We start from the raw sequence: 84,541 nt of genomic DNA on the forward strand, positions 1-84,541 counted from the left end.
CCACTACCATCCCAAACAATTGTCCAACTGATTGTAATACATTACTTAAAAGCAAAGGAACTAAGAACATGGACATCGATTTCCATATCGGTTTCCCTTCCTTCTCCTGACTCTGTGATTCTGCATCTTCTTGAATGCTATCTGTCGGTGATTTCAAATTTCATTTCCCCTTTTTATTAAGAGCTTGCTCGGTTGTACCCGCGCTCTCCATATGGCTGCAATTCCTGTAGCCACTTCTCTTCTAATTTTTTCAATTCTTCCTTAGCATTAAAATAACCAGTCTCTTTCTTTTTCAAGACTTCTAGCACTTCAAATTCAAAGGCATCTGCACCGTATTGCTTCCAGTCCTCTTGCAATGCTCTATTTGTATGAGAACCTACATTGAGTTCAAATCGCCTCCCACTTATCGTCTTTAAATTCATCGTACTCTCAACGTACATTTTCTGGTTTTTTGTATTTATAATACGATAAATACCCGCTTCAATCTCTATCTCTTTGTATTGCTGTTTTAATTCTGCTCTTCTATTCATTTTCCTTTCCCCTTTCTTATAACTTCACCCAATATTGACTTCCATCAGGCGTTCGATCTAGAAAACCATATTCAATTAAATACCTTCTTAAAGTTACAAAGTCTGGATATACACTTTCCAAAACTTCATTCACTTCTTTTTCGGTGTACTTTTCGTTACTATTAAATTTTTTTATTAAATGACGTAATATAATTAATTTACGTTTTTGTTTTTTCGGAAATTTCACCAGTGGACCGTCTAATCCTTCTGTAAAATGCAACTTTAAGACTTCATCATTTTCTTCTTCCGTAATATTGTACCGATCGTCCACCATCGTAGCTGTTCTATGAATGGGTACAAATTTAGATTGCACTTTTGATTTTTCTTCGGACAGTTGCATCAATGCTAAAAATACTTTCGCTTGCTTCATCCTCTCACGCAATGTGAATCGATGATTACGTATTGTCGACGTGCTTCCCCCATCCAGCTCTTTCACAATTTCTTTATCATTAAATCCCATGTAAAAAAATTGAACCATCTTCTTTTGCAAATCCGTTAAACCTGTATATTTTTTATCCAGATTCAATAAATAGTCAAACATAGATGTATGCTCATTTTGAATGTGTAATTGTACAAACTTCTCGGCTTCATATAAAACCTGATTATCTTGATAAATTACACCTTTTATAAAACTTTCTCCGCATGCTAAACAAGTATATTCTTCTGTGTCCTCTTCAAATATATATCCTTTTTTTAGTTCTTTAATGGAAGCATCCCAAAACTTCTCAGAAATATCATTCATACCAAACAATCCTCCAAACGGTTTATTAAAAACGCAAACAAATCACAATATCGTTTACCCTTACTGAATCATCTTATCACAAACAAAATAAACTTTTCAACAAAGGAATGAACTTGTCAAAAGATAAATGCCCAAACCTGAAAATAATAAATAAATTTATAGTGAAAACCATTTTTGATCACAATAGAAATATAGAATCGTATTTCTATTATGATGCCACTCTCCATCTTCAGAATTGCATATACTATTAATAATTAAGAGAATAGAAATTCTATTCGAGAAAAAAGCCAAGATTCAAATAGAATCTTGGCTTTTTATTGTCCACTCTAATTATTCCTTCGGTGCAATCATTTTCTTTGGATCTACAATCTCATCAAATTGTTTTTCCGTTAATAACCCCGATTGTAATGCTGCTTCTTTTAATGTTAATCCCTCTTTATGAGCATGCTTCGCAATTTTCGCCGCATTTTCATAACCGATATGTGGATTTAATGCTGTAACAAGCATTAAAGAACGATTTACGTTTTGGTTAATCACTTCTTCATTTGCTTCGATACCAACCGCACATTTGTCGTTAAATGAAACTGTCGCATCGGCTAATAAACGAGCAGATTGTAAGAAGTTATATGCGATTACTGGTTTAAATACATTTAGTTCAAAGTTACCTTGGCTCGCTGCAAATCCGATGGTTGTGTCATTTCCCATAACTTGTGCCACTACCATTGTTAATGCTTCACTTTGTGTTGGATTTACTTTCCCTGGCATAATAGAGCTTCCTGGCTCATTCGCAGGAATAATAATTTCACCGAGACCACTACGTGGGCCGCTTGCAAGCCAACGTACATCATTTGCAATCTTCATTAAATCCGCTGCCAATGCTTTTAACGCACCATGTGCAAACACAACCTCATCATGACTTGTTAATGCATGAAACTTATTTGGTGCTGATACAAATTGCTTTCCTGTAAACTGACTAATTTCCTCTGCAACCATCTCACCAAATTTAGGATGTGCATTAATGCCTGTTCCAACTGCAGTACCCCCAATTGCAAGTTCTTTCATATATGTATTGCTATCCGCAATCATACGCTCCGTTTTTTCAAGCATACGGTGCCACCCACTAATTTCTTGTCCTAACGTTAAAGGTGTTGCATCTTGCAAATGCGTACGTCCGATTTTAATAATATTTTGAAACTCATTTACTTTTTTCTCTAATGTTGCTTTTAACTTTGTAATTGCCGGTAGCACTTGGTCTTCCACTGCAATCAAACAAGCAACATGAAGCGCTGTTGGGAATGTATCATTTGAACTTTGGGACATGTTCACATCATCATTTGGATGAATATGTACAGCAAGTCCTTTCTCTTCTAAAATTTGATTCCCACGGTTGGCGATTACTTCATTCACGTTCATATTCGATTGTGTTCCGCTACCTGTTTGCCATACAACAAGCGGGAAATGTTCATTCCATTTTCCTGCTAGAATTTCATCAGCTGCTTCTACAATCGCCTGAGCTTTTTCTTCCGATAACTTTCCTAATTTGTAATTACTAATGGCTGCACTTTTCTTTAAAATTGCAAATGCTTGTACAATCTCAATCGGCATATGCTCCGTTCCAATTGGAAAGTTTTCTTTACTACGCTGTGTTTGTGCGGCCCATAATTTATCAGTTGGAACTTTCATTTCTCCTAATGTATCTCTTTCAATTCTGTATTCCATGTTTTCATCCCCTTGATAATAAAATAGATACATTTTTATTGTAACAGACTTCCCTTTAAACGATAAGGATTCTCACCTGTATTTATTGATAATTCTATATTTACTAAATTATATTTCAGATGAATCAGAAGATAAGAACCAACCACAAACGCCAATCGTAATTAATACGATATAAAAAATAGCTTTCCACGTAGCGGATTGAGGGAAATCCTTATCGATTATTCCAACCATAGGGTGCGCCAGTGTTGAAACAATAAGTTTTACGCCGACCCATCCAACAATCATAAAAGCTGCCGTTTCAAGGCCAGGTCTTTCACGCAATAACTTCACAAAGTAAGTAGCCGCGAATCTCATAATAATTAAACCAATCATTCCACCAGTTAAAATAACAAAAAATCTTCCTGCATCAAGACCACCTATCATCCCTTTATTTAGTGGTGTAATGGTTAATGTAAGAGCTACTGCAGCTAAGATTGAATCGATCGCAAATGCAATATCTGTAACCTCGACTTTCAGAACTGTTAACCAAAAACTACTTTTCTTTTTCGGAGTATTTTCTTCCATCCCTTTTTCTTGCTCTCCGTGCATTTCTCTTTGCCACTTCTTTTGCCGATATATTTTAACTAAACTTCTAGCAGAAAGAAACAATAAATAAATCGCTCCTACCGCTTGCATCTGCCATACATTCACAAGAAATGAAATTAAAAATAATGAGACGAATCGAAATATAAACGCACCGAATAATCCATAAAACAAAGCTTTTTTTCTATCATCTTCAGATAAATGTCTAACCATAATAGCAAGTACAAGAGCATTATCTGCAGATAAAACTCCTTCTAATGCAATAAGAATTAATATAACTCCTCCATACTCCAGCAGTAGCGATTCAGTCATCTCTCTCCTCCTGTTTTTGATACTATATATTTTGCTTTTTGATAGGGGAAATATACGAATATCACCAGAAACTAAACACCCCATAAGTTCGCATTGAACTTATGGGGTGACTTAGTACTATAGGATAAAAATTTCTAACAAATCAACGAAAGAGATAGTTTTATACTTTGCTGAAGTGTTCAGTCTTCACACTCTTCTTACATAATACATATCCTAATTCCTTTATTTGCACTCTATTTTTCACCTGATGTAGTTTCTAGTGATCTAAACGTTAAACATCCAGAAACAATATATATAACTCCTGGAAACAACAATGCATCATATGAAAAGAGTATGGAGATGATACCAATAGTAAGCATTACACTTCCATATAACCTATTGTTCATTTTATTGACACAACAAGAAATTACAATAGCTAAAATCTGTATAAGAAAAACCACGAGCGCCCCATAGGCTTGAGCTTTCCAAGAATCATCAATAACTGACCTAAAACTATACATAATAAAAAGAAAAAATGATATACAAGCTCCTACTATAGAAGCAACTAGTCCTGTTACCAATTCAACAGTACGTTTTTTCAATCTATACGCCCTCCAATATGGAAAAATTGCAAAATTCCCCAATAAACATAACAAACTAAATTACAATAATTTGTTATGTTTTGTCGAATAGAAAATAAAAAACACTAATTCCCCCGCAAAATCCTTATAACTTACCAATAATCACACCTATAAAAACTAAAAATTCAGCCGTTCAAATTACAACCATATATCATATGAAAGTTTGCTGAAAAAACATATCTTATTTGGCTCTCATTTTACTTTACAAATTATAGAGATTTTATTTTTAGTAGTTTATCTATCATATAGTTTATAAAAAAAATCATCCTCTGCTATACGCAAAGGATGATTTTTTCTTATCTTATGATGCTTGTTTTCCTTTTTCAGCATCATCAACATACCAAATGAATTTTCCTGTATATCCATATATAACTGCTAATGCTAAGGATACAAAGCTCATCCACATAAATGGAACATATGATAATGTGGAAACACCTAGTATACCAGCCATAAAGATACCATTATCAGACCATGGAACCATACCCGAAGTTAATGTCCCACCTACTTCTGAGTTACGCGCTAATATACGGCGATCTAGTTTTAATTTATCATAGCTGTCTTGCATAATTTTTGGCGTTAAAATAAGTGATACGTACATTGCACAACCGAATACGTTTGCCAAGAAAGCAACGATTAATGTGGACAACGTTACATTTCCTGCAGAGTTTAGTTTCTTCTCAAATTTTGATACGATTACTTTTAAAACGCCGAGTTTTTCAAGTAATCCTCCGAAACCTAATCCGAAAATAATAACAGCTACTGAACTTAGCATACCATTGATTCCACCGCGATTTAGCAACTTATCAATGAAGTCCACACCTGATTCAATAGAGAAACCGTTATATGCTGTTCCAATTGCATCTCCAAAATTCATACCTTGGAAAAGCGTTGCCCAAATTGCACCGAGAAGCGCTCCCATTGCAATTGTTGGCATTGATGGTTTTTTCATTGCTAATAGTACAATAACAATAACCGCTGGAACAAGCATCCATATTTTAATATCAAAGTGCTTTAATAAAGCTTCTTTTAAAAACTCCACTTTATTTAAATCAACATTATCTCCACCATACATCCATCCGGCAACTGTAAACATAATACCAGTAATAATATATGCCGGTATATCTAATACAAACATCGCGCGAACGTGTGCAATAACATCTACTTTTGCCATTGAGGCAGCAAGTACTGTACTATCAGAAAGTGGGGATAACTTATCTCCAAAGTATGCCCCTGAAAGTACCGCTCCAGCAACTAGTGGAAGCGGTAAGCCAAGACCTTCACCGATTGCCATCATGGCAATACCAGCTGTACCAACTGTTCCCCACGATGTACCTGTTGCAATAGAAGTAATTGAACAAATAATTAAGGTTGCTAATAAGAAGATACTCGGATGAATAAATTCTAATCCGTAGTAAATCAATGTCGGTACAACACCGCCAGCAATCCATGTTCCAATTAGTGCTCCTACAGCAACTAAAATAAGAACAGCTTCTAATCCATTGGAAATTCCTTTCGTAATTGCATCTTGCAATTCTTGATAACGAAACCCTAACCTTAGTCCAAGCGCAATTACTAAAAACCATGAAATAAATAGCGCTAATTGAATCGGCAAATTAAAGATCGTTTGAAAGGAAAAGACAACTGCAAGAAACAGTAATAAAAGAATAATGATTTCTGGAATCGATGGTAATCTTACACTTTTCATTTGCTTCTCTCCTTACAAGTCGATAATATGATATATGTCGCCTAATATGTACTTTTACATACAATGCATAACGACAAACTATAATTTTCACATTATTCCGATTTGTTTTTTTAGTATAATAAATATACACCTTTTCTATTGTAAAAGTAGAGCTGATATTTCGCAATGAAAATTATAAAAAATATTGTATTTTTATTTACAATTAACAAAAACAAGTAAAAAATCCCTAAAAAAAGAAACAGTTGAGCAAAATTGTTCAACTGTTTCTCTTTTTATCACTTCACGACCTACTTATTGATTATGCACTTCTTTTTCTTCTTCAATTAAAACATTTAATATATACGTATATTGTTTTACAAATTCAATATATGTAACACGCGCTCGATTGATGAGAGTTCGTAATTATTGGGGGTCACGAATCAAAATTTCACTTTATAGAACAAGCACTTTTTGTAACACATCATCTAATACATATTGTTTGTGTACAAGTGAAGAAACCATACCGCTTTGCATCCCTCTATATGCTGGAAGAAACGTAATTATATCGCCTACTCGATATGTCTCACTATCTGTTATATCAATGATTAAATGATCACTACTTCCGCCAAGAATCTCGATATGCCCATCAAGTGGATATAGCCCACTAATATCAAGATCTTGTCGACCAATCGCAACAATGGCTCGCAATCGTTCTCCTTTTTCTTCAAAACATGGAACTTGACCGAAAGCGTTTTTTCCAATCACACCTCTAGGCATCGAAGGCTTTCTTTTAACCTCAATAATCTCAGCTTCTACTGAAAATATATCTTGGTACATAAAAGGAATGTTCTTCCCATATGCTGTTTCTTTCCCAAGAAAAATAGCCTCACCAATACGAAGAGAATTGACCCGCCCTATTTCTTTCCTTTGTAAGATAAGCGGTAAGGAACTGGAGTTTCCACCCGAAATAATGGAAAGTGGCTGCGCGATTGTTTCTTCCACTAGCTCAGTCAATTGTGTTAGCTCTAGCAAAGAAGATTCAGTTGGAATCACACCGCTAAAACAAGTAAAATTGGCTCCAATACCAACAAGCTCTATCCCCTGTATCCCCACTACTCTTTGGGCAATCTCCACCATTTGCACAGGCAACATACCTTCGCGAAGGTCTCCTAAATCTACCATTAAAATGATCTGATGTATTTTCCCATATTTCGTCGCAGCCCTTCCCAATGCCTCAATCACGCAGAGTTCAGAATTCAAACTTATATCTGCAGTTAGAACTGTCTCCTCTACTTCTGATAAAGCTGGTGTTCTAATTAAAAGAAGTTCCGCACTGTTTCCCATCATTTTACGGATTTTATGAAGATGCTGTAATCTTGAATCTGCAAATTTTGTAAATCCAGCTTCTTTCAAAATTCCGATTACTTGTGTTGCAGCACTTACTCCTTTTGTAACTGGAAAACATGAAACATTTGCATGCTCACATAATCGTTTTATCATAATGGCATTATGCTTTAGTTTTGAAAGGTTTATTTTCATGATGGGCCGCATTTTTATTCCTCCTACATACAAAGTGGATTGGGGAAATTTGTATATAAATACGATTTCGCTTGATCATGTATTCTCATCGAAAATAATGCCTTAGTCTCAATACAAGGTGCAAATATTGCTGCTCGTTGCTCTTCTGTTACCCCTACCATAAAATCTTCCACCACAGCTGCAACAATTCTCCACAACTCTTTTTCCTGTATATCATCAACTGCTCGAGCCAATGTAAATAGCAAATCCCCAAAATGATTTTGCAATACAGAATGAATAAACTTGTTATATACTTCAGTCATATTCTCTGTAAATAATGCTGCTTCTTTCATAATCGAGAGGTCTATCAATTCCGCCAATTTCTCTTTATAAATTCTTACTCCACCAAGATCACGAATGAGAATACGTTGTACTTCACCATTTTTTGTCACAATAATAGAATTTTGCATATGTCCTTCTAGGGCAATCCCATATCGTACAACAAGTTCTAACAATGGCAACATCACTTTCTCAGTATAATGAGCAATATAATAGAATATCTCTTTTTTACCGATTTCCTCTTTGTCAAAATATGTACGCATTATATCTAAAATGACAGATTCGTTTTCTTTTAATGGATTATCGGCTGTTAAACTTGCACCAACCCATAATAATTCTCCTTCTCTTCTATACTGATTGGGATCATCCCGTAAAATAAATGCTAAATTACGTCCTAAATCCCTAGTATTCGGTTTAGAAAAATAGGCTCCTACTCGTTCCCTTACAACAACAATAGACTGCTCTAAATTTTGTTCCTTTGTATAGATGCCATCTAATACTTTTGATAATAGTGGGCCATTTACTGTTATTTCTGGTGACACGGTACGAACTGCACTCGTTGCTTGCGCTCGCACTGGAAGTTTCACGTGATATGGTAATTTTAATACATTCATTGTTCGAAATGATAATGTTGCACGTGAAGATAGTTGATATGGCACTGGAATAATCCACCCCTCTTCTAACTCTGAACCATATTCTTCTTGTAATACATGTTCATACTGCCATGGGTGAATGAGAAATGGATAATAATCTTCCATTCTTTTTTCTTTATTTACAAGTAATGTGTGCACTGCTTCATATAACTCTGGTGAATTTTCATATATAAGTGGTTTCTGCATGTGATCTCCGGTTACTTCAGCTACTTCTTTATGAACGAGAAGAACATGTAACGGAACAACATGTTCAAATTCTGGTGCATACAATTTCACTTCTTCTCTTGATAAACCAAGTTTCGTTTTCGTAGATGGATGAAGCGGATGTCCCTCAATAACAAGTGATTCCGTATAAGTAAGCTCATCAAATGGTATACATGCTTGTAAAGCTTTTAAAAATTGATATAAATTGTTAGGCTTTGTTTTTGTTGCAAACAAAACGTTTGTCTCTAATTGTTGTTTCACCCATTCTTGTTTCCGATTCCATGCTTCGTATGCTAGTGCTAAATTGGTTACACTGTTTTCCAATTCTTCTTGTAAAGACTGTGAAATATGAATACGAAAGAACGGGGCAACTTCTTCCCAAAACATTGACAATGAATCAATCCACCGTATATGTCCACGAACTTTAAAACGAATTGGGAATATAAACTCGTATCGTTCAAACGCTCCCTCTTGTTTTACTTCTAACAATAATTCCGCATCGTTCATACTATCTACAATCTCTATGCCATGCTCATGTTTCAATATTGCACAGTTCTCTTGTAGCACTTTCTCTCGAATCAATGCATTGCAAAAACGATTTAAAATACTACGTTCTGCTTTTACTCTATTAACTTGTTTTCTTTGCATGGACAAATTCCTTCACCTTTCCTTTTTGCTGTTTCAGTTTTATAAATTGAAATAAAGACGGGATCATACATATAACTCCCATTAAAATAAATGTTTGAGCAATACCAACATATTCAATGGAATAACTAACTAAAATAGAACCAAGTGGTATCATCCCTCGATCCATCAGTACTACACTAAGCATAAGTCCCCTCTCTTCTTCACGGACATGATGCTGAAAATAGACACGGTTACTTGATCGTAATAACTGACCAAATAGACCAATAGAAAATAAAAGAATAAAAAATACATATATATTACTAACAATCAGTAGTGCTAAAGAAATTGAAAATGCAATTAAGCTAACATTATACAGGCGTACTTCTGAAATATATGTCAATGCTTTTGGAAGAATCACAGTAGCTATGATTGCACCAATTGCAGCTGATGACATAGCGATTCCAAACACTTCTGCTTTTCCCGTAAATTGCTTTGAAACAAGCGCTGGTAAAACCGATGTATAGGAAAAACCAAAAGCCATTGTAATAAGTGATGTCACAAAGATATTTCTTCCCATTTTGTCATAAGAAAAATATGCAGCAATTTGTTCCCAACTCGCTTTTTTCTTTTCTTTTCGCTTTTTCATTTGGTGATCTTTCATTGGTATCACAAGAATCCAAGCAATAAGTGCACAAACAGCCTGCATCATAAATGTTAATTCGATATGCCCTGCTGCAATAAGAAATCCTGCTAATGCCGGCCCAGTTGATCGACAAACATTCATGACAAATGAATGCATGGAAATCAGTTTGCTAATTTGATTATTTGTATCAATATCTGAAAGAAGTGTATTCCGGTTTGGTGTTTCTAATGCACTAATGACCCCACGAATAAATGAAAAAAGTAAAAAGATAAAATATGAAGGAGTAACTAAAGCAACATAAACCGCAAGTAAAGTTGTCAATACAAATCCCCATAAGGAATATGATTTCATTAATTTGACACGTGGATACAAATCACAAAGCTTTCCTGCATAAACACTAAATAATACGATTGGAATGAGTCGTACAAAGTTTAACCATCCTAAATATGTCGCGCTATGGTACAAATCATAGACATACCAATTAATAGCAGTCATTCCGAGCCAATTCCCCATAAACAAAAAAAATGAACTACCAAAAAACAGTTTTCGAATAAGAATCACCTCAAATTTTTTGTTGCATTTTTTAATCCACTCTTTATAATTGAAATTGATTATCGTTATCACTTTAAAGACAATATAAAATATTCTCTCTTTTTTGTAAAGAGCTAAAATTGAGGAAGGTGGTTTCTATGCACTTACACAGCATTCATTCATTTGAGGTAGAAGAACAAACATTATTTTCTTTTTTACAGCAAAACCATCCACCGCTACATGAAATATATAAGCAAAATTTATATAAAGGTCGGAACGGTATATTAGAACGACTACTATCTTCTGTCATCCGAGAAAATATAAGCAATCTAATGGATACTGTGGTGACATTTCAAAAGTCAGCGAAGACGTTTGTTTCTATTTCAGCGTACCGTTGTCCAGATTATTTACTAGATTATATACATACACACCAGAAGAGTTTTGAAAAATATTCCATAATACAAGCTTTATATTTTAAGAAACAAGACTGCTACTTACTCGTACCAGTTCAACAAATGTATGCTTTCGAACGTCCAATTGTAAACGGGCCATACATGCTCATATCACTATCTGAGCAAAAAGAAATTACACATCCAAATGAAGTGTTAGCTTTAATTTTTCAAGAAGGTTGGAAAGGACAGTCTTCTTATTTTCATATGTTCGAAGAGGATTTAGCTAATAGTGCTGCTAATTTATCGCTTGCCTATACATTTCATGAACAGTCTACTGAGGTATCAACATTAGAAGCAGCTGCACAAACAGATAATCATTATGCTTTTTTTGAACAGCTTGTTATTGAAGGACACCCTTGTCATCCTGGAGCAAAAATGCGAAAAGGCTTAAACCCTGAAGAAACAATTGCGTATTCAGCAGAGTTTAAAAATACGATTCCACTTCGATTTGTAGCCGTTCATAACAAAGAAGTAAGTACTGCGTTTATGAAATCACAAGATTGGAATCCTATCATCTTTTCTTTAGAACCTGTACTGAAAGCCGAGGCAGAGATTAGGCTAGATGATAGAATAGATGATTATCTTCTATTACCTATCCATCCTTGGCAAACGATGCATACATTGCAAGAATTATACAAAACAGAAATTGAACAGAAAAAAATTATTATTTTTGATTATGAGGCGCCTTATGTAGCTGGTATGTCATTTCGTACCATCTTCCCAGCACAGTATGATACAAGAAAACCTCATTATAAGTTAACAACGAATGTTCATTTAACAGGAGAAGTGCGAACCTTATCAGAACAAACGATTCATAACGGTCCACTGATGAGTAATATATTACAAAAAATTATAAAAGAAGATACAAGTATCGATGAAAGAAGATTTATTCCGATTATGGAATGGGCTGGCGCACATTTTCTCAGTGCAAATGACTCTAATATAGATTTGCAAACTTTGAGAAGTGAAAATCTTGCATGTGTCATTCGTGATAATGTATACTCCTATATAAATAAAGATGAATGGGCTATTGTCGGTTCTGCTCTTGTTGCATCTGCACACGGAGCGAATCAACCACTTATTGTTGAACTTATCGAACTATATAAAGTAAAGAATTGTCTACCATTACATGATGCAATCGTTTCATTTATTGAAAAATATGTAGCTAACGCTTTAACTGGATTTATTCCACTTATGGTGAAGTACGGAATCGGCTTAGAAGGCCACTTGCAAAATACAGTACCTGTCTTTAAAAAAGATGGCACACCAGACCGACTTCTTGTTCGTGATTGGGAAGGCATTCGTGTTCACCGTGGTCGTTTACAACAGGAAGGGCTTGACAGTACAAACTTCCATCACAAATCACGCATTTTAGTTGATGATGAAAAGAGCGTACGAAACAAGGTATTTTACTCCGTTATGCAAAATCACTTTGGAGAGTTATTTATTCATGTAAGCCGTTTCTATAACATAGACGAACAATTGCTTTGGAATATTGTAAAACGAGTCACAAAAAATATCTTTTTAGATTTACAACAAGACTCACGCTATACAAAAAACGCAACAACTGATTATGATATCTTCTTTGCAGAAAAGGTAGACTATAAAGCCCTGACGCTAATGCGAATGATGGGGGAAGCTCACTCCTATTTTTATGTAAAAGTCGATAATCCATTGTATAAATAACAAAAAATCCTTCTTTTCTCATTAGAGTGAAGAAGGATTTTCTTTGCTTCATGTACAAGATCTTTATTTTTAAGATTATACAGGCTTAATATGAGAAAAGGTATAAAGTATATCAATAATATACCAACTCCTAAAAGGACAATGTCATGATTTAATATATTTCTCCTATTTCAAATTCAACTTATAACTTTCAAAAGTATCTTCTAAAAGCATCGTCTCCAAATAATATGATTAGCTGCTTCACTTCATCATTGCGGCAAAGCATCATACACATATGGATCTTTTGGCTTTTCCATTTTTTCTACTTTACTAACTTTTACAAGTGGAAACAGTACCCCTTTATACGTCGTTTCATCTAATATCCCTGTAACTTTCACCCACGTTTCTTCTGGAAGAGTGTTTATTTCATTTCCAGAAACAATCATTCCCCACACAGCGGCATCTGCAACACAACATGTAATTCCATAGCGAGCGACTACTACTTTATCTTCCTTTACTTCTTTATCATGATAAACAAAACCCGTAAAAGTTATCTTTTTCCCTTTAAATCCAAGCACATCTTGACCGATTACATTCATCGTTTGAATATAATTTTGATTGTCTACTTGAATTGTATTTTGCTTCAGTATGTTTTTTTCTAATTCTTTTTGTGACTGCTTTTGCGTAGGAAGGTTTTGAATAGGTTCTTCTTCTTGATCCACTAATAGTTCCCTCCAATCGGAACTTTTGGATTGTTGCTTCGCTCCTGCACTTTGATTCATGCCACGTTTTGCTGCTACGCTACCATCAAGTGTCACATTAGAAAATAAAAATGCACTCACAATCGGAATTAAAAAAATTGCGTATAGCATACAAATTCCAATTTTTGATTTTGGAACTGTATGATTTTTACAGCAGTTACATCCTCTTTTTTTCTCCTCATTCCCATTCCATACTTGTAAGCAGCCTAAAATTAGCGAAAGAAAAAACGCAAAATAGATAAACTTTATCATTTTTGGTGCAACAAAATAATCAATATTCCCTGTTACCAATAGTTTAAATAGAAGCATTGCAAATCCAAGTAAAATAATCCCCCGAATATATGTATGAAATTCTTGTTTACTTTGCTTTTTCATTATCGTCATCTCCTAACTCATTGCAAACTGAACAACGATATATACACTAATCGTGACAATTCCAATAAAGAAGAAAACAAATCTTTTTTGAAAGTAAGCAAATAACATCAATGTATTTTTCAAATCTAACATCGGCCCAAATACTAGGAAAGCAACGAGTGCTTTTACTGAAAATATATGACCAAATGAAGCTGCGATAAATGCATCTGCTTCTGAACAAAGCGATAGTACATAGCCAAAAGCCATCGTGACAAAAGGTGAAATTACCTCGCTATTTGCAATTTCTACAAGCAAGTTACGATCTAAAAATGTTTGAAATAAACTTGCTAAGAACGCACCAATTAATAAGTACCTGCCTGTATCAAAAAATTCATCCACTCCATGACTTATTACATCTCGCCAACTTTTTTTCTTCTCATCATGAGTAATCACTTTTTGTTCTTTTAAAATACTTTTATTACGGTATACATAATACACAACTAAGCCTATCAATAATGCAACAAATAACGCTAACCCAAAACGAGCATATACAACATTTGGATTCGTTCGAAATGCATAATACGTTGATAAAAACACAATTGGATTTAAAATTGGGGTACTTACTAAAATCACCATTCCTACATGGGAGGGTAACCCTTTCTGAATTAGCCTTCTTACTACAGGAATGATGACGCACTCACACATTGGAAAAATGACACCAACAAAAGCTGCTGGAATCATTGCAACAATTGTTGACCTTGGCAATATTTTTTGAATCATCTCCTCTGTTACGAATACTTGAATAACCGATGAAACAATAACACCTAATAAAATAAATGGTACTGCTTCAAAGAAAATACTTAAAAAAATTGCATTCACATTTAGCCATTCTTTTGGAATACTTTTGTGCAAGTTTGCTAGATTTGTAAAATCTACAAAAAATAATAAAAAAAGAAAGATTGCAATGAGAAGCGTACCAATTAACTCTTTTGATATTCTATTAAAAACCAACTTCCTCGCCTCCGTTTTATTCATATTTAATCGTATGCTTGTCCTCTTTTTCTATGACAATCCCAAACATTTTTCATACTTCATTCCTATTCGTAAATCGTAATCATTATGATTTATTGTTGCATTTCTTTCTAAAGTCATTTATCATAAAGCGTAATGATTACGATTTAACAGGAGGTATATACAATGAAAAAAGTGCCCATTACCGTTTTAAGTGGTTTTTTAGGCTCTGGAAAAACAACATTATTGAATCATATTTTGACAAATAGAGAGGGCTTAAAAGTAGCTGTCATTGTAAATGATATGAGCGAAGTAAATATTGATGCCGCACTTGTGAAACAAGGAGGCTTTTCTCGTACAGAAGAAAAATTAGTAGAAATTCAAAACGGCTGCATCTGTTGTACCCTACGAGAAGATTTAATCATTGAGGTAAACCGTCTTGTAGAGGCAGGAGATATTGACTACATTGTGATTGAATCTTCCGGCATTAGTGAACCTATTCCTGTTGCACAAACATTTACGTATATAGATGAAGCACTAGGAATTGATTTAACGAGCAAGTGTCGTCTCGATACGATGGTTACTGTAGTCGACTCAAATCGATTTTGGGATGACTTTGCCGCTGGGGAAAGTTTACTAGATCGAAAACAAGCAATTGATGAAACAGATACACGAGAAGTTATCGATCTACTAATTGATCAGATTGAATTTGCAAATGTAATTCTTTTGAACAAAGTGGATTTACTAGAAAAGGAAGATGTTATCGAACTCCATCTTCTATTACAAAAGTTAAATCCTAGTGCAAAAATCATTGAATCTTCATTTAGCGCAGTACCACTAAATGAAATTTTAAATACAAATTTATTTAACTATGATGAAGCTAGCCAAGCAGCTGGTTGGATTCAAGAGTTAAATAATGATCACCATACGCCAGAAACAGAAGAATACGGCATTAGTTCCTTTGTTTATCGCCGCAAACGTCCATTTCATCCTGTTCGACTTATGAATTGGTTAAAAAACTGGCCATTAGATGTCGTAAGGGCAAAAGGTTTTTTCTGGCTCGCATCTCGTAACCATATGATGGGAATTTTGTCTCAAGCTGGCTCTTCGATTACAATCCAAGGGGCTGGTGAATGGGTTGCAGCATTACCTGCAGCTGAGCAGCAGCAAATAATTGCAGAAGAACCAGAAGTCTTAAAAAATTGGGATAAACAGTACGGAGATCGAATAACAGAATTAGTCTTTATTGGAGTTGAAATGAATCAATATCATATTGAGCGCTCTTTGGATACATGCTTATTAACTGATGAAGAAATGAGACAGGATTGGGATGATTTTGTTGACCCGATCCCACCTTTTACCGTGGTATCATAATAAAAAGTGAAAAAACAAGATGGTTTCCCTAAAAGGTTACCATCTTGTTTTCGTTTATTCTTTAGAGTTACTAGACCTATTTATTACATTACTCCATATAACAAGTACAATTGTACTTATAACAACAAAAAGTCCATAACCAATCCCCACAGCGTCACCAATTGCTTCTAATCCAAATGGTAATAGAGCGGTAGTAATTCCTATTACATAAGAAAAAAAACCAGCTATTTTTGCAAGTTTTTCTTTATCCCCTACAAAGGTCTCTTCTTGATATCCTGCTAAGAGAAATAATCTCTTTTTTATGTGAATTTGGTATCCCAAAATGATAATGAACATGGCTAAAAGGAAACAAATTATAAACCCACCAATCATCAAATCACTCCTTTACAATATTTTACCACAATTATATCCATTACTCATCTGATTCATTTTAAAAATTCTGTTTATTTTTAATATTACTCATGATATATTACATATTGTATTCGATATTTCAATTAAATTTCTTTCTGAAAGGAGAACCTAGCTATGGATTCAGGAAGATTGAAAGGCATTATTATGGTTATTACAGGTGCTAGTTTATGGGGTTTATCTGGTACTGCTGCACAACAACTTTTTCAACAAGACAATGTCTCTACAGAATGGTTAGTTACAATCCGCTTACTTATATCCGGAAGTATTTTGCTCTTATTCTCCTCATTTGGCAATAAAAAATCAGAAGTGCTTGGCATTTGGAAACAAAGGGCCGATGTAAACAGAATGATTCTGTTTGGATTGTTAGGTATGCTCGCAGTGCAATATACATATTTTGCATCTATTAAGGAAGGCAATGCTGCAGTTGCAACATTATTACAATATTTAGCGCCAATATTTATCACCGTTTACCTTATCTTCAAATGGAATATTCGTCCTACTAAAATCGATTTTATTTCGATCATACTCTCTTTAATCGGAACCTTTTTCTTACTAACGAATGGATCTATTGATAATTTAGCTGTTTCAACTCCAGCTATCATTTGGGGCATTTTATCTGGTCTGTCACTAGCATTCTATAGCCTTTATTCAAAGGAATTATTAGAGAAATGGTCTTCATCTGTCATTGTTGGGTGGGGAATGATTATTGGAGGCATTGGTGTAACCGTCGTACACTTTCTCTCCACAAATGAATTTATCTTATTATCAGGCATGAAATATTTACAGCCTAATAATCTTTTCCTCATTACATTTGTGGTTATTTTCGGTACACTTATCGCATTCTATTTATACTTAGATAGCATCCGCTACCTTACACCGAAAGAGACTACACTATTTGGTTGTACGGAACCACTTGCAGCTATTATTTCTTCTGTTCTCATTTTGCATGTTCCGTTTCAATCATTTCAATTATTAGGCGCTCTCTGTGTTATTGCAATGGTACTTGTACTAAGCAAGAAGCCAGATGAAAGGAAACCGAAACTACAATTTGTTGATACGAGAAAGCAAAATATAAAGTGAAAGGAAATGTTTTATCTTGCCTATTCCTCAAAATTATCGAAAGCAAGAAAGGGTATCTGCTAAATCACTCGTTTTACATCAATTACAAGATTGGATTATCGAAGGTGTTTTACAACCTAATGAGAAAATTAATGATGGAGAGCTGGCCGAAGCTTTAGGTGTGAGTAGAACACCAGTTAGAGAGGCACTGCAAGTATTAGAGCTTTCAGGACTTGTGGAGATGGTCCCTGGACAAAAAACGAAAATTGCTCCTATAAAACTAGAAGATATATCTGTTATTTATGAAACAATTGCTGGCCTTCATACGATTATCGGAAAACAGGCAATTCATCAAATAAATGAAAATGATTTGATAAGACTTTCTGAAATAAACTCAGCATTTATAAATGCCATAGATGAAAAAAATTCGAAACAAGCATTACACTTAGATATCCAATTTCATAATACAATCGTATCAATCGCTAAAAATACATACATCGAACCGTTCTTAGCAAGCATCCAACTTCATGTATTACGTCTTGAATACCTATTTTTCCAAAATTTCATTCCTGCGCGTCAATCGATTGAAGAACACAATTTAATCATCGAAGCATTAAAAAACCAAGATGCAGCACAAATCGAAAAAATCATGTCCAAAAACTGGTTGCGGCCAATGAAAGAAATACAAAAAATAATCTCTGCTAAATAAATAAAGACCCCTCCTTGTTTTTTTCCAACTTAGGGGGGTCTTCATTTACTATTCTATATGACTATGCGCGAACTTCGGCATATTTTTTAATGTCCCTATACTCTTTTTCTAGTTCCTCTAAAGAAAGCTCGTATAATTGTCGATCAAGAATTTTAAACACACCAGCTCCAATTAACTGGTCAATTAACTGCCTCCTGCGAATTTCAATAGCAAAACGGAGTTGACTACTCATCTTTTTAAAAACCCCTTTCTACAATAACTGAAAATGATAATCCTTATCAATTACCACTTTGATTATAAAGATGATATTTTAGAAGTAAAGTAATATGATGAGATATTTACCTTACAACTGTTTGTGGCCACATTATATATATGTATGTTGCAAGAATGAGTTTATGACACTTTTTATCATCTTTTTTCTTTCATACTTTGCAAAGTGGTTCTTTACGTATATATCCTCTATTTCTATTTGTCTCGTAATATGTCCTACATAAAACCTATCCTTCAATAAACGTGTCGCTTCTGCTAGTACGCCTTGTGTCTTCTTATCATTTCCTTTTTCTCAACCTAAAAATATGACTATTTCTTTTTCTTTCTCATATTGTTTAATACTGTAAGAAATGTAAAGGAGGATATAAAATTGAAGCGATTATTTCTTTGTATGGAACGTGAACTTCTTGTTGTAGAAAAAAGAAATGAAGAGTTTCAAGTTCAATATCACTTACAAAATATACAACCTACTTGTATTGCGGTTGATCCATTTCAACCAAATCGTATCTATTGCGGCACCTTTGGCCGAGGATTATGGGTAAGCGATGACCGAGGTGATTCTTGGAGACCAATTGGAGATTCTTACCGCTATTTTGACTTTCCTAAAGAAGATGGTATTTTACATTCTGCTATTACTTCGATTGCTATTAGTCCTATTAAACAAGTTAATGGCTACGGCATTGTTTATGTAGGAACGGAACCTAGCGCGTTGTTTTATTCAGAAAATGGTGGTGCAACATGGAGTGAGTGTAAGAACATGAAATCATTACTTTCTTCATACACATGGGCATTTCCACCTCGTCCTTTTACACATCATGTTCGCTGGATTACAGTCGATCCAAATAAACAAGATACAATACATGTATCAATTGAAGCAGGCGCTATCATTCGAAGTAAGGATAATGGCCAAACTTGGGAGGATAAAAAATTCGGCGCTCCTATTGATGCTCATCAACTACTTATGCACCCACAGGCCCCGAATCGTCTGTATGCATCATGTGGCGATGGGTTTATGGGCGGACCTGACCGTGCATATCTTGAAAGTTATAATAGCGGAAGCAATTGGACTTCTTGTAGCGAGGGCTTAGAACACCACTATTTATATAGTATGGCTATCGATCCTGGTGATTGTGATACGATACTGGTCTCTGCTGCACCAAGTGCTGACCTAGCTCACCATCGTATACCTTATGAATCTTATATTTATCGAAAAACAAAAAACACTCCTTTCCAAAAAGTGCAGCACGGGCTACCTTCAGCAATCGGAACTGTCATCTCTATGCTTGCAACAAATCCTGCCGAACCCCATACATTTTATACTTTAAATAATAATGGTGTATTTCAGTCTTTAGATAGCGGGCAAACTTGGGAGCAATTAAACATTCCTTGGAAAGAAGAATACAAAACGCAACATCCACATGCTTTATTGATTACTTCCTAACAGAAATAAAAGGGCTGTCTTATTTTCATAAGACGCCCTTTTATTTCTGTTATTTCTTTAAATCAATCACAATATCATCTAAAACGATTTTTTTATTTTTTGCTTCTTTTTTAGGTACTTCAATCTTCTTCTCTTTTCCGTCTCTCATTTCTACCCCGCCATGATTTTCGGGGGTATGAATTCGTAAGTTAACACGAGGAGTGATAATAAGTTTCGTTGCATTTTCATTGAGCTTTTGAAATGTGTCACTCCAATGAATATTATAGGAATCCTTACCTGATCCACCATTTCCTTCTCCAGAATAATGATTACCTAAATCATCTTTAACTTCCAACTCAACATCTACAGCATCCCATTCCTTCCTTGTATTTTTAGAAACTTCTTGATTGTAATAAAGAATAAACGATATCGGTGACACTGCCACCTTTTCCATATTTACTTTTACGCCTTCTTTTTCGGAACTTCCACTAATTGTTTTTTCTTTACTATCCATTGCCTTTACAGTAAGAGCAAAATTCCAATTCCCTTTTATTTCTTTCTTTTTATCCGGTATTTCTATTTTGTCTATATTCCATCTAAGGTTTATTTTGTCTTTCTTATTACTGCTATGATGTGTCGTTGTCGCCATACCTACATACTTTTTATCTGCAACTTTAGAAATTTGAGAACTTCCTGTTCCTCCACCAGCCTCCATTATCTCTAACCCACCTAATATAATTGGGTCATCCCCTAAATCTTGCTCACTTTCCATTGAATACGTTATTGATACACTTCGTCCATCAGAAATCACATCATTAATCGTAACTTTAATCCCATTATTTTCTCTCGTCATATTTAACTCAGTAGAAAACTCTTTATAATTTTCATAAAGTCCCGTTCTACCATTATCTAAAAACCGAAAAATATCCCCTACAATTGGAAGCCCCCCAGCGTAAGTAGGAAATCCAATTCCAAGCGTTGCAACTGATAACCCTACTAAAACAGATGCAGCAGCGACACTCTTTTTCCAGTTTCTCGTTTTTTTCTTTTTATGTATAACCTGTTTTAAATTTCGTTTCACTTTTTCTTTTTCAAATTCATAGACCTTCATTTCCTCTAAGTCTTTTTCATCTATATCAACATCATTTAATAATTCATAAATATCTTTCATATCACACTACCCCCCAGACTAATATTCATAGCATTTTGTTGTAGTTTCTTTTTCCCACGATAAATTCGATTATCTATCGCAGCCCTCGTTAAACCTAATTTCTCTCCTATCTCCTCCGTTTTTAAACCGAGAAGATATTTCATCATGAACACCTTTTGGTCTACGGGATCTAATTGATTAATAAGCTTTATCAATTCTTCTCTATCTTCCATAATAATTAATTCATCTTCTACCGATTTTTCCATGATTAAATTGAATTCATCTGAAATAATTTCTATTTTCTTATTTGCTTTTCTGTAATAATCAATCGCTTTAAACTTAGCAATCGCTGCAATCCACTTCTTAAAATCGTCTGAATCTCCATGAAACTTTTCAGCATTATTCCAAATCGAAAGAAAAATATCATTGATACATTCATCTATCAATCCATCATTTTGAAGCGGAACAAGAACTTTATGCGTTATGCCCTTTATTAATGGTAAATATATATCGACAATAAACTCTAATGCATCTTCTTTTTGCCGCTGCAACCTTTTTATAAAATTTTTCTCATTTGATTTCATCTCACAATTCCCCTTATTTTGTTGTAAAAGCTTTTACACCCTATATAACGTACAGGAAAATTTTTTCTCTCACATTTATCATCATTTTCTTAATTTCAAAGGGTAATTATATTTTTTCATATACAGCAAACCTTCAATATATGAGAAATCCACCGAAGGCTCGTTCGAATTAAATTATATAAATTCCACGCTGATTCTCATCTATGTAAGAAAAATAAAATAAGCTTAGAATGTATCTATCCTAAGCTCACTTTTTCAAAAATATTATTTTGTACATTCTCTATTTTCCGTATCAATAGACCACCCAATTATGGTCGCACAATCTCTTCCCTTCCATTCAAGCACGCTTGCTAATGCAGGCTCAATCTGAAGACAATCCCCCCTATGCAGCACTTCAAGTAAGGACTGATCATCATGAAACGTTTGCTGATCACACTCTAACATACCGTCTGTTGCCAAAACAATATGATTCATTCCTTTCTCTAATCCACGAACTCCTGAAGTGAAACACGGCGTATTAGCAGCAAACACATTTTTTCTTCCAATATACTCGTAGAATTTACGTTTATTTAATCTTCCTTTTCCATTCTGTAACTGTTCTGAATGAAATAAATATGCAAAGCACTCTCCTACTGATAACCAATATAGGAACTCACCTTTTCGCAAACAAATTAAACACGCAAGTTCTTCATTTTCTTGTTCACTTTTCTCAATAAACGATTCATCTGTAAATAACGCTAATAAATACATATGTGTATGATGAAACGCGAGGTGAACTGGATATGAGAACAATTCCTGTAACTTCTCTTTTCTTTCCGAAATTGCTTCTATTATATAATGTATCTTTTTCGTTTTATGATGAGCATCAAAGATCATAACAAATTCAAATTCTAATTGCGGGTCCCACCAAGCTAGTACTGCATCTCCTCTTTCATACGCATCACTCTCTTGATTCCCACCATATATACCAACTGAAAGAGGACCACATTTTTCAACATGTATCTGATCTAAATACATCTTTTCATGACTAATCCATTTAAATGTATACACTTCAATCATCCTCTCTCTTGCTATTTGTATGCCTTTACACTAAGAGTACCGTAAATTTCAAGAAAAATAAACTTTTTCAATTTTTTTATGTGAAATAGAAGGAATTTACTTCTCACAAAAAGAATATATCTTATTATACGATATAAATAACAAACGGAGGATTTTATCATGAAGAACATCAATCAAAATTGGGAAACCATTTATTATCACTTACGGTATGAATATACAGACAATCTTTCTCACCAAGCCATTCGGATTCTTCAAATCATTTCTCGAGAAACGGAGACTACAATTGGGAAAGTTGCATCTGAATTAGGCTTATCTCATAATACAGCATCAGAGCATGTGAAACGCCTTATCCAAAAAGGATTCGTTATAAAGGAGCGAAATAAACGAGATGAACGAGTCGTTAATCTCGCATTGACCACAGAAGGTAAAGAAGCTTTAGCAAAACATACATTATTAGATGAAGAAAAATTAAAAATATTAGAAGCTCAATTTTCAGAAGAAGAACAACAATTACTTGAAAAGGCTTTTTCATTACTAGCAAAGGAGTCAAAATATGCATTTCCTCGTTAAGGTAATCGTCTCTGCTTTAATTATTGGCGGTGTAACTGAATTCGCTAAACATTATAGTACGCTTGGCGGTTTCATAGCTGCCCTTCCACTTATTAGTTTACTTAGCTTGTTTTGGATTTCTGTTGAAGGCGGGAGTAAACAAGATTTAAGTCAATTTGCTTTAGGGGTATTATATGGATTCCCCGCATCAGCACTACTATTATTTATTGTTTATATTGGATTAAAGAATTCTTTTTCACTCAGTACCTCTGTACTATTCGGTGTAGGCATTTGGTGTATCGTATTTGCTTGTCAAAAAACATTTCAATCTTAGTGGAGGATATTACCATGAATCGTTTTGTAGAAGTACGCGGAAAGAAAATGGAAGTTTGTATAATGGGAAATGGCTCTCAGACTGTTGTGATTCAAACAGGGATAGGATGTTCCTTTTATGATTGGTTCCAAATTGCAGAAAAACTTTCTTCAAATTATACCGTAGTTCTATTTCATCGCCCTGGTTATGGGAAAAGTGAACTTGGTAACGAACCACGTACGACACTACAAGCAACAAAAGAATTGCACGAATTATTACATATATTAGCTATTAGGCAACCCATTATTTTAGTTGGTCATTCTTATGGAGGATTATGTGCACAGCAGTTTGCAATGTTACATTCTAATCAATTAAAAGCTGTAATTCTTGTTGATTCAACGTCTATGAACTTACATCGATTAGACGATCTTGATTTACCTGTCTCAGATAAAACAGATTCAGATGATATGTGGCTACAAAAATATAGAAGTTATTCTAATATGGATTCAGACTCACTTTATGCAGAACTACAATCTATATTAGCAAATCAACATAGTCACTTGTCATCACGTAAACAAAAACAATATGTGGATTTTTCTACCTCACCATTATTATACAAAGCAACTACTTCTGAACTTTCAGAATGGAAAAATTGCGCAAAAAGAATGAAACAACTTGAAGTAACATTAAAAACTCCACTTGTTATCATCGGGAGGGACCCGAATTACTCCATCGGGGAGATGATTCAAGGTGGAATGCCTAATGAAGAAGCTACAAAGCTTGAAGAAGTTTGGCAGGAGCTTATTCAAGAGCAACTTATGCTCTCTCAAAATAGCCGATACATCCTCGCCCAAAATGCTAGCCACGGAATCGAAAGTGACCGCCCTGATATCATAATTCATGCAATTCATTCTCTACAAGAAGATGATATACATAACGTAAAAAACAGTGAAAATCCCAGAGCTAAATAAACATACAAAAAAGGAAAGCAGCCTTCGCTGCTTTCCTCTTTTATCTATGCATAATCTTCCTCGTCTTCATCACCATCATAATACGAGTTCCCATTATTCACATATATAGGACCATTTGCAACATCAACACGAAGTACCCATGCCCATGGTACATCTAAACGTTTATGTAATGCGCGCCAGAATCTCATTGACTTTCTTTCATACTCCTGGAGCTCCTGAAGTATATCTTTATAGGAGGAACCGTCTAACTGAACATTTGCTTCTAATAAACGAGAATAGGCATAGTGCTGTAATTCTAGTTCAGCAGCAACTTCCATTTCTTCTGGTGTTGCCATACCAATAATTGTTCCATCTGATGGAGCAATTTCGTATACATTATGAACTTCCATAAGCCCTTCCTTCTCTTTCTCAAACATGTAAACAGCCTCCTTTATCATACTTTTTTTATGGTACAAGAGCATACTTCTCTAACCGCTCTGTTCTTTCCTGCTTTCTCGATAAAATTTTACAAATTATTCACCAGATGACTGGTTTCTATCCTTACAGCAGAAATTAATTTTTCTTCATTAAAAGTTAATTTATATATATCTGGCATTTCAAGTGCTTTCCAAAAATTAAAATCATATTTAGAATCAAAATAATTCATAATGAGTACCATAATATTTCCATGCGTTCCAACGACAATGTTTTTCCCTCTGTAGTCTTTTAAAATTTTCTTGATACATGCACTACCACGCTGTTGTGCACTATTATTTGATTCTCCACCATCGAAAGAAAATGTTGGATTTTCCCATACTTTTGTAATTGTTTCCTCAAAATCTACTACCGGTTCTTTACTTAGTAGTCTCTCACGCAAATCTTCTTCCATATGTATCGGTAATTCAAATTGAACCGCAACTCCTTGAACAGTTTGAATTGCTCTTTTATATGGACTAGAAATGACAACATCAATTTTCTCTTCTTTTAATAAATCGGCTACACTTTGCGCATCATTCCGTCCTTTTTCAGATAATGGCCGTTCCCTTTCTTCCGGTGTATATATAGAATGAGCATGGCGAACGAAATATATTGTAGTCATCAATTACTCTCCTTTTTTGTTAAGGTATTTGAACATTAACAATTTCATTTTTTCTTTAGTTGTAAAAATTTATATTCAATAAAATATAAACGAAATCCTGTTCCTTCATAACAAACAAAAAGATGACTTATATAAGTCATCTTTTTGTTTACATAATAAAATTATATCATTATAACTTCCCTCTAAATTCTTCGCTCGTTACAACATCTCGGATAAAGTGATTTACATTATTTTCAAGTTTTTTATACGTTATCTTATCTAAATCGTTGGACATAAAGACTATTTCAACCCTGTTTCCTTCTTTATCAGTACCGTAAAAGCTATTTGTTAATACAAATGCTGTTGAACCTCCTTTTTTACCAGCATGTTCATATATCCTGTCTTTAACAGTTCCCTTAAAAATCCGCTCGATTTCATCCTGCATTGCCTTTGGAAACTCATTTCTATTATTGATTTTCCTTATTAAATTCATATAATCTTTAGCAGTTGCGCTTACTAATCTATCAGACCAAATACGTTGAAATTCTATATCCGCTTTTAATGGTATATTACGCTTTTTCCATTCTTCTTCGTCTTTCATCCATTCATGTATTTGTAAAGCGTGCTTTCTATATTCATCCATGGACATTTTACGTAATACTTCTAATGATTGATCTTCAGAAATATGAAGTTCTTTTTCTGCATATCCCCTCATATACAATGCCGATGTATATGGATAGAATGCATCATGACTATTTAATTCTAGTTCCTTTAAACTTTCATTTACTCTTTCCAGTCCCAATCTCTCTAATAAGTAAGTTGTATTTGCATTGGAACTAAAGTGAATCATCCCTATAGCTACTTCTTCTAATGAAAGCTTTTCATTTTTTATTGCATTTCTTATTTTTGCATCCTCTAACCATGCAGGATGTGCTCCAGCATCTGTGTCTGGTACGTAATATTTTTCTAAATCTTGTAATGGAACTTGTTCCTGTGAATTTATCTTTCCTTCTGAAACTTGTTTTGCAAATTCCACTGCTACTACTATTTTTGCCATACTTGCTAACGGTAATTTTTTATTCTCATTTACAGAGACTAGTACCTCACCGTTTCTTCTAATAACTAGTGAACAAGTTTGATCATCTTTATGTTCTTTTATGTAATTTAGTACATAATTGGGATCTTCTTTTGAATAGTAATATTCCATAATTACAAAAAAAGCTATAATGATTGCTAAGATGATACAAAGTATTATCCCTATAATCTTTAATATTTTAACTATATTTATCCCTCCAACAACATATTATTTATTATACTAAACAAATTAACAAATATATCAAGTGCCATTTTAAATTCCATACAAAATAGAGCAACTCTTATCCAAAACAAATAAGAGCTACTCTATCTCACAAGAAGTCAGCTCTCCATTTAATACAACTACTATACCAGGCCGCTGTTCATCCGTAGAACGCTTTAAATGAGGCGGCCCAATCACAACAGATTCCTTAATTGGAGCAAGATCCTTAGCTAAATGTTCAGCATTCACACCGTAAGCGGCTTGGAATACTTCTGGAGGGGTCATTCTAAGTACGTCTGATCCTTCAGCTGTTTCAAATTGATCATTATTGAAAAAGAGATGTAAATGTACTTCTTCTGATACAGCTGTAATCCAGTGCCACCATCCCATTGGAATAAATACTGTTTGCCCAGCTTTTGCCCGATAATTTTGCAGTTGATTCGTTTCTGGATTTAAAATAGAAGTAATTGCTTCTCCAGAAACGACGACATCTAACTCCCAAGCATTTGGATGCCAATGTGGTTCCCTCATATGACCTTTCGTCATAAAAAGATCGACAAACGCTCCTCCAATCATTGCTGGTAATTGTGTTGAAGTCACTTCATAAGCAATATTTTTATCATTCCGTTTAAAAAATACATTTTTCCGTGAGTCAAAGAAAAGATTTGGTGTACCAGAACTTTTCTTTAAGTTTTTATTATCTGGAACATATCCAGAATTAGCCATTCGATCCCTCTTTTCTATTCCCAACATTTCATACTTAACGTTGTATCATATGGAAGAAATGAGACTGATGTGCCTATCTAATATCTTTTTGACATAACAAAAAAACATGCCCAAAATGCCAGCATGTTTTGTGATACACTTCACATTGTTTAATTAAAAAATAAACTTCTTTACTTACCGTGATGTAACATTAAATCACCAAATTCTTCTTCGATATGATTTAACTTTGCAATCCCTTCTTTCCATTTATGGATATAACGTGATACTCCAACAACAAATAAAGTAATAATAGTAGAAAGAATAATACCATAGACAACAGTTACAGTATTCATAAGTTACACTTCCTTGTAATAGGTTATAGAATCATTATATGCCTTTTTTTGATGAAATGGTGGAAATTCAAGTTATTGTAACAAAATTGATTTTTCTAATTATACAAATAGTATTCACCTTAATAGGAGAAACCCTAAAAAAAATTAAGATCCCTCCTAAAAAAGCCGTCGTAACAAACGACAGCCTCATGCATAACTATTACATTATTACTCTATTGATTTTTCTTCGCTTCTATTTTTTCTTTTGCATTTTCAGCCTTATCCAATGCTTCTCCGATTTTTTTCTGTTTTTCCCTTGCTTCATCAATGCTATCTACAGCCTTTATTACTTTATCAATGCCTTCTTCATCCACTTTTCTTTGCTTCTGAACTCTTTCTTTTTCTTTTTCTTCAATGTCTTTTGCTTTCTGAAGCATATTTTCTGCATTTGACTTTACAGATTTTTCAAGAGTAGCGTCCTTTTTCTTTTGCAATACTTGATTGGCATCATCTCTCGCCTCTAAATATTTTCCATCTTTTAACGCTGTTGCCCCGTGATTCATTAGTTTGGCAACTTCTGTATATGATTTCGTCTCATCCGTAGATTTTTCTTTTCCTGCTTTTTCGAACCACATGATTGCGTCACTATATTTCTCATCTTTTAATGCCTGCATACCTGTTTCAACTTGGATATCATAAGTATTGCCGCATCCAGTCATCAGGAAAGACAAAAAAAGCATAACAAAACTTATTTTTCTCATGATGTTTTTCTCCTCTTTCTTTGTTACACACCTTATATCATTGAACTTGATTCTATGCACACTTTATTAAATGTATCACACATAAAAAATACTTTCAAAATAAAAAAAGCCAACTTATCCACATTTTTAAACATGTATAAGTTGGAGCTTTTTTACAAAAGCTTCCTTTTATTTACGCTGACACATCCACTTGTTTTTTCATACCCCACTGCTTCATCCCTAATAGTACTACTAAAAGCAACCCAACTCCCAATGTTAACATTACGATACTAGTAGGAAGCATATCTAATAAAAATCCAAACAAAATCATTCCGAGCGGAGCAATTGCTGTAGCAATTGTTTCGAGAAGTCCAAAAACGCGTCCTAAATATCCTGGATCTGTTGTTTTTTGAATATGTACTTGCATTGGTATATTCACTGCTATCATTGAAACACCACTCAGAAGCATAAAAACAATATAATAAAGAAAACTTGCTGCCTTTGGAATCGTAACGATTAACGGAAAGACAGTACATAAACTTAAGCTTGCAAATAACAATAAGCTAATATAAATAGATCGAAACGGGTTATTCATTTCCTTGCGAACAGATAAAACAAATGCCCCAATTAGCATTCCAACCGCTAACATACCTTCTACAGTACCCAGTTGCTTAGAAGTTAAATGTAAGTTTTGTACAATAATATACGGAAGTGCAACAAAAAGTGCACTAGAAAAAAAGTTTACCCAAAGAGCAATTTTCATGAGTCCATATATTTCTTGTTGCTGTTTCACATATAAAAACCCATCCTTTATACTTGTTAAGAAATGTGCCTTATCTTGCTCTACTTCTTTTTTATACAAATCAAATTTGATAAATAATTGTACAATAACAGCCAAGAAAAATGTAATACCATTTAAGAGAAAAAAGGATGTAATGGAAAACAACCCAAATATTATCCCGCCAATTATCGGCGCTAAAATTCTTGATAATGAATCCGCTGTTTGATTTAAAGCACTCGCTTTTTGAATACGCTCCACATCCACTAAATTTGGAATTGAAGAAGTGAATGAAACAGAATAGAAACTTGCACATATTGATAATAATGCGGCCGAAATATAAATAAATAGAAGTGATGGCCCAAATATAGTAGAAAGAATAAACATTGTAATCATTGTTAAACTACTTAATAAGTCCATTCCAATAATAAGCCACCGTCGATTTACACGATCTGCTACTGCCCCAGCAATTGGTCCACATACCACCCTTGGTATAGATCCGCAAATAAGTGTCATTGCAAATCCTACTCCTGACCCTGTTGTTTTTAAAACATATAAACCCATTGCAAACGTATAAATTCCTGCACCTAATAAAGAAGTAATTTTTCCAATCATCATCAAAATGATATTTCTTGTTGCAATTTTGAGTCTTGGATCATTTCCCCTTATACTTACGTCTTCCATCATGTCACTCTCCCTTAAAAAGTTAAATTGTGTTAAACTTATTATATAACCACTTTTCAAATTTTGACAACAAAAAGTTTAATTGTATTTAACTTTTTTTATAATAAAGGAGCAACTATATGGCTACTCTTGGTGAAAAAATTAAAGCATTGCGAAAAGAAAAGCGTTTTACGCAAACACAATTGGCTGGCTCAGAGCTAACAAAAAGTATGCTGAGTCAAATTGAGAATGGGAAAGCGACACCTTCCATGAAGACATTACAATATCTTGCTAGTAAGCTTGAATGTGAAGCAAGCTTTTTACTAGAAGACGACAACGAAGAAGTGAAAAAACTGATTCCAAAGATGGAACAGGCAATAAAAAATAATCAATTTGAGGAAGTGTATCGTACACTGCTACCTATTGTTCAAAAGGAACTACCGCCCACTTTAAGTACAGCTCGTTTATATAAACAATATATAGGCGCTGCATTTAATATGAAAGATTACGACATACATTCGTATATCGAAAAAGCCGTAGCAATTTTTCAAAAATATGCTTTATACCGTGAAAGTACACAAACCAGTTTAAAGCTTTGTTATGTATTATTTGTCCATAAAAAATATGAAGAATGCCTAGAACTTCTTACTTCTATTCGAAAAGAATATGAAGCAAGACAATTAGAGATGGACCTTATTATACAAATAGAACTATTCTTATGTGAAGCAGTTGTTTTACTTGCATATGGTGATTATGACGGGTGCGAAATAATTATCTTACAGGCCCTTGACTTCTCAAAAGAAAATCAAGTGTATTATAAAACAGACGAATTTTATCGAATCCTCTCTTATCAAAAGGTAATAGTAGCTGATGAAAATAAATATTTACACTATATAAAGAAATCCGAGCAATTTGCTATTTTTACAGAAAACACTTTATCCCTTGCTGTTGTAGACATATTAAAAGCTTATTACTATAACACAATCACAACTGAATACACGTTAGCTCTACAGCATCTAGAACTGTTTAGAGAAAAACTCCAAGGTGAACAACTCTTTCAAGAAGACGGGGCGTATTACGTAGAAAAGGGAAAATCTTTATACGGTCTCAAACGATACGAAGAGGCCTTAGAAGCATTAGAACGAGCAACAATTCCGGATTATATGTTCCATCCACTAGACCAAGCATGGATTATAACCGGAGGAGCTTATCGTGCTCTTTGTTATATGAAACTCCAAAACAAAGAGAAGGCGCTTCAAGAGGCAACCGAAGCCTTTCATGCTATACAAGAATTTCCTGATTCGATATTTACTGTGTTTATTAAAGAAACGTTACAAATAATACAAAAGTCTTAAATCAACTCTGAAATGGTATATTCCTCCTCTCTTCAAGCAACAATAGTAAAGATGGGAGGAATGTAAGAATGAATGTACAACGTGCAAAAGAGCTATCCGAGTCATCAGAACAAGCGCATGTTAGTTTTCAAGGCCTGCCTGTTATGATCCAACACGTTGATGAAAGCAATGAAACCGCCCGAATATATGATGCAACAAATCCAGAACGTGAATTAACTGTTCCGATTAATAGTCTGGAGGAACTATAAGAAATCCCACTTCAGTTTTATTTGAAGTGGGATTTTTCTTATTTTTGTGTTTGCGTATATGCGATGAATGGCCATCAATTTTCTTTTCCCAATATTTTGACCATCACTGGTACAAATAATGCTAATGTTACAAATGCAAACAACAAACCCACTAAAGTGAGATTCATTACTTTTTCGATAATTCATCCAATACAGTACGTGATATTTCAAACCCGAACATTATATGCTTTTTAAAAATCTTATTACAAATAAATCCCATTGTATAATATGAATTTATTTTCAATTCATAACTTTATGATAAAATATATTTTATTATATTTGGAGGTGTAAAATGGACAATTTATTTTCTGAAAAGCCCTTTTATTACGCAGTTATATTCACTTCCCAGCTTTCGCAAGACACTACTGATTATGACGATGTTGCAGAAGAAATAGAGAAACGTGCTAAAGAACAACCTGGATTTATAAACGTTGAAAGCGTACGGGATACATCCGGTTTTGGAATTACAATTTCATATTGGGAATCGCTTGAAGCAATTAAACAATGGAAAGATAATGCAGCACATACTATAGCAAGACAAAGAGGTCGTGAACAATGGTATGAACAGTTCCATGTGCGGATTTGTCTTGTTGAAAAAGAATATGTTTTTCATAGGAAGGAGTTTTAATTGATGAATCAGAAAGTAGCTCTTATTGCTATACACGAAATATACGGAGTAAATGAACATATGCAGGATATCGTTACAAAATTCTCTTCTCAACATGTAGATGTCTTCTGCCCAAACCTTTTACAATTAAACTCTCATTTTCATTATAATGACGAACAAAAAGCTTACTCTCATTTTATAAAAAACGTTGGGTTCCAACATGGAAAAGAACAAGTTGAGGAAATAATTACGACACTTTCAAAAAAATATTCATGCATAGGACTTATAGGCTTTAGCGTTGGCGCAACCATCTCTTGGCTATGTAGTAAAAATCCAAAAGTTAATTTCGTTATTAGCTGCTATGGCTCTCGCATACGAGACTATTCTTATATGATTCCTACATGTCCTACTCTTTTAATTTTTCCAGAAACAGAATTAAACTGTTCAGTTTCCTCTCTTATTGCAACATTGCAAGAACAAAACAACCCATTTCTACATATACACCAGTTTCCAGGATATCATGGATTTTTGGATCCTTATACTGCAAAATATAACGGAGAATCTACAAAACAAGCATACGAAATGATAGATTCATTTCTTCAAAAAAATGTAACACAACAAGTATATTGAAGGAGTTTTGATATGCCATTTACATTACTTTTACTCGCTTTCGTTTTTCTAATCATTACCATAACATTAACTTTCATTTTTATAACTCTTAAAAATCAAAAATATTTAAACCGTCCTTATCGCCATTCCTTTATCGTTATGACTTTATTTCTTGGACATTGGATTTTAGTTTTGACTAGTTTCTATACATTACTCCCCAACTATATTAGCGATTTTATTTTTCTACCAATCTGGTATTTTCTTTGTATTTTAGGATTTATGGTTTTCATAAAAGAATGGAAAAATAACCGAGTTATTTCTGTATCCGTCGGTGCTTTCTCTTTTATTAGTCTACTCTTTGGCATACTATTACAAGGAATTTCTAAAATGTAGGTTTGGTTTACAGGAGCTGAATTTTTGGAATTAGCTCCTTTTTTACAGAACGCTCCTCAAAACAGAAATGAATAAATGAAAGGGAAGAAAAGTCTACTATTAACTTTTCTTCCCTCTATTTTTATCTTCACTTTTACGGGACTGTACTGTGGTGGATTCACACGGTGTGTAATAAATTTGCGGGGTTACTTTTTGAACAAGCATTGTATAAGTCGCAAGGCCAATGATAAAACAAATAAACAATGTAAACAAGATGACACCTATTGTTACAATAATCATAATACCACCCCTTTGTTAATCATGCTATTACACTTTTCGATACAATATGAGCGAAATCCTTGTTATAGGAACAATCGTAACAAAATAATCACAATCACACCTGTCAATACCGTTCCTAATAAACTTCGCGTATAGATAGCAACAAAGAATGTCGGGATTGCTGCAATTAAATAATCCCATTGCATTGTTTTATTCATAAAGAGTACTTCGGCAAGGAGCGCTGCCAATATAGCAATAGGTATATAACTTAACCATTTTAAGCCCCAATCTGGAATTTGTATTTTACTAAATACTATAAGCGGCAATAGGCGTGGGATTAAAGTAACTACACCTGCTCCCATTAAAAGTAATAACACATCGAGTCTTACTTCCATTTTTCAATCACCACCCCTATCGTTGCTGCTGTAAGTGTTGCAATGATAACAGCTACGCTTGCTGGAACAAAAAAATGTAGGCTATATGCGATTACAATTGCCGCAATCGCAACGCTAAGATGAATTGCCACTTTTGGGTGACTGCCCATTAACTGCAAAACAAATAATCCAATGAACATAGCAGGTAAAGCATAATCCATACCATATGTATGAGGGTCTGGTATCCATTCACCAAAAATACCACCGATGACATTCGCAATGATCCAGTTTAAGTATGCTGTCACATTTAAACCAAGCATCCATCTTTCGCTTAAATATTGCTTTTTTGAAGCTTGCTGAACCGCAAGACCAAATGTTTCGTCTGTAATTTGCGAACCAATGATCATATTTTTCAAAAAAGGAACTTTCATTAAATATGGTGCGAGCGCAGCACTCATTAACAAATGACGTAAGTTAACAAAAAATACGGTGAAAATGATTGCAGAAGCAGGAGCTCCAGCTGCAAACATACCAGCGAGTATAAATTGTGAGGAACCAGCATAAATCAAAGTAGACATAAGCGCAATTTCTACTAAAGAAAATCCAGCTGTTTTTTCAATTACACCTGCTGCAATACCAATACTTAAATAACCGAGTACAGTCGGTAAACAGTCTTTCACGCCTTGCCGAAATGTTTCATTACCATGCAGCGTCACCTGTGCTTCAGCCCGGTTCATTATTCTTCCCCCTTCATTTTTTCATGAGTCTTTTCCCTGTTACAACGTGAACTAGATCTGCATTACCACGCCATAGTGTATCTAGTTTAATCGGACCGAACTCTTGTGTAATTTCTTCAATCATAATATCATGACGAACATATTCTGTTGCGACAAGCACTAGTGCTGGATCATATGTTGTCACAGCCCATGATGTGCTATGCTCTGAAAAGTCAGCAATCAAAACCTCTTTCCCATCGCGTGCAACAACTGTTAAATGTCCCCCATTCGCTCTTTCACAACATCTGGCGTCATATAATTATGATGAAAGGTTGTTCCAATTTTTGTTTGAGGTGCCCCAAAAAGAATAGAAAATATATGTACACCCTCCTGCTCTTTTCTCCGAATCAATGACTCAAACTCAGTTACTTGCTGTTCCCATAATACCTACTAATATAAAAAGAAAAAAATGGATAGTCAATAAAATTCTGAATTTTATTTCAATTAACGAAAATAAGCTATCTTTAAAGAAGATAACCTATTTCACCACTCTATAAATCTATTTTGATTTTTCGACATATCACGCTTCTATGCATGTCCGGATGCTCTCTCCCACCTAAAAGGAAAGGTTTTATTTCGTTTTTTCAATTTGAATTTATATGATAACAGTACTTAGCCCTCAGTGAAAGTTTTCTTCCTTACTAAAAGCTTATTTCAATTTCTCGTATTCTTTCAAAGCATTTTGTAAAGTTAAAGTTAATCGTTTTGGTAGACGCTCTAACGAAAACCACCCAATTTCACTAATAGCGTGTTGTTCTCGATTTTCTGCTATCCCGTTTTTTACTTTTGCAATATACGTCGGACATACCCAATGCGCTTCTTCATCAGGTAAAATGTGATTCGTCACACATAATAGCGACGTGAGTTCGATTTCTAGTCCTACCTCTTCTTCAATTTCCCTAATAACTGTATCTTCCGCTGTTTCCATCCATTCTACTTTCCCACCAGGAAGACTCCAGTGTCCTTGCTCCGGTGCCTTCTTTCTCTGCACAAGCAATAACTCGCCCTGCCCATTTAAAATAAATGCCCCGACACCGACGCGTGGATGTAATTGTTGGCTCATATTAACTTCTCCTCTTAATTTGTAAGTTTTCTTGATTTTAGCATAAAAATAATAGAGCTACTCTCTATCAGTTTCATAAAACCAATAGAAAGCAGCTCTCATTGTTTCATAGACATCATTTGTTCTTTCGTGTCTATTTTGTTATGATGAAATTTATTTTTCTCCAAATATTGCTTGCATATATTCACAAAAGACGGTAATGTTCGAATTTGATCAATATCAGAGCTCTCAATGAAATGATTCATTTGATTTGTCATTTCGTTCATACTAGAAATAAGCTCCTCTTTTTCATGCCTCAATCTCTCATTTTCAGCACGAAGATTTTGAAGCTCTTTCTGTATATCTTGTGTATTATCTTCTTTTCTATGCCCAGCTGCCATACTTGAAAGTTTATAAATTCCTTCCATAAACTGATACAGTTCTTTTTTCTGCCCTTCCGCACCAATTGTTTCAAAATTATCGACAATACCTGATAATATAGTAACTAGATTATTTTCTGTCTTTTCATTTTGGAGCACTATACTTTTCCCTTCATTCCACTTCTCATTTATATGCTGTTCTGGTTCGTGTTTTTTCTTGCGTCCAGGTGTCCCCTTTTTTATATTTTCAAACGGTAACTCTTGTTTTTTTAATTTATAGTACGTATTCTGTAGTTGGCTTTCCGTTTTCGGAAATAAATGTAGATTCTCTTTACTAATCGCCTTTGAAGTATCTGCAATATTTAAATTATAATGCTGACAAAATTGATACGTAGCATATAAAAATTCCAGCTCTGATTTCAACCACATCATTTGGGATTGCTCGTATGCAAATACCCCGCCCACTTTTTCAATATCCCTTTGAAAGGCTACCATTTTATGATATAAGTCCATTAACTCTGCATACGTTACATGGAATTTCCTTTCTATTTCCCTACACTCTTCTTCTATTTTCTGAACATTTTTCATTCCACTCACTATATTTTTCAAAAGATCTAGTACATGAATTGCTGTCTGTTGGTACATTTTATATTCACTCCCACTCAGCATTTTTGCAATTTCAACTTCTTCTTTGTCTTTTGTAAAAATAAAAAAATATTATAAAAATATTTTATAATATTTCTGAATTATCCGTCAAACAAATGTGAATTGACACATTCTATTTTTATATTAAGATTATTTTATAGTAATGTGAGGGGGATCTAAATGGAACATAATATTCTAAAAGTCATTGCACTAGCTGAAAAACTAAAGTTTGAAATGAGACACAGTTGGCTATCTAACGGTCGACAAGAGAGTGTTGCTGAACATACGTGGCGTATGTCGCTTATGGCTGTTTTAGTTCAGCCTTATTTAGATGAGAAAGTAAACATGGAAAAACTATTAAAAATGGTTATTATCCATGACCTTGTGGAAGCAGAAGCTGGGGATATTCCTGCTTTTGATACAATGAACAGCGAACAATTACAATTGCAAAAACAAGAAAATGAACAGAAAGCTATTTTAAATATTAAACATACATTAAAGGGTTCTCTTGGGGATGAACTATATGATTTATGGATGGAGTTTGAAGCAAAAGAAACATACGAAGCGAAAGTGGCAAATGCTCTTGATAAACTAGAAGTTAAAATTCAGCATAACGAAGCTGACATCGATACGTGGCTTCCAATCGAACATAAAATGACATTCCAAGTTGCAAAACATACAGATTTTGACTCATTCTTATCTAAATTACAAAAAATTATTGAACTAGAAGGCGAAAAAAAATTAATTGCTGCCGGCATCGATGTCGAGGCATGTAAACAGTAACAGCTCATGATTAATGAGCTGTTTTTTCATACTTTCGTATGGGCTATCCCTCATCCTTTTTATCGATTCATTCTAGAAATATATGGATTAAAATAAACTAAAAAATATAAGAAAGAAGGTATTATTTTATGATTAAAGGATTATATGAAGCACATCTACCCGTTCGTAATCTAGAAGTATCCATACCGTTTTATGAATCATTGGGTTTAAAACTATATAATAGATATGAGAATACTGCTTTCTTTTGGATTGTAGAAGAACAAAGTTGGCTAGGTCTTTGGGAGGGGGAAGAATATACAACTCCCTATCATCCGTCACTGCGACATATTGCATTTCAAGTAGACTTCGAGTTTCTTCATACATCTACTCAATGGCTGAAAGACCGAAGCATTGAACCCGTTCCATTTGGAAATCGAATTACCACTGAACCTTTCGTTCGCCCTAACCAGGGCAATGCTTCTATTTATTTTAAAGACCCAGATGATAATAGTATTGAGTTTATTAGTTTTATCGATGTTCCAGACGAACTAAAACATATTACAAAAAAACTTTCTTTAGAAGAGTGGAATGCGCTTTCACAATCCTATTTATGATTAGATGGCTTTATAGCTAGACCCCTCTGGGCAGTATACTTGCTCAAATCATTAGCATGAAACCTTTTTCATTAATCCTATTTCTTTCATCTTTTTGGCATTACATATTTTATAAAGAAAAATGACTTGTATAAGTCGCTTTTCTACATCAATTTTTTTATTCATGTTAAAAATCCTATTATATCGTAACAAAAATACCCCAAACAGAAAAAGAACAAATACATTCTTTTTTCCTTGGGGTATTTCTTATTTTCTTTATTCAAATTAAAATTGATACTCAAATACGATGTAATCAAACAGGTTTGTAAACCCTAAGCTCTCCGCTATAGCAATTGAAGGTTTATTCACTTCCATACAGTCCCAATAAGGTACATAGCCTTGTTTGAAACATTCTTGAACAAATGCATGCGCGACTTTCTTGGCAAGATTCTTCCCTCGATGTTCTAGAATTGTCTCAATATTCACCGTATGCGTATTCTCACTTACAAATCCTGAAAAGCAAAGACTCACCACTTGATTCTCATACAAAATCACATACCCTATTCCTTTTTCAAAAAATAATTCCACCGAATTCCAAAATGATGTAATCTGTGAAACGAAAAATGATTGTTCGAGCAAAGAGTATGTTGCAAGATTTTCCCTCGTTACTTTTAATACTGTATATGTCTCATCAATCGTTGGTTCATTATATATTTTATACGCACCCTCATATAATTTGTATACTTTTTGATTGGATTCCTCATATGATTGTTCACACAATATTTCTCTAATTGTACGATCCCATCCTACTTGATAACCAAATCCTTCAAACCACTTCAAGTCCAAACCGGCTGCTTCTTGTGCAATTTGTTCCCTTAAAACTTTTTTTATTTCAAGGTTAAACATTGTATTATTTGCATCACCAATAAATATAAAACCGTCTAAATTTCCAAGCCAAACTAAACCAGACCGTGGTTCGCTTACATTGTCTACAAATATGCGGCCCGAATTATTACCTTCAATGATAGCTTGCACTTCAATTTGCCTTTCCTTGTCTAGAAGATGTTTGCAATTCATAAACTTGTTTTTCTGCAATTCGTATATCATCTTTTTTCTTTCCCTTCCTATTTATCAGAGCTTAGGTTTCATCACTTGCTGTACAATCTATAAATCTCTGCAATAACTTTCTATCTTCTAGAAATAAAATGGTAATACCTTCTATCCCTTCACTTCTTTTCCAATCCACTTCACAAATTAACTCATCTGGATCACATTTTTCTTTATTTCCTCCAATTATTTCGATCTCATAGTACAAAATATGAACATCCTATCCCGTTTCCTCTTTTACTTCCCGTATACAACACCCCTCAAAGGTTAGCTTATCTCATTTCCCATCATTATTTTTACATAATGCCGCTGCACCTCGAAATATTCCTCTCTCCGTTCCTTAAAATAAAACCATATTTCCTGTTCGTTTTGCATGCTTTTCAGCTTTCCGAACAAGCACGTATGATATGCCAACTAAAATAATTAATAAGCTAGCTAATAACCCTAACTCTGGAAGTACATTTATAATATTTTTACCTTCCATTAATAATGAACGGAAAATTTGAAGTACATACGTTAATGGAAACAAAGCTGCTAGTACTTTGCCCCATAGTGGTAATACAACAACTGGAATACGTACACCTGCAAAAAATTGCATCGGTTCTTCTAATATTGTAAATAGAATACTAGCATCTCGTGAAAATAAAAAAATCGTATTTAAGCAACCTCCCCACACAACAGCTGAAATACATAAAATCATAAAAGCAAATACGATATTTTCAACTGGTGGTATCGATCTGTCATTCAAAAACAATGCGATGAGAATCGAAAACATCGTAAACATCCATACTCCTTCTATTAAATTTGCACCTGCCCGGCAATACATCATCCATACACGCGAGGCTGGTGTTAAAAAGATAAGTTCAAGTGTTCCATTTTGGCGTTCCCATGACATTTGCCATGCCGATTGAACGAGGCTCCAAAAGAAAACATATCCAATATAACCTGTAAGGAGAAAAAAACTAATCTGCTTTGGATCCATCCATTTGGCAAGTGGACTACTATTTGAGGTATCAAATGGCTTCACCGAAAAATAAGCAGTTGCAAAAAGTAACACCGGCCAAATGAACAAAGAAAAATAAACCATCTTACTATGAAAATGATTGCGATGACTCTTTTTCCATTCCGCCAAAAATATATTCATGCACTCACCTCATTTGCAATTTGTAATATCGCGTCTTCCAACCTTGCTTTATGTGTTTCTAACTGTACTATACGAATTTGATATTTTGTTAATAATGATAAAACCGTTGTTGTCATATCAAAAGACGCTTTCAATTGATAACGTATATGTTCACCTATCTGTTCTTTTTCATGTTGAATTTCTTTCATCCCTAAAGAATGTTCTAATCGTCCTATCATTTCATCCTGCATTTCTGGAATTACAATTTCTAAGTGATATTCACGGACAATCGATTGGATAATGTTTTCAGGAGTTCCTTCATAAAGAAGCCGACCTTTTTCAATGATGTAAAGCCGATCACAAAGTTCCTCTACTTCTTCAAGATAATGACTCGTTAACAAAATCCCTTTATTTTGTTCCTTTGCCAAACGATTTACCATTTCTCTCAATTTTTTCGCTACAGGGGCGTCTAGTCCTAATGTTGGTTCATCAAGAAATAAATAGTCTGGGTCATTAATAAGGCCTCTTGCAATTTGTAAACGTTGCTTCATTCCTTTTGAATATCGTTCTACAGGCATATTAGCTGTTTCCTTTAGCTCTACTTGCTGTAAGAGGAACTGAATACGTTCTTCTAATTCAACCCCTTTTAATCCATACAAACTTCCAAAGTACTGCAAGTTTTCTTTCCCTGTTAAACGCCAATATAACATGCGTTCTCCACCTGCAATCATATTAATTTTTTTCTTTACAAATAAATCTTGCTTCGTGCTATCTATACCATCAATTTCAATCGTACCTGAAGTTGGTTCCAGAAGCGTTGCTAGCATTTTTATCGTTGTCGTCTTCCCAGCCCCATTCACACCTAGCAATCCTACAATCTCTCCTTTTTGAATAGTTAAATCTAAGCCATTTACCGCTTCAACTACTCTTCTCTTTTTACGAAAAAAACCTACTTTCTCTTTCAACTCATACCGCTTTACAAGTTGTTTTGCTTGTATCATACGAATCCCCCTATGCAAAATGTTTTTCAATCACATACTTCTCCATTCGTTTCATCGTGCATACACCTGCAATAAAATAAGCTATCCCTAATCCTAATAACCACAGAAGTTCATTTTGTATGGAAGCAATATTTCCTCCCTCAATCATGCACAATCGAAATGCTGATAAACCATGTGAGAGCGGCATGAATAAACTCATAGGTTGTAGGAATGCGGGAAGATATCCTACTGGAAAAAAGACTCCACCCACAAGACTCATAAAAATAAACAACGTATTCTGTGTTAAATATGTATCACGAAAATAAAGCATAAACGCACCCAATACTAACGCTTGGGCGAATATTGCAAAGAAGAAAATAACTAACAAAAGTACCACAGGTATCATATTTATTTCTCGAAACTGTAATCCAAAAAACAAACCAAAAATAAAAATTGCGATGAATTCAAGTCCCACACGCAATATTCCTTGTACAGCTGCTCCTAGAAAATATCCTTGCCGAGATGATGGCGTTAATAATAAAACATCAAGTGTCCCTTCACGCAGTTCGGTTATTAGTGTCCTGCTCACAATCATTAATAGAGAAACAGAAAATGAATAAAAAACCGCTCCTAATATAACATAAGAAAGATAATCATCCGTTTTCCCTAGCTTTGCAAAGTTAACATCTAGTTTTCCTTGAAACATAAAATGATACGTTAAATAAGCAAACAATACGATATATACACCAGTTAAAATATGCCCTAGAAAAAATGACCATGGATATGCTCTACGCATCGTATAGAAATCACGACGAAATGTAGCCTTAAATGTTAGCCACATGTTCTTCCCTCCTCCGATTTTTGAACAATTGGGAAATCCATAAATTGGTCTAAATCAACACGAATTTGTTCTAATCGTTCTCGATTTGTTTTATAAAATACGTAATAACCTTTTCGTTCCTTTTGTATAAGCCCTGTAGACTCTAACATTTTCAAATGACTGGAAACCGTTGATTTTGTAAGACTATATCGCTCTGTTAATTGCTGTGTACAAAAAGATTGAAAGGATAAATCTCTTAACATTTTTAATCTCGTTTCATCTGAAATCGCTTGTAAAATTCCTAAAAGATCCTTCGGTACCTCATCTGCAAATGACGATGTAATTTGCACTTCATAATATACTTTTATATGTGTTGAAATAAGGTTATCTATTAATAAATGAGGCGCGACAAAAGTTGATGGATATAACGTAATTGCTGATAAATCCTCATAACAATATTGCCACGTACGAGCTTTTAAAAAAGTTATCTCCTTTTCATCAATTAAACATCTCGGATGCAATTTTCTAGAAAGAGACATCGGATTTTGTTTCATTATTTCTTTCACATCGTATACAGATTGTTCTAACCATGGTTCAATCCGAAACAACTCCCGTGCAAAGTAACGTTGATGATACTGAAGTAAAAAATCACATACGATCTCTTTTTCTATATTTGGGAACATTTCCTGAAACTTTTTTCTATCTGATACTCGTAATTTTTCAATTCCCTCTTCTACATAAGCTTCTTGCTGAAACTCAGAGCACCAATCTATAAAACGAAACCAATCATCACTCGCATTATTAATTGCGTGCATAATTTCTCTTTCTTCTTCTTTCATTTGATTTAATACATCTTCCGCCCACTCTAATCGTTTCATATGATGAACAGGATTACATAAAACATGTAAACTTACTAGCATTTCGCGAAATGGTGAATATACAACTTTGACATGTCGCTGAAACCATGATGTAACTTGCAACATAAATTCCCCTCTCTTTGATTCGTTTTCCATCGAATCAATTTTATAATTTTGCAAAATTATTCAGTATATTAACAACCTGTGATGTAAACGTCAATGGAAATTCAGTAATTTTTCACAAAAAAAAGACCTAAGCTTACGCAAAGTTCTTCTCATTAAATTCTTTCATGTTTTTAAAATATAGAAATGTTTCTTTCTCCTCTCCCCCATCAAACAAATTAAGTTTGCTTGATGATTTCAGCTGCAATTTCGACATAAGACGAACCAACTGCTGGAATAATTTCAAATCCTTTACTTTCAACACACTGATACATATTCGAAACCCAAAAGGCTTCTCCTGCTTAAATAAAAAAGCAAATCCTCACTCTTCGGATTTGCTTTCCAAGCTTTATCTTTTATTAAACCCTTTTCCATTCAAAAATCCCTTCATATGCATGCGCTTCTCTTTTGACATAAAAGCACTCATTGACCCTGTCCATGTTACATCCTTTTGATTGGTAGACCTTCCCTTATAATATTCATTCGTTGTTCGGTCATATTCTTCTAGTAATTCATCATATTTATTTTCGACATATGCATTTTCATGTAAAATTGCTTCAACTGGTAGGCGCGGTTTCACTACATGCTTTTCATCTGGTACTCCAACTGTCATTCCAAACACTGGATATACTTTATCTGGTAAATGAAGTATATCACTAATTTCTTCTGGATTATTACGAATTCCACCAATATAACAAATACCATATCCTAGTGATTCTGCAGCAAGTGCTAGGTTTTGCGCAAACAATGATGCGTCTACTGTAGCTACAATAAAGTCCTCTACACCATCATATTTAATCTCTGTCCCATGTTTCTCGCATGCTTTTTCTAAGCGTTTTAAATCAGCACAACAAACAAAAAATGCTGCACAATCTTTTACATGACGATTTCCAGATAGCTCTGCTAATTGTGTTTTTAATGATTCATCTGTTACATATATAACAGAATATGCTTGCACAAAATGTGATGATGCTGCATGCTGAGCTGCTTTTACCATTCTCTCAACTGTAGTCTTTGAAATCGGTTCTTGTTTATATTTACGAACTGATGTATGCTGTTCCATTTTATTTATAATTTCACTCATCATAAAACCTCCTTATTTCCTATTAGTGAAAATTAACATATTTGTTTCATTTTTCTCAACATTTATGCCCAGCTAAAAATTTCTATATACTATGTTCCTTTTTCGTTCCTGACATAATCAGTTATTTAAGCTGCTTTCAATACTCTAACACCCTTTACAATATTCCAAACGAAATAATAAATTCCTACAATTGCAAACGTTACATATGTTACAATCATGCCAATTCCAACACTTGCTGATTCTCCAAAACTTAAACCGAATACACCCGAAAATGCTATTCCCCCAAACAAAATTGCATATGGGAAAATATGTGTCCACAATGCTTTTTTCGCATGATATTTCACATCTTCCTCTGCAATAAAGTAGACGATGATCGGAAATAGAAATGGTGCAAAGAAAAGACTAAAGTAACAAAGAGAAGATAAAATATTATTGCCTTTCATACGATTCACCCCTAAAGTTTCGTTGTTTTTGTTACCTTTATTATGTCATGCAACTACTTTAGGAACTATCGCTTTACCTTTCACTCAGATTACATTTTTGTAAGATTTATCGCTATATGCGATTCATTAGCCAATACTGTGTAATAGCAAAATATTCTCGAACATTCGACTGAATGATAATAGGTTTTGGCGTTTTAGCGGCAAGTCCATCTACCTTCAATCCTTGTTTTATAGCAATTTTTTTAGCTCGAAACATATGAAAGTCATTTGTAACAATCATCCCTTTTTTCTTATTTGCTGGAATAAGTGCCTTTGAAAATTCAATATTCTCGTCTGTATTTGTTGAATGATCTTCCATAATAATTCTTTGTTCTACAATATTCTGCTTCATTAATCCTTGTTTCATAGCTAGCGCTTCCGAAATAGCTTCTCCTTTTCCTTTCCCACCAGATACAATTACAATCGTCTGTTCATGTGTCTTTAAATATTCCGCGGCTTTATCGATGCGGTATTGTAAAGAATAGGAAGGCTCCGTTCCTTTCACCTTCGCACCTAAAAGAATCATGTAGTCTACATCATCTGGCGCTTTCATATGGCCATGTTTATAAATGTTGTATTGTAAAACACCCATATAACCTACTATAATCATCATCAAAATTAAACTATACCTTATTAACTTTTTCTTCTTGTACATTCATATTTACCCCTACTTTTTCTATGTTTTCATCATAATATCCTCGCAATTATTTGTATAGTTCCAATTTCCAAAGATATCCTAATTCAGTATCGAAAAGTAATATTTGTAATGAATAAGGGAATATTGGATAAGGTATACACAATTTATAATGTGAATTTGCATTAAGGGGTGCAAACATTGATTGTTTTTTTATGTAATGTAACATTATTCTTTTTATTATTTCTTATCTCGCTTAAACTACTAGGAAAATCAGCACTCGCACAGCTTACACCACACGATTTCGGGGCAATTATCTTTTTATCCTATTTAGCTTTTCGAGCTGTTCCCGTTGATAGTGCTTTGCAAGCTATTGTAGGTATGATTGTTATTACATGCCTCCATCTTTTTATTACAAAATTAAGCTTGCTAAATAAACTAAATCGTTTTATTCTCGGTCACCCCATTATTTTAATTAAACATGGCGATATTGTTTTTGAAAATCTAAAAAAAAGTAGATATCCCATTGCCGAATTACTTTCCAATCTTCGCGTAGCAGGATATCCTAGCGTACATGAAATCGAATATGCCATTTTAGAAGCCAATGGCGCCATTAGTATTTTACCAAAAAGAGAGCTTGTCCCTCTCACTCCAAAAGATATGCATATAGATGTAAAATATGCAGGGTTACCAATTGCCCTTATCGTTGATGCACAAATTCAATACGATAATTTAAAATTAATTCATAAAAATGAAAAATGGCTTCGGAAAGAGTTACTAGAAAAAGGATTTGAAGATATAAAAAACATTGCATTTGCTTCTGTACAAGAAACTGAAGGCTCTTTTGCAATTAGCCTAAAAAATAAGAAATCCCCTTAAATACGCTAAGGGGATTTCTATCATGCCACATGTTTTCTTTCTATATTTCGTACTGATACCGGATTATACATACGATTCATTCCAAATACAATAATCGCTGTTAATAATTCCGCAGCCGGCATTACAAGCCAAATTCCGTTCACTCCAAACAGTTTTGGCATAATCCAAAGCAATGGAATAATAAATAATAATCCGCGACTTAAAATAATTAAGACTGATTTTGTCGTTTGTCTTACTGACTGAAAATATTCTCCGTACACGATGTTATAGCCTAAAAATACATATTGAATAAAGAAAAGACTAATCCCGTTTACCGTTAGCATAAGTAATTCTGTCGACTGAACATCAAACAATCCGATGATATATTTCCCAAAGAATAACCCTATCACAATTGCTACACATCCAAGTGCAACAGCTGTTTTCACTGCAAATTTTAGTCCTTCTTTTAACCGCTCAGGTAAATTTGCACCATAATGAAAGCTTGCAATTGGTTGCAAAGCCGCTCCAACACCAAAGAACAATAACAAAGTCATTGAGTGAATACTATTTACCATCGCATAAGAAGCGACCCCTAGTTCTCCAGCATATTGAATAAAAGCTATGTTAAAGCCAATCGTTACAATTGCTACTGTTATCTCTGTTGTAAAACTCGGAAAACCAATCACCATGATTTGCTTAACTGTATCCCATTCAAAATGAAATTTCGTCCATTTTAAAATACTGTTTTTTCTAAAGAAATGGCTTAATAAAACAAGAAAACCAATTGCTGCAGATAAAATTGTAGCTGCAGCTGCACCAGTTACCCCCCAGCCAAATATGAAAATAAAAATATAGTCAAAAACAATATTTAATAACGCTGTTACAACAAGTCCTGCCATCGCTAAATTTGGATTGCCATCGTTTCGTATAAACGTACTTAAAATATTTTCTAGTACATATATCATTCCAAATGTTAATAATACAGTTAGATAATCTAATGCGTACGGCAGAATTACTTCATTAGCTCCAAATAAATAAGCTAAATCTTCTATTCTCCATAAACAGATGACCATTAAAGCACCAACAATTACCACAGCTACTGTCATAGACTGTGTAAAAATTGATCTCGCTCGCTCAATTTTATTTTCACCTAACGCTATGGAATATAGTGTAGCTCCGCCCATCCCAATCCACAATGATATAGAAAAGAAAATGGAAAAGGCTGGGATAGCAACGTTTACTCCCGCTAAAGCATTCGCTCCGACGCCCCTGCTAATCATAACGGCATCGATTACAATATTCACGGACATTAATACCATTCCAAGAACCGCTGGTATTAAATATGATAGAAATAAACTTTTTATTGGTTTATCTCTTAATTTCTCAGTTGTTTCCATAACAAAATGCTCCTTTACAATTCTCTGTTCACATTTTAAACCTTCAAGTTACTTGAAAGTCAAGCGAGAATAAAAATACATTTTTGTTATACAACCGCTACTTCCTTTTTATTACTGGAATTTGTATCTCTGTAACCTGCTCTTCTGGATTCTCCGTCACAGACCAGTCAATCAATGCAAGCTCAATTGCATCTCCTGATACTTTATATCCTTTTCTTTCAATTGTTTTTAACAACTCCCTATAAGTCCCATCTGTTTCTTCATATGGACCATGATGGTAGGAGCAGGCAAACATTCCTTCTTGAATAGCAGCTGCAGTATCCACTTGAAACGGCATATAATCCAGCAAAATAAAAATGCTGTTATATTCTTGAAATTTATTTTGAAAAAGGCCCTCTTTTGACACTGTTACGCCAATATCCCCTGAAAATAAACTATCATCAATTTGCTTCATATTTTTTTGAAGCGAATGTATATAATACTCGAGCATATCGTCCGTTACATTTGGTGCAATTGACAATGCAGTAATTTTTCTTTCTGATAATTTCTTAAATGTTACATGATTCACTTTTGATGCGGTAGCTTCTTGCATCATTTCGATTTTATGATTTATTTTTGCTAACGAATATTCAATTTCCCTTTGTTTCTTCAACATCATTTCTTGTTGTTTTTCCAGCAAATTTAAAGCATAAGATGGATTTCTTTCATCAATATACTTCTTTATTTCCTTTAAAGAAATATTTAACTGACGTAAAAATTTAATTGTATCTAAGAGCGAAAATTGATCAATTGTGTAATATCTGTAATTTGTTTGTGGATCAACAACTGATGGATGGAAAATCCCTTTTTCGTCATAATATCGCAATGTTGATTCTGCAACATTATGCATTTTCGCCATTTCGCCAATTGTAAACCGCTGATTAAATAACATATTTCTTACTCCATTTCTATCAAATAAATTAATTTCTTAAAACAAATTTATTTTTCTTTTTCGTCTCCTTCATTATATAGACATATATTCCTTATTCAAAATAAATCATCCAAATTAAAATATGCCAATTTAGCATTGATTTTTCTTGAAAATTATTATATATTTATCACGAGTTCAAATTACAAGTTCAAAAGAACTCGTATAAAGACCTCTTGTTTAATGTGTGTTACATATTGTTTTACATTAAGCAAATCCCGAGAAATCGTATAATAAAAAAACTAAAAGGAAAAGGGGAGATGAGATGGAATTTTTCTTTCAAATTGCGTTAATTTTATTAAGTACAAAAATTGCTGGTGACATTAGTGTCAGATTAGGTCAACCTTCCGTACTCGGAAAATTAATCGTTGGTATTGTAATAGGTCCGGCTGTATTCGGTTTAATTAACAACTCCGACTTACTCACACAGTTAAGTCAAGTAGGAGTTATTCTTCTTATGTTTATGGCAGGTCTAGAAACAGATTTAAAAGAACTAAATGAAAATCGTAATTCTTCGTTAGCTGTTGCTGTTGGTGGTATCGTTCTCCCATTTGTAGGTGGTTACGTTGCAGGTCTTGTGATGGGAATGGAACAAGCAAATGCGGTCTTTTTAGGATTACTTCTATGTGCAACAAGTGTTAGTATTTCTGTACAAACACTTCGTGATTTAGGAAAAATGAAGACGCGTGAAAGTACAACGATGCTAGGTGCGGCTGTTTTTGATGATATTCTTGTTGTTATTTTACTAGCATTTGCTATGAGTTTCCTAGGATCAGCTGATGTAAGCTTAACTATAATCATCTTGAAAAAAGTGGTCTTCTTCGCATCTATTATCTTAATTGGTTGGAAAGGTGTTCCACTGATTATGCGCTGGTTATCGCCACTACGCGTATCAGAATCTATTATTAGCGCAGCCCTTATCATTTGTTTCGCTTTTGCATATTTTGGCGAACTATTAGGAATCGCTGGTATTATCGGAGCATTTGCAGCAGGTATTGCAATTTCTCAAACGGATTATAAACATGAAGTAGAAAAGAAAGTAGAGCCAATTGCCTATGCAATGTTCGTCCCAATCTTCTTTGTAAGTATCGGTATGAACATTACGTTTGTAGGGATTGGAGATAAAGTATGGTTTATCTTAGCATTAACAATCATTGCTGTGTTAACAAAGCTAATTGGTTGCGGATTCGGAGCACGTATAACAGGATTTGATTTCCAATCTTCTACAATTATCGGATCTGGTATGGTTTCACGTGGTGAAGTCGCTCTTATTATTGCAGGACAGGGGCTTACTTCTGGACTACTAGCACAAGATTACTTTACAGCAATCGTTATCGTCGTTATTTTAACTACAATGATTACACCGCCAATGTTAAAATATTCATTTGGCGTAAAAGATAGACAATTAAAACAAAGTGCATAAGACAGTTGTAGCAAAATGAAAAAGCAAGCCATTATACGGCTTGCTTTTTACTATGAAATACGTTCCATTGCTGTCTTCAATGTCCCGACAACAAAAGCAATTTCTTCACTTGAAATAATAAGCGGTGGCGCTAATGTTAACACGTTATTATAACCTGCTGTTGTCATTCCGTTACGTCCAATGATTAACCCTTTTTCTTTACAAGCATTCACTACACTTGCAATTTTATCATTATCAATTGGTTCTTTTGTCTCTTTATCATTTACTAACTCCATACCAACTAATAAGCCTTTTCCCCTAATGTCTCCAACAAACGGATGATCTCCAATCTCTTCCTTTAACTGTTTTAATAAAAGCGATCCCATTTGTGCAGAACGCTCAATTAAATTTTCATTTTCCATAATTTCTAAGTTTTTAAGTGCTAACGCACAAGCAGCTGGATTCCCGCCAAACGTATTAATATGCCGGAAAAATTCATATTCTCCAGTCCCCTTAAACGCTTCATAAATTTCTTTCTTCACTGCTGTTGCTGATAATGGTAAGTATGCACTTGTAATCCCTTTTGCCATTGTAATAATGTCAGGCTTTACATCATAATTCATAAAACCAAACGCTTTTCCAGTACGTCCAAAACCACAAATTACTTCATCACTAATAAGTAGAGCTCCATGTTTTTGACAAATTGTATGAACAGCTTTCATATAATCCTGAGGTGGCATCAAAATACCACCACCTGTAATAATTGGTTCCATAATAAATCCAGCTATCGTTTCACTTAGCTCCCACGTCATAACACGGTCAATTTCCTTCACACACTCTATGTCATAAATGTTTTGCGATTCCACCCCTGGCATTCTGTAACAATCTGGCGGCGTCACATGTAAAAATCCTGACGCAAACGGCTCATATTGATATCTACGCTGCGCTTGTCCTGTCGCTGCCATCGTCGCCATTGTATTGCCATGATAACCGCGATAACGTGACATAAATTTATAACGATGTGGTTGCCCATTATGTGCACAATATTGCCTTGCAATTTTAAAGGCCGTTTCATTAGCTTCTGATCCACTATTAGAGAAAAAAATAACATATTCTCCTCCAAGCCATTCATTTAACTTTTCAGCAAGCTGAATTGCGGGTTCATGTGATTGAGACATTGGAAAATATGATAGTGTTTGCAATTGCTCATACGCTGCATCAGCAAGTTCTTTTCTTCCATACCCACTATTCACACACCAAAGCCCACTCATACCATCTAAGTATCGTTTCCCCTCTATATCTTCCACCCAACATCCTTCGGCTTTTGCCCCAACCATTGTGCTATTTGGGCTAAAAGGGCGCATGCCATGCCAAACATACTTTTCATCCTTTGCTAATAACATATCTGTTTGTTTTGTTTTCACCATACATTCCACCTTCCAAAACAACTTATATTTCTTCAAGCTGTACTGGTGCCATGATGAGGTAAAGTTTTCTCTATTTATTTTCATTCCACATGAACGAAACAAATCCTACCAACTGCAGCGTAATATTTTTAAGCAAAACCCCAAAATAATAGAGCTCTCCAAGAAACTGGAAAGCTCTCTTTCTTCTTAATGCGTAGACACATCACTAACCCCATGACCTGTATTAGATTTGACAAGGATTTCATCAAACTTCGCTGCATCTTCTTTCTTGCTTGAGAAAATTGTTCCTAAGTACGCTGCTAAAAATCCAAGTGGAATAGAAACAATCCCAGGTGTTGTGTAAGGGAATAACGCTTCTCCGACAAAGATTGCTTTTCCAGCCTCAGGACTCCAAACATTTGGGCTCAGTGCCACTAATGCAATAGCTGAAACTAAACCAACAACCATTCCGCAAATCGCTCCTGTTGTATTAAAACGCTTCCAATAAATTGTAAACAAAATAACCGGTAAGTTCGCACTTGCAGCAACGGCAAACGCTAACGACACGAGGAATGCAACGTTTAATGTTTGAGCAAATAGCGCTAAAATAATAGATAATACCGCTACCCCAATTGAAGCATAGCGCGCCATTGATACTTGTTCTTTTTCTGTTGCTTTACCTTTACGAATGATCTCATTATAAAAATCATGTGCAAATGCAGAAGCTGCTGTTAATACAAGACCTGCCACAACAGCTAAAATCGTTGCAAATGCAATTGCAGAAACGAAAGCAAATAAGAAATCTCCACCAAGTGCTTTTGCTAATAAAGGTGCTGCCATATTACCAGCTGGGTTTGCTTGAATAATCGCAGCATTCCCTACAAATGCAGCTGCACCAAAGCCTAGGAAAATCGTCATAATATAAAATGCACCAATTAACCATGTCGCATATACAACAGACTGACGTGCTGTTTTAGCATCACGAACAGTGAAAAAACGAACAAGAATATGAGGTAAACCAGCTGTCCCAAGAACAAGACCTAAATTTAAAGAAAGCGTATCTAAACCATCCTTATATTTCACACCTGGATTTAAAAAAGCTTCCTTTAGAGGTGTTGCCGTTTTCATCTGCGCAAACATTTCTGTCACGCTAAAATTAAATTTTGCAAATACGATTACTGAAATAACAAATGTTCCCGCCATTAGTAAGACAGCTTTGACAATTTGTACCCAACTCGTCGCTGTCATACCTCCAAAAATTACATATACCGTCATTAACGTCCCAACGATTAAAACAGATGTCGTATATTCTATTCCTAATAATAATTTAATAAGTGCTCCTGCTCCCACAAGTTGTGCAATCATATAGAAAATTGAAATTGTCATCGTATTTAAAGCTGCAACTCCGCGTACCTTTTTCGCATCAAAACGAGCTGCAATCATATCAGCTAATGTATATTTCCCTAAGTTTCTAAGTGGTTCGGCAACAAGATATAATACAACTAAATAAGCAACAAGAAAGCCTATGCTATAAAAGAACCCATCAAATCCAGTTAATGCAATTGCCCCTGCAATTCCAAGAAAAGAAGCAGCTGACATATAATCCCCCGCAATGGCCAGACCATTTTGCCACCCAGTCAAGCCTCCTCCTGCCGTATAAAACTCATTCGCATTTTTCGTCTTTTTCGATGCAAAGTATGTAATGACGAGCGTACCAAGGACGATAATCAAAAATAGTGCAAACGCCGTTGTATTCAAGTTTATCCCCTCCCTTTTTGTATATCTTGAAGAATCTTTTGTGAAGTCTCGTCGAACGATTCTGCTTTTTTGCTATAGATCATACATAACGCCCACGTCATAACAAATTGTGCAAAAGCAAAAACCCAAGCCCATGTCACATCACCAAATACTGGTGTATTTAATACCTTTGAATAAGAAGTTAAAATCGGCAATGCAATAAAAAAACTTAAAAAGAAAATACTCATCGGAACAATAAATTTCCGCTTCTTTTCTAGCAATAATTGAAATTCTTCTGATTGAACGACTTCTGTATAATTTACCTCCCCTTGTAACTTACGTGCCGAACTATCTCGTTTCATTCGCCCTCTCCCCTCTCCTTCATTCTTTAAATAAAATTCTCCCTCGCCTCTACAAAAATATAAATTTTACAAATATTCAGAAACTTTATATTTATTTTAGACAATCTCTTCTTCTCTGCAAAGATTTTTCGATAGACATTTTTCGGCATATTTTTCTAATTTCTTAATATATTTTTGAAAAATAAAGAAGTAGCGCTCACCGCACTACTTCCTTATTTTTCTCTTTTTCTAAGTTTCGTGCCGTCCTACTTAATTCAACATCTTTTCCATCTTTATACGTACCAAATAAAAAATCATACACTGGATTCGACACACCAAACCAATAATTTTCATTTTTATAATGATGCAAAATATGTGTTTTTTTTAACCATCTACCAAAACGAGTCAACGGACGAATTGGTCTATGTGCTATATAATGTTTCCATTCATAAACAAGTAACATTATAATCATTCCTATTCCAAATGAGAGTGTAATCGTTACATCTTTTGTGATCCCATATAGAATGAACAAATAAATCGTAAACCCTGGCAGGCTATACCAAGCTGGTAAAAATAATAATTTTAAATCATCAGGATACACATGATGGTCATAATGTAATCTCTTTAACATTTTCAGTAAAAATGGATTTTTTGGAGGCTTCATATGAAATAAAAATCGATGCGTAACATATTCATTCACTGTATAAAAAATGATACCAGCAAGACATGATATACCCGCTATTCCTGTAAATAATTGCATTTGCAAAATAATGATAAAAAGAATCATTACCCCAATCATAATGATAATATCATGTTGTAAAAAAAACTCCTTCCATACTCTTTTCATTCATCCTATCCCCTTTCTTCGAAAAAACAGCCGTAACATATCGTTACGACCCTTTCTATCTTATCTATGTTACTCTCTTTATATTATAAATTAGCTCGTTGCTCTATTGTAGAGAAAAAGTCATTCGAACCAAATATATTTTGTTTCGGTATAATATTTTCAACTGCAAAGACAGTTACTTCTCCTCTCTGCACTTCTCCAATTATAAGTCCCAACAATTCATGATTTACAGCAAATGTTAATTGCTTTGTTTGAAGTAATCTTTCAACAGTTTGAAGAACAGCCTCATATAAAGGGTTCCTATCCGTTATTTCTTTTCTAATCTTTGGCGCTAATGTAATGATAATTTCTTTTCCATTAACTGTGGTTCGATACATAAAAATCTCCCCTTCGGTCTTATATGAACAACTGTAAGGCTTTATACGCAAAGTGAATCGAGTACCCGACTAAAATGAAACCAGCTCCCAATGTAATATAACCGAGTGCCTTTGGCTTAAGTAGAGTTCGTCCAAAATGAACAGAAAAAGCGATATTTAAATTCCACAAAATAATACCACCAATGATGCAAAGGCTATATAAAAACGCCTCCTGCTTTGTGACTTTCGTAAGCAGTGAACTAAGCGTACTTCCATATACACCAAACCAAAAGACAAGATTTAATGGATTAGATACCGCAATGAAAAAACCTGCCATATAGGATTGATGAAGTCCTCCTACCTCTTCTTGATTATATTCCATATTTGAATGCAAAATTCCTTGTTTTACACTTTGAAATCCTAAATAAAACAGTAAGAAAAAACCTATACAATACATAAATGCCTGTACATATGTATACATAAATACAGAAGACAATCCAAAGTAAATAAGAAGCATAAATAAAACATCTGCACTCATGCCCCCTATTCCAACAAGCCAAGAGTGCCAAAACCCACGTTCAATCCCTCTTTTTAACATTTCAATATTAATCGGTCCTACTGGTGCAGCCAATGAAATACCTAGTACAATTTGTTGTATAATCGCTCCAAACATAGTTCTATCCTTTCCTACTCCTTTTATATTAGCTAATGAAAACACGACAAAATATAGACTATCTTTTTCAAAAAATATACACCATTAAAATGTCCTTTTTTATCCAAAATATGCAAAAAAGCCGTCCATAGGCGGCTTTCACTTCTCTATTTTATGATGAAATGGACATTTACCTGTAATCGGTTGAATATCGTCTCCAATAAAATATTGCTTCCACTCACGATGCTCTGGGTCACCATAATGACTGATATTCGGATGTTTCGGCAATTGATCCCATTTTTCCACCCGTTCTCTGACCATTTGCCGCGAATAAGCACCTTTGGGCCGATCTCCTTCTAAACCTTCAAATATAATTCGCGGCTGAAATCCTATAATGAGTGAATTTCCTAAATGTCGCGTTTTTCTTTGTTCATAAGCAGGAGCGTTTCCAAAAGCAAACATAGGCTCCCCACCAAATGAAAATTCCCATAAGTAATGATCTGGATTTTCTGGGATTCTTTCAGGCCATGGCTGTTCATCTGCTTCATGTAAATATTGTAGCACTTTCCAAAAGTAAGAACGGTAATACTCAAGTGATCGTTCTTCATATTCCGGTTCTACAAATAGAAAAAAACCTCTTCTTACAACAGGTCGTTCGTTCATCAACTCCAAAAAAGAACACATCGTCTGTGGTAAATGATTCCAATCATCATGAGACAAGAATGAGTAGCGAAGTTCATTCTTCTTTAAGGCTGTTAAACCAAAATAACAAGGAAACGATGGATCCAATACAACATTAGAAAAATTTCCAAATTCCTCAGAAACCCATATTGGTATATCCTTCCTCATCTTCATTCCTTCATTATCCAATAAATAAGACTGATTCATTCTCTCACCTCATTATGTACAGTACTCACTTAAACATATTAGAAAAAGAGCTTGTCCTATACCATAAAAAAACTTGCGTAAAAAATTATTTAAAAATACAAAAACTTAAAACCGCTTACTTGACTAAAATCTACCATTTCATGTATATTAAAACTATCATTTAGCAGAATATTCGATAATATAATTTTTTTAGTTTTATGAATTCGCGAATATTTCAAATCAACTTTACTAAATGAAAAAGTAATCGTTTTTTAGGGGGAATTGTAACATGCAAGGAAAAGTAAAATGGTTCAACAATGAAAAAGGCTTTGGATTTATCGAAATTGAAGGCGCTGATGATGTATTCGTACATTTCACAGCTATTCAAGACGAAGGCTACAAATCTTTAGAAGAAGGTCAAGAAGTATCTTTCGACATCGTTGAAGGAAACCGTGGACCTCAAGCTGCTAACGTAGTAAAACTTTAATCCAACATATAAAAGGGGGTTACCTTACTTGGTAACCTCCTTTGTTATTCCTTTGTATATTTCCTTTTTGCAGGGTAAAAACTATGTGAAATGCGACAGAATACAAAGGAGGAATTGATGATAGTGAGCTCACATGTGAATGATTTTGAAGAAGTAAAATTCCGCGTAGAAACAGCGCAAAAAATGGTAGGCTCTGCAACAATTACAATGGATCCCGAGTCATTACAACATGCGACAATTGCAGTCGAATCTGCACGTTCTCAGCTTGAAACAATGAAATCTGTTGCGACAGATTTAGACGAACCTTTTTTAATGAATGAAGAAAAAAAATTAAGTCTATGCGAACACCAATTGAAAGAAGCGAAACATTAAATAAGCATCCAGAGATACCTCTGGATGCTTTTTACGATAATTGCTCTCCATATGCTTTTAACTTTTCTCCGACAGTGCACTGCCGAATACAAAAAGAATGGGCATAGTATTTACTATGTGTCTTTCGATAGTGTTCCTGTAAAAAACATCCTTCACAGTATGTTTCTAACAAATCATTTACCTCTGTAATGAGCTGCTTCTTATTCACCCCTGCACCTCTCTATTCCAATATTTCTTTATGGCTATCGATTGCTGTTCCTTCTAATGCTTGCGTGGCCAATTGATGTGCTTCTTTATTCTGTTTCCTTGACACTGGTTCACAGACAAGCTTTAATTTCATCTTCTTTGCTTTTTGTTCAATCTGATCTAAGTAATGATTCAAATGTTCATCGTAGCACGGCCATTCTCCAGCTAGTTGCTGAAGTACGACTTGAGAATCACCATGTAGTGTAACCGGTTCATATTTGATTCCTAATTCCTCTAGTACATTCATTCCATATAATAACGCTGCATATTCCGCTTCATTATTATCATATATGCCGTCTATATATGCATTTCGACGAACTCGATACACCTTCTGACCTTTTTTATAATAAATACAAATACCAATTCCAGCCTCTTTCGTTTGCAGGTCATATCCCCCATCAAAGTAAATACGAATATCTTGTGGCTCCTCTTCTATTTGTTTACCGAGCTTATTCATCTCTTTAAACGTCCATTCCGCTCCCATTTCATCATAAAACAATAGTTGCTTTACTCTTCCAGTTTTCTCAAAATCAGTTGCAAATTGAAGTGCCTCTTCTATGTTCATATAATCTGTTATTAATTCTGTTTGAAGATTCGATTTTGTTTTATACACCCAACATATTTTATATTTCATGTTAATTTCCCCTTATATAAGAATTCGTATTTTTATTTTATTATATTTTACCAAGAGTCACTGTATTGTATGCGAATGAATCAATTCATATTGTGAATAACCCCCTTAACTAAAATTAAATTAGATTACTACCTTAAATTTAAGCTGGAACATTCTGACTCTCCACCCATAAATTTTTAAATAGGATGCTCCTTTATATAGTGAAACTTTAATGAGCCTCGATCAAAAAATGAATATTCAGTTATTTTATAATAAGAAAAAATACTTAATAATATCACAATCGTTAAAGTTCCTAATCCAACAAATGCTATCTTTTTCTGAATCTCATTTGCTTTACTGGTAACTTTTACCTTAACCTTTGTTAACTCTTACTACCCGTAAATTAATTTTAGTGTAATGAATCAAAAGTACTTATTTATATATAAATAAAGAGGCTACCCAATCATTCCGATTTGGTTCAGCCTCTTTGTTTATTCTTTACATCACTTTTTCAAATTGCACTCGTTTATTAATCCAATACATAACAGGCATACCAATAGCCATTACCACAAATTCACCCGCTGCACATGTAAGCCATGTAAATAAAAATGGCAGTTCAAATGCAAGGTGAAGTTCTATCGCTATCATAAACATTGTAACTGTAAAGATAACTGTATTAAAAATCATACGAGCCCAAACACCCTTAATAAAACGCATAGAAATAATCGTAGCGAGAAGTGCAAGAATGGATTGTCCTACTCCAAATACTAAATCATACCCAATCATAGGTGAGAAAAAGAGATTTGTTAAAAATACACCTAAGACAATTCCATAAATTGATTTCTTATTAAATACCACGAGATGATTAAACATTTCCGAAATACGAAATTGTACATTCGTAAAGCCAAATGGCTGAATAAGTGCAGAAACAGCAATATATAACGCTGCCAAAATACCATTACCAACTATAGTTTTTATTTTCATGACAAAATCTCCTTAGTTTTTTTACGTGGGATGGTCCCGAACCACGTGATTCGTTTTTAAACAGCAAATTTACATTGTACGCAATAGTCAACCATTCGTCAATAGATTCCTATCCTTTACTATCCTTTCTCTTATAGACCGCGTATAATAAAGTATATGAAAGGTTTAGGAGGTTTCACTTCATGACAGCAATAATTCAAAATGAAAAAGTGATCGTTTCTATCTCTGAAAAAGGTGCTGAACTAGAGAGTGTTCGCTTAAAAGAAGACAATACAGAATATTTATGGCAAGGAGATCCTAAATATTGGGGGCGCCGTGCACCAATTTTATTCCCAATTGTCGGTAGATTAGTGGACAATGCATATTATGTAGATGGTAAGCCTTATTCATTAACACAACACGGGTTCGCTCGCGACCTTATATTCTCTGTAAAAGAGCAAAGTGAAACAAAAATTACTTATGTAGTCACTAGTAATCAAGAAACTTTACAAAAATATCCTTATGAATTTGAGTTGTATGTTTCTTATAAACTAGACGAGCAAAATATACATGTTACTTATGAAGTGATTAACCCTACTTCAAAAGAAATGTTATTTTCTATCGGAGCACATCCAGGGTTCAATTGTCCTTTAATAGAAGGTGAATCATTTACAGACTACCATTTATCATTTAATGGCCCTGAACATTTAGAAACAAGCGTTTTAAAAGGACCATTTCTATCAAAAGAAAAACAATTGGTTGTTGAAAATAAGACAGAATTACCACTTACATACGATTTATTCAAAAATGACGCCCTTATTTTTGAAAATATGAATACAAATGAAATTTCTATTCGCTCTCATAAACATAATAAATTTGTCAAAGTAGCATTTGAAGGTTTCCCATTCGTTGGTGTTTGGACATCAGGTAATGACGCTCCTTTCTTATGTATCGAACCTTGGTATGGGATTGCTGACGAAGTAGAACCAGCAAAAGATTTCAAAGAGAAAAAAGGCGTACAACCCTTACAAGCAAATGAAACATTTACATGCCGCTACAGCATTACAATTGGATAAAGTGCCTTTTTTCATATTCTATCCCTCATCTTTACAATTAGGTGAGGGATTACTATCAACGAATGCTATATAATAATGGAGGTATTCAATTTTGATTGAAGTATATATTGATGGTGCATCAAAAGGAAATCCCGGTCCTTCTGGTGCTGGAGTTTTTATTAAAGGTGTTCAGCCACCTGTGCAACTATCACTACCACTTGGAACCATGTCCAACCATGAAGCTGAGTACCATGCATTACTCGCTGCATTAAAATATTGCACAGAACATAATTATAACATTGTCTCTTTTCGTACAGATTCACAGCTTGTTGAGCGTGCTGTGGAAAAAGAGTATGCAAAGAACAAAATATACGTACCGCTTTTAGAAGAAGCACTACAGTACATAAATAAATTTGATCTTTTCTTTATAAAGTGGATTCCTAGTAGTCAAAACAAAGTTGCCGATGAATTAGCAAGAAAAGCCATTTTAAAAAATTAATGGAGGTTTTAATGTGAAAAAAGGTTGGATTGCTCCTCTCGCTTTATTATTTGTCTCCTTTATTTGGGGGGCCACGTTTGTTGTCGTTCAAAATGCAATGTCATTTGTTGGACCATTTACTTTTAATGGTGTTCGCTTTTTACTTGCTGGAATCATTTTATTATTTGTCCAATTTATATTCTCGAAACAAACTTCAAAACAAGAAATTCAGTATAGTAGCATTGCTGGTTTAATTGTCGGATTTTTCTTATTTGTCGGTTATTTGTTGCAAACATTTGGATTACTCTATACTACTTCTTCTAAAGCAGGATTTTTAACTGGACTCAGTATTGTTATGGTTCCCATTCTTTCGTTTGTTTTTTTAAAACAAAAAGCTACACCTTTTATCATACTTGGCATTATTACTGCAACAGCGGGTCTATATTTACTAACCGCTGGTGATTCTTTTCAATTAAATATTGGTGATATACTCGTTCTCGGCTGTGCAATTGCCTTTGCAGCGCATATTCTCATCAACGGGGTCTTTTCTAAAAAGATATCCCCTTTATTATTGAGCACATCCCAAGTATTGTCTGTTGGAATTTTTTCTTCCATTTGTGCTTTTTTATTCGAGGACTGGGAAAAGTTATTTTCAATCTCTTTATGGACGAATTCCGCTTTTTTATTTGCTCTACTTGCAACATCCCTATTCGCAACATCAATCGCTTTTTTTATTCAAACAGCTGCGCAAAAACATACTTCTCCAACGAGAGTTGCCATTATTTTCGCAATGGAACCTGTCTTTGCTGCCTTAACAGGTGTTCTTGTCGCAAACGAACAGCTTTCTATTCCCGCAGTACTTGGTTGTCTCTGTATTTTCTTAGGTATGATCTTCGTTGAACTTCCTTCAAAAGCAAAAAAAGAAGCGCAGGCTGCGTGATGTTACGCTTGTAACGTCCGCATAAAAGCCTTTGCGCTTTTTTTATCAGTAATTTTCTCTTCTCTCAAACGCTCTAATAAAGCGATAAAATAACTGCCATCAAATTGCAATTGATGTTTAATTGTTGCCTCAATTGCCGTATTCACAAGCCCATCAGATGCACCTGTATACCCTTGACCAAACATAATAAACCCTTGTGCATCCTCTGATAATTTAAATCCTTTTGTATGTAAAAATGAAAGATAATCTTGTACTGTTTGCATGCTGTTCCCACCTACCAAAAAATTCTCCACTTCCTATCATACAAGTTTTCAGGCTTCTTGAGAATAGATAAAAACAACATTAGATGATTCGCTAATTTTCACTTTCTTTCCCTCACCTTGGTTATATTGTAAGGTGTTACATGATGTGAAGATAAAGAAAATGAAATAATCCCCTATATAAAAAGGATTCATCTACCGCATCAAGAAATAAATAAAGTGTAACTTTATTTGGCGGGAATTTTCTTCATTCCGCACCTGTCTCTCTTGATATATTCTGAACATTGAGACCAAAAGATCATTACTCACAAATAACGAGATAAAAAGGAGAAATGTAATGAAACAAGCTCTATTAATTATTGATTCTCAACAAGAACTGATTGATGGTAACGAGCAAGAATCTGCAGTATTTCATAAAGATCAATTATTAACGAACATAAATATAGCCATTCAAAAAGCAATTCAATCCAATGCTCTTATTATTTTCGTCAGAGATACTGATGTTGCTTCGGGTGTGGGGAAAGGCTTTCAAATACATGAGGAAATTAAAGTACCTCATACAGCACAAATCATAGACAAACAAGCAACCAATTCATTTTATAACACCTCTTTACATACGATTTTAAGAGAAAAAGAAATTGGCCATCTTGTTATCGGTGGTTGCAAAACCGAACATTGTATTGATACCGCCGTTAGAACAGCAACTGTACAGGGATTTGACGTCACTTTAATCAAAAACGGTCATTCTACAAATGATTCTACGATTTTATCAGCCAAGCAAATTATTGACCATCATAATAAAACACTACATGGTCATTATAATGTGGATCATTTTTCTGTTGTGAGAGATGTCGAGGAAGATTTATTTTCTCCTATTCATGATCAATACCGTGAGTAGAAAAAATCGCATTTATAAATAAAAAAGATTCCTTTTTTAAAAGGAATCTTTTTTCAACCGAATATCTGCGCAGCAATGCCATATAATCCACCATTTCGTTTCAAAAATTGAGTGCTGTTTTTCATCATAACTGGTGGTTGATTTACCTTTTGAAATCCAGCTGTCTCGAGCACTTTCATAAAAAATTCTTTTCCTTCTGGTACATCAATTCTAAGTCTTCCCTTATAGTCTTTTGCCAAATGATGAACAATTGTAGTTGCGATATTATCACTCGGCGCAACAATCGGTCCTATAATTCTATTTTCTGGAGTTTGCACGCTCATTCCATATCCTACAATATTATTTTCTTTGTCTTTTACAACCACACATTGTTCTGATTGTTCAATTCTTCTCTGTATAAAATTGCGTCTATTTACACCGCAAGCCAATTCATCTAACTTCACAATTCTATTACTATCTCCCTCGCCATAATCCATAAAAGTGTACTTCTTACTCCCCTCAAAACCCATGAGAGTTACATACTGATTACATATATATTTCGAAACATGACTAACCGCTTGAAAACCTAATTTTTCATATAAAGGTTTTCCCTCTTCTGTAGCAATAAGCATAATCGATGTCTTTTCTGAAACATTTCTTATACAAGCCTCTGTTATTCTTCTGCCAATCCCTTTTCCTTTATACTGCGGATGTACAATGACCATGCCAATAGAAGCTAGCTTCTCTCCATATAAGATAATAGCTGCACTGGCAATACATTCGCCTTTCATATTCTTCCCACCATATACAATTCCTGATTGGAAAATTGTTTTGATTTCTTCTAAACTATAATCCCATCCAACTAATTCAGATAAATGTATAAGATGCGGGATATCTTTTTCCTCAATTCTCTCTATTGTAATCACTATCTACCCTCCCACTATATTCCATAAAGGTTGCTCGCTTAATAAAGGAAAACTTTAATCAGTGGGGGTTTTCTTCATCCCCCACTGATTATTAGTTGAACCAATCGGGCTTTTACGGGAAGTTGATCCCCCACCTATCTTCCTTGTTTCTCTCTGAATCTTGAGATGGGGGTCTTACTGCCCGTTAATGCGGGATAAATAGGAAAGAGCTCTATTATTCTTGCTTATTAATAATTTGTGCTAAATCCATAAAAAAGCTTAATGATTCAGGGTTGGCCATGGAACCTTGATTGACTACTTTTTCTGCCGGAAACCCTAATAAAATTTTTCGAATTGGAACTTCTAATTTCTTTCCACTCAATGTTTTCGGAATTTGCTCTACTACGTAAATTTCGTCAGGTACAAAACGTGGTGAAACTTTTTGTTTTATTTCGGCTTTTATCGCTTCTTTTAGATTATCACTCATATTTACTTCAGGTTTTAACACGACGAAAAGTGGCATAAATGATTGACGTCCAAGGAGCTCTAAATCCACTACTAGACTCTCCATAATAGCATCTAGCGACTCAACTATACGATAAATTTCGCTCGTCCCTAGACGTACACCTAGCCGATTGATCGTAGAGTCTGATCGTCCGAAAATAACACAGCTTCCTTTATCATCAAATTTAATCCAATCACCATGTCGCCAAATCCCTGGATACATCTCAAAATAACTTTCAAAATAACGTTTATTCTTGTCATCTCCCCAGAAATAAACGGGCATCGATGGCATTGGTGCCATTATAACCAATTCCCCAACTTCATTAATAACTGAATTTCCCTCATCATCAAATGATTGTACGTGGGCTCCTAAAGAACGTGCTTGTATTTCTCCAGCGTAAACAGGCAATATAGGCGAACCACCAACAAATGCCGTACATACATCGGTCCCTCCACTAGTTGAAACAAGCCACACATCTCTTTTCACATTCTCATATATCCACAAGAATCCTTCTACCGATAGAGGTGAACCTGTTGAACAAATAGCCTTTAACCTAGAGAAACGATGTCTTTCTTTTGGCTTAACCCCGAATTTCATACATGCGCTAAGGAAACCTGCACTTGTACCAAAGAAAGTAACACCAACTTCTTCTGCAAAATCCCATAATATATGTATACTCGGATAAGATGGACTGCCATCATATAAAACAATTGTACCTCCAGTTAACAGTCCCCCCACTAAAAGATTCCACATCATCCATCCTGTCGTTGTAAACCAAAAGAACACATCATCTTGATTCACACCTTGTTCAACTAATAATGTTTTAAGCTGTTCTAATAGTATTCCACCTTGACTTTGTACAATCGGTTTTGGCAACCCTGTTGTTCCAGAAGAAAATAAAATCCAAAGAGGATGTTCAAATGGAACCTTTTCAAAAACAAGCTCACAATCTCCTCGCAATAGATCCTTCCAATACATTGTACGATTATTCAATTTAGAGTCATTACTGCTAACATAAGGGATTAAAACAGTCTGTTTTAAAGTAGGTAGACTCGATTGAATTTCCGAGATATTTGTTATTCTATTCTGAATTTTACCATTATAAGAATATCCGTCAACCGCAAATAAAATTGTCGGTTCAATTTGTTTAAATCGATCAATAACAGTATTTGTCCCGAAATCAGGAGAACAGCTGGACCAAATGGCTCCAATACTGGCACATGCTAAAAAAGCAATTACTGTTTCAGGAATGTTAGGCATATAAGCAACTACACGATCTCCTTGTTTCACTCCTAATTCCTTTAGAGAATTTGCCACCATCGCTGTCTTTTGCTGAAGTTCTTTCCAGCTTATTTCTGTTCTCCGAGTGGTTTCTGATTGAAAAATTACTGCTGGCTTATTTCCTCTTACATTTCGAAAAACATGTTCCGCATAATTTAAAGTAGCACCTGTGAACCATTTTGCCCCGGGCATCTTTCTTGATTCCAAAACTTGATTATATGGTGTGTTAGATTTGACTTGGCAGTAATTCCAAATATTTTCCCAGAACATTTCAAGTTCGTCAACAGACCATTTCCATAATTCACTCTGATTGCTAAAAGATAAATCCTTCTCTTGTTTAAGCCATTTCATAAAGAGACTGATACCTGATTTTTCTATTTGTTGTTGTGATGGCTTCCATAATAGGTCCCCTTCAGTAACCATTTTCATTGTTATTCATTCCCCCTTAGCTAACAATTTTTTAGACGTAAATAATAACTATATACAGTATTTGCTCTTTAAAAACCTTTTTTTCAAAGGAGGAAGTTCGTACTTTAATAAAAAAGCTCTCCTATAAAAGGAGAACCTTTTTACTACTAGCTTAATAAACTTATGTCTAAAGAAACCTGAACTTGTAATTATCTTCTGCTTTCATTCTTTCAAACTCTTCTTTATGCTCTACATACAAATGGACTTTTTCTACATCTCTCACTTTACAACCAACGCCCCTGATTGGAACATAACAGCAGAACCACACCTCTCTTGAAACCATTTCTGTTGTCTTAGTAACTTGAATTTTTTATTTATTATTCTTTTCTTTTTTGTTGATACTCAAAGAATGAGGTTACTCTCCCTCCTATTCAGTTACCCAAACTTTCTCCTTCTTTCTATACTTACAACCCTGCTCTTAAGTATGATCAATATATAAAACCCCTTCTCATAAAGAAAGGGGTTTTACATAATTTTATTATCTTATTCAGTTACTTGATACACGATACGATACATGCCTCTTTTCAATCTTTTCCTCTATTTCTCGTAAATTCTCTTTATCACTTAATAATAATTGTTTATTCTCTATCAATAATTGTTTAAAGGATTTTCTTATTTTCTTTCGCATAATTTTTTCCTCCTTCACTATTACAAATAACTTATCAAAGGATTATTTATATAAAAGATAAGTGATTATCTGTATAGTTTTATAATAAAAGATTCATGTGAAATCTGTTTGAATTCCAGATGAAAACTAAGTATTTTTTCTGACAACTCCATCAATTGAAAGAAGTTACATAAAAAATAACGTCTAATCAACATATACTTGATTAGACGTTATTTATAGTATAAAGCATTTCTTTTTTATAACATATTTATAAACATTTCGGGTCTTCCCCAGTTCATTTCTCCACAAACAAAACGTACTTTCTCTTCATCAATTGTATGCAAACCTTCCTCTAACAAACAGGAAATTGGAACTTCACAATGAATTCTTGCCAATTGTAATGATATATTTAAGTTTTCCAAATCATTTTCAATTTTTGTACGCTGTGCTTTCGTCAATGACGCTATATTTTCTAGTACTGCCGCTACTGTACCATGTTCTTGAATTAATTTATACGCTGTCTTCTCACCAATTCCTTTTACACCTGGGTAGTTATCACTCGTGTCTCCCATAAATGCTTTCGCATGAACGATTTGCCAAGGCTCTACGCCTTTTTCTTCCATAATCTTCTCTGGTGTATAATATTCATAGTTTCCGATTCCTTTACGAAGAAGCATTACGGTAACATTTGTATCAACAAGCTGTAATAAATCTGTATCACCTGTTAGAATATATACTTCCGCCTCACTAGCGTATTCTTTTGCTAACGTACCAATACAGTCATCAGCTTCATAGCCCTTCATTCCAATTACAGGAATAGATAACTGTGAAGTCATCTCTTGTACTAAATCAAATTGCGGAATCAATTCTTCTGGTGGCGCTGCACGGTTTGCTTTATAATTTGAGAACGATTCCGTTCGGAATGTCGTACTTCCCATATCCCAGCACGTTACAATATGCGTCGGTTCAATTGCTTGGGTTGCTGTTAATAAATGTTTCATATAACCATGAATCCCATTTGTTGGGGTACCGTCTTTTCTCTTCATAAATTGTCCATAAACACTTGTTGCGTAAAAAGCACGAAATAATAGTGCCATACCGTCAACTAACAATACTTTTCTCATAATTCCTCTCCTACTAACAAAAAATAATAACCTCACGTTATCTCGTAAGGTTATATAAATAGATTACCATTCTACGTTTTTGTTCAACTTTATCCATTATACAATGTTTTCATATATTTAGCACCATTAACAGCTCAAGATGTTTGACTACAGCATGTGTGGAGCAATCCAGAATACGTATTTTTACCTGTTGAAACGACTACAGCCTTCGCAGTTCCATTCACGATATGCGTGCCTTTAAAACATACATTTTCAAGTTGAATTGGATTGTAGTCTTTCATTCGTTTTAATGGAATAAAACGTTTGCGTTCAAGATGATAACAGCTTTCAAATTTCTCTACATTTGCTTCTTTTCCTGTTAACACCGATTCATTTACTAACAAATCTTCTGCATATATAATACGTACATCAGCTGGAACTATATCACCTGCTGACAGAAAAACCATGTCCCCTGGAACTAGCTCTTCAACTGGAAGTTTCATTATTTTTGATTCACTATTCTGACCTACAGATGTATATCCTTCTACCCTAGAAACAGTAACTGTTACAATCTCGCAATGATTGTAATTATGAACACGTTGCTTTGCAAAACCAGGAATCATTTCGCTTAATTTCATCATTACATCAGAAAAAATTGCTCGTTTTGAAGATAATTCATTTTTCCCGTACACATGAATACGCTTCTGTGCTTCTTTCATTGAAAGACCATCTCTTGTTGTTTTAAAATAAGCAAATACAGATTTGACATCTCTAGTTGCAATTTCAATTAACAAATCTTTATTTTGTTTTAATAGAGATTGTTCTTTCAACATTTTTTTGCTTTGTTTATGTGACATGTTACCCACAATTTTATTTACATATAACATATTACCGTCTCCTCCTTTACAACATAGGAAGAAACGCTTTGTTTCTCAATTTATCTCACTTTAACCACTCATATTTCTCTATAGCTTGTTAAAGTGTGCCACGTTCAACTCATCCTTATTTCAGCTCATAACTAGCTGAACGTTATCTTATGATAAATATAGAGGGAGGAACAAGTCGTTTCCTGCCTACATCATATATTTTTGTTTCGAAGTATATGGGTAACGGAACCGAGTCAGAATTTGACATGCTCCTCACCTCCCTTTTCATTTTTTAGTTAGTACTTATAGCTTGTTTATAAAAAGACCTCTACTCATAAGCGAGTAAAGGTCATTACATACATAAATAAGCGATTCCTAATCAACATAGAAATCCGCGAACCTCTCCCTCGCCGAGTTTTAGCACTGTATAGCATAGGTACGTTACCAGCTACGTTAAGAAAAACCTTAATTCGATCATTCCTGTTGACCCATTGGCGTCTCTCGACATTTTTGGGCAGTAGCATTTCTCTATACAGGAGCCTCACCTAACAGAGACTTATTTTTATTACATAGAAAATGTTACTCCTATTTAAAATAGATGTCAACACTTTGAATTCAAACTTTTTCCTTATTACGACAAGTATTTCCTAGAAAATGATTCAAGACAGAAATACACTTATTCTAATACTAATTGTTTAAGGTTTTTCAATATGTTAAACACCCAGCAATCACGATTCCAATAGAAATTGATAAAAACATAAGAAAAAGTCCAACAGCCTGGTTATCTTCTTCGATGCTTTGGTTGATATTAAAACGCGGTGTAAGCCATTCAGCTAAATAAAACACAATAATTTGTGCTAATACTCCAATCGCTCCCCATAAAACCATATCCATTAATGAAACAGAATGAGCAGCCGTAGAATACAAAACAATTGCAAGCCCAAGAAGTCTTCCTCCAAGTGCATAGCTTGCTGCTTTATTCCCTTTAGCCATTAATGAAAATTCCTTCACTTTTGTTGTCACTTCCATAAGAAAAAGACCAATACATAAAAGACCGATTGTAACTGCTAAATAAAGTAAGAAATTTATCATTTCTAAACCTCCTTTTTAATTCCTACAGGTAAATAATATGATTCATTCCCCGTAATTTTTTCACCAGCACGTATACCAATACTACTTGGCTTCCCAGCAATTAAAAATGATCCAAACACATACGACAGCTCCTCGATCCCCTTTTCAGTCTCAAGAGAAACAACAGGAAGCTTTAAATATTTTTGAAATATAGGAAGCTCTTTTTTATACGTTTGATATGAATTTTGATTAACAATATTAGTGTCTTTATCACGAATTGTAACCGTGTCGCCTTCTCTACCGAACGAAGGTTTTTGAACAAAAGAACTTTTTCCTAAAAACAGATCTGCTTCTAGGTAAGTAGGAAGCATATATTCTTTAATCCATTGTTGTTCCTCATTTGTATAAAAAGCACCTGCCTCCGCTAATCCCCAAATGATACATTGAACCGATTTCGGCTGCAGTAGAAAAGATGAAATCGGATTTATAATAAAAAGCTTTCCTTCCTTTACAAGCTGCAGTAATTCGATCCCTACAAGATCTCCAGTGTTAGGATCTTGGTCCTCAACTAAGTGTTCAATAGGATATGTCTGGCGATACAAAACATCAATTGGTACACCATCTCCGTCAAGTAAAGCATCTTCAGTAATTCTGAGTTCTGACATTGACACCACGTTGTTGCTAACCTGACATAGCTGACTCAAATACCGAGTTGTATTCCAATCTTCTATATGTTCATGATGGGCTGTAAAGACAACGTTTGGTCTTTCTATCCCTTTAACCGCTTCCATCACAGCTTTTGTGATACCAGAAGAGAGAAGACGTTCCTGTTTGTTGTTTGGGTCATGATACTCTAATTCTTTGCAGACCTCCCCATTCATTTGAAAGCATTCCATGATAAAAGTCGGAGTATCGCTATTAAACTCAAGCATTTTGATACCAGTATCTGTCATCGCAAAATCAAACCGTGAAATAATAGATTCAGGAAATAGAGATTTCATTCTAATAAAAGGCAGACTGGAAGAAGGAAAACCAAGTTCAAGAAACTGAGCGTCAGACAAGGTCCGAAGAAGCCTAGCAGTCTTAAAAAATACTTTTCCCATTCGTTCCGTTGCTAATTGCAAATTTTGGATTGTTTGTTCTGTTATTTCAAAAACATGAAAAAGACTATATTCACTCCCGTATAAGTCGGACCAAAAGTGAGAGAACCTTGAATAAAATTCACTTCGTTTCTTTATGTAAAGCGACATAATTTAACCTCCGGATCCGCCCTTTGAACCGCTTCCAATTCCCCCTTTAAAATTGGACGAAGCTTGATAGGACTTAAATTCAGCAGAATTTTTGAAAGTTGATTTATTTTGATAATATCTACCACCGTAATAATAACCCCCATGATGACTTGAATGGCTGTCATCGCATCGCCACACGCCAAGTTCATCATCCCAATCCCAATCTGCACAACTCTTATCTTTTGGTTTTGAAGGGAGATCTTTTGTACAGCCTGATAAAGTACCAGCCATTAAAGATGTAAGAACACCCGTTACTAACCATTTGGTTTTTGTCACTTTCCAACGCCCCTTTATATATTATATTTTTATTATAAAAGAATTCATGATAAAGTAGAAGAAAAAGAAAGAGGGGTTACAAGTGCGGTTAGAATATCGACTCAATGATGAAGCAAAACAATATCCTGCCCTATGGAACTATGCCGATATTTCTGTGTCTGAAGCTGTCGCAAGGATGACCTGTGAGTACTTTGTTAAAGAAGGAGATACATACTTCGTAACAGCAACCTCGATGGATCCCGATGGAACAGCAGTATTATATGTGCAAAAAGAAACGTTTTTCAACGACCCTTCAGAACCCACATATTCCCATATAGGTTTTGAGATTAGAGAATTACTAGGAGAAAATTCAATTTTAATAGAAAGTAAAGATGTATGGAACCATGACGAGATTGTAACGTATCTCCATTCAGATATTTTGTACGTTCAAAAAGACGGAATATTTATGGAATTCACCCTAGACTCCAGAGAGATTGATGAAGATCGAAAATGCTATGTTTATTATGGAAATTTCACAGGTGAACACAGATAAAGTGAAACTTTAATTCGTGGGGCCACTGATTATCAGCCCTCGCGAATCAGGCTGTTACGGACAGTTAATGCGGGGTAACAATCAAATGAATTCCCACCATTTGGAGTCTATTTGATTTCTACTATTTTTATGCTTTCCACACAATGAAATTGCAATCATTTCTAACATACCGAAAAAGGGCTCCTACAGCAAAAAAACCTTACGTATAAAACGTAAGGTTTTTTATATAGCCCCACACATGCCGTTCTCTCTAGATGTCCATAAACCTGCTCTCACAGGTGGATGTTCTCATAAATGCTTTCAGCTTCCTTCTTAAAAAGATGGCATGCTGTTTACATTTAGATATTGAACTTCCGTATTATACTCATTGGTTTAAGACATACATAAGCTACGTACACCGTAGGAATTTTATTTAATGTTAGTTGAAATAAGACCCCCGCACGTGCCGTCACTCGTAAATGTCCAAAAACCCGCTACTCGCAGGTGGATGCCCTCACAGCTACCGTACATCTTCCTCCACAAGGAAGGCTTGATGATGGTCACTAAATATTGAGCTTCCGTATAACTAACATCGGTTTTAGACATAAATAAGTTACGTACACCGCAGGATGTTTTATTTACTTGTCGCTATCTTATCACATTGCATGCAATGTGTAAAATGTAATGTTTTGAAGTAATTTCTTACTTGTGACCTTATTTTAATACAAAATATTTTTACATGCAAGAGGTTACTGTCCTTCTTTTACAATTTGGTTTTCTGGATAAGAAATCCAATCGCTCCAGCTTCCAGCATATAACTTCACATTACGAAAACCAGCTGTTTGTAACGCTAATATATTCGGACATGCTGTTACACCAGATCCACAATAGACAATTGTTTCTTTCTCTTTATTAAGATGATGGAACCGTTCTTCTTGCTCATTTTTATTTTTGAACTGACCTTCCGCCGTGATTCCATCTTTCCAAAAATAATTTTCTGCTGTCGGAATGTGACCAGCTTTAGGATCAACAAGTTCTTCGACACCAGCATAACGTCTTGGCTCTCTCGAATCAATTAACGTAACATCTGCATTTGTACGAATTTTTTCTTTCACATCTTCCATCGTTACCAGCATGTTATCTTGTACATTCGGTATGAATTTTTTCCGTTCAATAGTTGGAACTTCTGCTGTTATAGATAAATTTTGTTCTTTCCAAGCAGGAAAACCACCATTTAACAAATATGTTTTTTGATGCCCTACATATGTTAATAGCCACCATAAACGCGAAGCCATTGCACCTGCTTGACTGTCATATGCAACTACTGTCGTATGTTCATCAATACCAGCTTGAGAAAGCTTTTCAGCAAAATCCTGAATATCTGGAAGTGGATGACGACCGCCATGCTCCGTAATAGAACTGGATAAATCAAGATTCAAATCAAAATATAGCGCATGAGGAATATGTTCTTTTTCATACTGTTCTCTTCCCCAATTTGGATTAGCCAAGTCAAAACGACAATCGACTATGCGGACATGTTCATCTTCTATATGATCACGTAACCATTCGACTGTAACAATCATACTTAACGACCTTCTTTCTCTTGCAGGCGACCTACATACTCCATAACCATATCTTCTGTTACAATTTTACGTTGTGGTGCAACACCTCGTTTAGCAAGGTTATTAATTTGTTTCGTTACCATATTAATCGAATCTACTGAGAAATGTTTTCCATTTGATGCGAGTGCTACTGCCGCTTCAATTGCTGCTTCACGCTGTGCTTCTAGCTGTAAAAATGTTGTCACAATTTCATTTTGTTTACGAGAATGTGCTGTAATTGCTTTATGTACTTCCATCTTCTCTTCCCCCTAAATAATTTATATTTTCTTGCCAAATAACTTCATAAAAAAATGATTAGAGTTCCATTGTAAGCCGAATCATATCTCGGCATACAATTCCATTTTCAATAATCTCTTCTTCATAATGCTTCGAAAAGTAATCAAAATCAATAGAAAAAATACGAAAACCACATTTTTGATAGAAAGCAAGCTGTGAAATACTAGAATTCCCTGTCCCTACTTCAAGATTATGCATGTGTTTTTCTTTGGCAGTTATAATTGCGTGCTGTAATAATTGTTTTCCAATCCCTTTTCCTTGTACTTCTTCAGAAACAGCGATATTCATAATTTCCATTGTTTGTGGTCTTGTCTCAAGCAATACATATACACCTATAACCTTTCCTGCCACTTTCGCAACATGGATAAGGCCGCGCTGCAAATATGCATGAATTTGCACATCACTTGGATCGGCGAGTAATAGCAATGATTTCGGTGCTATCTCTTTAGATATGTGTTCTATTACAATCTCCATAAAATTTCCCCTTTCCCTCTTGTTCTAAACCCTCCTTGTCTACCATAAGTAATACAAAGGAGGGATTCACCATGGACAACAATGAGAAAAAGTGCAACGTCATCTCGATTGATGGAAAGAAAAAGAAAAACGGAACATATTCCCACCCAAAATTAGTTGTAGATGGAAAAACATATGAGTTTTCTTCGTTCGTCTTATGCGGTGAAACACCAGATGGCAGACGCTTGGTTCTTACCCATATGATTTCTACAGATGAATTTGCAGGATTCGTAAAATCATTGGATGCTGTACTGCAAAAGAAAATTGAACGAATCTTTTTTTCATAGAGCTTTTCAAATATGAATTTCCTTTTCGATTGCTGTTAACCGTTTCCGCAATTGTTCCTTACTTTGTTCATATAGCGCTACATCGATTGTTTCCGCTAAAGCAAATAATACACTTGCATAATACTGCTTAACATCTTCCTGCATGACTTTTTTGAATGCATCCCATTTCAATTCCCATTCTTGTTTATAGTGCTGGATAAATATCTCTTCTTCATCAGCTACATATTGAGATACGACGGGCTCAAGTGATTCCTTTGTATCTTCCTGCATTGTTGCTTTATCATTTTTTTCAAAGAAGCTTTTCTCATTTTTGAAATGAGATAATGCCTTTTTAAAATGTTTTATTTCTATAGTAGGAAACGGCTCTTTATGCGTAATAATTTGGTATTCGTAATCTGCTGTCCCATTCATAGAAATAGATTCATTTTCCAACTTACATTTCACCGCGATTTCATTCCTTGCACGTTGCATCGCTTCATCGATCCATTTTTCAAGACGTAGTGATGTTGCTCGCATTTCCTGTAATAAATCATACTGAATAAAGGCTACAAGTTCCATGAGACATTCTTGCAGTTTCATTTTCACATTTCCATCTGTTCGAAGGGATGCTGGGTTAATAAATTCAGTAAATACATCGTTATAACGTAAAAATAGACGTTGCTCCACATAATATAACAGTTCTTTCACTTCATTTTGCATTGCTTGCTCTTCTGCAAGTACACTATACGATGAAATAATATGAAGTAGCTGCTCACGTTCTGCTTCATATTTTTTTATTTGTTTTTCTTTTTCATCATTCCCTTGCTTTGCTCCTTGTATCATATTTGCCAGAAGCTGATCTGCGCTTTGCAATGCGTTATATAAAGAATGGACAGATACAAGCATTAAATCATTCATCATAAAGGATGTGAATGATTCTTCAAACTTTGCAATCCCTGAATTTTCCAAAATACCATACTTTTCTTTTGCAATACTCTTTCCTTGTTTCTCCTCAAGTGCACATAAGCTTGAAATTGCAAAGAGACGTGGATTGCGAATACCATACTGTAGGAGTTGATCTGCAATATATCCTTTCACCATTTCCAACTCATCTTGAGATTGCGCTAAGTCTGCCGCATTAATTAAGAAGAACATTTTATCAAGCGCAAATGTATCTTTCACGCGACCAAGCTGAATTAAAAATTCACGATCCGCTCTTGAAAAGACATGATTGTAATACGTTACAAATAAAATCGCATCAGCATTTTTAATATATTGGAATGCAACATCCGTATGGCGAGCATTAATAGAATCTGCTCCTGGTGTATCAACAAGAGCGACTCCTTGTCTCGTTAAAGCACAATCATAGTACAATTCCATATATTCAACAAAACATGATTTCTCTTCATTTGCTACATAATCAGAGAATTCTTCTAACGTAACTTGCACTTGTTCCCCCAAGTTATTAGAAACTGCCTGATATCCCCTCTGCACCGCACGTAAAAAACTAAACGTTGTTTTTTGTTTTCCACTTGGTGATGGATATTTCAAAATCGTATCTATTTGTGATAACGCTTCTTCAAATGTCTCAATTTCATAATGAAACAATTTATAAACAGCTTTCATATCTTCTAATAACGCTTGCTCTGATTTAAATTGAACAACTACTGTACCGTGAGGCTTTTCTTCTGTAATCGGTAAAATTTGATTAATCGTCGCCGTTGTCGGATTTGGAGACACTGGGAGTACATTTTCACCAAGCAATGCATTTGCAAATGATGATTTACCTGCACTAAACGCTCCAAATAGCGCTACTGTAAATTGTTTCGTTTCAACACGTTTTCTTTTCCCAACAACTTCTTGATGCAAGTGTTGCAGCGCCTGCAGAGGTTCTAATACCGTTTCCGCACCCTTTACTTGTTCTAATATACGTTGAATATTTAATGTTGCTGTTGTTTTGATATTTTCTTCATGATAAGAAATGCTCTCATCTTGTATCTCTTGTTCTTGTAATCTAAACTTCTCATTTACAACCTGTTTCTTCCCTTGTAATACTTCTTCTATTTGCAATCCATCTGGTACAGATACATGACCTGCCCAAATGCCTTGTAAGTAATTCTCGTATTCATCATACGCTTTAATGTATTGTAATTTTGTTTCTTTTGCTGTCTGTAACATAGTATATTGCTCAATTTCTTGTTCAATATGAGCAATCTCATTCTTCATCTTTTGCTGTAAAACGCTCGTACTTTTTTCGAAAACTTGCTGTGCTTTCATAAAGTATCTTTTCTTTAACTCATTCGCAACATCAGCTGTATAAAGAAGTAAGTAATCTCCTGTAAACCCTGCACCTTGTTTAATGGTTTCTGCTAATAATTCAGGGTCAAAAGAAATTTGCAGTGCATATATCTCTTTTCCGACTTCTTCCGTAAACATCTCTTCATCTTTTAAGAAAGCTACAATAAATTCTTTCACATGAAAATCAATCTGTGTCTCAACGGTCTTCCCTAGTGCTGAATAAAATGCATCTAGACGCCTTTGTTTCTCTTGTTCTGTTTTTCCTTTTGCAAATAGCAAACCAACTTTAAATTTTGTTAGTTTCGTTTCTAAATATTGATTTGCTAGCTCCCTCATTTCAAACGGCATTAAGTAAGCGTTATCTAATATCGCTTGCAAACCTTTAATAAATTCATTTTTCACGTCCGATTCTTTACCAGCCACGCGTCGTTTATTTTCAATAAGCTCTTCTTTCTTTTCCGTCACATCTTCGAGCGGCAGAGGTGATGCTAATTCTTTTTGATAGGGCATTAATTGTTTTTCATTTTCTGAAAGAACGAATGAAAAATGCTCTTGTAATAAGTATTCTGTTTCCCTTTCCATACCATTTTTCACATATTGCTCACGCTCTTTCATAATAGAAGAAAGCAATCCTTCTAATCGTTTTATTTCATTATGCGAATGGTTCATCATTCGTAAAGAAGTATAAAAAATGCCGTCTACTTCAATATCCCAGTTAGAAAAAGATTGGCTCACACTTTTCGTATAACTCTCAAATGATAACTCTCTTTCTTTATGCTTATCGATTTGGTTGATAACAAGATAAACCGTTTTATTACGCTGCTTCAATTCTTTCACAAATTGCAAGTTCACTTCAGACTGCACATGATTATAGTCCATCATGTAAAAAATAACATCTGCAAGATGGAGCGTTGATTCTGTTGCTAATTGATGTGCATCATCTGTCGAATCAATTCCAGGTGTATCAACAAGCATAACGCCATCAGGAATCGGTGCATCATTTCGATAAATATGAACACCAATTATTTCATCACCATTTTTACAAAGTTGCTTCAATTCCTCCGCTGAGTATGCACCATCATATTCATAATGCTCTCCAGATTTCACTGTCACAACAACACGGTCCTGTCCCTTTTCAATTTTAACAACATTCGCGCTTGTCGGAATCGGACTTGTTGGCAATAACTGAGCTTTATATAAGTGATTCATCATTGTCGATTTCCCAGCAGAAAAGTGACCACAAAAAGCAATCATAAGTTGCTCTTGTTTATATTTTTGAATTACTTCAAATAACTTCAAGCTATTTTCAATGTCGCCGTGCTTCTGCCATTCTTCATAAAAACAAACAAGTTTTTGTATACTGTTTGTCTGTACTATGTTTGTCATCCCCTTGTTCCCCTTTATTCCATGATGTATTTACCCTATTATCATACTAAATTTTCAGGATATTCTCATTAAAAATAAAAAATCCCTTTCATTCTTTTTAACAGATGAAAGGGATTCTATGTAAGTTTGTTCATTTTGTTGCTCCGACTTCATTTAACACATATTTTGTAACAATAGCATACACAGCAACTGTTCCTGCAACAAATGCATATACCATATTTAGCACACCAACCTTTTTTGATAATGATTATCACTTTTGAGTACATTTTATCATTAAAGAGAATCATTATCAATATTATTTTCTAAAAAAGAAGTTCCTTGAAAACAAGGAACTTCTTTACTACCTGTTTTAAAGGAGTGAACAACTTGTTGTGCAACTTTATTATATCTCATAATAAACATCTTAACAGTTCCAAAATTTAGGAACACCTCTATCTCCATTCCTTTACATTTTGTATAATAAAAGAGATTTACCTAAAGGAGGAAAAAAATGGCGCAAAACATTTCACAAAGCGAGAGGATTCATTCGATCGATATTATTAGAGGGGTTGCTGTATTTGGTATTTTTCTTGTTAACTGGCCTGTTATTGCTGGTGTTGACTCTCGTGATATTACAGGCAGTTACGAAGGAATAGACAGTTATGTTCGTTTGTTTTATGACATGTTTATTCAAACGAAATTTTATACTATTTTTTCCTTTTTGTTCGGACTAGGCTTTTTCATTTTTATGCAGCGTGCTGAAGCAAAAACAGCTCATCCAAAAATATTATTCATTCGTCGACTCCTCATTTTATTATTATTCGGCTTCTTACATTACGTCCTTTTATGGGATGGTGATATTTTACATACTTATGCAATCTCAGGATTTTTCTTGTTATTATTTTATAAGAGACAACCACACACCATTTTGGTATGTTCATTCATTCTATTAACTCTTTTCCAACTTTTCATATTAGTAACCAGTGTCATAATTGCGTTTGTGCCAATAGAAGAATTAACATCATCCCTACCAATTATGCCTTTAGAAAACTGGAGGTTACAAGTACAAGATCGCTTTCACGCCTTTTATTCTGAATCAATCTGGTTAAATATTTCAATGCTACCAGAAACAGTTGGATTGTTCTTACTCGGCTTATATGCTGGCAAAAAAGACATGTTCCGCCGAACAAAAGAATTAGATTCAAAGCTAAAAAAATGGCAAATGATTATGCTTATCTTAACACTTCCAATGTGGTTCTTTATGATCCGTTACTTTGTAACAAAACAACCTTATGAACCAATCTACATGAGTGGTTTTACGATGTTTAGTGGTAAAACTTTATTTATATTCTACATTTTCACACTGATGCGTTTATTACAGAAGGAAAGATGGCAAAAGTTATTACGACCATTTCAATTTGTAGGACGTATGGCTCTAACGAATTACATTTCGCATACAATTATCACACTCGTTGTATTTGGTCTAGTTTTCAAAAATTCCTTACCGGTTCCATTATGGATAGGTCCACTGTTTTGTATCGGTTTTTATACAATACAAATCTTTATTAGTCGCTGGTGGCTCTCTCATTATCAGTACGGTCCGCTTGAATATATTTGGCGCCTAGGTACGTATGGGAAATTGATGCCACTAAAAAAGAAAAGCAAGGTTTCTCAATGAGAACCTTGCTTTTTACTTATGCCTCTCTTACAGCACTTTGCATGGGAACTTGCCCTTCTTTTGTTTTCGCTTTGCGCTGCGGAACCATATTAAATACAATATTTAAAAGTACAGCTGACGCACTTCCAAGTACAATTCCGTTATCTGTTAAAATACGAACGCTTTCTGGAAGCTGAGAGAATAACGTTGGAACGACTGTTACCCCAAGTCCAATACCAACAGAGCATGCTACGATTAATAAATTTTCTTGTTTTGCAAAATCTACACTGCTTAGCATTTTAATACCGTATGCCATCACCATACCAAACATTGCTAGCATAGCACCACCAAGCACTGGCTTCGGAATAATTGTTGTAATCGCTGCAATCTTAGGAATAAAACCAAGAACGATTAGCATACCACCGCATGTATAAATGATAACGCGATTACGTACCCCTGTTAATTGGACAAGACCTACGTTTTGAGAATAAGTCGTATATGGAAATGCATTAAAAATACCACCTAGGACCATCGCTAACCCTTCGGCACGGTAACCTTTAGTTAAATCTTTTTCACCGATCTTTTTATTACAAATATCCGATAAGGCAAAATACACACCAGTTGCTTCCACAATCCCAACGCAAGCAACAAGAATCATCGTAATAACCGGCGTTAATTCAAATGTTGGTGTGCCAAAGTAAAACGGCTGAATACCGTGAAACCAGTCTGCTTCGCCAACAGCTTGGAAGCTCACCTTTCCCATAAATGCTGCAATAATTGTACCAAATAAAAGCCCTAATAATATCGAAATAGAACGGATAAAACCATCAAAAAAGCGGTACATGAGTATAATAAATAGTAATACACCAAATGCTAATGCTAAATTTTCAAGACTACCAAAATCTTTACTTCCAACTCCCCCGGCCATGTCATTAATAGCTGCTGGAACTAATGTAACTCCAATCACTGTAACGACAGAACCCGTTACAACAGACGGGAACAGTTTCACAAGCTTTCCAAATAGCTTTGCAAAAACAACAACAAATAATCCCGCTGCAATAATTGCTCCATATATAGAAGAAACACCGTATTGTTTACCGATAGCAATCATCGGTCCCACCGCTGTAAATGTACAACCGAGTACAACAGGAAGGCCAATTCCAAAAAAACGATTCGATAAAGCTTGTAAAATCGTTGCGACACCACACATTAATAAATCGATGGATACTAAGTATGTTAATTCTTGTTGATTTAAGCCAAGTCCCCCGCCGACAATAAGCGGAACAATTATTGCTCCTGCATACATCGCAAGCATATGCTGAATGCCAAGGGATGCGATTTTAAATGGGTGTTGCTTCATGACTATTTCACCTCCGCAGTCTCATGCTGAACAAATGTAACAGTACCGTTATCAAGTGATGCAATTTCTGCAAGTGATTCTACACGAACACCGCTCTCACGTAGTTTCTTTCCTCCATCTTGAAATGCTTTTTCAATTACAATTCCAATTCCGGCAATACTTGCACCAGCCTGTTCAACTAAACTCATTAAGCCTAAGGCTGCCTGACCGTTTGCTAAAAAGTCATCAATGATTAATACACGATCACTTTCATTGATATGATTTCTAGATAATGAAATCTCATTCGTTTCTTGTTTTGTAAATGAGTATACTTTCGCAACATACATATTATCTTGTAACGTTAACGATTTACGCTTTCTTGCAAAGATTACTTTTACACCAAGCTCTAAAGCTGCCATAACTGCTGGCGCAATTCCTGAAGATTCAATCGTCACGATTTTTGTAATGTTCTCTTCTTTAAAACGCTGCGCAAACTCTTTTCCAATTTCTTGCATAAGTACTGGATCAATTTGATGATTTAAAAATGCATCTACTTTTAATACATCACCAGATAAAACCGTTCCTTCATTTAAAATCTTTTCTTGTAATACTTTCATGTTTGTTCCTCCTCTTATGCAATAAAAAAACTCTAAAAGCCGCTACCACTCGTTACAAGTGAGAGACGCGCTTTTAGAGCTTCGCAAAAAAGAATGCTAAACCAGCAATATATTCGTCCTCACTCATAGTCGAAGTATTTACGGTACTTCGGTAGAAACTTGCAGGCCATATCCCCGCGATTATATGAGTGTAGCTAACCTATTTATTTTATAGAAGGATTATAACGCACTTTTTTTATTTTGAAAAGCATTTCCAGGAAAAAACACGTACAAATTTGATGGAAATATCTTTTTCGTTCGAGTTTTGAAACCTCTTACATCTTGTATTTTTCTACTATGGGCTCATAAAATAACTAGCCCATCTTATGTAATTGCTATTATTCCCTCTCTATCCATACACTTTATACTCCCCTTGATATAAATTTTCCAAGTTAAATCTTACACCCCATGCCCATCAACCTAGGCTTATATAAGTTTAATTTCAGGTGAGATTTTTTCTTTTTTCTAGAGATCCAGTGTAAGTTCTTTAAAGATTTGCATACCAAATAAACCTATCAGGTTTCATTTTTTTGATTACGCTACATGATTGTGAGACATAGAAAAGTTGTATACGACGCTTAAGATATCAAAGACTGTTTTCTTCTCATACCTATGGGATTTCCGGCCGTTTTTCTGTAAGAGATTAAACAGACGAAACAATATCTTTATTAATTCTTGAGTGTTTTCTTGTAAAGATTGATAAATAAGTGAAAAATAATCTTTTATGATATAAATCGCTTTATATTCACTTAATTCTCGTTTCTTCTTGATGAGGAGTAATTGGCGCATTTGAAACATGGTGGAAGAACAAAGAGGGATACTTATTAATTGTCCGTATAAGTGGCACGGTTCTGTTGCAAAGTTTTCTACATGGAGCTACACCCTAGAAAACAGGATCTAGGAGAATCAGGCATGAGGTATTTTAAAGGAAAACAATTCAAGAAAGAGATTATTTTAGTAGCTGTCGGCTACTACTGTCGTTTTTCTTTAAGTTATCGCGATGCCTCTGAAATTCTGAAAGAACGTGGCATTTCAGTTCACCCAACAACCATCATGCGATGGGTTCATGAATATGGCAATCTCATCTATCAAATTTGGAAAATGAAAAATAAATCTGCACGATTATCTTGGCATTTGGATGAGACTTATATCAAAATTAAGGGAGAGTGGCGTTATCTCTATCGTGCAATTGATAAAGATGGACACACATTGGATATTCAACTTCGTAAAAAACGGGATCATCAGGCTGCCTATGCCTTCATGAAAAGATTAGTAAAACATTTTGGAGAACCAACGGTTCTCACTACAGACAAAGCGCCGGCATTACTTTGTGCATTTAACAAATTAAGAAAACAAGGATTTTATTAAACTACAATGCATTGTACAATCAAACATTTAAACAATCTTATCGAACAGGATCATAGGCATGTAAAGAGACGTTTTGCCAAATCCGCAGGATTTCAAAATCTTCGTCATGCTTCACGTACGATAAAAGGTATTGAAACCATTCATGCCCTATATAAACAAAGGCGAAGTCTTCAAAGAGACTCCGCCTTTTCAACGTACAATGAACTTCAACAATTACTAGCTACTTCCTAAACATTGTTCCTTATTTACCAACCTGTTTATGCTTTTTTTTTAAACTTTGCAACAGAACCTGAATATGAATCAAAAACAAGAATTATCTTTATTCGCCGAAGAGTTATATCGATATATGTCTCCCGCTACACTTAATCAATTAGCCATAGAAGCTGGTAGGATGAAAAGAAAACGCAAGTGTCATGGGCACCATTTTTTATCTTTATGTGTATGGCTGAACCAACAAATCGCTACTACCTCTCTTACTCAACTTTGTAGTCAATTAGAAACTTCAACAGGAATTTTATTAAGTCCGGGGGGACTTAATCGACGATTTAATTCGGCTTCTGTAGCCCTTCTTTCGAACTGTATTTACTACACTTCTACAAGCTAAAATTGGAGGAGTATCTAAGATTTCTCATTCTCTTTCTTCTTATTTTGAGCGGATTCTCGTCCTTGATTCTACAACTTTCCAAGTTCCAGATCGATTCGCAACTACTTATCCTGGTGCCGGAGGATGTAGTCATAAAGCTGGTGTGAAAATTCAACTAGAGTATGACTTGTTAAGTGGAGAATTTTCTGATGTGGAAATTGAACCAGGAAAACGAAGTGATCAGGCATATAGTGCGACTCGAACAAGCATGGCACAAAAGAATGAACTGTATATTCGTGATTTAGGATATTTTCGTCTACAAGACTTTAAGTCTATTCAAGATAAGCAGGGATATTATTTATCTCGTCTTAAGTTACCAACTAAAATATATAGAAAAGAATTTGAAACAGTCGTATTTAAAACAAAACCCACTTAATTGAAACCGGTATATATACAAATTCATTTGGAAGACATTATGAAACAATTACAGCCTGGTCAAGTGTATGAATTACATGATGTATATGTAGGGAGTAAAGACAAACTGCCTACACGTATTGTAGTTTATAGATGTACCGAGGAGCAAAAACAGAAACGCCTACGTGATCGAGCTATTCGCGAAAAGAAAAAAGGAATCACATATACAGAGCGTACAAAACTTTTACAAGGCATTACGGTATATATGACAAATATTCCTACGGAATGAGTACCAAAAGAGAAAATCTATGATTTATATTCACTACGTTGGCAGATTGAACTGTTATTTAAAATATGGAAATCTTGGTTTCAAATTCATCGTTGTAAATCTATTAAACAAGAGCGATTAGAATGTCACCTTTAT

At 34.6% G+C, this 84,541-nt stretch carries 91 protein-coding genes, 2 other RNA genes, 4 pseudogenes and 3 riboswitches (1 of these 100 running past the window's edge); of the genes and pseudogenes, 28 read left to right on the plus strand and 69 right to left on the minus strand.

The window, feature by feature from the left end; translation table 11 throughout:
* The 10 genes from CN288_RS01120 to CN288_RS01165 all read right to left on the minus strand — a co-directional run.
* Positions 1-157 carry the beginning of an MATE family efflux transporter gene (locus CN288_RS01120; protein ID WP_026591729.1) on the minus strand. The gene continues 1,253 nt to the left of window position 1, outside the view, so the window shows 157 of its 1,410 coding nt (coding positions 1-157); the start codon lies at positions 155-157; its stop codon lies off the left edge, out of view.
* Between the two features lie 19 nt (positions 158-176).
* On the minus strand, positions 177-530 hold the full coding sequence (locus CN288_RS01125; protein WP_026591730.1) for a GIY-YIG nuclease family protein: 354 nt from the start codon (positions 528-530) through the stop codon (positions 177-179).
* A 16-nt stretch (positions 531-546) separates the two neighbouring features.
* Positions 547-1,311 carry a DUF2087 domain-containing protein gene (locus CN288_RS01130; protein WP_026591731.1) on the minus strand — a complete coding sequence of 255 codons (765 nt, stop codon included), beginning with the start codon at positions 1,309-1,311 and terminating at the stop codon, positions 547-549.
* 330 nt (positions 1,312-1,641) lie between these two features.
* Complete coding sequence (gene fumC / locus CN288_RS01135) at positions 1,642-3,030, minus strand: class II fumarate hydratase (protein WP_026591732.1); 1,389 nt, start codon at positions 3,028-3,030, stop codon at positions 1,642-1,644.
* Between the two features lie 108 nt (positions 3,031-3,138).
* On the minus strand, positions 3,139-3,924 hold the full coding sequence (locus CN288_RS01140) for a TerC family protein (protein ID WP_026591733.1): 786 nt from the start codon (positions 3,922-3,924) through the stop codon (positions 3,139-3,141).
* Positions 3,925-4,157: 233 nt separating this feature from the next.
* Positions 4,158-4,505, minus strand: coding sequence for a hypothetical protein (locus CN288_RS01145; protein WP_090692260.1), 348 nt, complete (start codon positions 4,503-4,505; stop codon positions 4,158-4,160).
* Positions 4,506-4,845: 340 nt separating this feature from the next.
* Complete coding sequence (gene nhaC, locus CN288_RS01150) at positions 4,846-6,249, minus strand: Na+/H+ antiporter NhaC (protein ID WP_026591735.1); 1,404 nt, start codon at positions 6,247-6,249, stop codon at positions 4,846-4,848.
* A 432-nt stretch (positions 6,250-6,681) separates the two neighbouring features.
* The gene (locus CN288_RS01155; protein WP_026591736.1) at positions 6,682-7,779 is read right to left on the minus strand and encodes an alanine racemase; all 1,098 of its coding nucleotides are present in this window, start codon (positions 7,777-7,779) and stop codon (positions 6,682-6,684) included.
* 11 nt (positions 7,780-7,790) lie between these two features.
* On the minus strand, positions 7,791-9,590 hold the full coding sequence (locus tag CN288_RS01160; protein WP_176527641.1) for an IucA/IucC family protein: 1,800 nt from the start codon (positions 9,588-9,590) through the stop codon (positions 7,791-7,793).
* On the minus strand, positions 9,571-10,836 hold the full coding sequence (locus CN288_RS01165) for an MFS transporter (RefSeq protein ID WP_331280095.1): 1,266 nt from the start codon (positions 10,834-10,836) through the stop codon (positions 9,571-9,573). Before CN288_RS01165 ends, CN288_RS01160 begins: the two co-directional genes overlap by 20 nt.
* 65 nt (positions 10,837-10,901) lie before the next feature.
* On the opposite strand from CN288_RS01165, the gene CN288_RS01170 reads away from it, so the two are divergent.
* Positions 10,902-12,881 (plus strand): IucA/IucC family protein, encoded by a 1,980-nt coding sequence (locus tag CN288_RS01170; RefSeq protein ID WP_098301727.1) that lies wholly within the window; start codon positions 10,902-10,904, stop codon positions 12,879-12,881.
* Positions 12,882-13,129: 248 nt separating this feature from the next.
* On the opposite strand, the gene CN288_RS01175 is transcribed toward CN288_RS01170, so the two are convergent.
* Together CN288_RS01175 and CN288_RS01180 are read right to left on the minus strand one after the other, a co-directional pair.
* Complete coding sequence (locus CN288_RS01175) at positions 13,130-13,996, minus strand: TIGR03943 family putative permease subunit (RefSeq protein WP_090692267.1); 867 nt, start codon at positions 13,994-13,996, stop codon at positions 13,130-13,132.
* A gap of 12 nt (positions 13,997-14,008) precedes the next feature.
* Positions 14,009-14,986 (minus strand): permease, encoded by a 978-nt coding sequence (locus CN288_RS01180; RefSeq protein WP_303745771.1) that lies wholly within the window; start codon positions 14,984-14,986, stop codon positions 14,009-14,011.
* Positions 14,987-15,172: 186 nt separating this feature from the next.
* On the opposite strand from CN288_RS01180, the gene CN288_RS01185 reads away from it, so the two are divergent.
* A complete protein-coding gene (locus CN288_RS01185; RefSeq protein ID WP_090692275.1) occupies positions 15,173-16,360 on the plus strand; it encodes a GTP-binding protein in 1,188 nt (395 codons plus the stop codon).
* A 54-nt stretch (positions 16,361-16,414) separates the two neighbouring features.
* Here the strand turns inward: CN288_RS01185 and CN288_RS01190 are convergent, their stop codons facing one another.
* Positions 16,415-16,732 (minus strand): DUF3784 domain-containing protein, encoded by a 318-nt coding sequence (locus CN288_RS01190; protein ID WP_026591742.1) that lies wholly within the window; start codon positions 16,730-16,732, stop codon positions 16,415-16,417.
* 153 nt (positions 16,733-16,885) lie between these two features.
* Here CN288_RS01190 and CN288_RS01195 point away from each other — a divergent pair, with 153 nt between their 5' ends.
* Entirely contained in the window at positions 16,886-17,851 is a 966-nt protein-coding gene (locus tag CN288_RS01195) for a DMT family transporter (RefSeq protein ID WP_098301729.1), read from the plus strand.
* Positions 17,852-17,867: 16 nt separating this feature from the next.
* A complete protein-coding gene (locus CN288_RS01200; protein ID WP_026591744.1) occupies positions 17,868-18,539 on the plus strand; it encodes a GntR family transcriptional regulator in 672 nt (223 codons plus the stop codon).
* Positions 18,540-18,600: 61 nt separating this feature from the next.
* Here CN288_RS01200 and fbpA read toward each other — a convergent pair whose 3' ends face one another.
* Positions 18,601-18,771 carry a Fur-regulated basic protein FbpA gene (fbpA, locus tag CN288_RS01205; protein ID WP_026591745.1) on the minus strand — a complete coding sequence of 57 codons (171 nt, stop codon included), beginning with the start codon at positions 18,769-18,771 and terminating at the stop codon, positions 18,601-18,603.
* Between the two features lie 408 nt (positions 18,772-19,179).
* Between fbpA and CN288_RS01210 the strand changes: the two genes are divergently transcribed.
* On the plus strand, positions 19,180-20,250 hold the full coding sequence (locus CN288_RS01210) for a WD40/YVTN/BNR-like repeat-containing protein (RefSeq protein ID WP_090692282.1): 1,071 nt from the start codon (positions 19,180-19,182) through the stop codon (positions 20,248-20,250).
* Positions 20,251-20,299: 49 nt separating this feature from the next.
* Here the strand turns inward: CN288_RS01210 and CN288_RS01215 are convergent, their stop codons facing one another.
* The 3 genes from CN288_RS01215 to CN288_RS01225 form a co-directional block, all read right to left on the minus strand.
* Positions 20,300-21,400, minus strand: coding sequence for a DUF4179 domain-containing protein (locus tag CN288_RS01215; protein WP_026591747.1), 1,101 nt, complete (start codon positions 21,398-21,400; stop codon positions 20,300-20,302).
* Positions 21,397-21,963 (minus strand): sigma-70 family RNA polymerase sigma factor, encoded by a 567-nt coding sequence (locus CN288_RS01220; protein WP_026591748.1) that lies wholly within the window; start codon positions 21,961-21,963, stop codon positions 21,397-21,399. The genes CN288_RS01215 and CN288_RS01220 overlap by 4 nt, the downstream gene beginning before the upstream one ends.
* A gap of 264 nt (positions 21,964-22,227) precedes the next feature.
* On the minus strand, positions 22,228-23,022 hold the full coding sequence (locus tag CN288_RS01225; protein WP_026591749.1) for a protein phosphatase 2C domain-containing protein: 795 nt from the start codon (positions 23,020-23,022) through the stop codon (positions 22,228-22,230).
* 159 nt (positions 23,023-23,181) lie between these two features.
* On the opposite strand from CN288_RS01225, the gene CN288_RS01230 reads away from it, so the two are divergent.
* From CN288_RS01230 to CN288_RS01240, 3 genes are read left to right on the plus strand one after another with little or no spacing between them, the layout of a single operon-like run.
* Positions 23,182-23,592, plus strand: coding sequence for a MarR family winged helix-turn-helix transcriptional regulator (locus CN288_RS01230; protein WP_026591750.1), 411 nt, complete (start codon positions 23,182-23,184; stop codon positions 23,590-23,592).
* Complete coding sequence (locus CN288_RS01235; protein WP_026591751.1) at positions 23,576-23,905, plus strand: DUF3147 family protein; 330 nt, start codon at positions 23,576-23,578, stop codon at positions 23,903-23,905. The genes CN288_RS01230 and CN288_RS01235 overlap by 17 nt, the downstream gene beginning before the upstream one ends.
* A gap of 14 nt (positions 23,906-23,919) precedes the next feature.
* Positions 23,920-24,855, plus strand: coding sequence for an alpha/beta fold hydrolase (locus CN288_RS01240; RefSeq protein ID WP_026591752.1), 936 nt, complete (start codon positions 23,920-23,922; stop codon positions 24,853-24,855).
* Between the two features lie 44 nt (positions 24,856-24,899).
* Here the strand turns inward: CN288_RS01240 and CN288_RS01245 are convergent, their stop codons facing one another.
* The 7 genes from CN288_RS01245 to CN288_RS01275 all read right to left on the minus strand — a co-directional run bounded on the left by CN288_RS01245 (position 24,900) and on the right by CN288_RS01275 (position 30,448).
* Complete coding sequence (locus tag CN288_RS01245) at positions 24,900-25,292, minus strand: hypothetical protein (RefSeq protein WP_026591753.1); 393 nt, start codon at positions 25,290-25,292, stop codon at positions 24,900-24,902.
* A 68-nt stretch (positions 25,293-25,360) separates the two neighbouring features.
* A complete protein-coding gene (locus tag CN288_RS01250) occupies positions 25,361-25,933 on the minus strand; it encodes a histidine phosphatase family protein (RefSeq protein WP_026591754.1) in 573 nt (190 codons plus the stop codon).
* A 169-nt stretch (positions 25,934-26,102) separates the two neighbouring features.
* Positions 26,103-27,194, minus strand: coding sequence for a serine hydrolase (locus CN288_RS01255; protein ID WP_035414873.1), 1,092 nt, complete (start codon positions 27,192-27,194; stop codon positions 26,103-26,105).
* A gap of 114 nt (positions 27,195-27,308) precedes the next feature.
* The gene (locus tag CN288_RS01260) at positions 27,309-27,935 is read right to left on the minus strand and encodes a cupin domain-containing protein (protein WP_098301730.1); all 627 of its coding nucleotides are present in this window, start codon (positions 27,933-27,935) and stop codon (positions 27,309-27,311) included.
* Between the two features lie 170 nt (positions 27,936-28,105).
* Positions 28,106-28,267, minus strand: a complete 162-nt coding sequence (locus CN288_RS01265; protein WP_026591757.1) for a hypothetical protein — start codon at positions 28,265-28,267, stop codon at positions 28,106-28,108.
* Positions 28,268-28,479: 212 nt separating this feature from the next.
* Complete coding sequence (locus CN288_RS01270) at positions 28,480-29,007, minus strand: DUF4398 domain-containing protein (protein WP_026591758.1); 528 nt, start codon at positions 29,005-29,007, stop codon at positions 28,480-28,482.
* Positions 29,008-29,179: 172 nt separating this feature from the next.
* A complete protein-coding gene (locus CN288_RS01275; protein WP_098301731.1) occupies positions 29,180-30,448 on the minus strand; it encodes an MFS transporter in 1,269 nt (422 codons plus the stop codon).
* Between the two features lie 119 nt (positions 30,449-30,567).
* Between CN288_RS01275 and CN288_RS01280 the strand changes: the two genes are divergently transcribed.
* The 5 genes from CN288_RS01280 to CN288_RS01300 all read left to right on the plus strand — a co-directional run bounded on the left by CN288_RS01280 (position 30,568) and on the right by CN288_RS01300 (position 33,678).
* Positions 30,568-31,782, plus strand: a complete 1,215-nt coding sequence (locus tag CN288_RS01280) for a helix-turn-helix domain-containing protein (protein WP_098301732.1) — start codon at positions 30,568-30,570, stop codon at positions 31,780-31,782.
* 68 nt (positions 31,783-31,850) lie between these two features.
* Positions 31,851-32,030, plus strand: a complete 180-nt coding sequence (locus CN288_RS01285) for an H-type small acid-soluble spore protein (protein ID WP_001102752.1) — start codon at positions 31,851-31,853, stop codon at positions 32,028-32,030.
* 331 nt (positions 32,031-32,361) lie between these two features.
* Positions 32,362-32,697 carry an antibiotic biosynthesis monooxygenase family protein gene (locus tag CN288_RS01290; RefSeq protein ID WP_026591762.1) on the plus strand — a complete coding sequence of 112 codons (336 nt, stop codon included), beginning with the start codon at positions 32,362-32,364 and terminating at the stop codon, positions 32,695-32,697.
* 3 nt (positions 32,698-32,700) lie between these two features.
* A complete protein-coding gene (locus CN288_RS01295) occupies positions 32,701-33,306 on the plus strand; it encodes a dienelactone hydrolase family protein (protein WP_026591763.1) in 606 nt (201 codons plus the stop codon).
* Between the two features lie 12 nt (positions 33,307-33,318).
* Positions 33,319-33,678 (plus strand): hypothetical protein, encoded by a 360-nt coding sequence (locus CN288_RS01300; protein ID WP_026591764.1) that lies wholly within the window; start codon positions 33,319-33,321, stop codon positions 33,676-33,678.
* 99 nt (positions 33,679-33,777) lie between these two features.
* Here the strand turns inward: CN288_RS01300 and CN288_RS01305 are convergent, their stop codons facing one another.
* The 6 genes and pseudogenes from CN288_RS01305 to CN288_RS01330 all read right to left on the minus strand — a co-directional run bounded on the left by CN288_RS01305 (position 33,778) and on the right by CN288_RS01330 (position 37,153).
* Positions 33,778-33,957, minus strand: a complete 180-nt coding sequence (locus tag CN288_RS01305; protein ID WP_026591765.1) for a DUF3951 domain-containing protein — start codon at positions 33,955-33,957, stop codon at positions 33,778-33,780.
* Positions 33,958-34,019: 62 nt separating this feature from the next.
* Positions 34,020-34,331 carry an AzlD domain-containing protein gene (locus CN288_RS01310; protein ID WP_026591766.1) on the minus strand — a complete coding sequence of 104 codons (312 nt, stop codon included), beginning with the start codon at positions 34,329-34,331 and terminating at the stop codon, positions 34,020-34,022.
* Positions 34,322-35,047 carry an AzlC family ABC transporter permease gene (locus tag CN288_RS01315; protein WP_098301733.1) on the minus strand — a complete coding sequence of 242 codons (726 nt, stop codon included), beginning with the start codon at positions 35,045-35,047 and terminating at the stop codon, positions 34,322-34,324. The genes CN288_RS01310 and CN288_RS01315 overlap by 10 nt, the downstream gene beginning before the upstream one ends.
* 13 nt (positions 35,048-35,060) lie before the next feature.
* A pseudogene (locus CN288_RS01320) lies at positions 35,061-35,470 on the minus strand (TrmB family transcriptional regulator); the annotation flags it as partial.
* 265 nt (positions 35,471-35,735) lie between these two features.
* On the minus strand, positions 35,736-36,149 hold the full coding sequence (locus tag CN288_RS01325; RefSeq protein WP_026591769.1) for an NUDIX domain-containing protein: 414 nt from the start codon (positions 36,147-36,149) through the stop codon (positions 35,736-35,738).
* 98 nt (positions 36,150-36,247) lie between these two features.
* Positions 36,248-37,153, minus strand: coding sequence for a DNA-binding domain-containing protein (locus CN288_RS01330; RefSeq protein WP_098301734.1), 906 nt, complete (start codon positions 37,151-37,153; stop codon positions 36,248-36,250).
* A 180-nt stretch (positions 37,154-37,333) separates the two neighbouring features.
* Here CN288_RS01330 and CN288_RS01335 point away from each other — a divergent pair, with 180 nt between their 5' ends.
* Together CN288_RS01335 and CN288_RS01340 are read left to right on the plus strand one after the other, a co-directional pair.
* On the plus strand, positions 37,334-37,936 hold the full coding sequence (locus CN288_RS01335; protein ID WP_026591771.1) for an HD domain-containing protein: 603 nt from the start codon (positions 37,334-37,336) through the stop codon (positions 37,934-37,936).
* A 128-nt stretch (positions 37,937-38,064) separates the two neighbouring features.
* On the plus strand, positions 38,065-38,529 hold the full coding sequence (locus tag CN288_RS01340; protein WP_026591772.1) for a VOC family protein: 465 nt from the start codon (positions 38,065-38,067) through the stop codon (positions 38,527-38,529).
* A gap of 264 nt (positions 38,530-38,793) precedes the next feature.
* Here the strand turns inward: CN288_RS01340 and CN288_RS01345 are convergent, their stop codons facing one another.
* The 9 genes from CN288_RS01345 to CN288_RS01390 all read right to left on the minus strand — a co-directional run bounded on the left by CN288_RS01345 (position 38,794) and on the right by CN288_RS01390 (position 45,778).
* Entirely contained in the window at positions 38,794-39,585 is a 792-nt protein-coding gene (locus CN288_RS01345) for a GNAT family N-acetyltransferase (RefSeq protein ID WP_244525425.1), read from the minus strand.
* Between the two features lie 61 nt (positions 39,586-39,646).
* Positions 39,647-39,823, minus strand: coding sequence for a hypothetical protein (locus tag CN288_RS29360; protein WP_231503931.1), 177 nt, complete (start codon positions 39,821-39,823; stop codon positions 39,647-39,649).
* Positions 39,824-39,955: 132 nt separating this feature from the next.
* The gene (locus tag CN288_RS01355) at positions 39,956-40,759 is read right to left on the minus strand and encodes an ABC transporter permease (RefSeq protein ID WP_026591774.1); all 804 of its coding nucleotides are present in this window, start codon (positions 40,757-40,759) and stop codon (positions 39,956-39,958) included.
* The gene (locus tag CN288_RS01360) at positions 40,756-41,739 is read right to left on the minus strand and encodes an ABC transporter ATP-binding protein (protein ID WP_026591775.1); all 984 of its coding nucleotides are present in this window, start codon (positions 41,737-41,739) and stop codon (positions 40,756-40,758) included. The genes CN288_RS01355 and CN288_RS01360 overlap by 4 nt, the downstream gene beginning before the upstream one ends.
* 10 nt (positions 41,740-41,749) lie before the next feature.
* On the minus strand, positions 41,750-42,559 hold the full coding sequence (locus CN288_RS01365) for an ABC transporter permease (RefSeq protein WP_026591776.1): 810 nt from the start codon (positions 42,557-42,559) through the stop codon (positions 41,750-41,752).
* Positions 42,550-43,521, minus strand: a complete 972-nt coding sequence (locus CN288_RS01370; RefSeq protein WP_098301735.1) for an ArsR/SmtB family transcription factor — start codon at positions 43,519-43,521, stop codon at positions 42,550-42,552. Before CN288_RS01370 ends, CN288_RS01365 begins: the two co-directional genes overlap by 10 nt.
* A 385-nt stretch (positions 43,522-43,906) precedes the next feature.
* Positions 43,907-44,641, minus strand: a complete 735-nt coding sequence (gene nfsA, locus CN288_RS01380) for an oxygen-insensitive NADPH nitroreductase (RefSeq protein WP_026591778.1) — start codon at positions 44,639-44,641, stop codon at positions 43,907-43,909.
* A gap of 125 nt (positions 44,642-44,766) precedes the next feature.
* Positions 44,767-45,084 (minus strand): DUF4870 domain-containing protein, encoded by a 318-nt coding sequence (locus CN288_RS01385; protein WP_098301736.1) that lies wholly within the window; start codon positions 45,082-45,084, stop codon positions 44,767-44,769.
* 112 nt (positions 45,085-45,196) lie between these two features.
* On the minus strand, positions 45,197-45,778 hold the full coding sequence (locus tag CN288_RS01390) for a YdcF family protein (protein ID WP_098301737.1): 582 nt from the start codon (positions 45,776-45,778) through the stop codon (positions 45,197-45,199).
* 180 nt (positions 45,779-45,958) lie between these two features.
* Between CN288_RS01390 and CN288_RS01395 the strand changes: the two genes are divergently transcribed.
* Positions 45,959-46,636, plus strand: a complete 678-nt coding sequence (locus tag CN288_RS01395) for a DUF421 domain-containing protein (protein ID WP_026591781.1) — start codon at positions 45,959-45,961, stop codon at positions 46,634-46,636.
* 20 nt (positions 46,637-46,656) lie between these two features.
* Here CN288_RS01395 and CN288_RS01400 read toward each other — a convergent pair whose 3' ends face one another.
* Both CN288_RS01400 and CN288_RS01405 read right to left on the minus strand, forming a co-directional pair.
* On the minus strand, positions 46,657-48,012 hold the full coding sequence (locus tag CN288_RS01400; protein WP_098301738.1) for an MATE family efflux transporter: 1,356 nt from the start codon (positions 48,010-48,012) through the stop codon (positions 46,657-46,659).
* 97 nt (positions 48,013-48,109) lie between these two features.
* Positions 48,110-48,943 carry a MerR family transcriptional regulator gene (locus CN288_RS01405; protein WP_026591783.1) on the minus strand — a complete coding sequence of 278 codons (834 nt, stop codon included), beginning with the start codon at positions 48,941-48,943 and terminating at the stop codon, positions 48,110-48,112.
* A gap of 301 nt (positions 48,944-49,244) precedes the next feature.
* Between CN288_RS01405 and CN288_RS01410 the strand changes: the two genes are divergently transcribed.
* On the plus strand, positions 49,245-50,402 hold the full coding sequence (locus CN288_RS01410) for a cation:proton antiporter (protein WP_026591784.1): 1,158 nt from the start codon (positions 49,245-49,247) through the stop codon (positions 50,400-50,402).
* Positions 50,403-50,452: 50 nt separating this feature from the next.
* Here CN288_RS01410 and CN288_RS01415 read toward each other — a convergent pair whose 3' ends face one another.
* The 7 genes from CN288_RS01415 to CN288_RS01445 all read right to left on the minus strand — a co-directional run bounded on the left by CN288_RS01415 (position 50,453) and on the right by CN288_RS01445 (position 56,608).
* Positions 50,453-51,808, minus strand: coding sequence for an aspartate aminotransferase family protein (locus tag CN288_RS01415; protein WP_098301739.1), 1,356 nt, complete (start codon positions 51,806-51,808; stop codon positions 50,453-50,455).
* Positions 51,809-51,994: 186 nt separating this feature from the next.
* Positions 51,995-53,545, minus strand: a complete 1,551-nt coding sequence (locus tag CN288_RS01420) for a solute symporter family protein (protein WP_026591786.1) — start codon at positions 53,543-53,545, stop codon at positions 51,995-51,997.
* A gap of 2 nt (positions 53,546-53,547) precedes the next feature.
* The gene (locus CN288_RS01425) at positions 53,548-53,886 is read right to left on the minus strand and encodes a DUF485 domain-containing protein (protein WP_026591787.1); all 339 of its coding nucleotides are present in this window, start codon (positions 53,884-53,886) and stop codon (positions 53,548-53,550) included.
* A gap of 196 nt (positions 53,887-54,082) precedes the next feature.
* On the minus strand, positions 54,083-54,712 hold the full coding sequence (locus tag CN288_RS01430; protein ID WP_026591788.1) for a sterol desaturase family protein: 630 nt from the start codon (positions 54,710-54,712) through the stop codon (positions 54,083-54,085).
* An 83-nt stretch (positions 54,713-54,795) separates the two neighbouring features.
* Positions 54,796-55,089, minus strand: a complete 294-nt coding sequence (locus CN288_RS01435) for a hypothetical protein (protein WP_026591789.1) — start codon at positions 55,087-55,089, stop codon at positions 54,796-54,798.
* A gap of 19 nt (positions 55,090-55,108) precedes the next feature.
* The gene (locus tag CN288_RS01440) at positions 55,109-55,741 is read right to left on the minus strand and encodes a LysE family transporter (protein ID WP_098301740.1); all 633 of its coding nucleotides are present in this window, start codon (positions 55,739-55,741) and stop codon (positions 55,109-55,111) included.
* Between the two features lie 138 nt (positions 55,742-55,879).
* Positions 55,880-56,608, minus strand: coding sequence for a YqcI/YcgG family protein (locus CN288_RS01445; protein WP_098301741.1), 729 nt, complete (start codon positions 56,606-56,608; stop codon positions 55,880-55,882).
* A 268-nt stretch (positions 56,609-56,876) separates the two neighbouring features.
* Between CN288_RS01445 and cspD the strand changes: the two genes are divergently transcribed.
* A complete protein-coding gene (cspD, locus tag CN288_RS01455; protein WP_026591792.1) occupies positions 56,877-57,074 on the plus strand; it encodes a cold-shock protein CspD in 198 nt (65 codons plus the stop codon).
* Between the two features lie 123 nt (positions 57,075-57,197).
* Positions 57,198-57,446, plus strand: a complete 249-nt coding sequence (locus CN288_RS01460) for a DUF2564 family protein (RefSeq protein WP_026591793.1) — start codon at positions 57,198-57,200, stop codon at positions 57,444-57,446.
* A 31-nt stretch (positions 57,447-57,477) separates the two neighbouring features.
* Here the strand turns inward: CN288_RS01460 and CN288_RS01465 are convergent, their stop codons facing one another.
* The 3 genes from CN288_RS01465 to CN288_RS01475 all read right to left on the minus strand — a co-directional run bounded on the left by CN288_RS01465 (position 57,478) and on the right by CN288_RS01475 (position 59,289).
* Positions 57,478-57,654 carry a zinc-finger domain-containing protein gene (locus tag CN288_RS01465; protein WP_081811016.1) on the minus strand — a complete coding sequence of 59 codons (177 nt, stop codon included), beginning with the start codon at positions 57,652-57,654 and terminating at the stop codon, positions 57,478-57,480.
* Positions 57,655-57,666: 12 nt separating this feature from the next.
* Positions 57,667-58,326: a ribonuclease H family protein gene (locus CN288_RS01470; RefSeq protein WP_098301743.1), complete on the minus strand. Its 660-nt coding sequence runs from the start codon at positions 58,324-58,326 to the stop codon at positions 57,667-57,669.
* A 477-nt stretch (positions 58,327-58,803) separates the two neighbouring features.
* Complete coding sequence (locus CN288_RS01475) at positions 58,804-59,289, minus strand: QueT transporter family protein (RefSeq protein ID WP_026591795.1); 486 nt, start codon at positions 59,287-59,289, stop codon at positions 58,804-58,806.
* Positions 59,290-59,295: 6 nt separating this feature from the next.
* Positions 59,296-59,340, minus strand: a riboswitch (PreQ1 riboswitch).
* Between the two features lie 131 nt (positions 59,341-59,471).
* Between CN288_RS01475 and CN288_RS01480 the strand changes: the two genes are divergently transcribed.
* The 3 genes from CN288_RS01480 to CN288_RS01490 all read left to right on the plus strand — a co-directional run bounded on the left by CN288_RS01480 (position 59,472) and on the right by CN288_RS01490 (position 61,741).
* On the plus strand, positions 59,472-60,344 hold the full coding sequence (locus CN288_RS01480) for an aldose 1-epimerase family protein (RefSeq protein ID WP_098301744.1): 873 nt from the start codon (positions 59,472-59,474) through the stop codon (positions 60,342-60,344).
* A 91-nt stretch (positions 60,345-60,435) separates the two neighbouring features.
* Positions 60,436-60,822, plus strand: a complete 387-nt coding sequence (locus CN288_RS01485) for a reverse transcriptase-like protein (RefSeq protein WP_098301745.1) — start codon at positions 60,436-60,438, stop codon at positions 60,820-60,822.
* A 13-nt stretch (positions 60,823-60,835) separates the two neighbouring features.
* Positions 60,836-61,741 (plus strand): DMT family transporter, encoded by a 906-nt coding sequence (locus tag CN288_RS01490; protein ID WP_090692374.1) that lies wholly within the window; start codon positions 60,836-60,838, stop codon positions 61,739-61,741.
* A 2-nt stretch (positions 61,742-61,743) separates the two neighbouring features.
* Here CN288_RS01490 and CN288_RS01495 read toward each other — a convergent pair whose 3' ends face one another.
* On the minus strand, positions 61,744-62,004 hold the full coding sequence (locus tag CN288_RS01495; RefSeq protein WP_098301746.1) for a DUF6123 family protein: 261 nt from the start codon (positions 62,002-62,004) through the stop codon (positions 61,744-61,746).
* A 334-nt stretch (positions 62,005-62,338) separates the two neighbouring features.
* Between CN288_RS01495 and CN288_RS01500 the strand changes: the two genes are divergently transcribed.
* Positions 62,339-62,899 (plus strand): cysteine hydrolase family protein, encoded by a 561-nt coding sequence (locus tag CN288_RS01500; RefSeq protein ID WP_090692379.1) that lies wholly within the window; start codon positions 62,339-62,341, stop codon positions 62,897-62,899.
* 53 nt (positions 62,900-62,952) lie between these two features.
* Here CN288_RS01500 and CN288_RS01505 read toward each other — a convergent pair whose 3' ends face one another.
* The 8 genes from CN288_RS01505 to CN288_RS01540 form a co-directional block, all read right to left on the minus strand.
* Positions 62,953-63,807 (minus strand): GNAT family N-acetyltransferase, encoded by an 855-nt coding sequence (locus CN288_RS01505; protein WP_170833674.1) that lies wholly within the window; start codon positions 63,805-63,807, stop codon positions 62,953-62,955.
* Positions 63,808-64,018: 211 nt separating this feature from the next.
* Positions 64,019-65,998 (minus strand): acetoacetate--CoA ligase, encoded by a 1,980-nt coding sequence (locus tag CN288_RS01510; RefSeq protein ID WP_098301747.1) that lies wholly within the window; start codon positions 65,996-65,998, stop codon positions 64,019-64,021.
* 526 nt (positions 65,999-66,524) lie between these two features.
* Positions 66,525-66,665 carry an FbpB family small basic protein gene (locus CN288_RS01515; RefSeq protein ID WP_081811017.1) on the minus strand — a complete coding sequence of 47 codons (141 nt, stop codon included), beginning with the start codon at positions 66,663-66,665 and terminating at the stop codon, positions 66,525-66,527.
* A 236-nt stretch (positions 66,666-66,901) separates the two neighbouring features.
* Positions 66,902-67,768: a 5'-3' exonuclease gene (locus tag CN288_RS01520; RefSeq protein WP_026591802.1), complete on the minus strand. Its 867-nt coding sequence runs from the start codon at positions 67,766-67,768 to the stop codon at positions 66,902-66,904.
* A 134-nt stretch (positions 67,769-67,902) separates the two neighbouring features.
* Complete coding sequence (locus CN288_RS01525) at positions 67,903-68,634, minus strand: P-type ATPase (RefSeq protein WP_098301748.1); 732 nt, start codon at positions 68,632-68,634, stop codon at positions 67,903-67,905.
* 375 nt (positions 68,635-69,009) lie between these two features.
* A riboswitch (M-box (ykoK) riboswitch) is annotated at positions 69,010-69,173 on the minus strand.
* 145 nt (positions 69,174-69,318) lie between these two features.
* Complete coding sequence (locus CN288_RS01530) at positions 69,319-69,705, minus strand: DUF350 domain-containing protein (protein WP_026591804.1); 387 nt, start codon at positions 69,703-69,705, stop codon at positions 69,319-69,321.
* Between the two features lie 2 nt (positions 69,706-69,707).
* Complete coding sequence (locus CN288_RS01535; RefSeq protein WP_098301749.1) at positions 69,708-70,934, minus strand: glutathionylspermidine synthase family protein; 1,227 nt, start codon at positions 70,932-70,934, stop codon at positions 69,708-69,710.
* Positions 70,935-70,937: 3 nt separating this feature from the next.
* Positions 70,938-71,249 carry a hypothetical protein gene (locus CN288_RS01540; RefSeq protein ID WP_026591806.1) on the minus strand — a complete coding sequence of 104 codons (312 nt, stop codon included), beginning with the start codon at positions 71,247-71,249 and terminating at the stop codon, positions 70,938-70,940.
* Positions 71,250-71,331: 82 nt separating this feature from the next.
* On the opposite strand from CN288_RS01540, the gene CN288_RS01545 reads away from it, so the two are divergent.
* The gene (locus CN288_RS01545; RefSeq protein WP_098301750.1) at positions 71,332-71,781 is read left to right on the plus strand and encodes a hypothetical protein; all 450 of its coding nucleotides are present in this window, start codon (positions 71,332-71,334) and stop codon (positions 71,779-71,781) included.
* 225 nt (positions 71,782-72,006) lie between these two features.
* Here CN288_RS01545 and ssrS (CN288_RS01550) read toward each other — a convergent pair.
* The 5 genes from ssrS (CN288_RS01550) to CN288_RS01570 form a co-directional block, all read right to left on the minus strand.
* Positions 72,007-72,190: non-coding RNA, 6S RNA (gene ssrS / locus CN288_RS01550), on the minus strand.
* A gap of 21 nt (positions 72,191-72,211) precedes the next feature.
* Positions 72,212-72,394: non-coding RNA, 6S RNA (gene ssrS / locus CN288_RS01555), on the minus strand.
* Positions 72,395-72,509: 115 nt separating this feature from the next.
* A complete protein-coding gene (locus CN288_RS01560) occupies positions 72,510-73,343 on the minus strand; it encodes a sulfurtransferase (RefSeq protein WP_026591808.1) in 834 nt (277 codons plus the stop codon).
* 2 nt (positions 73,344-73,345) lie between these two features.
* The gene (locus CN288_RS01565) at positions 73,346-73,618 is read right to left on the minus strand and encodes a DUF2533 family protein (RefSeq protein WP_026591809.1); all 273 of its coding nucleotides are present in this window, start codon (positions 73,616-73,618) and stop codon (positions 73,346-73,348) included.
* A gap of 58 nt (positions 73,619-73,676) precedes the next feature.
* Positions 73,677-74,132 (minus strand): GNAT family N-acetyltransferase, encoded by a 456-nt coding sequence (locus tag CN288_RS01570; protein WP_026591810.1) that lies wholly within the window; start codon positions 74,130-74,132, stop codon positions 73,677-73,679.
* A gap of 71 nt (positions 74,133-74,203) precedes the next feature.
* On the opposite strand from CN288_RS01570, the gene CN288_RS01575 reads away from it, so the two are divergent.
* Positions 74,204-74,458, plus strand: a complete 255-nt coding sequence (locus CN288_RS01575; protein ID WP_000369734.1) for a DUF3931 domain-containing protein — start codon at positions 74,204-74,206, stop codon at positions 74,456-74,458.
* Positions 74,459-74,464: 6 nt separating this feature from the next.
* On the opposite strand, the gene CN288_RS01580 is transcribed toward CN288_RS01575, so the two are convergent.
* On the minus strand, positions 74,465-78,121 hold the full coding sequence (locus CN288_RS01580; protein ID WP_098301751.1) for a dynamin family protein: 3,657 nt from the start codon (positions 78,119-78,121) through the stop codon (positions 74,465-74,467).
* A gap of 490 nt (positions 78,122-78,611) precedes the next feature.
* On the opposite strand from CN288_RS01580, the gene CN288_RS01590 reads away from it, so the two are divergent.
* Entirely contained in the window at positions 78,612-79,778 is a 1,167-nt protein-coding gene (locus tag CN288_RS01590) for a DUF418 domain-containing protein (protein WP_098301752.1), read from the plus strand.
* 16 nt (positions 79,779-79,794) lie between these two features.
* Here the strand turns inward: CN288_RS01590 and pbuX are convergent, their stop codons facing one another.
* From pbuX to CN288_RS01605, 3 genes and pseudogenes are all read right to left on the minus strand, one after another.
* Complete coding sequence (pbuX, locus tag CN288_RS01595) at positions 79,795-81,117, minus strand: xanthine permease PbuX (protein WP_098301753.1); 1,323 nt, start codon at positions 81,115-81,117, stop codon at positions 79,795-79,797.
* A 2-nt stretch (positions 81,118-81,119) separates the two neighbouring features.
* A complete protein-coding gene (locus CN288_RS01600) occupies positions 81,120-81,713 on the minus strand; it encodes a xanthine phosphoribosyltransferase (RefSeq protein WP_026591814.1) in 594 nt (197 codons plus the stop codon).
* A 106-nt stretch (positions 81,714-81,819) separates the two neighbouring features.
* Positions 81,820-81,921: riboswitch (purine riboswitch) on the minus strand.
* Between the two features lie 365 nt (positions 81,922-82,286).
* Positions 82,287-82,598, minus strand: a pseudogene (locus CN288_RS01605) (IS4 family transposase); the annotation flags it as partial.
* Between the two features lie 66 nt (positions 82,599-82,664).
* On the opposite strand from CN288_RS01605, the pseudogene CN288_RS01610 reads away from it, so the two are divergent.
* Together CN288_RS01610 and CN288_RS01615 are read left to right on the plus strand one after the other, a co-directional pair.
* Positions 82,665-83,351, plus strand: a pseudogene (locus CN288_RS01610) (IS6 family transposase).
* 58 nt (positions 83,352-83,409) lie between these two features.
* Positions 83,410-84,541 (plus strand): annotated as a pseudogene (locus CN288_RS01615) (IS4 family transposase); the annotation flags it as partial.

The organism is Bacillus sp. AFS023182 (genome assembly GCF_002560575.1).
GTDB lineage: Bacteria > Bacillota > Bacilli > Bacillales > Bacillaceae_G > Bacillus_A > Bacillus_A arachidis.

What these genes read in the sequence shown, in the direction of transcription:
- CN288_RS01215 (WP_026591747.1), bottom strand. Translation starts at nt 21,400, where the DNA reads ATGAAAGATATTTATGAATTATTAAATGATGTTGATATAGATGAAAAA.
- CN288_RS01400 (WP_098301738.1), bottom strand. Translation starts at nt 48,012, where the DNA reads ATGGAAACAACTGAGAAATTAAGAGATAAACCAATAAAAAGTTTATTT.
- CN288_RS01575 (WP_000369734.1), top strand. Translation starts at nt 74,204, where the DNA reads ATGGACAACAATGAGAAAAAGTGCAACGTCATCTCGATTGATGGAAAG.
- CN288_RS01435 (WP_026591789.1), bottom strand. Translation starts at nt 55,089, where the DNA reads ATGTATCGAACCACAGTTAATGGAAAAGAAATTATCATTACATTAGCG.
- CN288_RS01565 (WP_026591809.1), bottom strand. Translation starts at nt 73,618, where the DNA reads ATGGAAGTACATAAAGCAATTACAGCACATTCTCGTAAACAAAATGAA.
- CN288_RS01250 (WP_026591754.1), bottom strand. Translation starts at nt 25,933, where the DNA reads ATGACTACAATATATTTCGTTCGCCATGCTCATTCTATATATACACCG.
- CN288_RS01185 (WP_090692275.1), top strand. Translation starts at nt 15,173, where the DNA reads ATGAAAAAAGTGCCCATTACCGTTTTAAGTGGTTTTTTAGGCTCTGGA.
- CN288_RS01340 (WP_026591772.1), top strand. Translation starts at nt 38,065, where the DNA reads ATGATTAAAGGATTATATGAAGCACATCTACCCGTTCGTAATCTAGAA.
- CN288_RS01570 (WP_026591810.1), bottom strand. Translation starts at nt 74,132, where the DNA reads ATGGAGATTGTAATAGAACACATATCTAAAGAGATAGCACCGAAATCA.
- CN288_RS01270 (WP_026591758.1), bottom strand. Translation starts at nt 29,007, where the DNA reads ATGAGAAAAATAAGTTTTGTTATGCTTTTTTTGTCTTTCCTGATGACT.
- CN288_RS01225 (WP_026591749.1), bottom strand. Translation starts at nt 23,022, where the DNA reads ATGATTGAAGTGTATACATTTAAATGGATTAGTCATGAAAAGATGTAT.
- CN288_RS01410 (WP_026591784.1), top strand. Translation starts at nt 49,245, where the DNA reads ATGGAATTTTTCTTTCAAATTGCGTTAATTTTATTAAGTACAAAAATT.
- CN288_RS01170 (WP_098301727.1), top strand. Translation starts at nt 10,902, where the DNA reads ATGCACTTACACAGCATTCATTCATTTGAGGTAGAAGAACAAACATTA.
- CN288_RS01285 (WP_001102752.1), top strand. Translation starts at nt 31,851, where the DNA reads ATGAATGTACAACGTGCAAAAGAGCTATCCGAGTCATCAGAACAAGCG.
- CN288_RS01175 (WP_090692267.1), bottom strand. Translation starts at nt 13,996, where the DNA reads ATGAAAAAGCAAAGTAAACAAGAATTTCATACATATATTCGGGGGATT.
- CN288_RS01245 (WP_026591753.1), bottom strand. Translation starts at nt 25,292, where the DNA reads ATGATAAAGGAGGCTGTTTACATGTTTGAGAAAGAGAAGGAAGGGCTT.
- CN288_RS01525 (WP_098301748.1), bottom strand. Translation starts at nt 68,634, where the DNA reads ATGTTATATGTAAATAAAATTGTGGGTAACATGTCACATAAACAAAGC.
- CN288_RS01260 (WP_098301730.1), bottom strand. Translation starts at nt 27,935, where the DNA reads ATGGCTAATTCTGGATATGTTCCAGATAATAAAAACTTAAAGAAAAGT.
- CN288_RS01295 (WP_026591763.1), top strand. Translation starts at nt 32,701, where the DNA reads ATGAATCAGAAAGTAGCTCTTATTGCTATACACGAAATATACGGAGTA.
- CN288_RS01535 (WP_098301749.1), bottom strand. Translation starts at nt 70,934, where the DNA reads ATGTCGCTTTACATAAAGAAACGAAGTGAATTTTATTCAAGGTTCTCT.
- CN288_RS01500 (WP_090692379.1), top strand. Translation starts at nt 62,339, where the DNA reads ATGAAACAAGCTCTATTAATTATTGATTCTCAACAAGAACTGATTGAT.
- nfsA (WP_026591778.1), bottom strand. Translation starts at nt 44,641, where the DNA reads ATGAGTGAAATTATAAATAAAATGGAACAGCATACATCAGTTCGTAAA.
- CN288_RS01235 (WP_026591751.1), top strand. Translation starts at nt 23,576, where the DNA reads ATGCATTTCCTCGTTAAGGTAATCGTCTCTGCTTTAATTATTGGCGGT.
- CN288_RS01600 (WP_026591814.1), bottom strand. Translation starts at nt 81,713, where the DNA reads ATGAAAGTATTACAAGAAAAGATTTTAAATGAAGGAACGGTTTTATCT.
- CN288_RS01515 (WP_081811017.1), bottom strand. Translation starts at nt 66,665, where the DNA reads ATGCGAAAGAAAATAAGAAAATCCTTTAAACAATTATTGATAGAGAAT.
- CN288_RS01230 (WP_026591750.1), top strand. Translation starts at nt 23,182, where the DNA reads ATGAAGAACATCAATCAAAATTGGGAAACCATTTATTATCACTTACGG.
- CN288_RS01265 (WP_026591757.1), bottom strand. Translation starts at nt 28,267, where the DNA reads ATGAATACTGTAACTGTTGTCTATGGTATTATTCTTTCTACTATTATT.
- CN288_RS01405 (WP_026591783.1), bottom strand. Translation starts at nt 48,943, where the DNA reads ATGTTATTTAATCAGCGGTTTACAATTGGCGAAATGGCGAAAATGCAT.
- CN288_RS01430 (WP_026591788.1), bottom strand. Translation starts at nt 54,712, where the DNA reads ATGAAAAGAGTATGGAAGGAGTTTTTTTTACAACATGATATTATCATT.
- CN288_RS01300 (WP_026591764.1), top strand. Translation starts at nt 33,319, where the DNA reads ATGCCATTTACATTACTTTTACTCGCTTTCGTTTTTCTAATCATTACC.
- CN288_RS01510 (WP_098301747.1), bottom strand. Translation starts at nt 65,998, where the DNA reads ATGAAAATGGTTACTGAAGGGGACCTATTATGGAAGCCATCACAACAA.
- CN288_RS01365 (WP_026591776.1), bottom strand. Translation starts at nt 42,559, where the DNA reads ATGTGGCTAACATTTAAGGCTACATTTCGTCGTGATTTCTATACGATG.
- CN288_RS01415 (WP_098301739.1), bottom strand. Translation starts at nt 51,808, where the DNA reads ATGGTGAAAACAAAACAAACAGATATGTTATTAGCAAAGGATGAAAAG.
- CN288_RS01280 (WP_098301732.1), top strand. Translation starts at nt 30,568, where the DNA reads ATGGCTACTCTTGGTGAAAAAATTAAAGCATTGCGAAAAGAAAAGCGT.
- CN288_RS01440 (WP_098301740.1), bottom strand. Translation starts at nt 55,741, where the DNA reads ATGTTTGGAGCGATTATACAACAAATTGTACTAGGTATTTCATTGGCT.
- CN288_RS01325 (WP_026591769.1), bottom strand. Translation starts at nt 36,149, where the DNA reads ATGAGCCAACAATTACATCCACGCGTCGGTGTCGGGGCATTTATTTTA.
- pbuX (WP_098301753.1), bottom strand. Translation starts at nt 81,117, where the DNA reads ATGAAGCAACACCCATTTAAAATCGCATCCCTTGGCATTCAGCATATG.
- CN288_RS01385 (WP_098301736.1), bottom strand. Translation starts at nt 45,084, where the DNA reads ATGAAAGGCAATAATATTTTATCTTCTCTTTGTTACTTTAGTCTTTTC.
- CN288_RS01530 (WP_026591804.1), bottom strand. Translation starts at nt 69,705, where the DNA reads ATGATAAATTTCTTACTTTATTTAGCAGTTACAATCGGTCTTTTATGT.
- CN288_RS01370 (WP_098301735.1), bottom strand. Translation starts at nt 43,521, where the DNA reads ATGTTGCAAGTTACATCATGGTTTCAGCGACATGTCAAAGTTGTATAT.
- fbpA (WP_026591745.1), bottom strand. Translation starts at nt 18,771, where the DNA reads ATGAGTAGTCAACTCCGTTTTGCTATTGAAATTCGCAGGAGGCAGTTA.
- CN288_RS01330 (WP_098301734.1), bottom strand. Translation starts at nt 37,153, where the DNA reads ATGTACCAACAGACAGCAATTCATGTACTAGATCTTTTGAAAAATATA.
- CN288_RS01560 (WP_026591808.1), bottom strand. Translation starts at nt 73,343, where the DNA reads ATGATTGTTACAGTCGAATGGTTACGTGATCATATAGAAGATGAACAT.
- CN288_RS01310 (WP_026591766.1), bottom strand. Translation starts at nt 34,331, where the DNA reads ATGGAAGTAAGACTCGATGTGTTATTACTTTTAATGGGAGCAGGTGTA.
- CN288_RS01480 (WP_098301744.1), top strand. Translation starts at nt 59,472, where the DNA reads ATGACAGCAATAATTCAAAATGAAAAAGTGATCGTTTCTATCTCTGAA.
- CN288_RS01495 (WP_098301746.1), bottom strand. Translation starts at nt 62,004, where the DNA reads ATGCAAACAGTACAAGATTATCTTTCATTTTTACATACAAAAGGATTT.
- CN288_RS01190 (WP_026591742.1), bottom strand. Translation starts at nt 16,732, where the DNA reads ATGATTGGTGGGTTTATAATTTGTTTCCTTTTAGCCATGTTCATTATC.
- nhaC (WP_026591735.1), bottom strand. Translation starts at nt 6,249, where the DNA reads ATGAAAAGTGTAAGATTACCATCGATTCCAGAAATCATTATTCTTTTA.
- CN288_RS01520 (WP_026591802.1), bottom strand. Translation starts at nt 67,768, where the DNA reads ATGAGAAAAGTATTGTTAGTTGACGGTATGGCACTATTATTTCGTGCT.
- CN288_RS01355 (WP_026591774.1), bottom strand. Translation starts at nt 40,759, where the DNA reads ATGAATATATTTTTGGCGGAATGGAAAAAGAGTCATCGCAATCATTTT.
- CN288_RS01425 (WP_026591787.1), bottom strand. Translation starts at nt 53,886, where the DNA reads ATGAAACGAGATAGTTCGGCACGTAAGTTACAAGGGGAGGTAAATTAT.
- CN288_RS01590 (WP_098301752.1), top strand. Translation starts at nt 78,612, where the DNA reads ATGGCGCAAAACATTTCACAAAGCGAGAGGATTCATTCGATCGATATT.
- CN288_RS01345 (WP_244525425.1), bottom strand. Translation starts at nt 39,585, where the DNA reads ATGAATTGCAAACATCTTCTAGACAAGGAAAGGCAAATTGAAGTGCAA.
- CN288_RS01470 (WP_098301743.1), bottom strand. Translation starts at nt 58,326, where the DNA reads ATGAAATATAAAATATGTTGGGTGTATAAAACAAAATCGAATCTTCAA.
- CN288_RS01580 (WP_098301751.1), bottom strand. Translation starts at nt 78,121, where the DNA reads ATGACAAACATAGTACAGACAAACAGTATACAAAAACTTGTTTGTTTT.
- CN288_RS01160 (WP_176527641.1), bottom strand. Translation starts at nt 9,590, where the DNA reads ATGCAAAGAAAACAAGTTAATAGAGTAAAAGCAGAACGTAGTATTTTA.
- cspD (WP_026591792.1), top strand. Translation starts at nt 56,877, where the DNA reads ATGCAAGGAAAAGTAAAATGGTTCAACAATGAAAAAGGCTTTGGATTT.
- CN288_RS01220 (WP_026591748.1), bottom strand. Translation starts at nt 21,963, where the DNA reads ATGAAATCAAATGAGAAAAATTTTATAAAAAGGTTGCAGCGGCAAAAA.
- CN288_RS01305 (WP_026591765.1), bottom strand. Translation starts at nt 33,957, where the DNA reads ATGATTATTGTAACAATAGGTGTCATCTTGTTTACATTGTTTATTTGT.
- CN288_RS01125 (WP_026591730.1), bottom strand. Translation starts at nt 530, where the DNA reads ATGAATAGAAGAGCAGAATTAAAACAGCAATACAAAGAGATAGAGATT.
- CN288_RS01140 (WP_026591733.1), bottom strand. Translation starts at nt 3,924, where the DNA reads ATGACTGAATCGCTACTGCTGGAGTATGGAGGAGTTATATTAATTCTT.
- CN288_RS01130 (WP_026591731.1), bottom strand. Translation starts at nt 1,311, where the DNA reads ATGAATGATATTTCTGAGAAGTTTTGGGATGCTTCCATTAAAGAACTA.
- CN288_RS01315 (WP_098301733.1), bottom strand. Translation starts at nt 35,047, where the DNA reads ATGAACCGGGCTGAAGCACAGGTGACGCTGCATGGTAATGAAACATTT.
- CN288_RS01335 (WP_026591771.1), top strand. Translation starts at nt 37,334, where the DNA reads ATGGAACATAATATTCTAAAAGTCATTGCACTAGCTGAAAAACTAAAG.
- CN288_RS01240 (WP_026591752.1), top strand. Translation starts at nt 23,920, where the DNA reads ATGAATCGTTTTGTAGAAGTACGCGGAAAGAAAATGGAAGTTTGTATA.
- CN288_RS01360 (WP_026591775.1), bottom strand. Translation starts at nt 41,739, where the DNA reads ATGATACAAGCAAAACAACTTGTAAAGCGGTATGAGTTGAAAGAGAAA.
- CN288_RS01445 (WP_098301741.1), bottom strand. Translation starts at nt 56,608, where the DNA reads ATGAATCAGTCTTATTTATTGGATAATGAAGGAATGAAGATGAGGAAG.
- CN288_RS01390 (WP_098301737.1), bottom strand. Translation starts at nt 45,778, where the DNA reads ATGTACAAGAAGAAAAAGTTAATAAGGTATAGTTTAATTTTGATGATG.
- CN288_RS01195 (WP_098301729.1), top strand. Translation starts at nt 16,886, where the DNA reads ATGGATTCAGGAAGATTGAAAGGCATTATTATGGTTATTACAGGTGCT.
- CN288_RS01290 (WP_026591762.1), top strand. Translation starts at nt 32,362, where the DNA reads ATGGACAATTTATTTTCTGAAAAGCCCTTTTATTACGCAGTTATATTC.
- CN288_RS01155 (WP_026591736.1), bottom strand. Translation starts at nt 7,779, where the DNA reads ATGCGGCCCATCATGAAAATAAACCTTTCAAAACTAAAGCATAATGCC.
- CN288_RS01475 (WP_026591795.1), bottom strand. Translation starts at nt 59,289, where the DNA reads ATGAAAATAAAAACTATAGTTGGTAATGGTATTTTGGCAGCGTTATAT.
- fumC (WP_026591732.1), bottom strand. Translation starts at nt 3,030, where the DNA reads ATGGAATACAGAATTGAAAGAGATACATTAGGAGAAATGAAAGTTCCA.
- CN288_RS01275 (WP_098301731.1), bottom strand. Translation starts at nt 30,448, where the DNA reads ATGGAAGACGTAAGTATAAGGGGAAATGATCCAAGACTCAAAATTGCA.